The 115,343-nt window shown below is 34.4% G+C and carries 106 protein-coding genes, 1 riboswitch and 1 other annotated feature (1 of these 108 running past the window's edge); of the genes, 71 read left to right on the top strand and 35 right to left on the bottom strand.

Going from position 1 to position 115,343, the window contains the following annotated elements:
• Together Q5Y73_RS12700 and Q5Y73_RS12695 are read left to right on the top strand one after the other, a co-directional pair.
• On the top strand, positions 1 to 375 hold the end of the coding sequence (locus Q5Y73_RS12700; protein ID WP_305992281.1) for an MBOAT family O-acyltransferase. Its footprint begins 1,041 nt before the window's first position; 375 of the gene's 1,416 nt are visible here — the last part of the coding sequence; the start codon falls outside the window, past its left edge; the stop codon is at positions 373 to 375.
• Positions 376 to 387: 12 nt separating this feature from the next.
• Positions 388 to 1,962: a DHHW family protein gene (locus Q5Y73_RS12695; protein ID WP_305992280.1), complete on the top strand. Its 1,575-nt coding sequence runs from the start codon at positions 388 to 390 to the stop codon at positions 1,960 to 1,962.
• A 25-nt stretch (positions 1,963 to 1,987) separates the two neighbouring features.
• Here Q5Y73_RS12695 and Q5Y73_RS12690 read toward each other — a convergent pair whose 3' ends face one another.
• Positions 1,988 to 2,314, bottom strand: coding sequence for a hypothetical protein (locus Q5Y73_RS12690; RefSeq protein ID WP_305992279.1), 327 nt, complete (start codon positions 2,312 to 2,314; stop codon positions 1,988 to 1,990).
• Between the two features lie 286 nt (positions 2,315 to 2,600).
• Between Q5Y73_RS12690 and Q5Y73_RS12685 the strand changes: the two genes are divergently transcribed.
• The 13 genes from Q5Y73_RS12685 (at position 2,601) to Q5Y73_RS12625 (ending at position 23,778) form a co-directional block, all read left to right on the top strand.
• A complete protein-coding gene (locus Q5Y73_RS12685; RefSeq protein WP_305992278.1) occupies positions 2,601 to 3,359 on the top strand; it encodes a CBS domain-containing protein in 759 nt (252 codons plus the stop codon).
• Positions 3,360 to 3,364: 5 nt separating this feature from the next.
• On the top strand, positions 3,365 to 5,329 hold the full coding sequence (locus Q5Y73_RS12680) for an NAD-binding protein (protein WP_305992277.1): 1,965 nt from the start codon (positions 3,365 to 3,367) through the stop codon (positions 5,327 to 5,329).
• A 13-nt stretch (positions 5,330 to 5,342) separates the two neighbouring features.
• Entirely contained in the window at positions 5,343 to 5,963 is a 621-nt protein-coding gene (locus Q5Y73_RS12675) for a hypothetical protein (RefSeq protein WP_305992276.1), read from the top strand.
• Positions 5,964 to 5,981: 18 nt separating this feature from the next.
• A complete protein-coding gene (locus tag Q5Y73_RS12670) occupies positions 5,982 to 8,249 on the top strand; it encodes a toll/interleukin-1 receptor domain-containing protein (RefSeq protein WP_305992275.1) in 2,268 nt (755 codons plus the stop codon).
• Between the two features lie 14 nt (positions 8,250 to 8,263).
• Entirely contained in the window at positions 8,264 to 9,157 is an 894-nt protein-coding gene (locus Q5Y73_RS12665) for a hypothetical protein (protein ID WP_305992274.1), read from the top strand.
• A gap of 1 nt (position 9,158) precedes the next feature.
• Positions 9,159 to 9,944 carry an SH3 domain-containing protein gene (locus Q5Y73_RS12660; RefSeq protein ID WP_305992273.1) on the top strand — a complete coding sequence of 262 codons (786 nt, stop codon included), beginning with the start codon at positions 9,159 to 9,161 and terminating at the stop codon, positions 9,942 to 9,944.
• Between the two features lie 169 nt (positions 9,945 to 10,113).
• On the top strand, positions 10,114 to 10,833 hold the full coding sequence (gene bioD, locus Q5Y73_RS12655) for a dethiobiotin synthase (RefSeq protein WP_305992272.1): 720 nt from the start codon (positions 10,114 to 10,116) through the stop codon (positions 10,831 to 10,833).
• Positions 10,834 to 10,863: 30 nt separating this feature from the next.
• Entirely contained in the window at positions 10,864 to 11,325 is a 462-nt protein-coding gene (locus tag Q5Y73_RS12650; RefSeq protein ID WP_305992271.1) for a GNAT family N-acetyltransferase, read from the top strand.
• Between the two features lie 190 nt (positions 11,326 to 11,515).
• Positions 11,516 to 12,508, top strand: a complete 993-nt coding sequence (bioB, locus tag Q5Y73_RS12645; protein WP_305992270.1) for a biotin synthase BioB — start codon at positions 11,516 to 11,518, stop codon at positions 12,506 to 12,508.
• Positions 12,508 to 13,710 (top strand): 8-amino-7-oxononanoate synthase, encoded by a 1,203-nt coding sequence (bioF, locus tag Q5Y73_RS12640; protein WP_305992269.1) that lies wholly within the window; start codon positions 12,508 to 12,510, stop codon positions 13,708 to 13,710. The genes bioB and bioF overlap by 1 nt, the downstream gene beginning before the upstream one ends.
• Before the next feature lie 15 nt (positions 13,711 to 13,725).
• Positions 13,726 to 14,445: a serine aminopeptidase domain-containing protein gene (locus tag Q5Y73_RS12635; protein ID WP_305992268.1), complete on the top strand. Its 720-nt coding sequence runs from the start codon at positions 13,726 to 13,728 to the stop codon at positions 14,443 to 14,445.
• Positions 14,446 to 14,725: 280 nt separating this feature from the next.
• Positions 14,726 to 18,760 (top strand): glycosyl hydrolase, encoded by a 4,035-nt coding sequence (locus Q5Y73_RS12630; protein ID WP_305992267.1) that lies wholly within the window; start codon positions 14,726 to 14,728, stop codon positions 18,758 to 18,760.
• Between the two features lie 119 nt (positions 18,761 to 18,879).
• Entirely contained in the window at positions 18,880 to 23,778 is a 4,899-nt protein-coding gene (locus tag Q5Y73_RS12625) for a fibronectin type III domain-containing protein (protein ID WP_305992266.1), read from the top strand.
• Between the two features lie 59 nt (positions 23,779 to 23,837).
• Here Q5Y73_RS12625 and Q5Y73_RS12620 read toward each other — a convergent pair whose 3' ends face one another.
• Positions 23,838 to 24,374 (bottom strand): CueP family metal-binding protein, encoded by a 537-nt coding sequence (locus tag Q5Y73_RS12620; RefSeq protein ID WP_305992265.1) that lies wholly within the window; start codon positions 24,372 to 24,374, stop codon positions 23,838 to 23,840.
• A 636-nt stretch (positions 24,375 to 25,010) separates the two neighbouring features.
• On the opposite strand from Q5Y73_RS12620, the gene Q5Y73_RS12615 reads away from it, so the two are divergent.
• Complete coding sequence (locus Q5Y73_RS12615) at positions 25,011 to 25,724, top strand: DinB family protein (protein WP_305992264.1); 714 nt, start codon at positions 25,011 to 25,013, stop codon at positions 25,722 to 25,724.
• Between the two features lie 243 nt (positions 25,725 to 25,967).
• Entirely contained in the window at positions 25,968 to 26,786 is an 819-nt protein-coding gene (gene murI, locus Q5Y73_RS12610) for a glutamate racemase (RefSeq protein ID WP_305992263.1), read from the top strand.
• 109 nt (positions 26,787 to 26,895) lie between these two features.
• Here the strand turns inward: murI and Q5Y73_RS12605 are convergent, their stop codons facing one another.
• Complete coding sequence (locus tag Q5Y73_RS12605; RefSeq protein ID WP_305992262.1) at positions 26,896 to 27,510, bottom strand: TetR/AcrR family transcriptional regulator; 615 nt, start codon at positions 27,508 to 27,510, stop codon at positions 26,896 to 26,898.
• A gap of 173 nt (positions 27,511 to 27,683) precedes the next feature.
• On the opposite strand from Q5Y73_RS12605, the gene Q5Y73_RS12600 reads away from it, so the two are divergent.
• Positions 27,684 to 28,661, top strand: coding sequence for an NAD(P)-dependent alcohol dehydrogenase (locus Q5Y73_RS12600; protein WP_305992261.1), 978 nt, complete (start codon positions 27,684 to 27,686; stop codon positions 28,659 to 28,661).
• A 33-nt stretch (positions 28,662 to 28,694) separates the two neighbouring features.
• Entirely contained in the window at positions 28,695 to 29,102 is a 408-nt protein-coding gene (locus tag Q5Y73_RS12595; RefSeq protein WP_305992260.1) for a DUF6326 family protein, read from the top strand.
• Positions 29,103 to 29,156: 54 nt separating this feature from the next.
• Here the strand turns inward: Q5Y73_RS12595 and Q5Y73_RS12590 are convergent, their stop codons facing one another.
• Entirely contained in the window at positions 29,157 to 30,077 is a 921-nt protein-coding gene (locus tag Q5Y73_RS12590) for an ArsR/SmtB family transcription factor (RefSeq protein WP_305992259.1), read from the bottom strand.
• A 138-nt stretch (positions 30,078 to 30,215) separates the two neighbouring features.
• Here Q5Y73_RS12590 and Q5Y73_RS12585 point away from each other — a divergent pair, with 138 nt between their 5' ends.
• The 4 genes from Q5Y73_RS12585 (at position 30,216) to Q5Y73_RS12570 (ending at position 32,483) form a co-directional block, all read left to right on the top strand.
• The gene (locus tag Q5Y73_RS12585; protein ID WP_305992258.1) at positions 30,216 to 31,154 is read left to right on the top strand and encodes an alpha/beta hydrolase; all 939 of its coding nucleotides are present in this window, start codon (positions 30,216 to 30,218) and stop codon (positions 31,152 to 31,154) included.
• Positions 31,155 to 31,304: 150 nt separating this feature from the next.
• Entirely contained in the window at positions 31,305 to 31,502 is a 198-nt protein-coding gene (locus Q5Y73_RS12580) for a hypothetical protein (RefSeq protein WP_305992257.1), read from the top strand.
• A 94-nt stretch (positions 31,503 to 31,596) separates the two neighbouring features.
• Positions 31,597 to 31,947 carry an ASCH domain-containing protein gene (locus tag Q5Y73_RS12575; RefSeq protein WP_305992256.1) on the top strand — a complete coding sequence of 117 codons (351 nt, stop codon included), beginning with the start codon at positions 31,597 to 31,599 and terminating at the stop codon, positions 31,945 to 31,947.
• Between the two features lie 44 nt (positions 31,948 to 31,991).
• Positions 31,992 to 32,483 (top strand): hypothetical protein, encoded by a 492-nt coding sequence (locus tag Q5Y73_RS12570; RefSeq protein WP_305992255.1) that lies wholly within the window; start codon positions 31,992 to 31,994, stop codon positions 32,481 to 32,483.
• A 102-nt stretch (positions 32,484 to 32,585) separates the two neighbouring features.
• On the opposite strand, the gene Q5Y73_RS12565 is transcribed toward Q5Y73_RS12570, so the two are convergent.
• Both Q5Y73_RS12565 and Q5Y73_RS12560 read right to left on the bottom strand, forming a co-directional pair.
• Positions 32,586 to 33,749 carry an iron-containing alcohol dehydrogenase gene (locus Q5Y73_RS12565; RefSeq protein ID WP_305992254.1) on the bottom strand — a complete coding sequence of 388 codons (1,164 nt, stop codon included), beginning with the start codon at positions 33,747 to 33,749 and terminating at the stop codon, positions 32,586 to 32,588.
• A gap of 97 nt (positions 33,750 to 33,846) precedes the next feature.
• Positions 33,847 to 35,502, bottom strand: coding sequence for a CoA-disulfide reductase (locus Q5Y73_RS12560; protein ID WP_305992253.1), 1,656 nt, complete (start codon positions 35,500 to 35,502; stop codon positions 33,847 to 33,849).
• 208 nt (positions 35,503 to 35,710) lie between these two features.
• Here Q5Y73_RS12560 and Q5Y73_RS12555 point away from each other — a divergent pair, with 208 nt between their 5' ends.
• The 8 genes from Q5Y73_RS12555 to Q5Y73_RS12520 all read left to right on the top strand — a co-directional run bounded on the left by Q5Y73_RS12555 (position 35,711) and on the right by Q5Y73_RS12520 (position 41,253).
• Positions 35,711 to 36,973: an Ig-like domain-containing domain gene (locus Q5Y73_RS12555; protein ID WP_305992252.1), complete on the top strand. Its 1,263-nt coding sequence runs from the start codon at positions 35,711 to 35,713 to the stop codon at positions 36,971 to 36,973.
• A gap of 178 nt (positions 36,974 to 37,151) precedes the next feature.
• Positions 37,152 to 37,601, top strand: a complete 450-nt coding sequence (locus Q5Y73_RS12550; protein ID WP_305992251.1) for a GNAT family N-acetyltransferase — start codon at positions 37,152 to 37,154, stop codon at positions 37,599 to 37,601.
• 122 nt (positions 37,602 to 37,723) lie between these two features.
• Positions 37,724 to 38,230: a 2'-5' RNA ligase family protein gene (locus Q5Y73_RS12545; protein WP_305992250.1), complete on the top strand. Its 507-nt coding sequence runs from the start codon at positions 37,724 to 37,726 to the stop codon at positions 38,228 to 38,230.
• A 112-nt stretch (positions 38,231 to 38,342) separates the two neighbouring features.
• Positions 38,343 to 38,681, top strand: coding sequence for a metallophosphoesterase family protein (locus Q5Y73_RS12540; RefSeq protein ID WP_305992249.1), 339 nt, complete (start codon positions 38,343 to 38,345; stop codon positions 38,679 to 38,681).
• A gap of 267 nt (positions 38,682 to 38,948) precedes the next feature.
• Positions 38,949 to 39,377, top strand: coding sequence for a hypothetical protein (locus Q5Y73_RS12535; protein WP_305992248.1), 429 nt, complete (start codon positions 38,949 to 38,951; stop codon positions 39,375 to 39,377).
• Between the two features lie 107 nt (positions 39,378 to 39,484).
• Positions 39,485 to 39,973 (top strand): NUDIX hydrolase, encoded by a 489-nt coding sequence (locus Q5Y73_RS12530; RefSeq protein WP_305992247.1) that lies wholly within the window; start codon positions 39,485 to 39,487, stop codon positions 39,971 to 39,973.
• Between the two features lie 108 nt (positions 39,974 to 40,081).
• On the top strand, positions 40,082 to 40,609 hold the full coding sequence (locus Q5Y73_RS12525) for a P-loop nucleotide/nucleoside kinase family protein (protein ID WP_305992246.1): 528 nt from the start codon (positions 40,082 to 40,084) through the stop codon (positions 40,607 to 40,609).
• Positions 40,610 to 40,623: 14 nt separating this feature from the next.
• On the top strand, positions 40,624 to 41,253 hold the full coding sequence (locus tag Q5Y73_RS12520) for a hypothetical protein (RefSeq protein WP_305992245.1): 630 nt from the start codon (positions 40,624 to 40,626) through the stop codon (positions 41,251 to 41,253).
• 370 nt (positions 41,254 to 41,623) lie between these two features.
• Here the strand turns inward: Q5Y73_RS12520 and Q5Y73_RS12515 are convergent, their stop codons facing one another.
• Positions 41,624 to 42,466 carry an alpha/beta fold hydrolase gene (locus tag Q5Y73_RS12515; RefSeq protein WP_305992244.1) on the bottom strand — a complete coding sequence of 281 codons (843 nt, stop codon included), beginning with the start codon at positions 42,464 to 42,466 and terminating at the stop codon, positions 41,624 to 41,626.
• Between the two features lie 301 nt (positions 42,467 to 42,767).
• Entirely contained in the window at positions 42,768 to 44,978 is a 2,211-nt protein-coding gene (locus tag Q5Y73_RS12510; RefSeq protein ID WP_305992243.1) for a multicopper oxidase family protein, read from the bottom strand.
• Between the two features lie 284 nt (positions 44,979 to 45,262).
• Between Q5Y73_RS12510 and Q5Y73_RS12505 the strand changes: the two genes are divergently transcribed.
• Together Q5Y73_RS12505 and Q5Y73_RS12500 are read left to right on the top strand one after the other, a co-directional pair.
• Positions 45,263 to 45,739, top strand: coding sequence for a GNAT family N-acetyltransferase (locus tag Q5Y73_RS12505; RefSeq protein WP_305992242.1), 477 nt, complete (start codon positions 45,263 to 45,265; stop codon positions 45,737 to 45,739).
• A 136-nt stretch (positions 45,740 to 45,875) separates the two neighbouring features.
• Complete coding sequence (locus Q5Y73_RS12500; protein ID WP_305992241.1) at positions 45,876 to 46,436, top strand: GNAT family N-acetyltransferase; 561 nt, start codon at positions 45,876 to 45,878, stop codon at positions 46,434 to 46,436.
• Between the two features lie 411 nt (positions 46,437 to 46,847).
• Here the strand turns inward: Q5Y73_RS12500 and Q5Y73_RS12495 are convergent, their stop codons facing one another.
• Positions 46,848 to 46,985, bottom strand: a complete 138-nt coding sequence (locus Q5Y73_RS12495; protein WP_305992240.1) for a hypothetical protein — start codon at positions 46,983 to 46,985, stop codon at positions 46,848 to 46,850.
• Positions 46,986 to 47,184: 199 nt separating this feature from the next.
• On the opposite strand from Q5Y73_RS12495, the gene Q5Y73_RS12490 reads away from it, so the two are divergent.
• Entirely contained in the window at positions 47,185 to 47,754 is a 570-nt protein-coding gene (locus Q5Y73_RS12490) for a hypothetical protein (protein WP_305992239.1), read from the top strand.
• A 138-nt stretch (positions 47,755 to 47,892) separates the two neighbouring features.
• A complete protein-coding gene (locus Q5Y73_RS12485; RefSeq protein WP_305992238.1) occupies positions 47,893 to 48,603 on the top strand; it encodes an alpha/beta hydrolase family protein in 711 nt (236 codons plus the stop codon).
• Positions 48,604 to 48,617: 14 nt separating this feature from the next.
• Here Q5Y73_RS12485 and Q5Y73_RS12480 read toward each other — a convergent pair whose 3' ends face one another.
• From Q5Y73_RS12480 to Q5Y73_RS12470, 3 genes are all read right to left on the bottom strand, one after another.
• Positions 48,618 to 49,625 carry a MerR family transcriptional regulator gene (locus Q5Y73_RS12480; RefSeq protein WP_305992237.1) on the bottom strand — a complete coding sequence of 336 codons (1,008 nt, stop codon included), beginning with the start codon at positions 49,623 to 49,625 and terminating at the stop codon, positions 48,618 to 48,620.
• Positions 49,626 to 49,805: 180 nt separating this feature from the next.
• A complete protein-coding gene (locus Q5Y73_RS12475; RefSeq protein ID WP_305992236.1) occupies positions 49,806 to 50,477 on the bottom strand; it encodes an O-methyltransferase in 672 nt (223 codons plus the stop codon).
• A gap of 157 nt (positions 50,478 to 50,634) precedes the next feature.
• Positions 50,635 to 51,870 (bottom strand): MFS transporter, encoded by a 1,236-nt coding sequence (locus Q5Y73_RS12470; protein ID WP_305992235.1) that lies wholly within the window; start codon positions 51,868 to 51,870, stop codon positions 50,635 to 50,637.
• A gap of 125 nt (positions 51,871 to 51,995) precedes the next feature.
• Between Q5Y73_RS12470 and Q5Y73_RS12465 the strand changes: the two genes are divergently transcribed.
• From Q5Y73_RS12465 to htpG, 7 genes are all read left to right on the top strand, one after another.
• Positions 51,996 to 53,801 carry an SgrR family transcriptional regulator gene (locus Q5Y73_RS12465; RefSeq protein ID WP_305992234.1) on the top strand — a complete coding sequence of 602 codons (1,806 nt, stop codon included), beginning with the start codon at positions 51,996 to 51,998 and terminating at the stop codon, positions 53,799 to 53,801.
• A gap of 194 nt (positions 53,802 to 53,995) precedes the next feature.
• Positions 53,996 to 54,772 carry an ABC transporter permease gene (locus tag Q5Y73_RS12460; RefSeq protein WP_305992233.1) on the top strand — a complete coding sequence of 259 codons (777 nt, stop codon included), beginning with the start codon at positions 53,996 to 53,998 and terminating at the stop codon, positions 54,770 to 54,772.
• A 3-nt stretch (positions 54,773 to 54,775) separates the two neighbouring features.
• Positions 54,776 to 55,564, top strand: a complete 789-nt coding sequence (locus Q5Y73_RS12455) for an ABC transporter permease (RefSeq protein WP_305992232.1) — start codon at positions 54,776 to 54,778, stop codon at positions 55,562 to 55,564.
• A gap of 25 nt (positions 55,565 to 55,589) precedes the next feature.
• On the top strand, positions 55,590 to 56,597 hold the full coding sequence (locus tag Q5Y73_RS12450) for an ABC transporter ATP-binding protein (protein ID WP_305992231.1): 1,008 nt from the start codon (positions 55,590 to 55,592) through the stop codon (positions 56,595 to 56,597).
• A gap of 111 nt (positions 56,598 to 56,708) precedes the next feature.
• Positions 56,709 to 57,533, top strand: a complete 825-nt coding sequence (gene bioC / locus Q5Y73_RS12445; RefSeq protein WP_305992230.1) for a malonyl-ACP O-methyltransferase BioC — start codon at positions 56,709 to 56,711, stop codon at positions 57,531 to 57,533.
• 238 nt (positions 57,534 to 57,771) lie between these two features.
• The gene (locus Q5Y73_RS12440) at positions 57,772 to 60,033 is read left to right on the top strand and encodes a bifunctional 2',3'-cyclic-nucleotide 2'-phosphodiesterase/3'-nucleotidase (protein ID WP_305992229.1); all 2,262 of its coding nucleotides are present in this window, start codon (positions 57,772 to 57,774) and stop codon (positions 60,031 to 60,033) included.
• 282 nt (positions 60,034 to 60,315) lie between these two features.
• A complete protein-coding gene (gene htpG, locus Q5Y73_RS12435) occupies positions 60,316 to 62,193 on the top strand; it encodes a molecular chaperone HtpG (protein ID WP_305992228.1) in 1,878 nt (625 codons plus the stop codon).
• A gap of 47 nt (positions 62,194 to 62,240) precedes the next feature.
• Here the strand turns inward: htpG and Q5Y73_RS12430 are convergent, their stop codons facing one another.
• Together Q5Y73_RS12430 and Q5Y73_RS12425 are read right to left on the bottom strand one after the other, a co-directional pair.
• Positions 62,241 to 62,501 (bottom strand): SDR family NAD(P)-dependent oxidoreductase, encoded by a 261-nt coding sequence (locus Q5Y73_RS12430; RefSeq protein ID WP_305992227.1) that lies wholly within the window; start codon positions 62,499 to 62,501, stop codon positions 62,241 to 62,243.
• A 298-nt stretch (positions 62,502 to 62,799) separates the two neighbouring features.
• On the bottom strand, positions 62,800 to 63,306 hold the full coding sequence (locus Q5Y73_RS12425) for an SRPBCC family protein (protein WP_305992226.1): 507 nt from the start codon (positions 63,304 to 63,306) through the stop codon (positions 62,800 to 62,802).
• A 156-nt stretch (positions 63,307 to 63,462) separates the two neighbouring features.
• On the opposite strand from Q5Y73_RS12425, the gene Q5Y73_RS12420 reads away from it, so the two are divergent.
• The 6 genes from Q5Y73_RS12420 (at position 63,463) to Q5Y73_RS12395 (ending at position 68,844) form a co-directional block, all read left to right on the top strand.
• Positions 63,463 to 64,395 (top strand): helix-turn-helix transcriptional regulator, encoded by a 933-nt coding sequence (locus Q5Y73_RS12420; RefSeq protein ID WP_305992225.1) that lies wholly within the window; start codon positions 63,463 to 63,465, stop codon positions 64,393 to 64,395.
• A 117-nt stretch (positions 64,396 to 64,512) separates the two neighbouring features.
• Positions 64,513 to 64,739, top strand: a binding site (T-box leader).
• Positions 64,740 to 64,789: 50 nt separating this feature from the next.
• Positions 64,790 to 65,704 carry a Nif3-like dinuclear metal center hexameric protein gene (locus tag Q5Y73_RS12415; protein ID WP_305992224.1) on the top strand — a complete coding sequence of 305 codons (915 nt, stop codon included), beginning with the start codon at positions 64,790 to 64,792 and terminating at the stop codon, positions 65,702 to 65,704.
• A gap of 228 nt (positions 65,705 to 65,932) precedes the next feature.
• A complete protein-coding gene (locus Q5Y73_RS12410; RefSeq protein WP_305992223.1) occupies positions 65,933 to 66,904 on the top strand; it encodes a phosphotransferase enzyme family protein in 972 nt (323 codons plus the stop codon).
• Between the two features lie 65 nt (positions 66,905 to 66,969).
• Positions 66,970 to 67,395 carry a cytidine deaminase gene (locus Q5Y73_RS12405; RefSeq protein ID WP_305992222.1) on the top strand — a complete coding sequence of 142 codons (426 nt, stop codon included), beginning with the start codon at positions 66,970 to 66,972 and terminating at the stop codon, positions 67,393 to 67,395.
• Positions 67,396 to 67,773: 378 nt separating this feature from the next.
• Entirely contained in the window at positions 67,774 to 68,097 is a 324-nt protein-coding gene (locus Q5Y73_RS12400; protein WP_305992221.1) for a hypothetical protein, read from the top strand.
• 99 nt (positions 68,098 to 68,196) lie between these two features.
• A complete protein-coding gene (locus tag Q5Y73_RS12395; RefSeq protein ID WP_305992220.1) occupies positions 68,197 to 68,844 on the top strand; it encodes a CHAP domain-containing protein in 648 nt (215 codons plus the stop codon).
• A 134-nt stretch (positions 68,845 to 68,978) separates the two neighbouring features.
• Here the strand turns inward: Q5Y73_RS12395 and Q5Y73_RS12390 are convergent, their stop codons facing one another.
• From Q5Y73_RS12390 to Q5Y73_RS12380, 3 genes are all read right to left on the bottom strand, one after another.
• Positions 68,979 to 69,764: an SDR family NAD(P)-dependent oxidoreductase gene (locus tag Q5Y73_RS12390; protein ID WP_305992219.1), complete on the bottom strand. Its 786-nt coding sequence runs from the start codon at positions 69,762 to 69,764 to the stop codon at positions 68,979 to 68,981.
• Positions 69,765 to 69,875: 111 nt separating this feature from the next.
• Complete coding sequence (locus Q5Y73_RS12385) at positions 69,876 to 70,223, bottom strand: ArsR/SmtB family transcription factor (protein ID WP_305992218.1); 348 nt, start codon at positions 70,221 to 70,223, stop codon at positions 69,876 to 69,878.
• Positions 70,224 to 70,638: 415 nt separating this feature from the next.
• A complete protein-coding gene (locus Q5Y73_RS12380) occupies positions 70,639 to 71,142 on the bottom strand; it encodes a ferritin (protein ID WP_305992217.1) in 504 nt (167 codons plus the stop codon).
• A gap of 190 nt (positions 71,143 to 71,332) precedes the next feature.
• On the opposite strand from Q5Y73_RS12380, the gene Q5Y73_RS12375 reads away from it, so the two are divergent.
• Positions 71,333 to 71,791 (top strand): hypothetical protein, encoded by a 459-nt coding sequence (locus tag Q5Y73_RS12375; RefSeq protein ID WP_305992216.1) that lies wholly within the window; start codon positions 71,333 to 71,335, stop codon positions 71,789 to 71,791.
• A 41-nt stretch (positions 71,792 to 71,832) separates the two neighbouring features.
• Here the strand turns inward: Q5Y73_RS12375 and Q5Y73_RS12370 are convergent, their stop codons facing one another.
• From Q5Y73_RS12370 to Q5Y73_RS12355, 4 genes are all read right to left on the bottom strand, one after another.
• Entirely contained in the window at positions 71,833 to 72,354 is a 522-nt protein-coding gene (locus tag Q5Y73_RS12370) for an ABC transporter permease family protein (protein WP_305992215.1), read from the bottom strand.
• A gap of 80 nt (positions 72,355 to 72,434) precedes the next feature.
• Positions 72,435 to 73,049, bottom strand: coding sequence for an ABC transporter permease (locus Q5Y73_RS12365; RefSeq protein ID WP_305992214.1), 615 nt, complete (start codon positions 73,047 to 73,049; stop codon positions 72,435 to 72,437).
• A 3-nt stretch (positions 73,050 to 73,052) separates the two neighbouring features.
• Positions 73,053 to 73,769 (bottom strand): ABC transporter ATP-binding protein, encoded by a 717-nt coding sequence (locus Q5Y73_RS12360; RefSeq protein ID WP_305992213.1) that lies wholly within the window; start codon positions 73,767 to 73,769, stop codon positions 73,053 to 73,055.
• 378 nt (positions 73,770 to 74,147) lie between these two features.
• Positions 74,148 to 74,708: a helix-turn-helix domain-containing protein gene (locus Q5Y73_RS12355; protein WP_305992212.1), complete on the bottom strand. Its 561-nt coding sequence runs from the start codon at positions 74,706 to 74,708 to the stop codon at positions 74,148 to 74,150.
• Between the two features lie 132 nt (positions 74,709 to 74,840).
• On the opposite strand from Q5Y73_RS12355, the gene Q5Y73_RS24990 reads away from it, so the two are divergent.
• Positions 74,841 to 75,236, top strand: coding sequence for an EamA family transporter (locus Q5Y73_RS24990; protein ID WP_442548608.1), 396 nt, complete (start codon positions 74,841 to 74,843; stop codon positions 75,234 to 75,236).
• 82 nt (positions 75,237 to 75,318) lie between these two features.
• Positions 75,319 to 75,690 (top strand): cupin domain-containing protein, encoded by a 372-nt coding sequence (locus Q5Y73_RS12345; RefSeq protein ID WP_305992211.1) that lies wholly within the window; start codon positions 75,319 to 75,321, stop codon positions 75,688 to 75,690.
• Positions 75,691 to 75,906: 216 nt separating this feature from the next.
• Here Q5Y73_RS12345 and Q5Y73_RS12340 read toward each other — a convergent pair whose 3' ends face one another.
• From Q5Y73_RS12340 to Q5Y73_RS12325, 4 genes are read right to left on the bottom strand one after another with little or no spacing between them, the layout of a single operon-like run.
• Positions 75,907 to 76,293 (bottom strand): GyrI-like domain-containing protein, encoded by a 387-nt coding sequence (locus tag Q5Y73_RS12340; protein ID WP_305992210.1) that lies wholly within the window; start codon positions 76,291 to 76,293, stop codon positions 75,907 to 75,909.
• A gap of 44 nt (positions 76,294 to 76,337) precedes the next feature.
• Positions 76,338 to 77,270, bottom strand: a complete 933-nt coding sequence (locus tag Q5Y73_RS12335; protein ID WP_305992209.1) for a helix-turn-helix transcriptional regulator — start codon at positions 77,268 to 77,270, stop codon at positions 76,338 to 76,340.
• A gap of 24 nt (positions 77,271 to 77,294) precedes the next feature.
• Entirely contained in the window at positions 77,295 to 78,710 is a 1,416-nt protein-coding gene (pdxR, locus tag Q5Y73_RS12330) for a MocR-like pyridoxine biosynthesis transcription factor PdxR (protein ID WP_305992378.1), read from the bottom strand.
• Between the two features lie 15 nt (positions 78,711 to 78,725).
• Positions 78,726 to 79,067: a GNAT family N-acetyltransferase gene (locus tag Q5Y73_RS12325; RefSeq protein WP_305992377.1), complete on the bottom strand. Its 342-nt coding sequence runs from the start codon at positions 79,065 to 79,067 to the stop codon at positions 78,726 to 78,728.
• Positions 79,068 to 79,266: 199 nt separating this feature from the next.
• Between Q5Y73_RS12325 and Q5Y73_RS12320 the strand changes: the two genes are divergently transcribed.
• A complete protein-coding gene (locus Q5Y73_RS12320; RefSeq protein WP_305992208.1) occupies positions 79,267 to 80,229 on the top strand; it encodes a proline dehydrogenase family protein in 963 nt (320 codons plus the stop codon).
• 150 nt (positions 80,230 to 80,379) lie between these two features.
• On the opposite strand, the gene Q5Y73_RS12315 is transcribed toward Q5Y73_RS12320, so the two are convergent.
• The 3 genes from Q5Y73_RS12315 to Q5Y73_RS12305 form a co-directional block, all read right to left on the bottom strand.
• Positions 80,380 to 81,216: an enoyl-CoA hydratase/isomerase family protein gene (locus Q5Y73_RS12315; protein ID WP_305992207.1), complete on the bottom strand. Its 837-nt coding sequence runs from the start codon at positions 81,214 to 81,216 to the stop codon at positions 80,380 to 80,382.
• Positions 81,217 to 81,711: 495 nt separating this feature from the next.
• Entirely contained in the window at positions 81,712 to 82,260 is a 549-nt protein-coding gene (locus tag Q5Y73_RS12310) for a ribonuclease FAU-1 family protein (RefSeq protein WP_305992206.1), read from the bottom strand.
• 274 nt (positions 82,261 to 82,534) lie between these two features.
• Positions 82,535 to 87,061 (bottom strand): glutamate synthase-related protein, encoded by a 4,527-nt coding sequence (locus Q5Y73_RS12305; protein ID WP_305992205.1) that lies wholly within the window; start codon positions 87,059 to 87,061, stop codon positions 82,535 to 82,537.
• Positions 87,062 to 87,430: 369 nt separating this feature from the next.
• Here Q5Y73_RS12305 and Q5Y73_RS12300 point away from each other — a divergent pair, with 369 nt between their 5' ends.
• Both Q5Y73_RS12300 and Q5Y73_RS12295 read left to right on the top strand, forming a co-directional pair.
• Complete coding sequence (locus tag Q5Y73_RS12300; RefSeq protein ID WP_305992204.1) at positions 87,431 to 87,676, top strand: hypothetical protein; 246 nt, start codon at positions 87,431 to 87,433, stop codon at positions 87,674 to 87,676.
• Positions 87,677 to 87,680: 4 nt separating this feature from the next.
• On the top strand, positions 87,681 to 87,878 hold the full coding sequence (locus Q5Y73_RS12295) for a hypothetical protein (RefSeq protein WP_305992203.1): 198 nt from the start codon (positions 87,681 to 87,683) through the stop codon (positions 87,876 to 87,878).
• Positions 87,879 to 88,042: 164 nt separating this feature from the next.
• Here the strand turns inward: Q5Y73_RS12295 and Q5Y73_RS12290 are convergent, their stop codons facing one another.
• Together Q5Y73_RS12290 and Q5Y73_RS12285 are read right to left on the bottom strand one after the other, a co-directional pair.
• On the bottom strand, positions 88,043 to 89,359 hold the full coding sequence (locus Q5Y73_RS12290; RefSeq protein ID WP_305992202.1) for a glutamate-1-semialdehyde 2,1-aminomutase: 1,317 nt from the start codon (positions 89,357 to 89,359) through the stop codon (positions 88,043 to 88,045).
• Complete coding sequence (locus Q5Y73_RS12285; RefSeq protein WP_305992201.1) at positions 89,356 to 90,414, bottom strand: LCP family protein; 1,059 nt, start codon at positions 90,412 to 90,414, stop codon at positions 89,356 to 89,358. The genes Q5Y73_RS12290 and Q5Y73_RS12285 overlap by 4 nt, the downstream gene beginning before the upstream one ends.
• Positions 90,415 to 90,605: 191 nt before the next feature.
• Between Q5Y73_RS12285 and Q5Y73_RS12280 the strand changes: the two genes are divergently transcribed.
• From Q5Y73_RS12280 to Q5Y73_RS12265, 4 genes are all read left to right on the top strand, one after another.
• Positions 90,606 to 91,640 (top strand): ABC transporter ATP-binding protein, encoded by a 1,035-nt coding sequence (locus Q5Y73_RS12280; RefSeq protein ID WP_305992200.1) that lies wholly within the window; start codon positions 90,606 to 90,608, stop codon positions 91,638 to 91,640.
• The gene (locus Q5Y73_RS12275) at positions 91,633 to 92,427 is read left to right on the top strand and encodes an ABC transporter permease (protein ID WP_305992199.1); all 795 of its coding nucleotides are present in this window, start codon (positions 91,633 to 91,635) and stop codon (positions 92,425 to 92,427) included. The genes Q5Y73_RS12280 and Q5Y73_RS12275 overlap by 8 nt, the downstream gene beginning before the upstream one ends.
• Before the next feature lie 4 nt (positions 92,428 to 92,431).
• The gene (locus Q5Y73_RS12270) at positions 92,432 to 93,217 is read left to right on the top strand and encodes an ABC transporter permease (RefSeq protein ID WP_305992198.1); all 786 of its coding nucleotides are present in this window, start codon (positions 92,432 to 92,434) and stop codon (positions 93,215 to 93,217) included.
• 763 nt (positions 93,218 to 93,980) lie between these two features.
• The gene (locus Q5Y73_RS12265) at positions 93,981 to 95,483 is read left to right on the top strand and encodes a malate:quinone oxidoreductase (protein ID WP_305992197.1); all 1,503 of its coding nucleotides are present in this window, start codon (positions 93,981 to 93,983) and stop codon (positions 95,481 to 95,483) included.
• Between the two features lie 207 nt (positions 95,484 to 95,690).
• Here the strand turns inward: Q5Y73_RS12265 and Q5Y73_RS12260 are convergent, their stop codons facing one another.
• Together Q5Y73_RS12260 and Q5Y73_RS12255 are read right to left on the bottom strand one after the other, a co-directional pair.
• On the bottom strand, positions 95,691 to 96,131 hold the full coding sequence (locus Q5Y73_RS12260; protein ID WP_305992196.1) for a VOC family protein: 441 nt from the start codon (positions 96,129 to 96,131) through the stop codon (positions 95,691 to 95,693).
• Positions 96,132 to 96,219: 88 nt separating this feature from the next.
• On the bottom strand, positions 96,220 to 97,155 hold the full coding sequence (locus Q5Y73_RS12255) for a sigma-70 family RNA polymerase sigma factor (protein WP_305992195.1): 936 nt from the start codon (positions 97,153 to 97,155) through the stop codon (positions 96,220 to 96,222).
• A gap of 279 nt (positions 97,156 to 97,434) precedes the next feature.
• Here Q5Y73_RS12255 and Q5Y73_RS12250 point away from each other — a divergent pair, with 279 nt between their 5' ends.
• The 3 genes from Q5Y73_RS12250 to bcp all read left to right on the top strand — a co-directional run bounded on the left by Q5Y73_RS12250 (position 97,435) and on the right by bcp (position 100,030).
• Positions 97,435 to 98,109, top strand: a complete 675-nt coding sequence (locus Q5Y73_RS12250; RefSeq protein WP_305992194.1) for a response regulator transcription factor — start codon at positions 97,435 to 97,437, stop codon at positions 98,107 to 98,109.
• A complete protein-coding gene (locus Q5Y73_RS12245) occupies positions 98,106 to 99,473 on the top strand; it encodes a sensor histidine kinase (protein WP_305992193.1) in 1,368 nt (455 codons plus the stop codon). The genes Q5Y73_RS12250 and Q5Y73_RS12245 overlap by 4 nt, the downstream gene beginning before the upstream one ends.
• A gap of 89 nt (positions 99,474 to 99,562) precedes the next feature.
• Complete coding sequence (gene bcp, locus Q5Y73_RS12240) at positions 99,563 to 100,030, top strand: thioredoxin-dependent thiol peroxidase (RefSeq protein ID WP_305992192.1); 468 nt, start codon at positions 99,563 to 99,565, stop codon at positions 100,028 to 100,030.
• Between the two features lie 216 nt (positions 100,031 to 100,246).
• Here bcp and Q5Y73_RS12235 read toward each other — a convergent pair whose 3' ends face one another.
• Genes Q5Y73_RS12235 through Q5Y73_RS12225 form a run of 3 tightly spaced genes read right to left on the bottom strand, consistent with a single transcriptional unit; the run spans position 100,247 to position 102,505 of the window.
• Complete coding sequence (locus Q5Y73_RS12235) at positions 100,247 to 101,581, bottom strand: FtsW/RodA/SpoVE family cell cycle protein (protein WP_305992191.1); 1,335 nt, start codon at positions 101,579 to 101,581, stop codon at positions 100,247 to 100,249.
• On the bottom strand, positions 101,581 to 101,982 hold the full coding sequence (locus Q5Y73_RS12230) for a PadR family transcriptional regulator (RefSeq protein ID WP_305992190.1): 402 nt from the start codon (positions 101,980 to 101,982) through the stop codon (positions 101,581 to 101,583). The genes Q5Y73_RS12235 and Q5Y73_RS12230 overlap by 1 nt, the downstream gene beginning before the upstream one ends.
• Positions 101,975 to 102,505, bottom strand: coding sequence for a sigma-70 family RNA polymerase sigma factor (locus Q5Y73_RS12225; RefSeq protein WP_371320206.1), 531 nt, complete (start codon positions 102,503 to 102,505; stop codon positions 101,975 to 101,977). Before Q5Y73_RS12225 ends, Q5Y73_RS12230 begins: the two co-directional genes overlap by 8 nt.
• Positions 102,506 to 102,784: 279 nt before the next feature.
• On the opposite strand from Q5Y73_RS12225, the gene Q5Y73_RS12220 reads away from it, so the two are divergent.
• The 10 genes from Q5Y73_RS12220 (at position 102,785) to Q5Y73_RS12175 (ending at position 115,069) form a co-directional block, all read left to right on the top strand.
• Positions 102,785 to 103,768 carry an NAD(P)-dependent alcohol dehydrogenase gene (locus Q5Y73_RS12220; protein WP_305992188.1) on the top strand — a complete coding sequence of 328 codons (984 nt, stop codon included), beginning with the start codon at positions 102,785 to 102,787 and terminating at the stop codon, positions 103,766 to 103,768.
• A 191-nt stretch (positions 103,769 to 103,959) separates the two neighbouring features.
• Positions 103,960 to 104,946, top strand: coding sequence for an AAA family ATPase (locus Q5Y73_RS12215; protein ID WP_305992187.1), 987 nt, complete (start codon positions 103,960 to 103,962; stop codon positions 104,944 to 104,946).
• A gap of 13 nt (positions 104,947 to 104,959) precedes the next feature.
• Entirely contained in the window at positions 104,960 to 106,135 is a 1,176-nt protein-coding gene (locus tag Q5Y73_RS12210; RefSeq protein WP_305992186.1) for a DUF58 domain-containing protein, read from the top strand.
• The gene (locus Q5Y73_RS12205) at positions 106,125 to 108,329 is read left to right on the top strand and encodes a transglutaminase-like domain-containing protein (protein ID WP_305992185.1); all 2,205 of its coding nucleotides are present in this window, start codon (positions 106,125 to 106,127) and stop codon (positions 108,327 to 108,329) included. Before Q5Y73_RS12210 ends, Q5Y73_RS12205 begins: the two co-directional genes overlap by 11 nt.
• Positions 108,330 to 108,417: 88 nt before the next feature.
• A complete protein-coding gene (gene guaA / locus Q5Y73_RS12200; RefSeq protein WP_305992184.1) occupies positions 108,418 to 109,956 on the top strand; it encodes a glutamine-hydrolyzing GMP synthase in 1,539 nt (512 codons plus the stop codon).
• 112 nt (positions 109,957 to 110,068) lie between these two features.
• Positions 110,069 to 110,169, top strand: a riboswitch (purine riboswitch).
• A 366-nt stretch (positions 110,170 to 110,535) separates the two neighbouring features.
• Positions 110,536 to 111,846: an NCS2 family permease gene (locus Q5Y73_RS12195; protein ID WP_305992376.1), complete on the top strand. Its 1,311-nt coding sequence runs from the start codon at positions 110,536 to 110,538 to the stop codon at positions 111,844 to 111,846.
• Between the two features lie 247 nt (positions 111,847 to 112,093).
• Positions 112,094 to 112,462, top strand: a complete 369-nt coding sequence (locus Q5Y73_RS12190) for a cupredoxin domain-containing protein (protein ID WP_305992183.1) — start codon at positions 112,094 to 112,096, stop codon at positions 112,460 to 112,462.
• A gap of 242 nt (positions 112,463 to 112,704) precedes the next feature.
• Entirely contained in the window at positions 112,705 to 112,875 is a 171-nt protein-coding gene (locus Q5Y73_RS12185; RefSeq protein ID WP_305992182.1) for a cytochrome c oxidase subunit 2A, read from the top strand.
• Between the two features lie 27 nt (positions 112,876 to 112,902).
• A complete protein-coding gene (locus Q5Y73_RS12180; RefSeq protein WP_305992181.1) occupies positions 112,903 to 113,376 on the top strand; it encodes a cytochrome c oxidase subunit II in 474 nt (157 codons plus the stop codon).
• A gap of 22 nt (positions 113,377 to 113,398) precedes the next feature.
• Complete coding sequence (locus Q5Y73_RS12175; protein WP_305992180.1) at positions 113,399 to 115,069, top strand: b(o/a)3-type cytochrome-c oxidase subunit 1; 1,671 nt, start codon at positions 113,399 to 113,401, stop codon at positions 115,067 to 115,069.
• The last annotated feature ends 274 nt before the right edge of the window (positions 115,070 to 115,343 follow it).

Here is a 115,343-nt window from a genome sequence, read left to right as displayed (position 1 = left end):
CTTCCTAAATGGTTTGCTCACGTTTATTTGACATTTATCATGCTGATCGGCTGGGTATTTTTTTATTTCACGGATATGAAAAAAGGGTTTGAGTTTATGTCTAGCTTATTCGGATTAAATAATAATCCATTTGTAGATCTAACAGTAGAAATTTACTTTTACAACAATGTATTGTTTTTTATTGCAGCTATACTAATAAGCACACCACTGCCAAAATGGGGGTATCAAAAGTTGCTGATTCTCCTTCCAAAAACGTTGCATCCTGGTACTTCAGACAATATCACAGTACCTGTGTTTAACTTTGTGATTTTAATCATGGTCACAACGTTATTAGTTGGAAGTACATATAATCCATTTCTCTACTTTAGATTTTAGGAGGTTGACACAGTGAAGGGAAAAATGAATTTAAATGTCATTTTGTTTATGGGGACTTTGCTTGTTTTCTTTCTATTAAATATATTTCATTCTGATGATGAAGTAGTGACAAACTTAGAAAATAGATCATTGGCTCAAAAGCCTCCTTTTACTTGGAAAAGTTTATTTTCCGGGCAATATGTTCAAGATTATGAGCATTATTTTTCTGATCAATTTATATTTCGCCATTCTTTTATTTCCTATGGTAAAACGCTTAATGGATTAAGGGGGTTTTCTGGTGAGGATGAAGTAACCTTGGTTGTTACAAACGGAAATAATATGCATGAGTCTCTTGATAGTGAGGTTATTCCTGTCTTTTCTTCTACTGGGTCCGAGACAACGGAAGTCAGAGGTCACATTGTCAGTACGGATGTTGGAGTCCAAACTATAGAAGAAATAAATGATATCAACATGGGTGGAAATCTAGTTGGAATAAATAGCGGTAATAATCTGCAAGTCAATTCAGAGTCAATTGCAGATGCTGATGAAAATTCACAAGTCAATTTTGGAACAAACGCTGATCAAATCCAAGGAGAGCTTGATGGAGAGTTGGAGAATGAGATCGAAACAGGTGAAGAGTTAGATAAGAATGCAATCCATGAAGTTGAGGAGGCAGGTGAAGAAAAGGAAGCTGGAAATGAGGTTAGTAATAATGACAACGAGCAGCATACAGAAGAAGAATCTCAACTACAAGGAAGTTATTTAGTCGTTGGGAATCAAGCAGTCTTTGTATATTATTATAATCCATCAGCGGCAGAACAATATGCAAACGCTTTAAATGCATTTAGCGCTAGAGTAGGGAATGATGTAAACATTTATAATTTAGTGGTTCCTACTGCAATACAATATTTAAATAATGAAAAATATCGCAAGATGGCCCCTTCACAAGCCAAAGCCATTGAATATGTAAATCAAAATCTAAATGAACACATCCAATCCATTTATGCTTATGAAAGGTTAGAACAACATAAAAATGAGTATATTTATTTTCGAACAGATCATCATTGGACAGCTCTTGGTGCTTATTATGCGTATACAGCGTTTATAGAACAGATAGGAAAGTCTCCTGTACCCCTAGAACAGTATGAAGAATCAGACAATGGCACTTTTTTAGGTTCAACCTATAATGCGACATTAAACGGCAATTTAGAAAATGATCCTGATAAGCTGATTTATTATAAACCAAATCTTGAGTATACCTATCGTTTGTCCTATGGTGGGGATTTAATCACAATGGCATTATATCATCCCAATCAATGGGGGTATCGTTTCTTTTTAGCTGGAGATCCTTCGTGGGCCACAATTCAAACCGAACAAGAAGGCGAGAGTATATTAATTATTAAAGATTCGTATGCGAATGCAATGGTCCCGTTTCTCATTCCTCACTATAAAGCTATTTATATTGTAGATGGAAGACATTACACTGGAAACGTATATGAACTAATGAAAGAAAATGATATAAACAACGTTTTATTTTTAAATAGCTCAACAGTGACCTCTCATCCTGGATATACACGAGTACTTGAGGAAAAACTAGAGCTTCAATAAATTTGATTTAAAAAGCAAAAATGAATTAAAAATAAGACCAATAATGAACAATCGTGATTATCAAGCTAATGATTAAAAATAGAATAACACCAAGTAAAACAGGGGAGAGATTAAATTTGTTTATGTCTACTCCCTCATCCTCTATTTTTAAACCATTCCACCCTCGCACTTCAGCGTTTACTGCTTGTTTACCTAAGTTGCCCGAAACCTTAGTCAACCATATGACCCCGAATATAGCTAAACCCCCTAGAAATATAATGTCGATCAAAGCCCAACCCAAAGTAAAAGATACACCCCATAACAAAGCGAATTCAATCAACATGGTCAGCATAACGATCATTGTTTTTTTCATCTTTTGCACCTCTTCTTTTTATTGATAAATGTCCAATATTCCTTTCTATAAAAAATGTATACGTATGATTCTTTAACTGGTTTCATAATTTTTCCTTTTTGTTTTGTCATTTCAGGATGAATTCAACCTAGTTCTTCTAGCCTATTGGTAAATTATTCTAGGTAAAACGATCTAAAAATATGATATAATTCGTATGATTAAAGACAAAAAAATCTAAAATTAGGTATATTTCACCAATAAATTAATATAATTATATCAATTTTGTAGTATAAGAGGGGGAGGGAATATGGAAAATATTATAGCCAATATGAGTAATAAGATAGAACGCTTTGAGGCTGCCTTCAATCGTATTCACCATACATTAACTCGCTTAGTAAGTCGTTCAAATGAACATGCACCTTATAGGGAAGTATTAAACAGAGCAAAATCTAGACATAAAACAGTTAAAATTCATTATGATTCTCTAGTGCAATTTGGACATTTAAGAAATGCGATCGTACACCAAAAAATTAGAGAAGGATTCTACATAGCGGAACCACATGAAGAAGTAGTTGAACATATTGAACACATATCCGAATTGATACTTAATCCACCCAATGCTTTATCTATTGCTTCTCAGCCTGTAATATCTTTCACTCCACAATCTTCTTTAAGGGAAATACTATCAACCATTGATAGGGTTGGTTATTCTCAATTTCCCATCTATGACGAGAAAGGATTTGTTGGGCTTCTGACAGAAGGGGGGATAGCGAAGTGGTTATCTCGTAATATAACAAAAACCACTATCTCTATAGATTATGTTACTGCTTTTGACATTTTACCCTTAGAAAAGGAGCATAATGTTCACTTTATGGGTAGGAAAAATTCTATCTATGATCTTGAGGAAATTTTTGATAAGAGTTTTGAAAATAATAAAAAGCTTGAAGCCATTCTCATCACTGAACATGGGAAGAAAACACAAAAAGCAATAGGCATTGTTACCTCATGGGATCTTGTGCAAATTGATCACACATTTGTTTCATTGGCTAGTCAAACATTAAGGTGAAATTTATGAAAAACTTAAGAAAATATGCAGGAGTCTTTTATTATATATTAGGTGTACTTTTCATATCAGGTATCATCCTTTTTAGTAATGAAATGGTGGGTGTTCCTGATCAAGTTTTAACAACCATCTTAATTTGTTTTTTATTTGTTTTTATCCTATTTATTCCACTATTTAAAAAGTTTAAATTTCAAGTGTTTTTATTTTTACTTGCTTTAACCACAGGATTTTATGGATTTAAATATTTGTCGATCGAAGAGTATTCCTTTATGAATGCAATATATTCTTCTTTTCGTTTATTTATTTTCGATGTAGATAATGTTTTTTCTAAAAGTGGAGATAAATTTGTTAGTTATCCTTTAGCAATAGAAATCGCAAGATGGTCTGCTGCGATGTATACCATTTCTACTTTATTTCAAATTATTTATAAGTTATTTGGTCAATCTATGAAACTATTGTGGTATCAGATGCTTGGAAATCACATTGTAATCTCTGGCATTAATCCATATAGCAAAATCCTAATCGAAAATTTAAGGAAACAACGAAAACCGATTGTTCTATTGGTAGAAGATATTTCAGAGGTACAGAAGGATTATATTAAGGAATTAGGAGTCATCCTATTTGTTGGGAAGCATGGCGACCACCAATTATTTAAAAAAAGCAAACTAAAAAGAGCAAAACACTTTATTGTGTTTCATGAAGATGACTCTCAAAATTTAAATGAACTTTTATCTATTCAAGAATTTTTTCATGATGACCGGAATCAACCAAACTCATTACAAGTGATCCTACACTTAACTCATAGGCAATCTTATTTACTTTATGAAGATCTTGAATTTGATTTAAAACATGGGACAGACAGCTCCGTAAACTTTTCAATAAAAACCTTTAATGTTCATCGATTAATGGCTGAGAAATTGTTGAATGATCATCCCCTATATTTGAATTACGAGGATCGTGTGAAGAAATACGATTCTGATCCATTACATTTATTGTTTATAGGTTTTGGTCAATCAGGGCAACAAGTGGCTATTCAGGCGATGGAAAGAAGTCATTTTATACATCAAAAACAACTTCACATTACGATTTTAGATAAAGATGCTATTAAGGTAGAGAAAGAATGGCATCGTAATTATCCTTTTAGTTCGAAGACAGCTAATCTTAACTTTCATGTTTTTGATATTCGAGTGGATTCATTAGATGAGTTTATACAATTGGAATCTCAACCATTTACGCATGCTTTCATTTGTTTGAATAATGATTATCTGGATATGACAGAAGGAATCAATTTAACTAGAAAACTTCCTGACATCCCTATTTATATCAAAATGATTGAGGAAGTCAAAATAAGTCGATGGATTCATGTTAATTCAAATCGATACCAGCAATTATATCAGTTTGGTAATTATGAGTCTTTATTAAATGAAAATTATGTAATCAATAATGAATTTGAGTTGTTAGCTAAAAAAATACATGAAAAATATCAAATAAACGCACAGCAACTATTAAAAAGTAATCATAACCATGTAAAATTGGTGGAAAATTGGGATATGTTATCTGACTTTATGAAGGAATCTAATCGTAACCAATTAAATCATGCATTTACAAAATTGATGCTTTTAGGATTAGACGCAGTTCCTAAGAAAACCCCATTGAAAGATCATACAGTTATTCTAACCAAAGAAGCATTCCTTCATGAAATAAATAATAGGCTGGAATGGGTTGCTGCTGCAGAACATAATCGTTGGAATGCATTTTACTTTTTGAGAGGGTGGGATGTTTATTTACATGTTACAAAAGAAAAGGTGAAGGATGAGGACAAAAAGCTGCATGGTTGCTTAGTACCCTATGATGATCTGACATCTATTCATCAGTTAAGAGAAATTGATTATCAAAGTTATGATCGCAAGACTGTTCAAAACTTATATGAAATCATGGATCTTTTAGACTATTATATTGTGAAATATATATAAGGAGCGTATTTTTATGTCTGCTTCCACTCCACTCATCATTGGTATTACAGGACATCGTAACTTACATGAGGATGCTGTAGAGGCAGTAACAGCAGAGATTCATCTTTTTTTTCAAGAGGTGTTAAAGGTTTATGATCCTCAAGGTGTTGTATTACAGACTCCGTTGGCAGAGGGTGCAGATCGTTTAGCTGCAAAAGTAGCTGAAAGTTATGGGATATCTATAAAGATTCCTCTACCATTTGCCATAGACATTTACATAAACGATTTTAAAACTAAACAGTCGAAACAGAGCTTCTATTACTTTGTGGAACGTTCTGATTCGGTTTTTATCCCTAATATTCATCACTACCAGATTAAAAATAAACTAGATGGATACAAAATGGTTGGTAGTTATATTGCTCAAACCAGTCATATTTTATTAGCGCTGTGGGACTGTAATAAACAGCTGGAAAAACCAGGTGGTACAGCTCAAATCTTACGATTTCAATTTGAAGGTTTTGAAGCACCTTTAATGCTGTCCTCATCACTGGAAAATAGAAAAACCTATTTAATTTATACTCCTAGAAATGATGATTTTCAGATCAACCCTATTAAAGGTCGATATATTGATCAAAAAACGTATCAATCAATATAACGAAAGGAGAAGATTTCATTGACAGATCATAAAAAGCCTGTTTTTTTAAGTCATTCTTCAAAAGATGCTGAATTAGTACAGGAAGTTGCTGAATATCTGGAAAGCAATCATATCCCTTGTTGGTATGCCCCGAGAGATATTCCAAAGGGTGACCGTTATTATATTAGAATTATTGAGGATTTAGAACAAAAAGTAAACATGTGTATCGTATTCATCACTGAAAATGTTGGAGATTCTAAATTTGTCCCAAAAGAAATTGATAGAGCACTCTACTATGATCTACCAATTATACCGATTGTTATCAATCAAGCACGAGTTCCTAAATCACTTGAATTAAATTTATGTGATTTGCAATGGATTGATTTTTCTACAGAAGGTCTTGATAAAATTGTTGAAACAATTGGAGAAATTACACAGGAAAATAGTAAAGACAGTAAAAAAGATATTCAAAAATTATCGGTGAATGAACCGTTAGTATTACAAAATCAATTACGCGTTCACTTGTATAAAGTTAACGAATACACTTTAAACAAGGTGAAGGAAGTGTATGTTCCTTTTCCAAATATGGAGATAGCAAAACAGATACTATTACAAGAAAGTATTGTTCATTTTCATCATACAAATCAAACAGGAAAGTTCACTTCTGCTATTGCACTGCTACAAAGTTTAGGAATACAAGAAATATACGAATGGGAAAAAGAAACTTCGTTAAAAGAAATGGTTAATCACCGTTTAAAATCTAAGATCGGTTTAATCATCGAAGCAGATGAACTACAGTTTTTTAATAGTTTTACAGCACATGAAATGGAAGTTTTGATCCAGCGTTTAAAGGATAAACAATCTTTTATGGTGTTTATTTCAAAATCACCATCATCTCAAACCATGTTGTCTTCTGTATCTGTACATGTGTCTGCTCCTGAAAACGTAATGGATATGCTGTTTAAATATATAAAGTGGTCAGAAGGTAATACAGAAGTCGCTTTCAAAATGAAAGAATGGTTAAACAGCCATGAATCTCAGGGCGTACTGCCCGAATTGATTTATCCAGATGAGCTCAATCCTATTTTGAAGCAAATCAAATTATACGTTTCAGGTGAGATCACTTTACATCATTTAAAGGATTCATTTTATACAAAAACCAAAGTTAGAGTTCAAACATGGTTTAAACAAAATACACATATATCGGATATTGCTTTCTATTTGTCCATTGGATTATTTGAAGGAAATCCCTCTACCTTTATTCGAGAAAAATCAAAATTATTATCACAAATGATTACTCAAGAAGAAGGACAGATGCTATTTCAGAAGGAAAAGCACAGATCAAAAGAGGAAAGGTTTGAATTCTTTCATGTAATCGAGAAGAGAGGATTACGTCAAAGTGATATAGGTACAGAAGAAATAGATGAGATGCACTTTAAATACCCAGAAGATGGTCATTATGTTTGGGAGTATGTTTGGACACAAATAGATGATTATCAACTTCCCATTACCAACTGGATATTTAAATTGATGAATGAAGGGGACATGTCAAAATATCTTCTATTAAACATTCTTGTACATCTTGCAAAGCTGGATTTTTCAGGTGTACGTGAAAAAATAATTCAACCGTTGGCTAAATCCAATCATGTAAAACAAAGGTGGTTTATTGTGCACCTTTTAGAAAAGGTAGCTCAGGATAAAAATTTTGCACATAAGGTATTTAATCTAATGAAATCATGGATAGGATCTAGAAATAAAAGCCTTCAGTGGACGGCGATTATTTTATTGGGAAAAGATATAGGAGTGCGTCACTTTCATCAAAGTCTGAATCTGATTCAAACGGTATTTAATCAAAATGAAAAACAACTTTATTATCCCATTAAGAAAACAATGAATCAGCTTAATCGTGCTGCATTGTGGGGTGGGAATTATGAAAAGATCTATTTTCAATTTTGGAAAAATTGGTTTACTGAGCTTGAAGGAGCCCAATACGGCGTTGTATTACGTTTTGCATCGGGCATATTTTTGTCTCATCCAGACTTGTTCTTTAAATCGGACAAACATCATGATTTTTGGATTAAGTACTTAAATGACCTTTATCGAAATCCGACCCAAAATATTTTATTGGAGAAATGGGCAAAAACTGCATTAGGAAACGAAGTGAATGAAAAAAAACTGTGGAACCTTATTAAACACTTAATGAAATATGGGGCGAGTGATAGTAAACACCGAATACATATTTTCTTAAACCAAGAATTACAGAAAGCAGATAGTCCTGTATTTTTGAATAAATATATTAATTTTTGAGAGGAGCAATATAAATGAATGTGATTGATAGTGTGGATTCTGTTAAATATAGTATTTTAGGACAAGAACCTTATGCAACGCCTTCTTATACATATGTTTATAAAAACCTGAATGGGGAATACCGCGTGGTAGAAAATGGAGAACGGTTATCGCGAGCTGAGATGAAATTGAAAAGATTTACAACTAGATACCGTATTAATCAAACTCCAATTCATGCGAAAATAGAAGAAGAATTTTCTTCTCAGGATATTGGTGATAATTTTTTAGTGGATATAAACATCACGATAAAAATTAATCAATTTGATCATTTCATAGAAAGTAGAATTGAAGATGTTGAAACAGATGTTAAAAAGCAGTTGAAGATGCAAATCAAAAAAGCTTGTAGGCAGTATAAAGTCGGTGACATTAGTGAAGTTGAACATATTATTCCAGATCAATTGAATACAGATGAGCTTGAAAAAATGGGTCTGAAGATTATGCTTGATGGGGATGTAGATTTGAGTGAAGAATTGAAACAAAGGCTGAAAAATCATCGCAGAAGTATGGAAGACGTTGATTTAGAGAAAGAGATTAAGAATAAAAAAGCAGAAGAGCTCCTTGAAATATTCCAAGGTACCCCTGTGGGTTTACTTTTACCGTTATATGATGATGTTAGTGAGTTTAAGATGGAGCTTCGCTCTAAAGTAAAAGAACTTGAAAAATCGAAAACGATGATTCGAGAAAAATTTGTTAATGGTACTATTGATGAGGTTCAATATATGCGGGCTAAAAGCATCTTAGGAGATTCAATTTTACCAGCAGGACAAAATGAGACTTCCCCTTTAATAGAGGAAAAACAAGCGGGAAATAGCTTTAAAAATAATGATGATCTTGAAGTGAACAACTCTGATGATGAGGAATGGAGTTAGTATGGAGAGTATATACATTACATTATCTTCTTTGTGGATGTATTTTCCAAGTTGGATTCGTGCGGTATTTTTAGTCATAGTACTCTTATATTTGATTTACTTCACTTTGATTAAGTTATTGCCTAAAGTATTGGTGTTATTCATTTTAATTGTAGAAAAAGTATATGCAGGATTTGTTTATGTAATAGATACTATAACTGGGCTCATATTATTTATGAGCATTAAAAGAGGAAAGAAGAATTTTATGTTTGTTCTGAAGCTTGAACAACTAACTCAAACTATTTTATTGAAATTTAATAGTTTGAAAAAAATAGTCGATTTTAAGGCAGAAAATAAGCGAAAATTCAAAAGACGTTATGTAAATGTTTCTATTCTTATAGTTCTTGTCATTGGTATTATCATTGCCAAGTTACCCGACAATAAAATTTCAACAACATGGCTTGAAATCAATGACTGGGTGTTTTTTGAAATATTGCAAGGGGATCTATATTACGATGATATTGCTAATCGACTAGTAGAAGGAATAGAGGAACAAGAAGATGAAATTGAGGCTGTTCATGCTGAAATCATTAAAATGAGACTTGTTCCAGGTACAGAAGGAGGAAATCTTCGCAAAGAACCCGTTTCTTCAACTACAGTTAATAATATTATTGAGGTCATTGGTGAAAGTGAAGAGTTAATCTTTCTAGGAGAAGAAGAAACGTTAGGTGGAATTACATGGGTGAAGGTAGAAACAAGCAATGGTTTAGTGGGATGGATATCTAGTGCGATTGTCGAACTGAAATAAGTATTATGATGTGAAGAAATCACTGACATTATTTTTGTTAGTGGTTTTTTGTTCTCCTATTGTTCATAAAACTATTATATAGTACAATCAATCTAGTTTAATTGTTAACTATAAAATAATAAGTGAGGTTAACAATTAAAAACATATTTAATATAAAGGTGTACATAAAATGAACAATAAAGGATTATTTATTACAGCCACAGATACAGACGTAGGGAAAACGGAGGTTGCAGCCGCATTGGCAGCTTTTATTAAAAGCAAATCTGAACATGAAAATGTGAATTTGTGGAAACCCGTTCAATCTGGAGTCATTATAGGTGATCCAAATGCAGATAGTTATCGACTTCTACATGGAAGTGGATTGGATCAGCAAGAAAAAGATATCGCTACCTATACGTTTCCTAAGCCTCTAGCACCATGGGTCGCTGCAAAACGAGAAGGTAAGGAGATTGATTTTTCAGTATTAGTTGAAGAGGGTCTCAAACGTCTTGAAAACAGTGATTTTCTTATCACTGAAGGAGCAGGTGGATTAATTGTACCCATTGCTGAGAACAAAACGATAGCTGATTTAGCTAGTGAATTAAAGCTTCCTCTTATTATTGTAGCAAGAGCGGGCTTAGGTACGGTAAACCATACCTGCCTTTCTATAAGCTATGCTCGGACTATGGGGCTTGAGGTTAAAGGAGTGATTTTAAACGGCTATCTGAATGGGAATGACCCAGCTCTTAAAGAAAATATCACGATGATTGAAAATTTTGGAAGGGTTCCTGTTCTTGGAAAGCTACCTTGGTTAGATTTTGAGAACGAACAAGGGATTGACTGGACCGCAAGACGTCAACAATGGATGAATCTCATTGAAAAGCATCTAGATTTAAAACTCCTGTTTTAGTAAAGATGATAACAAATAAAGGAGAACAAAATGAGTGCAATTTCAATTCGAAAGGCAGTAAGAGACGAGGCTGAGATTGTTGTAGACCTTGTCGAGTCTCTTCTGATAGAGCTTGGGGAAAAGCTCCCCATAGCTAAGAAATCAACTATTTCGCTTTGCAAGCGTTTTTTTGATGAAGGGAAGTATGCAGCTTTCATTGCAAGTGACCTCACCGGATTACCCATTGGAATCATCACGTTAATGGAAACAACTTCTTTATACGCAGGTGGAAAGATTGGGATTATTCAAGAGTTATATATAATGCCTGAATTTCGCTCACAAGCTGTAGGTTTACAATTATTGAATGAAGCAGAGAAGTATGGTAAAGAAAATGGATGGGCTCGTTTAGAAGTGGCCACTCCTAATCAAGAAAGCTCAGCGAGAACCATTTCCTTTTATCGCAGAGAGGGTTTTAAAGGTACGTCATTGAAATTAAAGAAGAAACTGCAGTAGTAATATCTTACTTGAGGAAAAATAAGTATTTTAAGATGCAGGTTAATATAGTACAATCGAATTGTTAACTTTTACAGCGACACATTAGTTAACAAATGATGCATATAATATTAGTAGATTTGAACTAACATATACTACTTAAAATTTTAGATTATGAATTAAAATGAGAAGGATTCAGGAGGAATTATTAATGATTACAACCACTCGCAATTGGAACGAATATGCTGAAAAAGCAATAAAGGGTGAACTGCTTACACTTGAGGAAGGATTATCTGTGTTAGAAGCGGATGATGACGAGTTGTTGTCTATTATGAATGCCGCGTTCCAAGTTAGAAAACACTATTACGGTAAAAAAGTGAAATTGAATCTAATTATAAATGCGAAAAGCGGATTATGCCCTGAGGATTGCGGGTATTGTTCTCAATCTATCGTTTCTGAAGCTCCCGTTGAAAAATACTCTCTATTAGAGAAAGATACATTGGTAGATGGAGCCAAAAAAGCGATGGAGATGAAGGTAGGTACATATTGTATTGTAGCTAGCGGAAGAGGTCCATCAGGCAAAGAATTAGATGAAGTGATCGATGCTGTCAAAGAAATTAAAGATTTGATGCCTATGAAAATTTGTGCTTGTTTAGGTATTTTATCTGATGAGCAAGCAGAACGATTGAAAGATGCAGGTGTAGATCGTTACAATCATAATTTAAATACTAGTAAATCCAATTATGCCAACATTACTTCAACACATACATATGATGATCGTGTGGAAACTGTTGAACAAGTAAAAAAGTCTGGCATGTCCCCATGCTCTGGTTGTATTGTTGGAATGGGAGAATCCAATCAGGAGATTGTTGAAACGGCCTATGCATTACGTGAATTAGATGCAGATTCTATCCCTGTAAACTTTTTGAATGCTATTAAAGGAACACCTTTGGAAAACATGGATGAGTTGAACCCTAGAAAGTGCTTAAAAGTATTAGCTTTATTCCGCTTTATTAACCCAACTAAAGAAATTCGTGTTTCTGGTGGACGTGAAGTGAATTTAAAATCATTGCAGGCGCTTGGATTGTATGCAGCAAATTCTATTTTTGTTGGAGACTACCTAACAACAGAAGGTCAAGCAGCAACAGCAGACCATAAAATGATTGAAGATCTAGGGTTTGAAGTAGAGGAATGTGCTTTATAATGGTTCATGGAAAATGGAAATGGATGGAAGAGGAATTACAATCACTAAAAGAAAAATCACAGCTTAGAACGTTGCATGATACCTCTTTATTGGAAAATGGGTGGGTATTGCGTGGCGGCAAAAAAATGTTGAATTTAGCTTCAAATGACTATTTAGGTTTAAGCGAGAGCTTGAATGAAAATAAAAGATATCAGTTCATGAAGGAAGAAGAGCCAATCTCTTCTTCTCTTCGTTTTGGTTCAACGGCATCTAGATTGATTGTCGGTAATGATCCCATTTACAGAGAGTTTGAAAAGCAATTTGCTTCGTATAAAGGGACAGAAGATTGTTTAGTGTTCAGCAGCGGTTATATGGCAAACCTTGGGGTTATTTCTGCTTTGATTGGAAGAAAGGATCTTGTATTAAGCGATCGTTTAAATCATGCAAGCATAGTGGATGGCATCATTTTAAGCAGGGCTGAGCACAAACGGTATAAACATAGAGATATTGAGCATTTGGAGTATTTGTTGAAGAATGCAGATTCGAATCAGAGAAAATTAATCGTCACGGATTCCATATTTAGTATGGATGGTAGCATCGCACCATTAGAAAAATTAGTAGAATTGAAAAATAGATACGGTGCAATGCTTATGGTGGATGAAGCACATAGCGGTGGTATCTATGGAGCACAAGGACAAGGATTAGTACATTCCTTAGGGTTATCAAATGAAGTTGATATTCAAATGGGTACATTTAGCAAAGCTTATGGTTGTTACGGGGCTTATATTGCTGGGGACTCCATTTTAATCCAATATTTAATGAATAAAGCAAGGAGTTTTATCTTTACAACCGCACTTCCACCGATCAATATTGCTGTTATCCTGCAAAACTGGCTGCGGGTTCAGAATGAGAGCTGGAGACAAAAATCGTTATTGGAAAAATCGGCTTGGTTTAAAAAGGAGCTTCAATTTAGAGGGTTTAATACAGGTGAAAGTGAATCGCAAATTATACCTATAATAGTTGGTGACAATAAAGAAACGCTGAATTTTAGTAATCATCTGCAAGAAAAAGGAGTAGCTGCTCTCGCTGTACGACCGCCTACTGTTCCAGAAGGTACTGCAAGAATAAGATTTACAATCATGAGTATACATCAAGAAGTAGATTTGAAAGAAGCACTAGTCCACATAGGTGAAATTGGGCAACAATTAAAGATCACGTTATAAAAGAGGGAACAATATATGTCTAGAAAATGTCTGTGGATATATGGTTGGGGAATGTCCACCCAAATTTGGTCAGAAGTAATAGAAGATTTACCAGATTACGAGCATCATTTAGTACACTTTGGAGAGTGTCTGAATATTGAGGACTTTTATTTAGCGATAGAAAAAAAGCTGCTAGATTCACCTGGTGAATGGACGTTAATAGGCTGGTCAATGGGAGGCATGTTAGCATTAGAATCTGTATTTGAGCAAAAGAAGAGAGAAAAATTTAATATTAAATCTCTTATTGTCATTTCTTCGACTTTAAAATTTACAAATCAAGATCGAACAAAAGGATGGTCCGAAAGAATTGTTAAACGTATGAAAAAGCAGCTGTTGATAGACCCTGAAGAAACGATTCTTCAATTTAAAAAGCTTGTTTTTCAATCTTTTGAAGCAACCGCACAGACAAGTCAATTATTATATAGTGAAAAGACAGAGTTCAGCTTAAACGGATTAGAAGCAGGTCTTAATTATCTAATGAACACAGATCTCACGTCTAACTGGATTGAATTTAATAACGATGAGAGTGAGTTTCCATTACTATGGATTCATGGACAAAAGGATCCAATATGTCCCTCCGGTTTTCCGGATGAACTAGTATCAGATAGAACATTACTAATAGGAAATGGGCATGTTCCATTTCTATATGATAAAAAACAATTTATCTATCAAGTAAATCAATTTTTAAATGAATAATAGACACCAATCGACAAAATTCATCAAAACATGTCAAATTCCCTATTTACAAAGCGGATTAATATAGTATAAACTTATGTTAGCTACACATAACTTGGTTAACTAAATATGAGAGGAGATGATTTAATGGCATGTAAATATTGGAATCGATTTCAATCTTCTTTAATTCCTGTATTTTGAAATCGGTTTCAATATACTAATGCAGCAATGAATTACTAGGTGGAGAAAGATTTATATTTTTAATTAGTAAGTACTAGAAAAAAAGAGGGGTGTTTGTACATTGAATAAGATCAAATTTTTATCTATTATGACAACGCTTACACTGATATTTACAGCTTTAATTCCTGCTAATTTTGCTATTGCGGACATTACTGAAGATGATGTAGCAGTTGGTGAAGGCGGTTATTCGACAGTTCAAAAAGGGAATCAGTTATATAATTGGGTACTAGGTCCAAGAAAATCTCCACCAGCAGAAGATTATACTACAAGCAATTTTGATGGAAAACCTTTGCCTACGAATGACTGGTTAACTTCAGTATTATGGCACCAATATTCAGGCGCTTTATATGCTCATCCACTTTCGTTCCAAGCTACACCAACTGGGTTTGAAATCAGCAACCCTCCTAAAACAGTGAAAACATTATTAGATGGTGAAAATGAATTGGAAAGAGAGCACCGTCCAGGACAAATTGATTTAGAGGTTCAAGCAACTACTTTTTCACCTGCTGATGCAAAAGCGGACAAGCTTGATGATTGGTCGGCTGATATCTTAATGGCCAGCGGTGACGGTAGCAAAAATATGAAAGCAACCATTGCACATGGAAGCCCATTTGCGTATTTTACATTTGAAGGTGCAGAGCCTAAGGTGAAATTTAACTTGCCTACAACTATACTTCATCAAGATGGTTCTTCAATTCAAATTTCTGTTAATAATAATGGCCAAACTAACTATTATGGTTTATATGCTCCAACAGGTACAACCTGGACTAATAATGGTAACGAAGTGATCGCTGATTTACCAACAGGTAAAGACTTTTTTACTGTAGCAGGGCTGCCTGAGGGAAGTATAAATGCGTTTAATCTTTATAAGGATCGTGCTTTTGCTTTTATTACAGACACAAGAGTAGATTGGAATTATGATGAAGCGAGCAGCACTTTAACTACCGACTATATTATTGAAACGACACCAATGGAAGGAACAAATACTGAAACTGTTACTGCACTGTACCCTCATCAGTGGAGATACAATCCATTAATATCTGAGTCAACTTATTTATATTCTTACAATACAATTCGAGGAACGATGAAAGCGATTACTGGGAATGGCTTCAGTACACAATATGTGTTTAATGGTATTTTACCTTGGATGCCAGCATTAACGGATTCTGAGGATATTACTAAATTAGAAGATTACGTTACAGAATACTTTGATTATGGAATGGGATTAAACCCTCCGTTCATAAATGCAGGTGCTGATCAAGGTAATGGTGGATACGATACGTATTGGATGGGTAAAAACCTTGGACGAGTATCCAATCTTGCACCGATTACGGCTCAATTAAATGATGATGAAAAAACGGATGCTTTTGTAGAGTCTATGAAAAATACGATGGAATGGTGGTTCACCCCTACCAAATATAACGAAGCAGGACAACCTGTAGATGATAATTATTTTTATTATGATGATCATTGGAAGACTTTAATTGGTTATAGCGCAAGTTATTTTTCAGATACTGAACTCAATGATCACCACTTCCACTGGGGATATTGGATTTATGCAGCTGCACAAGTTGCTCTACAAGAACCAAATACTGTGGATGCTTGGGACCAAGAAGATCAATGGGGAGGCATGGTGAATGAACTAGTTGGAGATATTGCAACAACGGATAGAGATTCAACTAAATACCCATTTTTAAGAAACTTTGATCCATATGCTGGTCATTCTTGGGCTAACGGACCTGGATTTATTGATGCTGATGATTGGAGATACGGTGGTAATAATCACGAGTCCTCTTCAGAAGCAATGAATGCATGGGCTTCCTTGATATTATGGGGTGAGGCAACAGGAAACGACGAGATAAGAGATGCTGGAATTTATATGTATACAACTGAAAGAGAAGCAATTAACAATTATTGGTTTGATATTTATGGAGATGTTTTAGAACCAGAATACTCAAATGACGATGTAGTTATGGTTTGGGGTGGTAAATACAATCATACGACATGGTGGACAGAAAACCCAGTAGAGGCACATGGTATTCAAATACTACCAATTACTCCGGCTTCACTTTATTTGGGGACAGATCCAGATTATGTTGCATTAAACTACAACAATACGTATGATGAGTTCCCTAATTATTTGCAGAAAAAAGAACAGTATGGTTGGGCGGGATTAGATAATACCGATGCCTGGCAGGATATTTTAGTTTCTTATTATGCACTTAGTAATCCCGCAGAAGCGCTAACATTATGGAAGGATGAGGACACGGAGATTGATCCAGCTGTTGGTGTTGAATTTGGAGAGTCTAGAGCACATACGTACCAATGGATTAGATCATTAGATGTATATGGATTACCTAATTTTGATGTGACTGCAAATACACCTCTATATTCTGTATTCAACAAAAATGGTGTAAATACGTATGTAGCATATAACGCATCAGATTTGGATATTACAGTTACATTCTCAGATTGTTATGAATTAATAGTTCCAGCTAATGCTATGGCTCAAGAAACAGCGGTTAGTCCAGGAGGAAATTGCTCAAATACGCCCCCAAGTGGTGGAGAACCACCAGTACCTGATACAGAAGAGCCAACGGCACCAACTAACTTAACTGCTGCTAATGTGAGCGAAACTACGGTAGAACTAACTTGGACAGCAGGAACAGATAATGTAGGTATAACAGCATATGATGTATATCAGAATGGAAGTTTGTTAAACAGTACAACAAGAACAAGTTATGAAGTAACTGGTTTAATCGCAGAAAGCACACATACATTCACAGTTGTTGCAAAGGATAGAGCAGGCAATGAATCTGCTGCAAGTAATGGTTTAACTGTAACAACCGAAGCAACTCCAGCTGGTGGAGAGTCTATAACAATCATAGAAACGGATTTTGTGGTTGAGATTATTGACGAAGGCACAGAAGTAACATTGTCATTCACACCAACAGAAAGTAGTAATTTAGTAGATTTGAGATATGTCATTAACGATGGTGTACAACAAAATGTACCAACTATAAATAACAATGGGACTTGGGAATTTACAATTCCAGCAGTTAGTGAAGGCAATCATATTGAATTTTATTACACTTATGTAAAAAATGGATTATTTGAAGATACAGCTTGGTATGGGTATGAAGTAGGTACTGGTTTAGTAAGCAATCCTGACCCAACAGATACAATAGCGCCAATTGCGCCAGCAGATTTAATCTTTACAGCAAAAGATGAAACGACCGTGGACTTAGCTTGGACAGCAGCTACAGACAATGTTGGTGTTGTTGGGTATGATGTGTATCAAAATGGAGTCTATGTGAACAGTACAACTGCAACTTCATATCAAATTATAGGATTAACAGAGAATACAGCATATACGTTTGAAGTTAAAGCAAAAGATTTAGCAGGAAATGAGTCTGCTGCTAGCAATGTGTTAGCTGTGACAACGGATGCAGCTCCAGTACCTGGAGATGGAAATGTTATAGTTGAACCTGAATTCACGATTGAAATTGTGGACAATGGTGATAGTGTCACCTTGAAATTCGTACCAGAAAATCCGTTAGTTCTTGCTGATGTACACTACAAAGTAAATAATGGTGGACAATTAAATGTTAGAAGTGAAAATAATAATGGAATTTGGGAATATACAATTCCAGGGGTAAGCACAGGAGATGTCATTGATTTTCAATACACTTACATTGTAAATCTAGCTCATGATACGGAGTGGTATCAATATATCGTTGGCTCTGGCGAAACAGGAGGGACTCCTGAAGTACCAACAGAACCTGAACCACCGGTATCAGGTGGGGATAATGTAATCACAGGTCCTGATTTCACGATTGAGATTGAACATGATGGAAATAACGTCACATTAAAGTTTGTACCAGAAAATCCGTTAGTTCTTGCTGATGTACACTACAAAGTAAATGACGGCGGACAATTAAATGTTAAAAGTGTAAATCAAAATGGAATTTGGGAATATACAATTCCTGACGTGAGTGCAGGAGATGTCATTGACTTCCAATATACGTATATTATAAATCTAGCTCATGATACGGATTGGTATCAATATATCGTTGGCTCTGGTCTTGCTGATTAACATCATTCCAAATCTATTAAATCAGCGAGGGACTTCATCTCCCTTGCTGGTTTACAATGGTTTAATGTGAGTGAATGATATGTTTATCATTTTTAGTAAATAAAGGGGAGATATTTTATATGAAGAAAACGTTTACATTCAGTCTGGTGATATGTTTAGTGATGAGTTTACTCGTACCATTTTCAACATCATCTGCTTTTGATGGAGAGGTGCAAGTAGGTTCTGGAAGTTATACTACGATTTTACCTGCAGAAACAGATAAACCTGCCACATGGTTTATTGATCCAAATGCTCAAGCCTATCCAGAGCCACAACCTTTTATTTCATCCAATGTGACAGGTCCTGATGCACCTGAATGGAAACCAACACCTACAAGTGATTGGTGGACCAACATGAATTGGGATACTTTTAGTGAACCTCAATATCCGCATCCGTTAGCGGTATATCCTAAAACACAAGGTTTACAAATTTATTACCCAGGCAATTCTAAACTAGTTGGTGCATCTGGTATCAGCGCAACAAATGATGTAGTTTATCCAGAGCAAGGATTTATTACAGCTGAACTGCCTAAGGATACTAGCAATGATTTTGTGTTAGGGCATTCAAGTGTTGGAGGTTTTTCTGAGGCAAAAACGGGTGGATTTAGTGATTGGTTTGTTACAGCTGATTTTAATAATGGCGGGGCAGGAATGAGTGTAAGTTACGGACATGGCTCACCATTTGTCTATGCAATTTATGAAGGTGGAAATCCCTCATTAACCTTCGATCGTGCACCTGAAGTTTTTGTTGGAACTGAAAACGATGCAATAGTTGGTGTTTCAATCAATGGAAATTATTATGCTTTATTTGGTCCAACAGGTTCTACATGGTCAGGATTAGGAACAACAACATTAGTGAACAACTTACCAGTAGGAAAAAACTATTTTTCACTTGCATTGCTGCCAGATGTGAAATCTGAGGCTGAAGCAATCTCAGTTTTTGATCAAATGAAAGAGTATGCGTATTCTTTTGTTACAGATACAAAAGTGAACTGGTCTTTTGATGAAGCTGCTAGTAAAGTGTATACAAACTATCAATTTACGATCACACCTAAAGAATCAGGCGCCCCAAATGAAACGTGGATGACATTATATGCTACTCAATGGAGAGGAATGGATGCAGATTATACAGGTTATACGTATGATTCTATGCAGGGTGAACTGAAAACGTTGATTGGCAACTCCTTTACTATTGAGGATACGTATACTGGTGTTTTGCCAAACCTTCCTTATTTAGGAGATTTGAATGCGGATAATATAGCGCAATTGAAATTTTATTTAGAAGAGGAGATTAACCGACACTTCCCTAATCCAGAGGATCCAAACTCAAATCCAGGAGATGTAGACACTTACTTTACTGGTAAGGAAATGGCAAGATTAACAACGTTATATGGTCTTGCAGAGGATATTGCCAATCGTGTGAGTGATCCAGCTGACAAAAGTGAGTTTGAAAATTTAGCTGCTATTGCTTTAGACAAAGCAAAAATTATGGTCACCGACTGGTTGACAGCATCTGATGAGAATGGAAATCAGGATAATCAAGAATTCTTTTATTACAATGATACTTGGGGAGCCATGATTGGGTATAGAGAAGGGTTCTATAGTGCTCCGAATATGACAGATCATCACTTTCATTATGGTTATTTCATCAAAGCTGCGGCTGAAATTGCTAGAGCAGATGAGCAGTTTTTAACGGAGTATGGTGAAATGGTTGACATGCTTATTCGTCATATTGCTTCACCTGATCGTGATGATGCAATGTTCCCGTTTTTAAGAAATTACGATCCATATGCAGGTCATTCATGGGCAGATGGAAAGTCTGGGTTTGGTGCAGGTAACAACCAAGAATCTGTTTCAGAGGCAATTAATGCATGGACTGGAATTGTATTATGGGGAGAATTGTTGTCCACTTTACCTGGGAAAGAAGCAGAAGGAAAGGAAATTAGAGATTTAGGAATTTATTTGTACACTTCTGAAGTAGATGCTTCCAATGAATACTATTTTAATTTAAATAACGATATTTATCCTGAGGAATGGGAGCAGGTTGCACACACCATTGTTTGGGGTGGTAAAGTAGACAATGCAACCTTTTGGACGAAAAACCCAGCACAAAGACATGCGATTCTTTGGCTGCCGTTCCATGGCGGTTCCTTGTACTTGGGACAGGATAAAGATTACGTATTGAAAAGTTACAATAGCTTGCAAGCAGAGCTTCCATTATTTGAAGCTTGGGGACGAGCTGAAGAAGCTGGGAATGCGAATTATGATTTTGATGCCGAAGCTTATTGGGATGATTTGCAATGGATGTATCTAGCATTAGCAGATCCTGTACAAGCACTCCAATTAATGAATAATGCGATTGCTGCTTCACCTGATGGATTGTTTAGAGTAGAAGAAGGAAACTCTGTATCTTATACGTACAGCTGGATTCATACTTTATTAAATGTAGGTGCAGTGGATGCCACTGTACAAGCAGATTATCCTTTTTATGCTGTATTTAAGGATGATAGCGGAGAAAAAACGTATGTTGTATACAATATGACGAATGAAACAAAGATTGTGAACTTCTCAGACGGACAGCAAATTACAGTTGCTCCAAAAAGTTTTAACGCAGATCAAGGTGTGTATATTCCAGATACAAACCCGCCTTCTGTGCCAGTAGGGTTAAGTGTAAAGAGAGTTGCTTCTGACTATGTAACTATTGAATGGGAACCTTCCACAGATGATCGCGGTGTGGTTGAGTACGATATTTTTGTTGATGGAAATTATGCTGCGTCATCTACTTTAGAAGAAGTAAAGATTGAAGGGTTAAATCCAACAACAACTTACAATTTTACTGTAAAAGCTAAAGACGTTGATACAAAATCAGGAGAGAGCTCGACGTTGCAAGTCTCAACTACAATTATTGACACACAAGCTCCTGATGTACCAACAGGTATCACCAGCTTGGAGGAAACACATAAATCTATTGCTTTAGATTGGAGTGAGTCCGCAGATAATATTTTAACAGTAGAGTATGATATTTATCGAGATGGAATCAAAGTAATCACTACAGAAAATTCTAGTTTTGAGGATATAGGGTTGGAGCCATTAACCTTTTATTCATACGAAATTGTGGCTCGTGATGCAGATGGCAATGAGTCAGCTAGAAGTGAGATCTTTGAAGTGCGTTCCGGCTTCGAACCTGGACCAGGGTATACACAAGAAATTATTGAAACAACACCAACGACAGCAACTGTTATAGTGGAACCGAATTCAAGTATTGATGAAGTGATTTTATTAGTAGGAATCAATGGTGCGGGTGAGTCTGGATATAGCTTAGCTAAAAATGCAGAAGGCAACTTTGAAATGGCACTTACAGTACCTGAAAATGCAAATCTGACTTACAGATACAATACGATAGTTAATGGTGTAGCTACACTTTCTAAATATTTTAATTATGATATGGGACAAAAACCTGGGGATATAGTAATCGATACAGAAGCGCCAACGGCTCCAACAGATTTAAATTATACTGCAATTAGCGAAACAACAGTCAATTTAAGTTGGACAGCAGCAACAGATAATGTAGGTGTAAATGGTTATGATGTTTATCAGAATGGAGCATTTTTATCTACAACCACAGAAACTGCGTTTCCTGTAACAGGTTTGGAACCATCAACGACTTATGTTTTTACAGTAGTTGCTAAAGATGATGCAGGTAATGAGTCTCTAGCTAGCAATGAACTGCAAATAACAACAGCAGCTCTGCCAGTTGATATTGAAGCACCGACAGTACCAGCAAACTTAACATTTACAGCAAAGAGTGAAACTACGATAGATTTAAGTTGGACAGCATCAACAGATAATGTAGGTGTAACAGGTTATGATGTTTATCAGGATGGGATTCTTGTAAGTAGCACAGCATCAACAGTGTATCTTGTGACTGATTTAATAGCAAACACAACTTATACATTTACGGTTTTAGCTAAGGATGAAACAGGAAATGTTTCAGCAGAAAGCAATGTTTTAACTGTGACAACGGATGCAGCTCCAGTACCTGGAGATGGAAATGTCATTGTTGGACCAGATTTCTCTGTTGAAATTGTAGACAGTGGAAATAGTGTGACTTTGAAGTTCATCCCAGAAGGAACAGCTGGTTTTGCAGATGTACATTATAAAGTAAATAATGGGGCACAACAAAATGTTGGAAGTGTGAATGAAAATGGAATATGGGAGTATACAATTCAAGGCTTGAATGCAGGGGATGTAGTAGATTTCCAATACACATACTTCATTAATTTTGGACAAGACTCTGATTGGTATCAATATGTTGTAGGTTCAGGAGGAACTACTGATCCAGTACCACCTGTAGAACCTGAAGTGCCAACAGAACCTGAGGAACCGACTGTGGATACAGAAGCACCATCAGCGCCATCAAATGTAACAATCACAGCTAAAGGTGAAACTACAGTGGATCTAGCTTGGACAGCATCAACAGATAATGTGGGAGTTACTGAGTATGATGTCTATAAAGATGGAATGTTAGACGGAACAACAACGGATGTATTTTATACAACAACAGGGTTAACGGAAAATACGACCTATACATTTAGTGTAGTGGCTAAAGATGAGGAAGGGAATGAATCAGTAGCAAGCCAAAACTTACAGGTGACAACGGATGCGACACCTGAAATGCCAACCGAACCTGAAGTACCGATAGACCCTACCGCACCACATGGTGTAACATATAACAACGATCAGGAGGCTACGATCTGGTTTACTCCAGAAGAGAATGCTGCCTATGATTATATTATCTTGCATTATACGGTAAATGACGGACCACAAGAAAACCCAACGCTTGTATATAATGCATCCACAGCAAGATATGAGTTTACAGTCACGAATGGTCAAGTCATTGAGAATATTCAATATGGTTTCACATACAGAATAGCAGGTCAATTCCAGCAGGATATTCCAATGGTGACTAGTACACCATAATTGAAGTAGCTGAACACTAAAAAGCATGCAAAGAAGGTGATATCCTTTGCATGCTTTTTTTACAGTAATTGCATTGTTGTTACACAGGTTCCATCTGTTTTAAAAGTAGAGAGGTTGCTTTCAGCAATTTTTCCATCATGTTCTATGGTTACTTGGTATTCTTTGTCTCGTGGTAACCACATATCAACAAAGCCGTTTTCACCAGATTCTATACTTTTACTAACGATGACATTCCCAGTTGAATCTGCTATTACAACATCAAATGTCTCGCTTGCCAGTTCACCTTGACAGCTAGTCAGGTTGTGGTTAGTACAAGGATGTGTATTGTTTATATAAGGCGCAATGGAAACGAAGAATTCGTCTTCTGGTAATTCATACTTTTGTTCTTCCTGATTAACATCCTGTACAATTAGATATTCAGATGTGATGGATGCATTCTCCACCTCAATGTTACCTACACTGTAGTCATAAACAAGATCCTTAATAGACTGTGAATCCATTTCTTGTTGTTTTTGTGTTTGTGCCACATCTTCAGCACAAGCTGTTAAAAGAAGTGTTGTTGTTGTGATAGCAACAAGTAAACGATTTATTTTCATAGATATATACTCCTTAATAGTTTCTAAATTATATTATATCGTTTATTTTTTAAGTTAGAATAAGAAGGTATAGTTTATCACTGAAATGTCACAATTCAGGTGAAATAGGAAGTATCTTTAAAACAGATGAAAAATACCTTTTACTCCTCCAAGGACAAAGGTATTTTTCACAATACCTAAAATTTTAAAGGTAACACGATAGCATTTAAGGCTTTAGTTCCTACTTGTACATTTGAAAAATTTAATTCGTCATTAACAGAAACACTCACATCATCTAAACGTTCCATTATAACTGTATAAGTGTTAATTCCATCTTCTGGACTTTCATCACACCATGTTAATCCCGGAATTTTATTGATAAGTTCACTTTTCTGCTCATTAGCTACATTGAACCTAGCACTTAATTCTTGAACTCTATCGGTCTGAGTGGAGAGTACTGTTGTTCCACTAGTCGTTGTCCTTTCTAATGAATATGTTACTGCTGATTGTAAAGGAACCCTATCGACGGTCTAATAAAACGATTATCTCCCATATATTGACTATATATCTTAAATCCTATAATATTAATTTATACGAAAATACGTTCCCAATGTTGGATGGGATTGATATCATCAATAAATATGTGAGGTGGATCTAATGAATAATAAAGATGAACGACAAGCTTGGAATGCTAAACATAGAGAATTAACTAAAAGTATCATGAAGACTGAAGAGCATGATCAAGCAGTTGATTTAATTCTCAGTACCCAAGGTTTGATATATTCTTCTGAAATGGCAGGATCATTAGGTATTCACGGGGAGGATATTCTATTCTCCGATATTACCGAAGATATAATGCGTTGCTATCCAGTTCCATGTTCCGATACCAGAAATTCGATAGTTTGGCATCTTTGGCATATAGCAAGAGTAGAGGATATTACAATGAACATATTGGTTGCTGGAGGGCAGCAAGTATTATCCTCCGACAACTGGACTGAAAGGATGAATATTAGATTTAGTCATTCAGGTAATGACATGAATGAATCTGAAATTTCCGAGCTTAGTTCCTCGATTGACATTGAATCTTTATTAGCTTACAGAATTGCTGTTGGGCGTCAAACTCGTGTCATTGTCAAATCATTAAAACCATCACAGTTTAGAGAAAAAATACAGAGTAGTCGGATTCAAAGGTTATTTGATGAACAAATGTTAAATGAAGGTTCGAAATGGTTAGCAGAATATTGGAGTAAAAAAACAATTGCTGGGTTATTCCTCATGCCAACTACCAGACATAATTTTTTACATATGAATAAATGTATACGAATTAAAAATAAAATTGAGAAAATGAACAAAAAAAAGAATATAGTATAAAAACCATCAATTAATCAAAAACTTTCTCATGGTATGTTATTAAATTATATTTATAAAGTAAATAGGGGAAGTCTAGTAGAAAAATAATATAACTGGATATCCTCTATTTTTATGTATCTGTTGTCGATGATACCAGTACAGTATATAATTTGATAAGAGTATAAAACATACATGATTCTAATCAATGTTGTAAATATAATTTCTCAAATAGAAAACACATTATCTTGAAAGAAGAGTGAGTTAGTGAAAATTGGATTTTTTGACTCAGGTATCGGTGGAATGACTGTACTTAACCAGGCACTAAGATTATTACCCAATGAAGATTACATCTATTATGCTGATACGCTGCATGTTCCATATGGTGAAAAACCAAAAGAAGTTGTGAAAGAACATATTTTAAAAGCTTCTGATTTTATTGCTAAACAAGATGTAAAGGCACTGGTTATTGCGTGCAATACGGCAACTAGTATTGCAGTAAAAGATCTTCGACAAAAGTATGATTTCCCGATTATTGGTATAGAACCTGCTGTAAAACCTGCCGTTCAAATAAGCGAGGGCAAACTAAAAAAAGTTTTAGTATTGGCAACTAGGCTTACTCTTGCAGAGGAAAAGTTTCATACTCTTGTAAAAAATGTTGATAAGCATGATATTGTTGACTATTTACCTATGCCAGGTCTTGTGGAATTTGCCGAAAACTTTGAATTCAGAGAAGAGATTGTAATTCCTTATTTAAGACAACAATTATCTCAGTTTGACTTAACACAATATGGAACAATAGTACTTGGATGTACTCATTTTTCATATTTCAGGGAGTCGTTAAGTAAGCAATTTAGTGAAGATGTTGATATCATTGATGGCAGCATTGGAACTGTAAAAAATTTAAAGCGAATTCTTGAATCTAGTAATAAACTGAATGAGGGTTCTGGCAATATATCCATTTTCGATTCTGGGTACAAAGTTTTAGATCAAGACTCTTTATCGAATTACATAAAATTGTTAGAGGTACTAGGCAATGTTCATACTAATTATCATATAAATAATGAACAACTAGAATTAATTTGATTTTACGAAGATGTTGCATAATTTCACCTGATAAGGTCATCTAACATTCAGCGGGAGATAAAAGCTCCCACTGAAAGCAAGATTCTCTTTATTAAAAACCCATCGATTTTTAAATATTCTTCCCAAATCGGCACAAATATGTTTTGATCATATCCTCTTTTAAAGGTTTTAACTGTTCATCAGTTTGGCAGGGTTGGAAGAGTGCAGGCCAGGTTAAAGCTCCTTCGATCATGGCGTGAAAGATTTGAGCAGCCAAACGTGGATTAGGGGTTTCCATTCTTCCATCTTCATGGGCTGATTTTAACCAGGATACAAGATTTGCATGAGGTGGACCATATTTGGATTTTGTCTCCCTAGCTAACTCAGAATCTTGAATAAATACCGTGGTAAGCACTTTGCATAATGCTAATCGATTTGGATCGTTAACTAGGAAGATTTCCGCATCAGCGAAAAGGGCAAGCTGCTCTTCTAAAGTCTTATTAGGATCATAACTGATATTTTTTAATCGTTCTTGTTCAGACAGCAATCTTTTAAAGACGGCTTGGAACAGATCATCCTTATTGGCAAAATGATTATAAACCGTTCGTTTAGAAGCTCCTGCATGATGAGCAATTCGATCCATAGATGCCTTTTCGTATCCTTCTATTACAAAGGCTTTGATAGCTCCATCCATAATAGATTCTCGTTTTTTTGTTGTGTTCGCTGTTTTTTTTAATTCATTCATAGCTGAGTACTCACCTTCTATAACAAAAAGTAAACTACACTGTGTAGTATAAAAAATATTGACTTGATATAAACTACACTGTATAGTTTACAATAAGAAGGAAAAAATTTCAAGTTAATCCTTGTTGTTAAAAGTGAAATTTGTATGACAAGAATGAAGGAGGAGAACCACTCATGAAAGCAATTGTATTCACAAAATATGGTTCCACGGAAGTTCTCAAACTTAAAGAGGTAGAAAAGCCGAGTCCAGAAGAAAATGAAGTTTTGGTAAAAGTTTATGCAGCTTCCACAAATCCACTAGATTGGCGTTTTATGAAAGCTAAACCATTTTTAGCTCGTTTGGAAAATGGTATTCGAAAACCCAAAAACACACGACTTGGAGCGGATATAGCAGGTCGGATTGAAGCAGTTGGCAGTAAAGTAACACAATTTAAACCAGGTGATGAAGTGTTTGGAGAAAAATTTGAAACAGGATTGGGCGGCTTTGCAGAATATGCATCTGTCCCTGAAAATTCATTGACTTTAAAACCTAACAACCTAACCTTTGAGCTTGCAGCAGCTGTGCCACTAGCAGCCCTTACCTCTTTGCAAGGTCTTCGCAACGAAGGCCAAATTCAATCAGGACAAAAAGTACTGATTAACGGAGCTTCAGGAGGATTAGGTACGTTCGCGGTACAGATTGCAAAAGCAATTGGGACTGAAGTTACCGGTGTCTGCAGCACGAGAAATTTGGATATGGTGCGTTCTATTGGTGCGGATCATGTTATTGATTATACAAAGCAAGATTTCACTAGAACTGGAATACAATATGATTTGATTTTTGATACTGTGGGAAATCGCTCGGTTTCAGATTTAAATAGGACATTGAAGTCGAACGGAATTTGTACTGTAGCTGGATTTACGAACATGGCTCGTTTAATGGAGACTTCTTTGAAAGGAAAATGGGTCTCTAGAGCTGGTAATAAGAAGATCGGAATGATGAAAACAGTCCACACGAACAAAGATGATTTACTTTTTTTAAAAGAGTTGCTTGAGGCTGGGAAAGTCATACCCGTCATTGATAGGTCTTATCCTTTAAGTGAAACTGCTGAAGCTATCAGATATCTAGAGACTGGACGCGCAAGAGGCAAAGTAATCATCACAATTGTGTAACCGAAACTGTTTAATATGAACGGAGGGATAAAAATGAATACCGAAAATAAGATCAACGAGTTAAATAAAAAAGCAATACTTTCGACATTATGGATATTCGTACTGTTAAATATAACATTTCGGGATATACATCAATTGTTTAAAGCAGGCTTTTTAGAGGAAATGATGACAGGAACGGTCAACGGAGTAGTAATAACTGAAGAGTTCATGTTGATTGCTGGAATACTGTTTGAGATTCCCATTGTTATGATAGTTTTATCACGAGTATTAAGGTATACAGCGAATCGCTGGACTAACATAATTGCAGGGGTATTAACGATTATATTTATTATTGCAAATGGCGTGTCTGACCTTGATGATATATTTTTTGTAACTGTACAAATTATAGGGCTGTTGATCATTATTTGGTATGCATGGAAATGGCCAAAACAGATTTCATGAACGTATTTTTAAAATGCGACCTGATTTCATAACTACGGGTCGCATTTTATAACTTTAATATTTGAGGTACTCACTATTCAACAATTGGTCTATTTGATATTTAAAGTGATTAGTAAAACCTTTATAAGTGCTATAGTAAAACACCTTTTTGTCATTGGTCAAATGTATATTAAGTAACCCTGCTGCTCTTAATGTTGTTAAGTGGTGGTGAATATTCCCTTTTGCCATCCCCAACTTTTTCATGATATTTGTGAAGGTGTAAGATCCTTCTGATAGCAGTTGCAGAATTCTGATTCTTGTATCATCTCCTAAAGCTTTTGCCATCTTTATAATCTCATCAGCATCTTGATTTTTCTTCCTATAAGGGTATGTAATAAATAGTGTATCCCTAAATTCATCGACCAAAGAAATGGGATTGACATGATAAGTCGGACATAAATATACCCTCTTCACTCCATCTGCTTCTATGACAAATCTGCTGGATGCATGTACGATTTCAGTATTTGAAATGTTTCCAGAAAGCTGTTTTTCTTTCTCGTTTGCTTCCAATTTAAGCTTTTTAAGTAAATTGTTTTCCTGTTTTTGAAAGTACTCTTCATTCCATTTCCTCATTAAGTTGATATATTGTAAACTCTGTGATTTTAAGTCAGTTGGTAGAACCATATTTTCACTTAACCATGGTGTTAACAACTCATAAATTTGACCCGCTGACAGATTTTCTAACCATTGAAGGAACGAATCAATATTTTCTTTTTCAGGGCACTGACTAATTAATAACACAGATAAATCTTTAAAATATAAATTCTCTTTTGTATCTAAAGTTTCCTTCAGTCTACTCGAAATCATACTTTCTACATTCTGGGTCCACTTTGTACCAACATCCAAATATTTTAAGTGAGTTTGCCTTTTATATAATGAGAGACTTAATAATAACTCATATGCAGGTGAATATAGTATTTCTAATGTATAAGCCATGTTTCTCTTCCTTCGTTCATTTTAGCTATAGTATATATAAAAGTCTAAAGGATGTAAACTTAAATTATGAGTTATGAATATATTGACTAATTTATTATGGTCAATTATCATTGAACTATTAAATGGTGGAGGGATATTATGTCAATTATAAATTTTATAAAAGTACAACAGCAGGCTATCAAGCTCATTGAGGAAAAGAATTATGAGGAAGCATTAATACTGTTAGAGGATGCCAAGGTTAAATTTCCTAACAAGCTTGACAGGCTGGGACAATGGAAGGCGGAAACTTATTGTTTGCTTGGTGAGAACGAGAAGGCATTGTATGAACTTAATGAAGTTTTGGAAAAAGGATTATGGTGGAATCCAGTAATATTAAAGAACTTCGCTCAAGAGTTAGGCCCATTAAAGGAATTAGAAGATTTTAAACTTATTATTGAAAAATGCAGAGAGATTTATGACCTTCAAAAACAGTCTTCAAAACCAGATTTGAAAGTTAAAGGAAATGAAAACGCTGAAATAGCATTGTTTGCTTTACATTGGAAGGGATCAAATACAGACGATTTCTCTCAACAATTAGCTGAAATAAATACAAGTAACGAATACTTGTTAGGGTTCCCGCAATCTTCTCAATTGTTAAGCCATCATTGTTATTCCTGGGATGACCCGGACATTGCAAAAAGAGATCTAGTAGAAACTTTTAAACAATTCAAAAATAGGTACAACCTTAAGGAAAAAGAAAATGTCATTCTAGGTGCGTCTCAAGGGGCAAAAGTTGCAATAGAGATGACTTTAGACCAAGAGATATTAGGAGTAAACAGATTTATTGCAATAGTCCCAGGTTTTCAAGATGTTAAACGAACAGAATATTTAATTAGGAACCATTCAAACAAAAACATAAGAGGCTGCATTATTACTGGTGACAAAGACCCTTTCTATGATCAAACTTTAAAAATAATAGATGTTCTAAAAAGTGAAAATATCCCCTGTAAGTTTATTGTACAAGAAGGTATGGGGCACACTTTGCCTGAAGATTTCCCTAAAGTATTTCAAGATGCGCTTGATTATGTAATGAACTAGATAATCTGTAGAACTCTGCTATTTGAATTTGCATAATATAATGATAAAACCCTTCGTTCCTTATGGAAATACTATAAGGTCCATAACGTACGGGAAAATGAGGGGAGTCAAAAATACCAGTAAAAATATTAGGTAGACAAATTAAAATCTATGTTGACAAATGAGGGGATCATAAGTACCCTAGTTGAAGGATTTCCGAACAGCGAACCGAATCTTCCATATGTTTATGTACAACAAATTGAAAATCCTGTTTTGTTTGCGAAGAAAGTGAACAGAGTTATGAATCAAGTTTTATCACGTTCTCATGCTGTAAGACACCCTCTTCTTCAAGTGGGAAGATCAAAATAAAATATAGTGAAGCGTAGTCTATGGGCTAGAGATTGCGTTTTTTTATGAACTAAAAAACTCGTTTGAGTAAACAAGAAGTTTCGAGGTGAAATATATGATACATAAAATGGGATTGTTTGAAGAGTATTATACGTCAGTTAAAGAGGGTAAGAAAATAGTTGAAGTCCGTCTAAATGATGAAAAAAGAAGAAGAATTAAACTTGGGGATAAAATTAAATTTATCAAACTACCTGAAGAAAATGAAATCATCTATGTTGAAGTTCTAGAATTAATAAAATATGATACTTTTAAAGCAATGTATGAAGATATTCCATTTCAACAATTTGATTGTGAAGGTTGGAGAATGGAAGATATGCTTAAAGGAACATATCAGATTTATACTTCAGAGCAGGAGAACAAATGGGGTACATTAGCTATAAAGATGAAGGTACTAAACGACTGTTAGTTTTTTTACTGCTTCATAGGATATGATCAATAAGAGGGGATTTTATGAAAAAAATTGTGATTAGCTTTGGATTGGGAGTTTTGATTATTTTGATCACAGTTGTTATTGCTTCTACTAATGAAGATATAAATGATGAGGATAAGCTGAATTCTAATCCTATTTCAGAAAAAAGTTATACACTTAACGGGACAAGTGAAAATTGGGATTTACAAGGGTATGAATTGAAGTTTGATCAAGATACACTTACAGCTGGGAATGGTGTATTGAAGTATAAGTTAGATGAAGAAATCACGGACTATCTTTCATTTGAAATGATAGCCATCGTAGATGGTGAAGAGGAATATTTGCAAGGTGTAAAATTTGTAAGCTCAGACATGAACTTTAATAGTCAACACACTGGTAATGGGGTTATGCCTATACCTCTAAACAAAGATAATAAAGAAATGAATGTTTCAAATATTGATAAAATGTACGGGGTTATCAAATGGAAATCCGCTGCAGGTGATTACAAAGAAGAAGTGATAAGTGTAGATTGAAATTTTCAATATACAAACTGCTGCGTTGTGCAGCAGTTTGTATGAATTAAAGTCTAACTTTCAGTGGGAAATATTAAACTCCCACTAAAAGAAAGATTCTCTTTATAACGATGCTCTCAATATGGACATCACATCTTCTTTATTTAACTTTTTAAAGTTTCCAAATTCCCCATAAACTAAAGTTTTGTCTGCAATGGCATCTAAGTTTTTATCATCGATATCATAATCAACCAAAGTTGAAGGAGCACCTAGGCTAGACCAGAAAGCACTTAGTTTTTCAATGCCTTCAAGTGCAACATCACGATCTGATTTTCCTTCTGTTTCCACAGCAAAGACACGAGTAGCTAATTGTTTGAAACGACCAACATTAGCATCTAAATTGTGCTTCATCCAATTTGGGAATAAAATAGCTAACCCACCTGCATGGGGAATATCGTATACTGCGGATACCGCATGCTCAATGTTGTGAGTAGCCCAATCTCCACGATAGCCCATGGACAACATTCCGTTTAAAGCAATTGTACCATTATATAGGATCGTTTCACGGTGATCATAATTTTCCAAGTCATTTAGTAATTGAGGTGCTGTTTCAATCACAGTTTGCAGCACGGATTCACACATTCGATCTTGAAGAGCTGTGTTTTTTGTATGGTGGAAATATTGCTCTAGTACATGTGTCATCATGTCTACAATGCCATAAATGGTTTGATCTCGAGGCACGCTGAATGTATTTTCAGGATCTAAAATAGAGAATTTAGGAAAGACCGCAGGACTTCCCCAACCGTATTTTTCATTCGTTTCCCAATTTGTAATCACTGAACCAGCATTCATTTCTGAACCAGTGGCTGCAAGTGTTAATACCGTACCAAATGGCAATGCTTCTGTGGCTGCTTTTTTACGTGTAATGACTTCCCAAATATCTCCGTCTAGTTTTGCACCAGCAGCAATGGCTTTTGTACAGTCAATAACACTTCCACCTCCAACAGCTAACAAGAACTCGATCCCTTCTTTTTTACAGATTTCTACCCCTTTGTGTACTGTAGTTAAACGAGGGTTAGGTTCCACTCCAGAAAGCTCATATATATCTGCATCCACTTCTTTTAAATAATCAATTACCTTATTATAAATTCCATTTTTTTTAATGCTTCCTCCACCATAAACAATTAACACTTTTTTTCCGTATTTCGGAACTTCCTTTGTTAATTGCTCCATTTGTCCTTTGCCAAAAATCAATTGAGTTGGATTATAAAATGTGAAGTTTTCCATTACATTAAACCTACTTTCTTTTCGAAATAAGTATACAATTCTTCACTATTATATAAATAAACGAAGCTTAATATCAAATCATACCTCATGAAGAAACCTAACTTGGTTCAAAATTAGCAATATCGTATGATTTGTATCCTCCAGTTAAATTTTTAACTTTAAATCCTTCTTGTTTTAAAATGCGTGAAGCAACATGTCCTCTTAAACCAACTTGACAGTATACCCAAAGTTGTTTATTTGGATCTAGTTCATGTTTTCTCTCACGTAATTCATCTACAGGGATATGAATCGCACCTTCTATTGATCCTTTATTAAACTCCTGTTCCGTTCTTACATCAATTAAAATTGTGCTGGTTTGATTTCTTATCTTTTCTAATTCATCAATTACAAAAACCTCTGTCTTATTTGTCAGTACATTTTCTGCAACATAACCTGCCATATTCACAGGATCTTTCGCAGAAGAATATGGGGGAGCATAACTTAATTCAAGCTCAGTTAGATCGTTGATTGTACCACCCAAACGCATGGCAGTGGCAATGACATCTATTCTCTTATCTACACCTTCAACACCAAAAGCTTGAGCCCCTAGAATTTTTCCATCCTCCTTAAAGATTAATTTTAATGATATGGTTTTCGCTCCTGGATAATATCCCGCATGAGACAATGGATGTACATGAACAACTTTGTATGGTATGTTGACTTGGTTTAAATTTCGCTCATTTAATCCTGTACACGCCCCTGTAATATCAAAAATTTTAATAATTGAAGTGCCTTGTGTGCCTTTGTATTTGGTAGGAATACCGCAAATTTGATCAGCAACAATTCGACCTTGTTTATTTGCGGGTCCGGCTAATGGTATAGCTGTATTTTGTTGGTGAACAAAATGTTTAACTTCTACTGCATCTCCAACAGCATATATGCTTTCAACACTTGTTTGCATACTGTCATCTACAATAATATGACCATTTTGGCCAAGTTTAATGTTAGAATTTTGTAAAAAAGCGGTATCTGGAACAACCCCTATAGCCATAATGACTATATCTGCGGTAAGTTTGTTTCCATCCTTCATATAAGCGGTGATTTTATCTTCATCATCTTGAAAAGCTTCAACACGCTGATTTAACATAAGTTGAACACCTTGTTCCTGCATTTCCTTTTCAGCATGAGCCACCATGTCTGAATCAAAAGGGGACAAGATATGGGGTGCGTTTTCGAGTAAAGTGACCTCTATTCCACGTTGGATTAAGCTTTCGGCCATTTCAACACCAATATAACCTCCGCCTACAATAATGGCTGTCCCAGTATTTTGCTGATCAACTGCTTTTTTAATCCGATCCGTATCAGGCACATTTCTAAGTGAATAGATTTTTTTACTATCAATACCTGATATGTTAGGTATGAAAGGTTTGGCGCCCGGAGATAAAATGAGATTGTCAAATGTTTCTTCATACTGTCCTTCTTTAGGACTATTTATTGTAACTTTTTTATTAACAGCATCTACTTTTATAACCTCACTAAACACTCTGACGTCTATGTTGAACCTATTTTTCATCATTTCTGGAGAAGTGACCAATAATTTTGAACGTTCTTGGATTGTTTCACCTATGAAATATGGCAGTCCACAGTTTGCAAATGAAATAAATTCTCCTTTTTCAAACATGATGATGTCAGTTGTTTCATCTAATCTTCTTAATCTAGCCGCTGCAGAAGCACCGCCTGCTACACCGCCTACGATAAGTACTTTTTTACCCATGGTTGATTCCCTCCTATTGTGGTTAAAATTAAGTTTTAGTTTTTCTATGGTAAATAAACTTAAATTAATAAATCGATATATCTTAATTTTACGATATAATGCTCAGTTTATTCAATCTATTTAACATGAAAGATTTGTGACATTCTTGAGCCATATCATGAATAGATTTGGTATAATGTTTAAAAAATAGGAAAAGGAGAAAAACTGGATGTCATTACTTCAAAGAAAGTATGTATTAATACTCACTATAGTAGCTATATTAGGTTATTCTAGTATATTTCCCCAATCTATCAGTTATGCAAAATATGAAGATTGGACGGAATTGCCTGAGTTGATAGATGTTCCTCTAGTAAAAACATTTACGATTACATTTAACAAGGAGATCAAAGTAGAAGATATTGATGGCATTCTCATTGAAAGCGAGGATATGTTTATACCTGTTACGATACATTTAAAGGGAGATGAAGCGACGGTTACTCCAGTTGAATATCTCCGTCCTGATACAGATTATACCCTGCGCATATTTCTTGATAACTCTCGTTATTTCATGAACTTTTCAACAGAACAAACAGATGAGAATTTTATTTATATGGGTAAAAAGGATGTTGTTAGTGAGTTTGCTCCAGATGAAACAATAATAGGAATGAATTATTATCGGTTAGATTTAGGTGGGGGCAATCCAGTACGAATTTATGTTACAGATGATTATGAAGAAGAATATGGAAAAGGTTTTGCTTATACAGAAGTTGAAGAGATGATTACATCTATAGAAAAAATAAAAGATTTTGAACCTTATTTAAATGGAAACTCTTCTCTGGATATATTTTTTTACACAGATGATTCTGATACTCCATTCCCCGAAGACACACAAGGAAAGGCAGCCACTTGGGGGGAACATACGGAAATCTTAATTAATGGATCTACTATTCCATTTGATTTTAGACCAGTAGTAACACATGAACTTGTGCATTATTTTGATCAACAATCCTCATTGAACAATAAAGAATTTCAACCTATCTACGAAGAATATTGGGGTGAAGACTATCGTTTTTGGCTGTTGGAAGGAGGAGCGGAGTACAGTGCTCACTTCCATCACACTTATCCTAGGAATACGTTAAATGATTTGGATTTAGAGCTAGTAAAGGATGCAAAGTACTCCATTGAGAGATATGTAAATCAATTAAAGAGCAGCAAAGAAGTGCTTGATGAGGATATTAAGCTAGATTCTTTCGATGATATTAAAAGGGCAAGTGATAGTAACTATGGCGTTGCATTATCCTTATTCTGGTATTTAGTAGAAGAGTACGGATATGAAGAAGTTTACGAGTATGTAGAATATATCAGTGATCATTTTGATCCCGAGCAATCAATCACTCAAAGTGAAAAAGATGATGCTGCTATTGAGTTTTTTGGAAAGACAGAAGAAAGTATTCTAGAAGATTGGTTAGAGCACTTTGATCAATTTGAATAAGTTCTGGGCAGCCTTTCAGATTTAATTAGGAAAAGCTGCTTTACTTTGATAGGATGATCCTGACGACATCTCGTAAGGTTACCGATAGGGTATTTTCTTATAGTATTGTAAAAGATGGTAATATATATTGAGCAGAATTAAAGAATAAAATTAAAAAATGAACTAACAGGGAGAAGTTATGGATAAAGAAATAGTAACAATCGTAGAATTAAATGCAGAAAATTGGTATGAATGTTGTACATTAGAAGTTTCAGAAGAACAAACAAGGTTTATGGAGTCCAATGCTGTATCTATTGCTCAAACTAAATTTGAACCTACATTAAAACCTTATGTTATACAATATGAAGGCAAAACCGTTGGTTTTCTAATGTTTAATTCGGTAAAAGAAGAACTTGATGGATATTGGGTATATCGGATTATGGTAGATAAGAACTTTCAAGGAAAAGGAATTGGTAAAAAAGCAACTGAGCTTATGATAGAGGAAATAATGAAGCAACCAAAGGCAAATAAAATTATTGTGGGTTATCATCCTGAAAATATAGGAGCGCATCAATTGTATGAAGGATTAGGATTTGTTGATAAAGGAGATCGATTTGGTAAGGAGATGGCAGTTGTAAAAGCGTTGTAAATGATCTAAGGTGTTAAATTAACATAACCTGAAGTTAAAAAACATTAACTTGCAACAAACCTTGCTTAAATTCGTAGTAGATGATAAGTAAGGTTTGTTTTGATATGAAAGAGGTGCTTTCAATGCAAAGAGCGATTCATATTTTTCCACAGCTCCAGAATATTAGTTTAATAGAGCGATTAAGAAAGAAATATGATCCTTTATATGGTTTTATTCCACCGCATATTACACTTGTCTTTCCTTTTGAAAGTGAGATTCCAACACAAAAATTAGAACAGCATGTGAGAAATTCTTTAGCTAGAGTCCATCCATTTACTATTCAACTTCAGAGGGTCACTGCATCGTTTGATCGCTATTTGTTTTTAAACGTTAAAAAAGGAAACGATCAGATCATTAAATTGCATGATTTGCTTTATTCTGGACCACTAAAGAACTTTCAAAGCAGGAGCCATACTTACACACCTCACTTAACGGTGGGAAGATTAAAAAGTGATGAAGATCTTGAAGCTGCGCTGAATCATACTCAAACTTTTGAAACAAGTTTTGAAACAGTTGTTACTGAAGTGAAGACCGAAATCATTGAGGGGAACGGAGATTCAACAATTGAATTTACAGTTCCATTATCCTGATTAAAAATAGCAAAAAATGCAAAATATATTATATAAGAAGATTTGAGAGAATTTAGATTATAAGTTCTTTTATGCAATGGAACCAAAGGTTTTGTGGGGGGAGATAGTAAAAATGAAGTTTGCTGTAATTGCGGATATTCATGGAAATGCCACTGCTTTAAGGGCGGTTCTGAATGAAATTGATAACAAAAAAGAGACAGAGCATATATTTTGTTTAGGGGATATGATTGCTATAGGACCAGATTCAAATGAAGTGCTCGAGATTTTATTTTCAAGGGAAGATGTTTCTATGATTACTGAAAATCATGATGAAGCAGTTTTAGCTCTTTTAAAAGGAGAGGAGCATCCGGAAAGTCATTCTCATGCGAGGGAACATCATCTTTGGATTGGAGAGAGAATAGACAAACGTTTCATACCAAAACTAGAAAAACTACGAAGAAGCTGCTTATGATAATACTGAATTTCAATCGTCCTATGAAAAGTTGCAAGTACCAGATAGGGAATTTATTCTTAAAGTATTTCATGGTGGACAAACGATTTAGTTAAGTTAATATTAATCAGGATGAAAGTATGAGTTTGTCACGTTCCAACACTCCGCAAGACTTCTCTTCTATAAGAGGGAGTAACGGACTGTAATCACCTGAGAAATTCAACTAACTTTCAATGGGGGATATGAAAACCCTTATTGAAAGTTAGATTCACTTTATTGGAGGTACATATGAAAAAAGTTATTGTAATTTTCTTTACCCTTATGATCGTTATGATTGCTGGATGTAATGATGTGGATACAGATAAAGCGAACACACAAGAACAGAATATATTCTACTTTGGTGAAGGAGAAAAGTGGTTTGCGACTTATACCGTATCTAAAGTAAGCAAGTCTTACTTTGATTCATTATATATCCAGTATATTAAAGATCATAATAATCGAACTGAAGAAACAACAATCGGAGATATTGAATATGTATTAAAAGCAGGCAATTGGACGTCACAGAGTAGTTATCCCCAGTCTTTAAAAGGGGTAAGGAACTTCCACACAGCTTCGGAAATGAACGCAGAAGCGTTTGATTTTGCTAACCCTGAAGAAGTTGTACTAGAAATAAGTTGGCAAGATAAAAAAGAAACGATTACCCTAAAAAAACAATAATTATATATATTTAATTGGTTGGTATAGATTGGATTACGAGATTCTTTTCAATATGAGAAGTAAATATGAAGTGGCTTGTAAACTTTTTTAGTCATTGGAGATGATAGATGTTGAGTATTAAAAAGTTCCATCGAGCATTTGGTGTGTATGGTATTTGTGTAAAAGAGGACAAGCTGTTGGTTATCAACAAAAATAGAGGTCCTTACACCAATCGTTTAGATCTTCCTGGAGGGAGTTTGGAAGAGGGGGAGAGTTTAACATCTGCTATGAAGAGAGAGTTTAAAGAGGAAACTGGACTTGAAATTAATATCAAACAAAACATAGGAACTTGTGACTTTATATTGCCCTGGAAATGGAAGGGATTCAATCATGTCCATCATATTGCTGTTTTTTATGAGGTTGAAAATATAAGTGATACTTTTACAAAACCAGTTCAATTTAAAGGGCAAGATTCGCTGGGTGCTGAATGGATCTATGAAGAAGAGGTATCAGCAAATAATGCTTCGCCTTTGGTTATGAAAGCATTTGAATGGTTGAGGGAAAAAGAACTTGATTTTCATGTCCAATGTTATGAAGAATGGATAGTGAATACATAATTCAGTACATCCTGTATTGACAACTCGCCTATGTTTTTGCGTTTAAGGCTCACTCACCAAACGGGAGGTTTCTATAATGGTAGTTTTGATTCATAGGAGGCAACACAAATGTTCTTTCTACAAATGTCAGGCTTTCCGGGATCAGGAAAGTCAACTCTTGCACGAGAAATAGGTAAAGCAACAAATGCAGTTATTGTTGATCACGATATTGTAAAGTCAGCCCTAATGGAATCCTTAAATAAGGTGGATTTGGATGACAAGAAACTAGGCAAAGTATCTTACAATATTGATTGGTCTTTCATTGATTTTATTTTATTACAAGGTCACAGTGTAATACTAGATAGTCCATGTTTGTATACAGAAATGGTAGAAAGAGGACTAGAACTGAGCAAGAAGCATAATGTGAAATTTAAGTATGTCGAATGTATATTAGAAGATATAAACGAAATCAATACTAGACTAAAAAGTAGGAAAAGAATGAGGAGTCAAATTCAACAAGTTCATTCTGAAGAGAGCTTTATGAAATGGATAAAGAATAGTAAAAAACCATCGAACATCAATACTCTTACTATTGATTCTTCTCAACCACTGGATAGTTATATAAACGGTGTGATTAAATATTTAGAAGAAGAATAGAAAGGTGAATATCAATGACGTCTATAGGTTTATTGGGAACATTGCATAATGATGAAATTAGAAAAGAAGTAAATTATTCTTTAAGTTTAATGAAAGATATCATTTTACAATTCGCACCGGATATTATTTGTGGAGAAATTCGAGAGCAGGACTGGGGTCAGTATATAAAAGATAAATCCTATACAGGTTATCTCGGCCCGGATGAATATAGAAGACTGATTATCCCTTTGTGTGAACAAGTAAATATACAATTTTCCCCGATAGATTTTTTTGATGATAACCACGTATCATTAGACCACTTTACTCATTACTCTAAAGAGGAACAAAGAGAGTTATCTTCTATATTGGCTGAGAGATATAAGGAAATGTTCAAGGAAACCAAAAATGACCCTATCCCATTTAACTCTCATCAACTTAATCAACTTATAGCAGACAAACAAGAATGGTTAAGAACCGTGAATTTAGATGTTCAAGAGGAAATTTGGGATCAAAGGAATAAAGTGATGACAGACAACATTAAAAAAGTTGTCAGTGAAAACGAAGGTAAGAAAATATTAGTAACTGTAGGTGCAGAGCACTGTTATGTTTTTTTAAAAACATTTCAAGATGAAGGGTGGAAAGTGGAATTTCCTCTTAGATCATAGATTAGTCATCATAAAATTTAATATAAAGGAGATTCAAACCCATGACTGTTGTAGGTATATGTACATAAAGGAAATATTCCATTTAACTCACGAGAATATGATCAGGTTACAGAAGAATTATATGAGTGGCTGCATGGTGTGAATCCAGAGGTTCAAAATACACAATATTCACATTTTGAATCATCAAAAAAACCCATACTAACATCTCCATTCGCTATTTTTATTCATTGTATGAGATGGAATTGAATTTTGTTTGGACTTCTGTACTATCCTAAAAAATTGTGCTTTAGCGTAATAAGAACCAAGTATTATTAGATTCAACTAACCATTGAGCAATACGAAGTTCAATGGTTAGTTGAAATTATAGAAATTAACCTTTCAAAAATAGGTTAACTTCCTTTAAAAATAATTTTTCTTCTTCTAAAAAAGGATAGTGATTACTGTGATCAAATACAACAAGTTTAGAGCCTGGTATCAATTGATTTATCTCAAATGAATATTCTAAAGGACATTGCACATCGTATTTTCCACACATAATTAAAGTAGGCACTATGATTAGTTTTAATTTTTTAGTTACATCCAATAATTGCATCTCTCTAGCAAAATAGTCCATACGAATCCGAGACATCTTTTTAGAAATATTTCGATTGAAATACTCTGTGTATTTTTCAGGTTTAACTAAAGATAATTTTGTTCTTTCTATCGAAATCTCTTTTCTATCTTCTGGAGTGAGATCAGGTTGTTTTAATGATTCAATTAGATCCTGCATTTTATGAAAAAGAGGATGTTCAGCATGATAAATGCAATCCTTTGAAAAAGTCATATAATCTCTAGCTGCTGCCCCTACAACGATAAGGAACTCAAGACTAACTGAGAAATAAATTCCATACACTAACCCAAGAATTCCTCCCGTTGAATGACCTGCATATCCCCAAGTTTTCAAATGCAAAGCTTCTCTAATCGCTTCTAAGTCAAACACAGTTTCTAGCATACTTAGTTCATATGCATGTACAGCTTTTTCCGAATCTCCTGCTTCTCTTAAATTGACTAATATCACTCTGTGTGTTTCTGTAAACGTTTTGGCAAAATAATCCCCTGATTCATTAAATTCAGAGTATAAATGGGTTATGCAAAGTGGTTCACCATTTCCTTTTTCAAAAACCTCAAATGTTCCTCGTGAAGTACTTATTAGCTCTCGTTTCCAAGTATCCATATATACAACTCCAATTTTTTTAGAGATGAGTGCATCATACTAATTATAATTTACTGAGAAAATAAGAAGTAAGAAGAATTTTATATCATCCCTATAAATAAATTGAAAGAGTCATTACTTGTTGCAACTAATTCCCTGATAGACTAGTAGCCAAAGCGATAAAGTCTTTTGTCATTGGAAAAAATCCATAAGTTCTTCCATAAAGTTGATGACCGTGTTGAGAAGAATGAGCTTTACAAAAATCCGTTAGAGGGATACTCCAACGGATTTTTTGATTTAAGAAAAAGACTTCTTTATGATTCTATTCAGACGATGGATTTTTTTTGACACATACTTTAATGATATCTTTTTCTACAAACCTGAAAGCTACTTGTTCATTCGTAACAGGATGTGTTCCAAAGTTCTGCGTTTTAGCAAAAACCTCACATAATACAGTTGAGCCTGTAATCATGAAAGAGTCGTTCTCATTCGCATCTTCGCGGTCAATAATACACTGGAAAGGAAGGTCATTAGTAATGATATTCTCTTCCCGAACACCGCTATCTAACACCGCAGTATAGGTAATAGACTTACGCAGGAAACCACTAATAATAACTTTTTCTGGACACACTTTTTCTATTTCAGCAAAGACTGTATTACTATGAGAAATCGTTGCATTATTTAATGCAGGTGGTACCAACTGAGTATTTCCCTCAACAATAACCTCACAACAAGATTGTGGATTGCTTTCAACAATAGGACCAGATACGACCTTCATGGGTCTCATCATCTCATTATCCTCATGATCTAAAATATGGCAGTGCCATACATACCCAGGACCAAAGGTGGGATCAAATGGAAATAAATTTTGTCCAGGTTTGGAATCACCTGATCCAACATTTTGTGGTGTAAAACGAAGTCGAAGTATGGTTACTTCATTCGGGTTCGCTCGAACCGTATCCTTCCATCCCTGCTCATTCAAATCTGGATCTATAGGTTTACCTATAAGATATGGTTCAACATCTAAAGGAATCGTTGGATGTTGGAGAGGAGGTTTACCATTTAGGCTTTCCCAGTCCGCTAAATACCTTTCAGAGTCAAAGAGTTGCCGACTAACCAATTGAAACTGTATCAAATGTACGTGGATTGGATGGGTAGCTGCCGATACGTTAGCTAATACCCAGTCTACTGTTGATCCCACCTGTGGTAATTCTGAGGTTGGAGAAGCCCACTTCTGACCATCCAATAATAATTCACGAGGACCGGGCTCGGTTTCTTCACGCACCACATTTAGAGTTAAGGTTTGTTTTGGAGCATCTGGAATCAGTATCGGTATGTTATTTAGTATTGGTGGAAGTCTCACTGGTCGTACTGGCGGTGTATCAAGCACAGTGAACTGCATAATTTGTCCCGTTGTATCTGGATCTGGTCTATCTCCTCCAGGAAAAGGAGCAAAAGCATCGTTTGTTACAATAATTTTAGTTCCTGGATCTAGCCTTGAAAAATCAATTAATACGTCAGCACGCTCTGCTGGAGCAATTAGTATTTCATTCAATTCTACTGGGCAACGTAAAAATCCTCCATCTGAACCAATCTGTATAAATGGCTGATCATTAGATAGTTTTAGATTATAGAATCGTGAATTCGATCCGTTAAGGAACCTACAACGGTACTGCCTTCGTTCAACATTAAGGTTTGGCCAAACTTTTCCATTAACCATAATGACATTGCCTAGAAAATCATTAACCCAATAGGGATGAACGTTTGGATTAACACCGATGTTAGGGAACAATAATGAACCATCTTCATTAAATGAACGGTCCTGAATAACGATAGGAATTTCAAACGGACCGCTTGGAAGAAGAGGCTCGATATCATTATTGGGATCTCTTAATAAATAAAATCCAGAAAGTCCTGCAAAAACATTAAGCCTTGTAATACCAAGTGCATGAGCATGATACCATAGGGTTGTGGCTTCCTGTTGATTTGGATAATTGTTTCGAGATTTTACGAAGCTAGGACCTGTCTTTTCTTCTCCAGCAGTAAACCATGAATCAGGACCTCCATCTGAATCAGATCTAACTTCCCCACCATGCAAGTGAGTAGTTACAGGAACTGGACTCTGTGCCAGTGGATATCCAGGTGGAAAATCTAAAAAAGGTGGATCTGGGCTTGGTATATTATTAGGGTTAGCCCAGTGAAGTGTCGGATCCACTGGAAGAAAATGTGGCTCCGTAAGGTTATTTACCCACTGAACGTTAATAGGAATTCCTTTAACAGCTTCAAACGTAGGTCCTGGGGTACTACTTGAACAAGAACCGTCTTCTATAATACCCTCATATCCAAACACAAATGTTTCAGGAAATCTAGGTGGAAGAAGTTGTTGTTTTAATGTAGTAATAAACACTGTATAGTTGTGACTTAATACTTCACCTGTAGAAGGTTCTTTTGCAACGAAAGGTTTAAATACAGAGGGAACCACTAATTGATTCACATACTTAGGAATGAATTTAGGGTCTAAAGGTATTGTCATTCGATATCCTCCTTGCATATTTGTAAATAATAAGTGTATAACAAAAATTTACAATTACTCCAATATATATGTTTTATTATTCTAAACATTCGTGTCAAAGAATTCTATCTTAAGTAGCATAATGTTTCAGAAAAGAGAAGTTGTTCGAAATGTTATTATTAATGGTGAAGATGAAGTGGATAATAATCAATTTGTAATTAAGGATATGTTTTCTGGAGTAGAAAAAAACAAACTTTTTAGAACACTAAATAGAAAAGTATAGGCTACTAACTAGGGGGTTGAATATGTTTTCATATCATACAATAGATATAGAGCAGGATTTTGAAACACTATACAAGTTTAGAAAAGATTCGTATGTTGTTAGCTTTGGTGATGATTCTTTATCAGGAAGTAGAGAGAGTTATATGAATAAGTTAAAGGAACGTTTAGTTAGTTTTCCAGATGGACTAGTCATTGTTAAAAATAATAATCAACCTATTGGACAAATCACAATGCAAATAAAACCATATGAAGGGAAAATAATTGGATATGTAAACCTTTTTTATTTAATTGAAGAATATCGAAATAAAGGGTTTGGAGATCAATTAATTCAATATGCTGATAAGATATTTAAGAAACATGAAGTAACTGAATATCACCTTCGTGTGACAACAACAAATGAAAGAGCTATTTATTTTTATAAAAAACAAGGGTTTAAAATGTTAAAAAAAGAAGAGAAGCATTCTGTGCCAAGGTATAGGATGTGTAAGATCCTATTATAGAGTTTTCACTCCTATGGACTTATTTAAAGAACTATATGATTCTTACTAGTGGATTGTAAAACTTCCTTTATTAAATGAAGCATTTTTGTTAGGATAAAATACAATTCTAGTAACTGACTACAGGAGGGATTGAATCGTGAATCCATTACTACTCGATTTTCCAACACAATTTACAACAGAAAGATTACTCATCCGTATGCCAAAACCAGGTGATGGTCAGGTTGTTTATGAAGCGATTAACGCTTCTATCACTGAATTAAAACCATGGATGCCCTTTGCTCAGAAGCATCAAACATCAGAAGATGTTGAAATCAACATTAGGGAAGCCCACATTAACTTTTTAAAGAGAGAAGATTTACGATTACTTGTTTTTTTGAAAGAAACAGGTCAATTAGTTGCCTCAACAGGGTTGCATAGAATAAATTGGTCCATACCAAGCTTTGAAATTGGTTATTGGATCGATTCCAGATTCAGTGGAAAGGGTTATATGACCGAAGCAGTTCAAGGAATTACGGAATTTGCAGCACAAGAGTTGAATGCAAGAAGAATAGAGGTACGCTGTGGTTCAACAAATGTAAAGAGTCGTGCAATTCCAGAGAAATTAGGTTATACATTAGAAGGGACTTTTAGAAATGACAGTGTGTCAATTGATGGTAGCGGATTAAGAGATACTTGTATATACGCTAAGGTTTTTTGAACAGTAGAGAATTTAACCTTGAGATTTGAATTTTTCCAGTAAGATAGAGATCATATAAAACAAAGTTTGATCAAAACTAATAAATTAGATTGAATTTCATGAGTTTTGATTAATTCATATTACATGGAAGGGATATTTTATTGAGATTTAATCCATACTTTCCACTTATTTGAATTGAATGAATTTTTATTAATATAAGGTTTATCTTCTGAGCTAAATAAGTAAAAATCTTCTCCCCAATGACCAGCACAAAAAAGGTTGACCCAATTGTTAAAGAAAGAAGCAAATTTTTGACCAAGTCTATAACCGTGCATATGATAATTAGTAGTTAAATAAATTACTTCACCATAGTTATATTTTAGATCAATTCCTAAAAAACCACCATTACCAAATGAGGTAAAAATAAGGGTGTTATTTTTCCTCCAGTGTTTCAATTTCCTTTTCATTTGTAGGAGGTTGGATATTTAATCTACATTGAAGGGTTTTATTTTGACACGATAAGTAATGATTAGCTAGTAAATCATTCCATGCTTGAAAATTATATTTCATTATTACTATCACACCTATTCTTTTCTTTTTGACCTAAGTAAGTTTTCTTTAAAAGATTTACTAAAGGAAATCTATAGAGCATAAGATTGATTATACTATGAACGTTTGAAATAATTAGATATTAAAAATTTTAACATAATAATATAAAATAACCTTATACGTATATATGGAATATCTTAGTGAAAGGTTGATGTGAAGTGTGAAAAAGAGAAGGTTTGTCATACTAATAATAGTTGTAATCATATTCATTTATTTTCTTATTGGGTATAGGCTAACAGCGTTAGGAGCTGCTAAAAACCATACCTTTCTATCAAACGATGCTGTGTTGATGGAGGATTATGAGCTAGGTTCATTTAGCATTTTTTTATTTAAGAGTGATGATGAAGAGATGTACCGAACTGTATTAGTCGAAAAAGCAGGATTGTTATTCAGAAGTACAAATTCTACTTATATTCCGTATAATTCTGATATTCTTCAAACAGTTGGAGGAATGAGCTTTACATTGAAAAACGAGGAAGCTACCTTTTTGAGTATAGTGTCAAACGATGAAGAAATAGCATATATAGAAGCAGGTGCGGAATCTTATACGGAAAGAAAAGAAATAAGTATGGGAGAGCGCATCTCATTTTTGTTTCCATTTTCAAAACAAATCAATTTTCTAAATCCTATAGCATTTGATAAATATGGAAATGAACTGTATTATTACGGCTACCCTAAAAATACAAATGTATTTAAGAATGAAGATTTAAAATGGCATAAAATGAAATGACAATGTGAGAGCTCAGATTGGAGTTTATGTTGTAATTAAAAACCGAATAAGGGAACAATCTGTTATGATTGAGGAAGTTAAAAACATGGATTTAGTAGTCGTAGAAGATAAACCTTCTCACAGAAAGAAAGGCTCACTATGAAAAATATTATAGATAATGAATTGAAGTACAGCATCCTTAAACCCGCAGCAAAGAGTAAAAATAAAGCCATCATTTTCTATCATGGATGGGGAACTAATGTAGAGAGTAATCAAGATATTGGCGAACTGTTAGCTAATGAAGGTTATCAGGTGGTTTATCCTGAACTGATATATCATGATACAAGGAATTGTTTGGAGAATCATTTTGATGATAAAGTGATACAAAACTATTTTTGGAAAACAGTGATGGAATCGATAGACGAATGGGATGAACTTATAAACACACTAGGAGTCACTGAACATGAAATCATCCTTGTAGGCAGTTCCATGGGAGGTTTTATTGTAAATGGTATTTTCGCGACAAGGAAATCATTGGGAGGTTTAATTAATATAAATGGTTCAGGTTCGTTTGTTTTATCTGAGCAGGTTTTTAGAAAAATGGGGAATAGACATGAATTAACAGTAGATGAAATGAATTTATTAAAAGAGTATGATCCTGTTCAGTCTGATAACTGTTCATCACCAGTACTATTAATGCATGGTGATTCAGATACAACCGTACATATTGATGGACAAAAGGATTATTATACTTATTTAACTAGGCATAAGAAAAGAGATAATGTAGATTTAATGATCTATGAAAATATCAATCATGTCATTTCACCAGAAATGGTAAGGGATATGATGGAGTGGTTAAGAGCTGATTAAAATATCATGATAAATCACCTCCTGACACCATATACAATATGAATAAATTCATTGATTTGCTGATGGATGGTAATGTAGTCCTTATTATGAAGTTGTTTTAACAGTACTGAACGGTTTGTGTACTGTTTATTTTTTTCATTGGATAGAGATGTTCCTCCATCTTTAAGCATAAAATCTACAATGCAAACACGTCCATGTGGTTTTAAAATTCGATGTACCTCTTCTAAAGCAAGCATTTTTTGCTCATCCTTCAAATGATGGTATGTAAAACTGGAAATAACAAAGTCAAATTCATTATTAGAAAACGGAACAGCAAGGAAATTACCGAGTTTAGTTTCGAGTTGAGGGTATTTTATATGGCATTGTTTCAGCATTTCTTTTGATTGATCAATGCCCTTGATTTTAATACTTTTTGAGACAAATTTCCCTGCAAAGTTACCGGTCCCAACCCCAATATCTAATCCAACTTCCCCCTTATTGGGAGAAATCCATTCAACTGCTGTATTTAGAGACTGTTCATAATGTTCAGTTTGTTTTATCTCTGGAAAAACATCTAAAATTCGTTGATCAAAAGATGGGGCTAGTTGGTCGAATCCCCATTGATCACTCCATTGTTTCCGAATGGTACTTAATCTTTTTGATCCTTCCGCAAGTTCGAATATTTCCTCTAATTCTAATGAGCTATTATCGTTCAATCTATCCATCATTTCATCTATTGTATCAAGCTGCTGCTTTAATTCAATCCACTGAGTATACATTGTTGCACGTTGTAAATCCAGATAGTGTTTAACTTCCCTCTGATCCTTTTGCTCCATATTTGATAAAACCTTTTTAATTTCTTGAATTGGAATGCCGATTTCTCTTAAAGCGATAATGGTTTGTAATCTCAATATATCTTTTTCATTAAAAATGCGGTATGCATTTTCTTTTTGCTTCTCGGGTGAGATTAATCCTTTTTCTTCATAGAAGCGGATCGCTCTAGCAGATATATTTAATTTTTTAGCTACTTCGTTTATTTTCATATCTATTTTTCACCCTTACGGTCTTATTTCATATCATTACACTTTTGTAGATTTACTTCATTATATACATTAACGTAACGGGAAGGTAAAGTCTTAGATGATTTGCTTTAGTATAAAAAAATAAACATCACATTATCGTAATGTTTATTTAAACTTTATTGCTTTCTAATTTAATTGCAACTATTCTTTTACAATACCTAATACAAATCCATCGTATCCTTTTGCCCCAACAGTTTGAATTGCAGTAGATTCGATACGTGACTCTTCTGATAATAAATCGATGAATTGACGTGTACCCTGAACACCTAAGTCATCACTGGCTTCATCAATGACATTTCCACTGCGGACAACATTATCTCCAATGATCACAGCACCAGGTTTTGCAAGTTTTAGCGCCCATTTCAAATAGTTAGGGTTGTTTGGTTTATCGGCATCAATAAAGATGAAGTCAAATCTAGGGTCTGACTTTTCTTCAAGCATCTGTAATGAATCAAGTGCGGCTCCAACAATAACTTCAATTTTATCTTCTAATCCTGCTTGTTTAATGTTTTCTCTTGCTACATTTGCATGATTTGGACTATATTCTAGTGAGGTGAGGCGTCCCTCTTCTGGTAAGGCTCTTCCAAGCCAAACACTGCTATAACCACCAAGTGTTCCTATTTCTAAAATGTTTTTTGCACCTTTAAGTTTTGCAAGTAAATAAAGTAATCTACCTTGGTTAGGAGAGACATCAATAGCGGGCAAGTCAGCTTCTGTATTTGCAGTTAGTATAGAATCCATGATCTGATCATTAGCACGTAGTTTTGTGCTGAAATATACGTCTACATCATTCCAAATTTCCAAATTATCCATCATTTTCACTCCTAAGATTTAAATTGATTCTTCCTACTTTAAATGATACTATAAGTTCTATATTTTTATAATGAATATTGTAAATGTGATACTGCAATTACTTTTTTGATCCCTAACACTTTTAAGCCAATCGAATACTTGTTCCAATACAACTTCATTATGCCACCTTCCATAATGGTGATTTTCGAACCCATATAAAAATAAAGATATTCAATATGAATGCGAGTAAAAATACAGTGCTTGGATCATACCATTCTGCAATCCAACCTGAAGCAAAAATAGCAAAGGGCATGCCAAGTTTAAAGATAGAACCTGTGATTCCGCTTATCCTGCCAATGAATTGTTGTGGGGTTGTTTCTTGTCGGTAAGACCAAATACATATCGTTCCAATGATGCCGAATAACCCTTCTAAAAATAATCCAACTCCCAACAACCAAATGTTCTCAGTCATAAATAAAACGAAATAGGCTAATCCTGTTAATAGAGTGGATACTCCTAAAATAAAACCAAGGGAAAATTTTTTTCGAATATAACTTACAATACTACTCCCAACTAATCCTCCGATTCCAGCACATGATAAAACGATTCCTAATTGAGAACTATCTAGCTTTAATTCGTCTTTTGCAAAGAAGATCACCATTGTATCTACCATACCAATAGTAGAATTCGAAAAGATCACAAGGATGGTAATCAACCAAAGTGGTTTATTCCTTCTCAGTTCTTTCCATCCAGCTTTTAAATCCTCCCAAAAGTTAGATTTTCGTTTCTTTACTAGTTCTTTTGAATCCAAAAATAGTAATAAGAAAAATGCGAAGGAAAACGCTGTGGATGTTATAAGCAATCCATAGTGTAAGTCAGACAGCAGCAATATAAAACCTGTGATTGCGGGGCCCATAATGCCAACAAACTTGTGTACAAATGAAAAGGATGCATTCGCAGAAGTTAATAGCTGAGTAGGTAACACCTGCTTCACAATACTAGCTTGTGCGTTATAGTAAGCATAAGAACACGTCATCAACATAAATCCTGAAATATAAAATAGGATAAGATTATGGTTTCCGAATTGAATAAGTATAAAAAGCATGAATAGAACAATGATTTGAAACACGATCGCCATTAAAGACCATCTTTTTTTATTTACTCGATCTACTATCACACCAATAAACATGGCTAATAAAAGGTTAGGCAAAAACTCAATGCCTCTCATAGTAGACATAATAACGGAAGACTGCGTTAATTCGTACAAAATGAGTGGGAGTGCCAATTCATAAACCTTGCTTCCAAAAGCAAGGATGGAGCCTGTAATAAAAAGAATGACAAAGTTTTTATTCATCCATATAGAAATACTCTCTCTTTTTTCTTGGATCGCTGTATTTTGCTTAGCTGTAATCATTGTTTATCACCCCTTCTTTTGTTGATTTCTATTGTAAATGGATTTAAGATGAAAAAAAGTGAAATTACATCATTCAGTTTTTCACCTTTTATAAGAATAAATGCGATATAGGATGTGATAAAGATATGTTAGTAGAAGAGCATTATCTTCGATTAAGGAATCATTTTTACACAGTTGAAAATGACGTGTGGATTGAAGTGAAATTAGATCAAATCAGTGAGGTTTTACATAGCACTAAACGAAATACTAATTTTCTTTTAAGAAAAATGGAAGATCGAAAGTGGATCAGGTGGTCACCTGGAAGAGGGCGAGGAAATGTTTCTAAGGTGACATTTTTAAAAGAGAAAGATGATCTGATCATGGAGCTCGCTAAAAATATGGTTTTAAAAAGTGATTTGCAAGGTGCAAACTCCGTTTTACAAACCTATAACATAAGTTCAGAAGGAAGAGGTCTCTTTTATATTTGGTTAGAAAACCAACTAGGATACCATATCCAAAAAGATCAGGCGAAGTCGATGGACATTCTTAGATTTCCATTTTACAGACCTATCCCATTTTTAGATCCAGCTTTTGTAGGGCGTAGAACTGAAGTTCATATGATCGGTCAGATTTTTGATACATTAGTTGTATTCAATGAAAAAACGGATGAGCTCGAGTCTCATCTATCCCACTATTGGACAAGTGATGAATCCAATCAAATATGGACATTTTTCTTGAGGAAAGGAATTCATTTCCATCATGGAAAACCGTTCACGTCATCAGATGTAGCATACACTGTGAGACGAATCCAAGACCCAGCTACGAAATCTCCACATAGGTGGATGATGAAAGATGTCAAAAAAATAACCTGTGTAAATGAGTATGCTGTCCGTATTGAACTTGAGGAACCGAATGCATTATTTATAGATTTCCTAAGTACAGATAGATTGTCTATTGTACCTGATGATTTACATAAATATGATCGTTTTGCTACATTTCCGATAGGTACGGGTCCATTTTCTGTGGAAAAAAATGATGACTCTATGTTCATTCTGCAAGTGAATGAGAGCTATTTCAAAGAAAGAGCTCACTTGGATCAAATCGAAGTTTGGGTATGGCCGAATTATAAGGAAGATAAAAAAATATTACTTGCTGATGAAGAATTTAAACATTTGCATATGTGGTCAAATTCCATAAGTAAAAATAAAGATTTGAATAAAATAGACAGTATTGAGAATGGCTGTACTTATTTAGTATTTAATCAGCAAAAACAAGGATCACATCAAAATGGGAACTTTAGAAAAGCCATGCATCATGTTATGAATAGGGCGTTAATGATAGAGAAATTAGGTGAAAGAAGACATATGCCTGCTAGTGGATTTTTACCAAATCAACAGATGGATTCATATATAGATGATTATGATATAGACCTGGCTAGAAAAGCGTTAAATCAAAGTGGATATAAAGGTGAGCTCCTTCATTTATATACTTATGAATTGCACATTAATGAAGAGGATGCTAGTTGGATTCAAAAACAAGCAGCACTATTAGGAATCCATCTTGAAATCTCTATACATCCTATAGAACAATTGAGAAAATTCGAGGTGATGAAACAGGCGGATATGATTGTAGCAGGGGAAGTGTTTGGTGAGAATTTACAATTAGATATTTTTGATATGTTTCAGATGAGCTCCTCTTTTATTCATCAGTTTTTAAGTGATCAATATAAAAAAATGAAAGATGATAAAATAGCGGAATTATTAAAAACTTCGAATAAGTCAAAACGTTTGGGTATATTTAATGATATTGAAAAAGAGCTTCGTGAAAGCTACTCTGTTCTATTTTTATATCACAGCAAGCAAAATGCGATGCATCATGCTGACTTGAAGGGAGTCTCTCTAAATGCACTTGGATGGGTAGACTATCGGAAATTATGGTTTAGTTCTTTATAAAAGCCAGTATTCACTTGATATGATCATCTAACTACTAGTAATAGAAGATATGAAAACTTTAACTAAAACCAATACTCACTTTTTTAGTAAAAAAAACTCTTGTCAATCCCAATTTGTTTTTGGTAATATATACTTCTCTGCGCATTTTCCGCTCATTATTTTTCAATGAAAATAATTGAGATGGAGGTGTTTTTATGTTGTTTGCTATGTTAGCAAAAAAGAACTATGCGAGAAATTTGCAGTATCGGAGCTCGCATCTCGTACATAATGTCGCTAGTTTCATTTTTGGATTTGTGTACGTTTCAATTTGGATCGGTATTGGTGAAAGTAACTCTTTAGGAGAATATGGTGTAAAGGGGATGATCACATATGTTGCTTTTAATCAAGCCTGTTTGTGGTTGACATTGTTTATCACAAATAGTTTAGGAATGGAGCAATCCGTTCGGACAGGTCAGATTTCATTAGACCTTATGCGTCCTGTTCATTTGTTCTATCATTTAATGAGCAAGGAATGGGGACAGATTTTTTATCAATTTGTATATAAATTTCTTCCTATTTATTTCATTTATTTTTTCTTGTTTTCTCTTCAAGTTCCTCAGCAGTTTTCTACTTATTTTTGGACAGCAATCGCTCTTATATTAGCAGGATATATTTGTATTTGCATCAACTACTTAATTGGTGTTGTATCATTGTGGACAACAGAATCCAAATGGTTATTTTGGGTGAATTATGCCTTTAGCATGCTGCTATCCGGTTTTTTTATTCCCGTGGAATGGTTGCCAGGCGTATTTTATCAGTTAAGTATGTACTCACCGTATCCTTACATTCAATATTATGTTACTAGAATTTATTTAGGGTATGAAAGTTATTCTGTATTACTAGGCTCTGTAGCATGGTGTATATTTTTTACGGTTTTATGCCTAGCTGCAACTTCTATTATGAGAAAAAAACTAGAAGTGCAGGGAGGGTAATAGATGGAAATGCGTATGTATTTTATGTTAATCAGGGCCAGCATTAAAAGTCGGCTGCAATATAAGTTTAATTTTATTTTCTCAATGTTAATGGCGATGCTACTTAATGTTTCTGAATTTTTGATGATCGCGTTTGTTTTATTGAAGTTTAATTCAATTCAAGGTTGGAGCATATATGAAGTAGGATATTTATACTCTGTTATTTTGTTGTCTAAAACGTTGTACCGCACGTTTGCATCTGACGTACATCATTTAGAAAAATACCTCGTTAGCGGTGATTTGGATTCGTTTTTTATTCGTCCTATTCCGATCCTACTTACTTTAATGTCTCAAAACTTTTTCCTTCTAATAGGGGAACTCCTTCAAGGTACATTTATTATTTTGATCTGTATTCAACATTTTCATAGTATTGGACAGGTAGATTTATGGATAATTCCAATCACTATATTGATTATTTTAGCTGGATCCATCATCTTGTTTTCTATCGGACTGGCCACGTCTACCCTCGGTTTTTGGCTTACTAGAGTTGAAATGCTTCAAAACCTAACAGAAGATGCCGCCATGAATGCGGTTAGATATCCTTTATCACTATATCCTAATTGGTTGAAAGGCATTTTTCTAACCATACTGCCTTTAGGATTCATCAATTACTTACCAGCTTTATATATTTTAAAACAAGATGTAGGAATTTGGATCATTGGAGCTACAATAATGGTAGCTTGTTTATGCTTGTGGCTCAGTCTGAGGTTTTGGAAAATAGGACTTTCACGATATCAAAGTACGGGAAGCTAATTAAATAGAAATAAGGAGAAATAAAATGATCGAAGCACGTCAAATTCAAAAACAATTTAAGATCCCAGTTGTGAAAAAAGGACGGTTCTCTGGGATAAGGACACTATTTTCACGTGAATACATTATAAAAGAGGCTGTAAAAGAAATTAGCTTTACGATTAAAGAAGGGGATTTTGTAGGTTATATTGGACCAAATGGTGCAGGGAAATCTACAACGATTAAAATGCTGACAGGTATCCTTCACCCAACTCAAGGGGAAGTTAAGATCATGGGATTGAATCCTCACAAGGAAAGAAGGAAGGTAGTTCGTCATTTAGGAGTCGTATTTGGCCAAAGAACACAGCTGTGGTGGGATCTCCCTGTGATTGATTCGTATGATATTTTAACTGTCATGTATAAATTAGATAAAAAGGAAACAGAGAAACGGTTGTCTCAATTAACTGAACTACTTGGGTTACACGAATTCATTCATACTCCAGTACGAAAGCTTTCTTTAGGACAAAGAATGAGAGCAGATATCGCTGCTTCACTTTTACATGATCCAGAAATTTTATTTTTTGATGAACCTACAATTGGGTTAGATGTGATAGCGAAAAAAAAGATTAGGGGTTTATTAAAAACACTAAACAAAGAAATGAAGAAAACGGTCTTGTTAACAACGCATGATATGGATGATATAGAACAGTTATGTGAAAAAGTGATTGTCATTAATGATGGTCAGATTGTATATAATGATTCAATTCCGCAGTTAAGAAATGATATAGGATTGCCTACGATTATGAAGGTTTCATTTGTAGGAGACTTCCAAACTCCAACTATTCACCATAACATGATACAGATCATTGAAAGGACAAATTCAACCATTACAATCCAATATAACCGACATCAAATGAAAGCGATGGATGTATTGAATATGATGCAAAACTGGGGAGAAATAGAAGATATACATATGGATGAACCTCAGTTAGAAGAAATGATTCAGGAAATATATCAAACACCGGAAGCTTCAAAGGAATCTTTAGTAGTTAGTTAGATTCTCTTTATTTTACTTCCACTTTACTTAAATGAGGTGGGAGTATTTTGTTTATAATGATAAAATAGTTTAGTACAAGCCTATTTTAATTTTGAAACAGGGAGTTTATTCATGACCATCAACAAAGAACTTGTTCGTAAAAATTTCAGTCGACATGCAATGGAATATGATCAATATGCCAAAGTTCAAAAGGAAATGGCAATGAAGTTGATGCAATTAAATAACAATAATGCATCAAAATCATATTCTAACATATTGGAAATTGGCTGTGGGACAGGGAATCTCACGAAATTACTCCTTGAGAACTATCCAAATGCAAAATACTCTGTGATAGATTTGTCTGAATCTATGATTCAACAAACCAAGCAGAAAATAGGAGGGATGCATAAGGACATAAATTTCTATGTGATGGATGCAGAAAGCATTACTCAAAATCCATTTGAGCAATCTTTCGATTTGATTATTTCAAACGCTACTTTCCAATGGTTTAATGAACCTGAACAAACCGTTGTAGAGTATATGAATTGCTTAAATGATAAAGGGGTATTCGCATTCTCTACCTTTGGTCCAGATACGTTTCATGAGCTGCACACTTCTTTTTATGAAATTGAAAAGAAGATGAACATAACGCATCAACAACATGGACAGAAATTTATGAGTTTGAACAGCTGGCACCAACTATTTTCTCAGCATATGCATGAAGTTTCTATAGTAGAAGAAAGAATCGTAGAGCAATATGATAGTGTGCGTGAGTTTATGTACCATGTCAAAAGAGTAGGAGCAGGGAATGCTAGTGTTGCTGGGGGTTCTCAATCAGGCATGGGAGTAAATCGAAAAATGATTTTAAATATGGAAAAGTACTATACAGAGCATTATTCTGATGTTAAAGGCATTCAAGCTACTTATCATCTATGTTTTGGAATTTATGAGAAATAATTGTGTTGATAATCATTGAAATATGGTACTTTATGTACTTGAATATGTCTTTGAATATCATTAATATAGGTTTTATCACGTTCTCATGCTGTAAGACTCCCTCTTCTTCAAGGGGAGAAAACAGCATAATTTCACCTGATAAGGTCATCTAACTTTCAGCGGGAGATATAAAAACTCCCACTGAAAGCAAGATTCTCTTTATAATACATACTTTAATACTGAAAGGAAGTTTATAAAAATGAAAAAGTCAAAGAAAAAACTAGTGTTGAACACAGCACTAGCGTTAGGACTTGTTATCCCTTCTGCATTGCCTTCTGTAGCATTAGCAGAGGAAAATAAAGACATTGTAAAGCTAAGAATCATGGAAACTACAGATATTCATGTGAATCTCGTAAACTATGATTATTATAAAGACACGGAAGTGAATGAATTTGGACTAGCTAAAACAGCTTCACTAATTAAACAAGCTAGAGAAGAAGCGAAAAACAGCCTTTTATTTGATAATGGGGACCTTATTCAAGGAAATCCATTAGGGGATTATGTAGCTAAAATTGATGAACTAGAAGAAGGGGAAACACATCCAGTTTATAAAGCAATGAACTTATTGGATTATGATGCAGGTAATATTGGAAATCATGAGTTCAACTATGGATTGGACTTCCTTGAAAAGAGTTTAGACGGATCAAATTTCCCATACGTAAATGCAAACGTTTATATTGACGATCAAGATGACGATCCAACAAACGATGAAAACTACTTTACGCCATATTTAATTTTAGATCGTGAAGTGGTGGATGAAGATGGTGAAACACACACGTTAAAAGTAGGTGTGATTGGTTTTACTCCTCCCCAAATCATGAGTTGGGATAAAAAGAATTTAGAAGGTAAAGTGATTGCAAAAGATATCATTGAAACAGCTGAAAAATTTGTACCTGAAATGAAGGAGCAGGGTGCAGATATCATCGTGGCTATTCCTCACTCTGGAATTGGGCAAGAAACAGAAGAGGGTTTGCAGGAGCATGCTACATTTGAGTTAAGTAAAGTAGAAGACATTGACGCTATTCTTTTCGGTCATTCTCATAAAGTCTTCCCAAGTGCTTCTTATGCTGACATTGAAGGAGTGGATGTAGAAGCTGGGACGATTAATGGTGTTTCTGCAGTTATGCCTGGTTTCTGGGGAGATCACTTAGGTGTGATTGATTTTGAATTAGAAAAAGTAGATGGGGAATGGGTAATAAACTCTTCACAATCCTCTGTACAAAAAATATATGATAAAGATACTAAAACACCTTTAGTTGAGGCTGATCCTGAAATTGTTGAAGCAGTACAAGAAGACCATGATGCAACGATTGAATGGGTAAGAAGTGCGGTTGGAGAAACAACAGCGCCAATTAATAGTTACTTTGCATTAGTTCAAGATGATCCGTCGATTCAAATTGTTACAAATGCACAAAAATGGTATGTTGAAAAATTCATTCAAGGTACAGAGTATGATGGTATTCCAGTTGTATCTGCAGGTGCACCATTCAAAGCTGGTGGACGAGGTGGCGTAAGCTACTACACAGATGTACCTGCTGGTGAAATTGCTATTAAAAATGTTGCTGACTTATATTTATATCCAAATACTTTGCAAGCTGTTCTTATTAATGGTGATGATTTAAAACAATGGTTGGAAATGTCTGCAGGGCAATTCAATCAAATCGATCCATCTATTCAAGATGAGCAAGCGTTAATTAATAATGATTTCCCAACATATAACTTTGACGTGATTGATGGTGTAACTTACGAAATTGATGTAACTCAACCCGCAAAATATGATGCAAAAGGTAATGTTGTAAATGAAGAAAGCAGTCGTATTGTCAATTTACAGTTTGAAGGACAACCTGTTACAGCAGACCAGAAATTCATTGTAGCAACAAACAACTATCGTGCGAGTGGCGGTGGTAACTTCCCTGGAATTAGCGGTGAGAAAGTGATTATTGAAGCTCCAGATGAAAACCGTCAAATTATAATCAATTATATTTTAGAAAAACAAACGATTAATCCATCTGCAGATATGAACTGGACATTCGCTCCAATTGATGCCAATGTAAATGTAACGTTTGAAACTTCACCTGAAGCTCAAAAATACTTGGCAGATGATCGTTTGAGTTATGTTGAAACTGGAGAAAGTGGCTTCGCTAAATTCTCAATTGTGCTAGGTAGTGGTGAGACTTCAGAGGAAACAACTGAAGAAGTGACTGAAGAACCACCTGTTGAAGAACTAGCAGAGGAAACTACTGAAGAAACAACAACTGAAGATACGGTTGATCCACCTTTTGTTGAAGAGCCTGCTACAGTAGATACTTATGTTGTTCAATCTGGTGACAACCTGTGGAAGATTGCTACAGCTCAATTAGGTGATGGCTCTAAATGGGAGTTAATTTATGAAAAGAACAAAGAAGTGATTGGAAACAATCCTAACTTGATCGTTCCGGGACAAACATTAACACTTCCATAATTTCTATGATCTTTGTTATGAAGTCGATTCTACCTTTATTGGTAGAATTGGCTTTTTTACACTGAACGATTGAACCTTTCATCCACCTGCTAAGATGTACTAAACTTCTTTGGTTTTTAGATGTATTTTATGCTTCTATAGCCTTTTGGAGATTTTTCCTATAAACTACTTATTGACATCCATTTTTAGGATGTGTTATATAAAAATAGGACAAAGAACTTGTAAGACCCAAAATGATCAAGGTTCAATATGGTTTTTTAAATTTGAAAGGAGTACCTATTCATGGCAAAAAGACAGTTTAAAGCAGAATCTAAGAGACTGTTGGAAATGATGATTAATTCCATTTACACTCAAAAGGAAATCTTTTTAAGAGAGCTCATATCCAATGCAAGTGATGCAATGGACAAAATATACTACAAGGCGCTAACGGATGATGAATTAGTCTTTAATAAAGGAGAATATTTTGTTAAAGTAGCAGCAGACAAAGAAAAGAGATTATTAACGATCACAGATACAGGGATCGGTATGACAAAAGAAGATCTCGAAAAAAATCTTGGTGTTATCGCTAAAAGTGGTTCATTAGCATTTAAAACGGAAAATGAATCAAAAGATGGACATGATATTATTGGTCAATTTGGTGTTGGGTTTTATTCAGCTTTCATGGTTTCAGATGAAGTTACAGTGATCAGTAAAGCCTTAGGCAGTGAAGAAGCGTTTAAGTGGAAATCTAAAGGAGCAGATGGTTACACAATCGTTGCAGCAGAAAAAGATACAGTAGGTACCGTGATTACATTAAAAATAAAAGAAAACACAGAAGATGAGCAATATGATGAATATCTTGAAGAGCATCGTTTGAAAGCTATTATTAAAAAGTATTCTGATTTTATTAGATATCCAATTAAAATGGATATAAAAGAGCAAAGACCTAAAGAAGGCAGTGAAGATGAACTTGAAGAGTTCATTGAAGAACAAACTGTAAACAGCATGGTTCCTATCTGGAGAAAAAATAAAAACGAACTTACTACTGAAGATTACGAAAACTTCTATGCTGAGAAACATTACGGTTACGACAAACCACTGAAACATATCCATATTAGTGCGGATGGAACTGTAGTTTATAAAGCGATTTTATTTATTCCTGAAAATACTCCGTTTGATTATTACACGAAAGAATATGAAAAAGGATTAGAGTTGTATTCAAGTGGTGTATTGATCATGGATAAGTGTTCTGACCTGCTTCCTGATTATTTTAGCTTTGTAAAAGGGATGGTTGATTCAGAAGATCTTTCACTTAATATTTCTAGAGAAATGCTTCAGCATGATCGACAATTAAAACTAATTGCTAAAAACATTAAGAATAAAATAAAAAGTCAGCTGCAAAGCTTGTTAAAAGATGAAAGAGAGAAATACGAAAAATTCTATGAATCCTTTGGCAGACAATTAAAACATGGTGTTTATAGCGATTACGGTGCAAACAAAGACGTACTGCAAGATTTATTAATGTTCTACTCTTCAAGGGAGAAGAAGTTAGTAAGCTTAAATGAATACGTTGACAGAATGCCTGAAGATCAAAAGTTTATTTATTATGCTGCTGGTGAGTCCATTGACAGAATTGAAAAACTTCCACAAACAGAATTAGTATTGGACAAAGGCTATGAGATTCTTTATTTTACAGAAGATATTGATGAGTTTGCGATCAAGATGTTGATGAATTATAAAGAAAAAGAATTTAAGTCTGTATCAAGCGGTGACTTAGGTATTGAATCAGAAGAAAATGAGAATAAATCCGAAGAAGAAAACGAAAATAAAGATCTGTTTGAAGCAATGAAATCTGTGCTTTCTGATAAAGTAAAAGATGTAAAAGCATCTAAGAGACTAAAAAATCACCCAGTTTGTTTGTCTTCAGAAGGTGAATTATCCATAGAAATGGAAAAAATATTAGCACAGATGCCTGACAATCAAGGTGTAAAAGCGGAAAAAGTGTTGGAAATCAACGTAAATCATGAGGTGTTCCAGTCCTTAAAAACAGCTTATTCAAATGATAAAGATAAATTAAATCTCTACACAAACCTATTGTACAATCAAGCTTTATTGATTGAAGGCTTATCCATCAACGATCCTGTAGAGTTTACAAACGATATTTGTAAAATCATGGTTTAACATAAGAAACGCTGAACATAACAATAACCCGACTCTAGTAGAGTGGGTTATTTGTTTTTATCATAAAAAATTGACCGACTCTCTAGTGAATGTTGATCAAGCTCTTGAACTGCTTTCGTACTCAATACTACAGCAGCCTTACTTGCTCCATAAAGGGATAAGCCTGCAGCAGCTTTACTTCCATATGTGCTAGATAGATTGATTATTGAACCTTTTGTTTCTTCTAGGAATGGAATGGCTGCTGCCGCAAGCATTGTCGGCCCAGTTACATTAACAGCAAAAATGTCATTAATCGATTTCTCATTCACATATTGTATAATGTTGAAAGGATGTTCAATAACTAGTTTTAATAAGGCGTCTTTTTGATTTTGGGAAAAACTAGATATTCATGGTTAATATTAGTATGGAGATTGTGAATTTGTAGTAGGACTAACAAGAAACTAGAGGTGGATAGTATATAAAATCCAACTCTAGTTTTTTCACTAAGCCATAAAAGAATCGATCAAACTTGAGTTATCGATTGATATTGTGACGGTTGATGAGAAACTCTTAACATGGATATTTGAAAGGTTTGTACGAGGGATGGGTTCATTAAATCTTTGTGAATTAACCTTTTATCACTAAAGTCAGTTCTTCCTTAGGAGGCATTTTGCTACTGATTAACTTCCCAGTAACAGAATGATATGCTAAACCAGTCAAAATATTTTTAGTTACCCATTTCATTAAGGGTCGCATTATAAAAAATCCCATTAACCAACCGAACGGACCTCCTTTTACCACGAAATCCACTGACATACTGATCTCGCTAGTATTTGCATCAACCTTTTCCACTTTCATTTCAGCATGCTGACTCTTTAGAGGCATCGAATGCTCAGAAATTTCAATTTTGAAACTTTGACCTTCCTGGTATTCAATAATTTCCTCAATCAAATTTGAACCGTTATGAAAGGTACATAATCGTTTTGCACCTAGACCCGAACTTTTATCATTTACTAAGGGAGATGATTCTATAGTTGGTGCGAATCTTTCAAGACTGCTGAAATCCCTCAATACTTCCCAAATTTTTGTTGATGGAACCTGAACTCTCATTATATTTTTAACGTGATGTGCCATAATACACCCCTCCAATTAGATTATTAAATTGATACATAATTGTATGATAACTCCTCATTTCTCAATCATATCTCCTATTTGCTTGTTTAAAATAACTATAACATGATAAACTTGACATAAGTCTGTCAAGTTTATTTAAAATATTAGGAGAAAGATATGAAAATAGATCGTTTGATAGCTATTCTGATGATATTGATGAATACCAATAAAACAACTGCAGTGATACTTGCTGAAAAATTTGAAGTGAGTGTTAGAACAATTTATCGTGATTTAGATACGCTGTTAGTTGCTGGTATTCCAGTAATGACTGCCCAAGGTTTGAATGGCGGTATTTATATTGATGAAGCTTTTAAATTAGATAAGCAATACTTTTCGTTGAAAGAGATTACGCATTTATTGGTAGGTTTAAAAGGAATCGAGTCTGCTATGGATGATCATGGCTTAAAAGCGGCATTAGAGAAAGTAAAGAGTTTGGTACCAGAAGAGGTTTCAGATGAGTTTAATGATGCGATGGGGCAGGTATCAATTGATTTATTATCTTGGATTGGTCATAGTGAGATTAAAGAAAAGTTAAAAAAAATAAAATATGGGCTTTCAAAATCAGTAGTGATATGGTTTAACTACATTAATAGACGTAATAAGCCTTCATCAAGAAGTGTTGAACCTTACAGGTTATTATTAAAAGAGTCTGCCTGGTATTTGGAAGGATACTGTTTGGAAAAAAGTGACTTTAGAATGTTTAAGTTGTCTAGAATGATAGAGTTAAAAGTTACTGATCAAACATTTGTAAAAAGAGAATTTATTCCTCAGCGAAATGATGTTAATGGCTGGGTAAAGAATCAGATGATGCTTATTGATGTTGAGTTTGATTATTCAATTTTGGAAAGAATGGTTGAGCGATGTGGTGAAAAAAATATTGAGAAAATTGGAGTAACAACATATAAGGCCAAAATGCCATTTACGGATAATGCGCATAGTTATAATTCTTTGTTAAGTTTTGGAAAAAATATTAGGTGTGTTGGGCCTGAAAAAATTAGAGCAAAGCTTTTAGAACATATAGAAAGTATAAAAAAAATGTATTATGATTAATTTTATTTTCAGACATGTTACTAATTAGACATTCAAAATATAAGTGAACAAAAATCTTTATTCTTGGTCTTATTGACGTTTATTAAAATGATAGTATATTATTTTAATAATAAATATGTATAGGCAATGATAAGGACATGGATTTTTCTTGAGAATTTTTCAGAGAGGGAAGAAAAGCTGCGAACTTCCTAATTTAAAAGATGAATTTACCACCTTGGAGCTGTACTGATGAAGGACTTAGTAGTTGGTACCGTTTACTACGATACAGTTAAAATGAGTCATTATCTAATAAGATAATGTGAATTTGGGTGGAACCACGGGTAAAACACGTACTCGTCCTAATACAGGATGATTACGTGTTTTTTATTTTGAAAATAAGAAAGGGGTTATTTTAATGGTACAGCTAGTGGATATAGTAAGCTCTTTGAATCGTGAATTTAAAATTAATGAATTTGGAAAGGATCCTGCTTTCAGTAGATTTATACCTAAAGCATATAATAATGATATAAATTGGAAAAAGATATTTGAACCCAATTTTATTGAATTATTTAATGGACTAATGATTAAGGGGTATTCTTCCGTTTGTAATGTATTTCTAGCAGTTTTCCCAACAGCAGAAATTTTAGAAAAATTTATAGAAATGGGAGATCCAGGCGATCTATTATTTATGCATCATCCTCTTACAATGGAGTGTGGAGATCCACGTGGAAAGTGGGGAAGAGGTTTTGTTCATATAGAAAAATCTTTATTGGAACGTGTAGTTGATAAGGGACTTTCTATATATACTTGTCATGCACCAATGGACTACCATAGAACTTTAGGAACTAGTCAGGCGATAGCTGAAAAACTTGGAATAGATGTAACAGAACGGTTTATACATAATGAAAAACATGGTGATATTGGTATTATAGGAGATATAAAAACGACTAATACTATTGAGCTAATTGAACAATTAAAGTGTATATTTGAAATTCCGTACGTAGATTTTGAAGGGATTAATAAATCTGTTGTAAAAAAAGTTGCTGTGATTGCAGGTTGTGGTGACAAAGTTAATTGGATGGAAGAAGCTGAAAGAAAAGGAGTCGAAGCTTATATATCTGGAGAAATACATTGCCATATAGATAATGATTATGGAAAAGAAAGATATCAACAAATAAAAGATTTTGCTAATAAAACAAATATGTCTCTAATTGGTGTTTCACATTCTGCATCAGAATATTTAGTGAAGAAAACTCTTATGTATAGATGGTTTAAAGATAAATTTAACTTGAACGTGGTACTAATACCACAAAATAAATGGTGGTTATAATGTGGTGCTTTTCTCTAGTAGAAAAGCACCATTATTTATGATTTTATAATGATTATTGCTTGTCAAGAGATGCGTCTTTATTTATAAATGGGCCATATTGTTGAGGAACTCATTTTTCAAAGGCAATGGAGATTTATGTTAAAATATATAAGCGAGTGTGTGAAATATGTACTTAACTAACAAGGACTAATAAGATTTAAACCCTTCTTTAAGGATTGGAGAATCAAAATGACTGCATATAATAAAGATGTACTACAAAAAATAGCAATTCGTTCATTAGAAAGTTACCCGGATTATAAAGGGAAACTAACCTTTTTAGGACAACGAGACTCAATTACTTTTAAATTGGAATCAAGCAAGGGGAAATTCCTACTAAAACTACATGATCATAATGATCACAATATAGTTCAAAATGAGATCATTCAGTCTGAATTAAAATGGCTTGAAGCATTAAATGAAGAAACTGAGATAGTCACTAATAAACCAGTACATAATATTCATGGAGACTATGTAACCGTTATTAGTGTTGATGATATTGCAATGAGTGCAACCTTAGTTCTTTGGGTAGAGGGACAAATACTTGATAGAGAACCGAATGAAAAGGAAGTTAGAGCGTTGGCAAATGTAATGGTGTCTTTACACGAACATGCTTGCAGTTGGGATATTCCTCAGGACTTTAAAAGACCTAATTTTAATACAAGTACTTTAAGATCTTCATTAGAAAAACTGAAAGCACTACAAGAGAAACAAATCGTACAAGAATATGATATTGATATTTTACAAAAAACGATAGATCAGATTATAAAAAATGTAAATAAACTTAATAAAACGAAAGAATCATGGGGGTTGATTCATTCAGATCTACATGAAAGTAATTATGTAGTGCACAAAGACGAAGTGAGGCCTATTGATTTTTCTGTGTGTGGTTTTGGATTTTACATGTTTGATATTGCTGAGACTTTATTACATCTGGAATCCGACAATAGAAGATTTTTTATTGACGCCTATTTAAGGAAAAGACAATTAACACAATATAATCAGAGGAATCTTGAATCCTTATTCTTATGGCAAGTCATAAGGGGGTATGGGACACATTCATCAAACCCCAAGGAGTTTGAGTGGATATCTGAATCTGTTCCAATGTTTGTAAGAGAATATTGCAGTAAGTATCTTAACGGTCAGTCATTTTTGTTTAAATAACATAATATCATACTCGTATTTATTGAATTTTAAAATCTAATTAATACCTAGGAGAGAAATTTGCTATGGAAATATATTCACTAACCAAAGAAGATTTTAAATTAATAGATGAAGCTAAAAAGAAGATAATCGAGCTTTATGAGGATGATAAACATCATGTTGGAGCATCATTACGCACTAGTTCTGGGAATGTTGTATCTGCCGTACATATAGAAGCTTATGTTGGAAGAGTTACTGTTTGTGCTGAAGCGATTGCAATTGGAACGCTTATTTCTAATGGAGAGAAACAATTTGATACAATTGTGGCTGTTAGACATCCATATTCTGATGAAGTGAATAGGGAACTTAAAATAGTAAGTCCGTGTGGAATGTGCAGGGAGTTAATCTCTGACTATTCACCAGATTGTTTTGTAATTATAAATCTGAATGAAGAGTTAGTTAAAGTTAAAATTGGTTCCTTAATACCTCTAAAATACAGTCGAGAAATTTAATAAGTTATTCATTATTCCACAAGATGGCGCGCTTCTTCAAGAAGGATGCTTTTTAGAACTATCAAAGCTTATGTATTAGAAAAAGATTCTGAGTTTTTTCATCACCTGTCATTCCAAAAGAACCAATACTAATAATTGCATCAAATGTATCGTTAGAAAAAAGGCATGTTCTTCGCTTTTAATTGAATAGATCTATAATTGTTTGAATGTAATTATACGAATGCAGAGGACTCCTTCCAGATAGCCATTAAAGTGCTATTAGGCAAAACAAAAATGGATGTTATATTAAAAATTAATGTGAGATTGAAAAAAAATGTTCCTAAACTAAAGGTCAAGTTTGGTCAAGGAAATAAAGTGGAATAGGAAGTGGGATAATCTGTGAATAGCTCAAAAAACAGACTTGAAAGTATTCGTGTACTTGTTAATGAAATACTGAATTTGGATAGCTTAGTTAATAGACAAGAAGCTTATGCTCAACTTAATGGAGTATCATCTTTCGCTTCGATGCTTGCAATGAAGAGAGGATTAGAGACAGAAATTGCGGCTATCACAGGTTTGCTTCACAACTATTATTTCTATAAAACTGGTATCAGTTATTTTCCCGGTATTAATAGTGCTGAAACCGTTAGACCTATCATAAGAGATTTAAATATTTTTTCTAAGGATGAACAACTCACTATACTTCACGCAATATTCTACTAGAATCAGCGTGGGAAAGTACATGGTTCATACGACGAATTAATCAAAGATGCTATTATGCTCAATAATTTCTTTCATAACTTGGATCACACCGTATCCCATATGGATGTTCAAAGAATTCATAATGTATTTGACGAATTATCCATTTCAAAGGGCCAATTTGAAGAAGTAGTTCCAACCAATCATAATGAAAATAATACAACAAACAGAAAAGATAAACGAAATTTGTTAGCCGACATTTCAGAAGAACTAGCAAGTCAAAACATTATTGGAATTCCAGAAGATAAACTGTATAGGGAAATTTGCCATTATTGGCCTGATCTCGATATATATAAAGTACTCAAAGAGAATTGGTGTGCGGCATTCGTATATCATTGCTGTATGCAGGCAGGAATTTTGCTGCCGACAATTTATCCAAACGCTAAGTATCGACTAGCTGGTGTAGGTGCTATACTTAAGTGGGCTCAACTACCCGAAACTGGATTTTTTTATTATGATGACCAGAACTTTAGACCACAACGAGGCGACATAGTTATTTATGAAAAACTTTTATCCAATAATTCTCACGACCATATTGGAATTGTTCTTGATTACGAAGACCAAGAAATTCTTGTCGCAGAAGGGAACAAAGATAATGAAAACTATTCAAGCGTTTTTAGTAGATGTAGGGAACGCAACATTCTAGGCTATATTCGAATTGATAATGAATATGAATTTCATTTCGATGGTGAGTATAATCCTATCATTTAAATACTGTGTAGAAAAATCAAAGAATAATTCACTAGTCGACAACAATGTTTTAGAATCCATTTTGATCAACCTTTCTTTCAAAATGGATTCTTTTATTTTCCATAGAATGTGGGTTTATGTAATTGATATGATTATTATGTTTGTTCAAGCACCTTCTTTGTTACTTTTGTAACTGTATCTCTAGGTAAAATCCGAGGTAATTTAGTCATGGTCCAATTGTGTAATCCAGGTACCACATGAGATTTTCCCTTCATAAGTGCTTCATATCCAATGTAGGCCACTTTTTTAGCATCCATTGAGGCATTCATGGTACTGTTATTAATCGCTTTTAGATTTTCTGTTTTTGATCTTTCATGGAATCCTGTAACAGTGTTACCTGGGCATAAAGCGGTCACTGTCACTCCTGTACCTTTTAATTCAGTAGATAAGGATTCACTGAACGAAAGCACAAAAGCTTTTGAAGCACTATAAACAGTCATTAATGGAACTGGATAAAATGATGTAGTGGAGGCAACATTTAAAATTTTTCCACGCTCTTTATTAACAAAATCAGGAAGGAATAACATCGTTAAATGTGTTAATGAAGCTATGTTTAGTTGAATAAGATTCAGTTGTTCAGAGATATCCTGCTCGTGTACATATCCAAAAGATCCAAACCCAGCATTATTAACTAGAACATCTATTTCAATCCCTTGTTTTTGAATTTCATCATAAAGTTCCTTTGGACCATTTGGTGTCCCGAGATCCAAAGGGATCACCAGTGTGTTTATTTGATATTTTTGTAATAATTGTTTTGATAGAGCGTTCAATTTTTTCTCATTTCGCGCAGTTAAAACAACACGATATTTTTTACTTGCAAATATATGAGCGAACTGCTCACCTATACCGCTTGAAGCACCTGTAATTAAAACTGTTTTCATAATATAACCTCCAAATTTAATTCAGTATAAACGTTTATACTTTTAAATGATTAAACTTTTCGACATTTAGATTAAAAAATATTGAGGCTATATTGCCCCAAAGGAGAAAATCTATTCACAGATTTGCTTCGAATCCTCGATCTCTTCGGATATATCGACTAATTTTTTCAGATTTTTCAAAGCATCTTGAATTTGTAAAGTATAAAAGATTTCTGTTGCTACCTTTTGAGTTGAGACTAATCCTGCTTGCCTCAATATTTTTAAATGATGTGAGATCGTTGGACGGGATAATGAAAACTGCTCTACAATTTGGGTGACGTTCAACGTATCATATTTTGTTAACACCATAATGATTTCTTGACGAACAGGGTCTGCCAGTGCTAGAAAAACCTCTGTACAATCCTGCAATTGTTCATGAACTGCTGTTATAAGTTGAGTTTTCGTTTCATTTGAAGTCATTTTTATCTTCTCCATTTTCGAATGTCGAAATAGTTAAACATTTAATCTGTTGAACATAGTATAAAATGGATTTGATTAGAAGTCAAGAAAAAATAAAAGAATTTTTTTTGGTGAGTGAGGATAGGGAATAACTTATTTGTGGTAATTATTGGGATAGAAAACATCAATAATAGTGAAGAAGTAAATGAGTAGATAGAACAATGTGGACTTTACATGGAAAGGGATGCTGTATTATGGGAACAAATAAAACTACTAGTAGAGAAGGGTTTAGATTTAATATGAAGTGGTGCATAAAGGAATTATTAAAAGGTTTTATTCATTTCATTTATATTATAAGATTCCCCATTGTTGATCTATATATTTAGGTTCAAAAATGGGGATTATCTAAGTCTATGTTTTACAAACAAACCATAATCTAATCTTCTGGTGTGAAGGAACGCTCAGCAAATTCATGATCCAACATAAACATCGCGTTACTATCATTTTTAATCAATTTTAACTTTTGGATAATCGTATTAAATAATTCTTCTTCCTCAACCTGCTCCTCAATAAACCATTTTAAAAAGTGAATGGTTGCATGTTCGCGTTCATCTAGAGCTATGTCTGATAAATGGTAAATACGTTTTGTTACTTCTTTTTCATGTTCAAGTGCTTTTTCATAAGCATCTAAGATGGATGAAAAATCATTATTTGGGTTTTCAAATCCACTAATCGATGCACGCTCACCTAATGCATTAATAAAATGATAAAACTTCATTGCATGAAAACGTTCTTCCTCTGCTTGTACTAAAAAGAAATTAGCAAAACCATCCAAGCTTTCTGATGAACAATAAGCACCCATTGCCATGTAAGCATGCGCAGAATAAAATTCAAAATTCATTTGCTCAATTAATCCTTGAAGTAGTTTGTCACTGATCATTATCATAACTCTCCTTAAACGCTGTATCTACTATTGTAAACTTGAATTGGACAACCTTATTTTTCTTATATAGCATTACCTACTAGTAGAAAATTTACTCAAATTATACATAGTGGATGATGTATAATCAAAAACAAATAAAAGTCATTAGTGAATTAAGGTATAAATGAGTATAGGAGGTGTTGCAACAGTGAACTTTAGAAAAGTTTTAATTATTTCATCTCTATTTATATTAATATTTTTAGCTTTTGTTGCTTGGGACTCTTTTCTTTCTATCGACTCAGATAATACACCGCAATTTAGAACAGAAATACAGCCGATCGTTGATAGGTTTCCAAGATTAGACAATGTTGAAAAAACATATTGGATAGCGGATACAATTGAAGAAAGGGATTTTGGACCAACTTCTTATTGGATGAAAGGCTATGTGTACCTTGAAAATCATTCAGTAGAAAGTATTACAACTTTGTATGAATGGGAGGAGGTGCATACTTTCAATCCTTCCTTTATTTCAAAATACGAACAGATATATGAAACAGGGTGGTTTTTTAGCGAGGAGTTTAATAGTTATATTAAGTCTTCAAATTATATTGGAAATTTTTATTTTGATATGAATAATGATGTTTTATATTTTGAAGTGGAAAAATAAACAATAATGACTTCATAGAGTTAAATGTTCTCTTTTTCCAATCATCTTGAAAAATATAAAACAGATGATATAACATAACAAATGAAAAAACTTGCTAGTATTACAGGAATACTCCACCACGAACATAAAATTAATCCAAAGATTAAGCTCATCAATAAATACCATGGAGTAATTAAAATAAAAATGGTTTTCCTTAATACTTCATGAAAAGGTAGATCATCCCTCCAACTTAGAAATTCAATAAAAGAATTATTTTTTATATGTAAAGTATTTTTTATCCATACTGCTAAGAATAGAATCATAACGATCCAAACAATCCATTTCATGAAATAAGGAGTAATAATTAGTACATTAATGCATAAAAAAGTGTATTGTAAAAGGGATAAAATCATCTGAGAATCACGAACAAAAGCTTTGATATTAGATTCCACTAATATATTTACAGGAGTTCTTTTTTTAAATAATTGTTGAGATTGTTTAAAAAGAATAGGTTTAATTCTTGGCAGCCACTTTAACCATCTTTTTTTAACGTGATCTTTTAAAACCATAGATATGAACTTCATTTTTGCCTCTTGTTCTAAAAAGACCTCATCTAAAAAACTTCCTTCTTTATGTAATCTTTTTATCATGAGTATGAGTATAGTCATGAATAAAAAGGGATGAAAATCCACATGTAGTTCATTAATTTATGGATGATTAAAACGTAACCTAGTCCTCCCAAAACAAATAACAAACTTGAAACTATGAAATGTTTCCATTTTTTAAATTGAAAAAATAACAAATCTTTAGAAGTGATGATTAGAAGTTTCGTAAGTACACTGAAAAGAAATAAAATAGCAAGTTGAATTCCATTGAAATCATAATGATGTATGAACAATGGGCTTAAAAAAGCATAAACAAATAAAGTATTTATAAAATGATATATAACAGAGTACACAATTCCCCGTGTCCTAATCGTATTTACCCAGTTATGATATTGAATTAAAAATAACTGATCCCCGTCTTCTAAAAAAGTTCGAAGTCTCCCAGATGCTAAAAACAAAATATATGTGATAACTAGAAATAATAAAAGGTGGATGTTTTCTAACCAAAAAGGAATCTTTGACCAACAGGAAACATGTTGATATCCTATAAAAATCAATAGTGGTAAAATAATATAAACCGCTACAATCCAATCCACTACTAATTTAAATACATTCCATTGAAATTTAAATTCAAAAATTAGTCTTTTCACAAATAATTTATTAGGTGACAACATAGTTCAATTATCCTCAACCTTTGTATTTTTCAAAAACAACTCAAATAAACTTGCTTCAGCTGACATGTCACTTTGGTTCCTTAATTCTTGTAGATTTCCTTTTGCAACCATTTTCCCTTGATTCATACAAATAAATCGGTCACATATTTTTTCAGCCGTATCCAATACATGTGTAGACATTAATATTCCTGCCCCTCTATTTCTCTCTTTTTCCAAATACTCTAAAAAAGTTTGAGTAGCAATTGGATCTAACCCAATGAAAGGCTCGTCTACGATATATACATCTGGAGAATTTAATAACCCGATAATCAGCATCATTTTTTGCTGCATTCCCTTGGAAAAGCTAGATGGGTAATGATGGATTACTTCCTTCATCTGAAATTGTTGAATTAATTGCTTTGCTTTTGTAACAAACTTTCCTTGTGGTATGTCATAAGCAGCAGAAGCCAACTCTAAATGCTCCCATAAAGTCCAGTTTTCATAATAGATTGGGTGTTCAGGAATATAACTGTAATTCTTATCTGGACCTACAAATTGAACTTCTCCTTCATAACTTTTTATTAAACCAAGGATGCATTTTATCGTTGTACTTTTTCCAGCCCCATTTGGTCCAATTAATCCTACCAATTCCCCTTCATTAATAGAAAATAGAATGTCTTCAATTACATTTGGTTTATCATTATAGTTTGCTTGATTGATTGAAACATTTAGTAATTCCAAATTAACCCCTCATTCCAACTTGGCAAATTTATCCTTTGTAATAACCTTTACGTAAGATGAGTATAAGATGTTTCAAAATAATAGCTATTCGTTATTATAGAGCTGCATTTCTATAATAAGAGAAGCGTCTTTATATATCATTCTCAGTCATTTTGATCAACAATAATTTAGAAACATGACTCAATATAAAGTTGCAGGATATTTCCTTCAATGGGATGATGTTAGTTACATTTTTTACATATAAACTTATATTAGTTATATAAAACGAGTGAAATAAATGACAAATCCACTCAATATACAGCATTTTTTTAAGTGATTTTTATATTAGAACAAGAGACTAATAACGTCTGAAATATACAGATGGTTGAGAAAAGGTTTTTAAATGAGTGCAGGTGTGAGTATGAATAGAACATGACAAGGTTTATTACTTTTATTCAAGAATCGGTGATGAAGGTTTGGAGGTATACGTACCACATCTCCCTCATTTAATAAATATTCTATTCCTTCTAATTCAACATAGAGCTGTCCACTCATTACAACAGCAATTTCTTCTTGGTTTTTGTGTGAGTAGTAGCTCTCTGTTGTATTTTTATTGGCATTTAAATCCATCATTAATAGTTGAATATGAGCTTTCATAAAATCTGGGGTTAACACATCGTAAACGACGTGAGAGTTATCTTCTCGGTAAACCTTCTTACGATCTTCCTTTCTTGAAATTAGAGAGTCTGTATCAATACTGTTAATAAAAAGGGTGAAAAGAGGAACATTTAATGCTTGTGCAATCAGTTCTAATACACTTAAAGAAGGATTGGCATGTCCTCTTTCAATTTGACTAATAAGTGAAGTACTAATCCCTGCATAATCGGCGAATTCACGAATAGTCATACCGTTTTTCTTCCTATAGCTTAAAACCGTATGACCAAGGCGATGATTAATCATGTGGTCCTCCTTTATTATATTGTTTAAAATCCAAATTTTGTGCTGACATATTAAACATAAGGATTATGTCTTTTTTTAGCTGTATGAAAGCATTATACTAGATGTACATTATAATAAACTTTTTTTATTATAATGTACAGAAAGGAGGTAGCAAGTTTGAGATCGTCTTTGTCGTTATCATTTTCTTATCTGCTTTTATTTTTTGGAGTATTTGCATTATCTACGTCCGCTATATTTGTAAAACTAGCAGACGCACCTGCAACTGTTTCAGCGTTTTATAGAATGTTGTTTGCAACAATTGTATTACTCCCTTTTTTATTGTTGAGCGTTAAAAGCAGACAGGAATTGACACGATTGACAAAAAAATGGGGACTTGGGTTGTCAATTATTTCGATGGGCATTTTAGGTGAGGTTGTTGGTACTTGTTTTCTTGCTTATATTATATTAAATGAGGTTATTTCATTTAAACAAGGTGTAGGAATTTTTCTTATTTTAAGTGGCTTAGCAATTTTTATGGTAAAACAATAATGCTTCAAATGTTAGTAATTCAAATGAAACTAAATCTGTAGTTTAGTCTAGAATTTACATTTATATCTTAAAGGAGAATGATATGGATTATCAAGAACGAGCTATTAATATAAGTGAGAAATTATCTAAATTCAACGAGCACTGGTCTCCTAAAGTGATTAGTGAAATGAATGACTATCAGTTTAAGTTAGCCAAGTTTTATGGTGAGTTTGTATGGCATAGTCATAAAGACACTGATGAGGTGTTTATTGTAATGGAAGGTGAATTGAAAATTTTATTTCGTGATGGAGAGGTAAAACTCTCCAAAGGGGAAATGTATGTTATACCGAAAGGTGTAGAGCATAAGCCTTATGCTGAAAAAGAATGTCATGTGATGTTGGTAGAACCAAAAGGTGTCGTTAATACTGGTGAAAATAGAGGTGAACTAACTGCTGAAAATGATGTATGGATCTAAATCGATTCAAAAAGTCGATTCCTTATCATACAGAGACTTTTTTTAACTTGCAACGAATAATCTAAATTCCGCTTTGTTTTTTCATTACTGGATTGTGCGAAGAGTGTTGTATTACCATGAGTAAAAAATGATCTAGCTTTTTTATAAGAACTTAATTCTCTTACAAAAGAGAAATCCATTTTGACCAATCTTTCACTCAAAATGGATTCTTTTAGATTATTTAACTGATAAATATATCTTTATTGAGCCATCCTTAGCATAATATTCAAAATCAGTTTTGTAAGCTCTTTGGATGTCACTCTTCCAAATATTTACCCAAGCGTTATACACGCCTTGTGGATCGGTATGATCTACTTCTACAACATGGTAGTTATCTTCTGGAATAGTGACACTGCTTACATCATTTGATTTTTCTTCTGTACCAACACGTAAATCATAATCACCAGTATAGTCACTCTCATAATTGCTATACACTCCATATACATCGCCTTTTACATTCAAATGACTAAACTCGGCCCATAGGTTAAGTATTTTGTCTGTATTTTGATTATTGGTTCTAATTCCTTTTCCATAGATTACTTTTTCAGTTACGTTGGCATTCATTTATATTTCCTCCTACTAGCTTTTAATATGTAAAGGATAACATTCTAATGATGACAACTGTCTGTCAGCTTTCTATAAATAAATTCTATTTCATTCATATATTGAGTTTTAAGCCATATTGGAGAAAGTATTTTTACGTTCCTTCCAAACATCAATAGAAATGGCAATAGGTTTTTAGAAGTATCATAATCAAAAGTTACTTTTAAACTACCATCATCAAGATCAGTTATTTCATCCTCTGTAAAAAAATCGTATAATTTACCTAGTTCGCTTTTTGAAAAAAGCAATTGAATGCTTTCGAGTTTAGATGACTGTTTGGTGGAGTAATCATTGTCTTCAGAATAGTCCGTTCTAGTAGTGTTATGGATGACTTCTATATTTCGTATTCTAGTTAATTTAAATAATCTTAATGCTTTTTTAAATTCACAATGCGCCTCTAAATACCAGCTGCCGTTCAAAAAGTTCAATTTTAATGGCTGAATAATTCGATTTGAATTACTCCCTGATAGTGACACGTAAGCAATATTCATTTTATACCCATCATCAATAATAGAGCGTATTTTTTTAATCTTTGCTTTTGTTTCTTTTTCTATCGTTTCTCGGTGCAAGGTAGATGAAGAAACTGTAATACTAGACTTATGTTCCTCTTTTTCTCCTTTTAAAAGCTCTATTTTTGTTTGTAATATAGAGATTTGCTGCTGATCAAATAATTCATTTTTTAAGGTTAAACCTTCTAATAAAAACTCCTTTTCTTCTTCACTGAAAGTAAATTTTTCAAGTTTATAGTTATCAATTAATGTGAAGCCACCGTTTTTTCCTAGATAAGAAATAATAGGAACCCCAATCGCGGATAATGCATCCATATCTCTATAGATCGTTCTTTTGCTAACTTCAAATTCATGAGCTAATTCTTCTGCAGAAACTTTATTTTTCTTTAATAAATAGAGTAGAATGGAAAACATCCTTGAAGTTTTCATCGTTTTATTCACCTACTTAAGGGTTTAGTTAATGGATAATATCAATCCATCTCTCAATCTTTTTACCCCTTTTTCTAGTGTTCTTTCATCTAGATTTCCATAACCTAAAATGATTTTGTTGCAATGTTTTCCTTTTTCAATGGCATGTTGTTCAACTGGATAGATTTTAACTTTATGCTCTTTCAAAATGGTTTTAACGATTTCGTTAGAAAAAGAAATCTTGTCAAATTCAGCAATAAGATGCAATCCTGTGAAATCTCCCAATACATTTACTTTGGTCCCGAAGTGACGGTCTAAACATTTTTTTAAATAGTCTCTGCGTTTTTTATACGTTTTTTTCATCTTTCTGATATGCCGTTCTAAATATCCTTCATCAATAAAACGTGCGATCGTCAGCTGCTCTAATGTTGGGGTGTGAAGATCTGTTAGCCACTTTATATTTTTACAACGTTCAATTAGTGAGTTAGGCAAAATGATATAACCTATCCTAAGGGCAGGGGAGAGGATTTTACTAAAGGTTCCAATATAAATGACTCTGTCTGGATCTAAACCTTGTATGGAACTGATAGGTGAGCCTTCAAATCGATATTCACTATCATAATCATCTTCTACGATGAAACAATTGTGTTTTCTAGCATACTGAATAAGTTGAATGCGTCGATCAATGGGTAAAATTCCACCTAACGGAAATTGATGAGAAGGAGTAACATAGATGAAACCCGGATTTATATTTGTAGGAATGAGTTCTGTTTGCATGCCATGCTGATCAACTGGAATAGGGCACAGCTTAGCCCCTGTAGCTGCAAAAATAGTGTGAAGCTCATGTGTGATTGGATCCTCAATACAAACGTCATCTCCATGAGAAAGCAATAATTGAGTAACTAGAGAAAAAGATTGAGTGGCTCCTGTTGTAATGACCAATTGCTCAGGTGTACAACGTACTCCTCTTGTTTTTAATAAATAATCACATAATACATCTCTTATTTCAGAACGACCTTCAGGTTTTCCATAGCCAAAAATAGAGTCAGGAGCTTCTAAGTAGACTTCACGTGAAATTTGGCCCCATTTTTTTCTAGGAAAAAGATCTAATGCTGGAATCCCGGATTTGAAATCAATGACATCATCTTCTAAAACTTCCATGTTTGGTTTTCGTCTATTGGTATTTTTTGAAATACTTTTTGCTTCTTGCTCTAAGTAAGTCCCCTCGGCTACATAAGTTCCTGTACCTTGTTTGCTTTCAATAAAACCTTCCGCATATAGCTGTTCGTACGCTTCTAATACTACATTTCTAGATACATTTAAGTTTGAAGATAGCACTCTTGTTGAAGGCAGTCTATCTCCACCTTTTAACCTTCCTTGTAGAATTTGCATTCTAATTTGTTCATAAATCTGTCTAATTAAAGGTTTATTCAGCGTTCGATCTATAGGTATCCACATGATAGGTTGCGCCTCCTGTTACTTTGCATGCATCACGATTTGTGACTTGCTAGATTTGAATCCATTTTCCTCATAAAAAGAAATGAGATCTTCTCTACTAAACAAACTAACAATATCAATATGAGAAAGCTGGTTCATTAATTCATTGATCAACTTAAGACCGATTCCTTCTCGCTGGATATCTGTGTGAACGACAACATCTTCAATGTATGCACGAAATTTTCCATCTGTTATGGCTCTTGCAAAACCAACTAGCTCATCATTTTGCCACGCCCCAACATAGATTGCCGATTTTAAAACGAGGTTAATATCCTGTTCATTTCTTTCAGACCACCATCCTGCGTTTTGATATAACTTCATAAGTTCTTTTGCATGAATTGATTTATGAGTAGAATCTTTTATAGTAATAGTCACTTTTAGTCTCCCTTATCTTAAAAAATGAATAGATTCAGGTGGTACTATAAAACCCTTTGAAAAGTGGTTCTACATCATACCAGTTTATCATGTTACTTTTAAATGGAAAAGGAAATCATGTTATGTAAACAGAAAGGGTGTTTTGATGTTATCCACGGAAGAGATAGTAGCAGCTAATGCATTAAAAAGGATTGCAAGGAATGATGGAATGAAACAGTATATTCAAAATTCAAAGGACTTATATCCTGTTTTTCAAAGGGCAGCGAAACGTTTTATTACTGGTGAAACAAGAGAAGACGGGATACAGAGAGCTAGATCATTAAATGATAAAGGATATCCAGTTTCATTGGAATACATTGGGGAGAATACTGCAACGAAAGAAGAGTGTGTAAAGGCGAAGAATGAGATGATTGAATTGATAGGAGACATTCAAAGTCATGGAATTGATTCTAAGATCTCTTTTGATTTATCGCATATAGGTTTATCCGTCGACGAGAGCCTAGCTCTTAAACATATGGATGAATTAGCGGGAGTCGCAAAACAACATGTATGTTATTTAATGATCAGCATGGAGGAGTCAGCAAAGACAAACAGTATTTTAAATATTTATAAACAAGTCTCCTCCATATATAATAATGTAGGCATTACACTTCAAGTAAACTTAAAAAGATCTCTTGACGATTTAAGAGAATTGCTGCATTTTCCAGGTAAAATCCGCCTAGTGAAAGGGGCATATAAAGAATCGCCAGAAATCATGATTCAACGGTCAGAGGAATTAAATCATAGATATTTGCAGTTCGTACAAGAATGTTTGGATGTAAACCACCCCATATCTATTGCGACTCATGATGAGAAGCTATTGAATGAAATAAAAAAGAGAGGGTATGCTCAAAAATCGAATGTAGAAATAGAAATGTTGGATGGGATTAGACCAGATCTTATCAATCAGAGTAAGGAGGAAGGATATAATACAAGAGTTTATTTGCTTTACGGTCTAGAGTGGTTTTTATATGTATGTCATCGACTTGCTGAAAATCCACCTAATATATATCAGTTTATTGCTGATATGGTGAATGTAGAGTCTTTGGAAGTAGTTGATCCATATTAAGGATGTAATGGAGGATAATTGCTTTAAACGTTTAAAAGTTAGTTTAATTATGAGTTGAGTATGAAAAGATAGCCTTATTCAGTCGTTTTGTTTAAATGAAGTGAAAATGAAAGAATAAGGCCAAAAATTTCCTTTTTTATTTTTGATTTTTTATTGTTTCATCTGTGCCATATCCTGCATTACGTCTGCTGCAACATCTGCCAATAATTCAGAAATATGAATTTCTCTTGAAGTTTGTGCTCCGTGCTTTAATACCTTCCCAATTAAATATTGTGTTTTATCTTCGCCAGAACGTTCTATGAACCTTTTCTTTTCAAGTTCTATGGCTGCTTTTTCATCTTTTATAGCTAAATCCACAATTTCTTTCATCATATCTATATCACGCTGCTCGAGAAATGTTATAGGTGTTACAATCTGCTGCAAGGTTTGCTCCAAAGAAGCTGATGGAACATGTCGAGTAATAAGTCCAAAACGTTCAGCAGTGGGGGCATCCATATCAGCACTTGTTAATAGAAATTCTAATGCTCTTGTACGACCTAACCTGCGTGCTGCTTGAACACTACCTTGACCACCTGGGGGAATATTCGTGCTTATCTCTGGTTGAGCAAACACAGCATTTTCTGTTCCATACACAATATCACAAGCCATAGCAAATTCATTTCCTCCACCACGTGCTGCGCCATCAACAATCGCAAAAGTGATGGCGTTCATGTTCTTAACGTCATCAATGAGCTGCATAAAGTTTGCCGTTCCTGTTATTCCTTCTTCTCTGCGATTAATCACAGTGACATCCAAGTGAGCACTAAAGAAATGTGGATTGCTTGAGCGGAAAATCACTGCTCTATTGAGCTCGTCTTTATTTAATTCAGCAACGACTTGCTGCAATTCAAGTATTAGTTCATTTGTAAGCAGATTTACTTCCCCATGATTAATAAGAACTGTTGTAAACCCTGTTTCCTTTTTTATTGTGAGACTTTTGGTATCCATATATTAACCTCCTACAAATTAATGCTGTTATCCTCCTCTTCTTGAGAAGGGGATACATCCTATATATTTAACTACTTTCAGTTATGTAGTTGTAATTCCAACTGAAAGAAAACTTCACTCTTTATGAAAAGAGATCCAATAGTTATATTATCCAATTTGAGTTATAGTATTCGAATAAAACGAATTGGATCAATTAATAAGGGAATATATTATTGATATTGTTTTAAATATACGAAATAGAGGCCTCTAACACAGATAGAAAGTCAAATGATCAGCCCGTGGATGAGATTGTGCCGATGTTTAACAAGACTTTATTTATAACTCTCTACATGTTGTCAGTCTCGTTCATCGTTAAGGGAGGGGAGATACAAACAGTTCTTCAACTAATAAGTTATTTATTTTTCTGTGGAAGATAGCAGCTAACTATGTAAAATTAGGAGGCTATGATCCTGATGAAAAGCTTGAGGTTAAATGATAAGTCATGGGGTATTACCGTTACCGATACACAATTTCCTTCTTAAGTTCTTCCAAATGTTTCTTAGATATGTCTAGTAAATAGAAAGAATCTTCTTGCTGTTGCTTTATGATCTCCTTGGTCGTTTTCCAAGCCAAAGAATATTCATTTGAAGTAATTTTACCGCTGTCTAGAGCTTCTATTAATTCATCTTCGTCTAGTATAAACGTTTCATAGTTTGGCAAGAATACGATGTCCAGATATAAATCGTTGTACCAAGGTATACCCTCGCCAGTTATGCCTTGGTCTTTACAAATATCGATGTACCATTGGACGATTTTATTTTCAGGATCGATCATTGTTGTTAGAGTATAATTAGCCCCTGTTGGGAAGTGCTGCATCCAGGTGTAACCATTATCAACGATGCAGATTTTCTTCTGATTATGTTCTACCCATAATGGTGTATGAACTTCATTTATTTTATAATACGATACCATACCTTTAAAATGTGGTTCTTGTTTATAAAATGTACTGAATTCGTTTTTGGAAATCCGTTTCCATTCTGGGCGATTTGCATATTTTAATTTCATTATACTCTCCAATCCATCATATTATTGTTTCCCTTAATGAATTTAATAGATTATTAAATACACCCTTTCATTGTGAAATCAAAGAAAGGATAAAACCTTCATTGCTTTACTTCAAATACGTATAGTTTCAATATTACATGAATCCATGGGGAATTGAAATGAAAATAAGTAAAGAAATAAAACTTTTTTGTTAAATGATTAAGAGTAAAAAAAGAGACGATCAAATTGATCGTCTTCATTAGCATTTAGAGTTACTTTCATGTTTATGATTATTTTATTCTGTTACAATACCTTGAAGCTCTTGCAAGTTCTCGGATGAGATCATTACAAAGTTCTCATCTAGATTTTCTAACAAAGCACTTATTTTTTCAGCTGTTTCTGTTTGACCAGAGTTGTTTAATTCTTCGATGTAAATGTTTAATAATTCATTTAGATCGTTATGGCTTTTTTCTGTCAAAGGATTGATGAATACTTTTGCACCTGTAGCGATACGACGCTGGATAGCTTCTTTGTCTAATCCTAATTCAGGTTGTAAACGTTGATAGATCACTCCACCAGTCATACCCGCACAGATCCAAGCTCCTGGATCTCCTAATACAACCGCACGACCATTTGTCATATATTCAAAAGCAAAACCTTTCAAATTAGCTCTAGTAGAGATAGCACCTAAATGATCTTGCAGAGGCTGTTTAATTTCTCCACCGAAGATTACATCTGCTCCAGACAATCGAATACAAGCTCGAGAATCTGAATCTCCTTGAACGATGAACAATCCGCCTTGTGCACCGTAACAGAAAGATTTTCCTACAGAACCATTGATAAACTGACCAGATTTGCTTTTTGATTTTAAGATGGAAACTTTTCCACCGTAAGACATTTTTCCTACACCATCTTCTGAACCACCTTGGACTGTAATATTTACGCCATTAGCATTAAAGGCAGCTAAACCAATCCCTGGTACAGAACCATCTGTTATATTTAAGCTTACTTTTGGTAAATCAATATAACTTCCGTTATAACGGTCTCTAACGCGATGACTAGAGTAACGTGTACCTAATATCCTTGCATCAGCTACAACACCAGACCATGTTTTTTCAATCGGAGTGTCAAAGGATACAGCATCTGGGAAGAATTCTTGCCCTTCAGCACCAGCAGCAACACCAACGATATCTGAAGTAGAAATATTAGCTTCAATGGACGGTACTACAAATTGGATCGGTGCAGGACGTAATAAGTCAGATAAGTCCATTTTTTCAGTGTAACCTACTTGTTTTAACAAATCAGAACGCCCAACTAAATCCTGTGCATTTTTAAATCCAAGCTTAGCAACGATCTGACGAATTTCTTCACCCATACCACCAAAAAGTCTTACAAGAGAATCTACAGCTGTATCATATACACGAGGTACGAAACGACGCAGTCCTCTTTCTTCAGCTTCTTCAATAGAATCAATTTGTGTTGAGATCCCAACATGACAAGTATCAAGGTGACAACCTCGACATGTTGTACAACCGATAGATTGCATTGCAATACTACCAAAACCACAACGGTTTGCACCAAGCATGATCATTTTTACAACATCAGCACCTGACTTCATACCTCCATCAGACCAGATTTCTACTTTATCTCTAAGACCAGCTTCAATTAATGCATTATGAGCTAATTTAGTACCGATTTCTGTAGGTAAACCAACGTTTTGCAAGGAGTGAACACGTGCTGCTCCTGTACCGCCGTCGAATCCAGATAAAGTTATAATGTTTGCACCAGCTTTAGCAATTCCGACTGCGATAGTACCAATGTTAGGAACAACAGGTACTTTGATGCTGATTTTACATTTACGTCCACTAGCTTCTTTCAGCTCAGATATAATTTGTGCTAAATCCTCGATGGAGTAAATATCATGGTTGTTTGAAGGTGAAATTAAATCTGAGCCAAATGTAGCATTACGTGCTTCTGCGATTTTATCATTCACCTTTTGTCCTGGTAGATGTCCACCTTCACCTGGTTTCGCACCTTGACCAATTTTAACCTCTAATACAGCAACACCATTCACAAGTTCAACATTGACACCAAAACGGCCAGATGCGATTTGTGCACCACGTGTTTTTTTGTATTTGCCAAGCATATCCTTGATTTCTCCGCCTTCACCGTTCATTGTAATCATGTTAAGGCGTTCTCCTGCTTCAGCATACGCACGGAAGGCTGTTTCGTTTTGTGATCCAAAGGACATGGAGGAGATTAACATAGGATAATCATGATCTCCAATTCCGATATTTACTTCAGATGGATCTAAAACTTTATGTGATTCATTTGCTTTTTCATAATCAAAATCAGCTAAGTGACGAATAGATACAGGGTTTTTCTTCTCTTGCTCACATAGTTTTTCTTCATAATCAGAATATGGAGCAGAACCGTCTGCAGCTTCATTCAAGGATTTCCACATACGTTGGAAGAAGTGGAAGTTACGAGCAGGCTTCGCTTTTTCTTCTTGATATGATTCATAACGTTCCTCAGCGTCTTTCTCAAGGTCTGCAAAGCTTCTTCCAGATTTTTCACTTCCTAAATAATTGACGATATCTAAAACTTCTGCAACCTCAGGATGTAAACCAATGGAGGAGAAGAAGCGTGTATAACCACGTAATTCATGTGTACCAATTGTAGAAATAACCTTTTCCAGACCTTTTTTAAGAGCAAGATATACTTTTTTAGCTGCTGGAGCGTCTTGTTTATCCGCAGCTGTAGCAAAGATCATATAAGGCGAAATAAGATCTGCTCCTAAACCAACAGCAACAGCAATGTCATGTAAACTTCTAACTGCACCTGAGCGTAAGATGATGCTTGTTTGACGACGTAGATTGTCTCCGTTATCTAGTATTGTTGATTTCAAAGCTAGATCAATTTTTGAAACTGATAAATGAGGATCCAACCACAACTGATCATTTTGATGAGCTTCTGAATCGTCTAATAATAGAATAGTAGCTCCGTTTTGAACTGCATTTTTTGCATCCTCGGCTAGTTTTTCGAGTGCATCTTTTATTTTAGTACCACGAGTATAAGTTAGAGATAGTACAGCTACATTATTTTCACTATGATGACGGAACTCTGCAAGAATTTGTTCAAGTGTTAATTGATTCAACTCTTCAAAGCTTCCTGTTCCAAGTGAACCTTCTAATAACATCGGTGAAGGTAATTCAATGCGTAAACGGGTATCGATTTCACCATATATAGATGGACGAGGACCGATAACTACACGTGTAGAAAAATGCTCTGTTTCACGATCTCTATCGATAGCTGGGTTTGTTACAACGGCAACACTTTCTTTAATAAAATCAGGAGTGTTTTGTCTCTCCCAATGAATTGCAGCTAAAGGACCATCATGACCTAGTGAACGAATTGGCTCTGCACCTGTTTTGGACATGGATTCGATCATTTGAATTCCTTCACGATCCCAGCCAAATGCACTATATAAATTACCGGTTGCTTCAACATCCTCATTCAGCGTTACTTCTGAATCGCTTGAAGCAAAGGAAAGATGTTTGTTCATGCCGGCAAAATCAACACGAGTTTTTGCACGTTCTAATACGATGTTTTGAATTTCGCTATAAGGAACTACTTCAATTGGAGCATTTTCTGTTAATTTGACTCCGACTTTTTCGCCTGGAGAAATTGGTTTTGGTTCATTCACCATTTCACCAACAGTTATGATTCCCTGCTCAGAAGAGAAGTATAAAGAAGATTCGCTTTCCACCATCCATAATGGACGAAGTCCTAGCGCATCAACGCTGAATATACATTCATTTTCATAACGGGATACGATACCAGCAGGACCTTGTGCAAAGTGACCCCAGATTTGACGATAATATACATATAAATCCTGCAGCTCTGTTCTGAACTGTTTCATTTCATTTATAATAGGCGGGAACACAAGCTCCATCGCTTCAAATAAGCTTAATTCGAATCGATGAATGAAAGTTTCAATAGTACGATTCATATCCTGTGAATCACTGCCGCCATCAAGTAGTGGAACACCCACCATCTCAGCTTCATGTCTCATTTTTTTAACGGTATTGATTTCCCCGTTATGACCTAAAATACTTGAAGGCTGCACACGGAAAAAGTTAGGTAATGTATTTGTAGAATAACGGTTATGTCCTATAGTAACTTGGGCAGCAAACAACTCATCCTGTGTATCATTAAAATATTTAGGAAGAATACTTGCAGCTCCCATTACTTTATAAGCGGCTGTAGTAGAGCTTAAGGAAGCAACATGGACATTGAACTTATCTTCAATATCAATATGAAGTTCGAATAAATGATCATTAATGTTAGCTTCTTGTTTCTCACAAATACCAGCTACTTGCCAAAATGTTGGTTCATCATTTAATGCATATTTCCCTAATACATCATTGTTCACTTCGTTTTCCTGCTCTTGCACAATATTTACATCAGCATTTTTGAACATTTCACGAATCTGTGTCTGCATTTCTGCAACGGAAATATCTAATTTTCTTGGAAGGAAAATGTGAGCGATCATAAAACGTTGATCATAAGCTAATTTTCCATCTAAGTTAGCGTCTGCTAATCTCTTTTCCCATAAAGCTCTTGGGATATCAGTCAAGATTCCACATCCATCCCCTTCACCTTCTATAAAACCTGAACGATGCTCCATCATCACTAAAGCATCAATTGTTTTCTTTATGTTATCACGAGATGGTTTACCATCTTTTTCAATAATACAGATGATACCACAGCTATCATGCTCTGATTGCAATAGGTTTTGGAATTTACCCTCATTAATCATGAGTTCTTTCATGTAGTTTGGTCAGTTGTTCAATGAACTGACCTTCACCTCCTTAAATATAATCAAGACAATGATTTATGTTATAAGTTTTGTCACAAGTGAAAAGTAGACCTTTTGATGAACTGAATAGGTATTATAAATGCAAAAATAATAATAATTATTCATTGTAGGGGAGCTTCCATGTTGAATTGGTTTCATTTATGGAAACAGATTTGTTGCTTTTTATGAGTATCTATTCAGGTACAAAACGTGTCTAATGGCTACCTCAATGCATATGCCTGATGTCCAAAATGCCAGATTAAGCTGGTGTTGAACATAGGAGATAGAATTGACCTGCCAAAAATAGTAAAAATTTATTTTGGGTAATGTATGCGACCCACAAGAAAATCTACTGCTAAAGAAGGATTCGACGACATCTCCGAATGTTCATCGATAGAGGATTTTCTTATTGTAACCTTTACTGGACGTGACATGAAGTTAGTCTGCCCAAATGGATATGGTAGTTATTTGCTGAGCCATAAGGACATGGCTGTTATTTCAGAACAGGACGCTCTGAACCATCAGTGTGATCAAAACAGGACGTTTTGGTGCAGACGTTGTCAGCACAGGTTGTGACGTGATGTTTGTTTGTCTGCAAGAGATGGGAGTTGAGGTCATTGAGTTTAATCGTACAAAGAAATCAAACACAAGTATTTTATTTTTAGTCAAAGAAGTAAATAAATATCTAACTCCGTTATGTGAGATGCAAAATTATTATATAGGATATCACGAATTTTCAAATGATACAATAGATACTCTTGCCCAGAGTGTGTTTTAATTGTGAACCCTTGTGTCTATTGAAGTCTCATATTGTATTTTTTTAAAATTGACATATATAAAAAACGAACTATTATTCGCGGTATTACTGCAATAATTCGTTTTTTATAATTATATCGTTCATTTGTTAAGAGAGTATTAATTTATTGTCTGCATAAAAATGTTTTATCGCTTCATCTTACTAAAGGTATCGCGTACCGCATGGATTGTTTCTTGAATATCCTTTAATTGATGTGCTGTTGTCAAAAACCAAGCTTCATATTTAGAAGGTGCTAAATTGATTCCTTCATTTAACATGAGTTTGAAAAATTGTGAAAACAATTCACTATCCGTATTTTGAGCATCTTCATAGTTTTTTATTTCATGATTGCAAAAATGGGTGGAGAATGCGCCACCAATCTGATTAACGGTGAGTGCAATGTTGTTATGCTCAGCGGCTTCTTTAATTCCCTCAGTTAATGTATCAGCCATATCGAATAAATGTTGATAAGTACCAGGCTCTTCTAATACTTCCAAGCAGGCAATACCTGCTGATATAGACGCTGGATTCCCAGCCATAGTACCAGCTTGATATGCGGGTCCTAATGGTGCAACTTGATCCATAACTTCTTTTTTTCCACCATAAGCACCAATAGGTAGACCACCACCTATAATTTTTCCTAAAGCAGTTAAATCAGGCTCAATGGCTTTATGATCTGGGAAAAGCTTATAGTTTTGAGCTGCTCCATAATGGAAACGGAAGGCACTGATGACTTCATCATATATAACAAGTGCCCCAGCTTGTCTTGTATATAAACAAAGTTTTTCTAAAAATCCAACCTCAGGTGTAACCATACCGAAATTTCCTACTATAGGTTCAATCATCACAGCAGCTACATCATCTCCCCAATGATCTAAAGCTTGTTTCAGTGCATCTATATCATTAAAAGGTACTGTGATAACCTCGCTTGCAATGTTTGTTGTAATTCCTGCACTATCAGGAATACCTAATGTAGATGGACCAGAGCCTGCAGCAACAAGGACCAAATCAGAATGCCCATGATAACAGCCAGCAAATTTAATGATTTTTCTTCGACCAGTAAAAGCTCTTGCAACACGTATGGTAGTCATAACAGCTTCGGTACCTGAGTTTACAAAACGAACCTTATCCATGGATGGGATGGCCTGTTTTAGTTTTTTTGCAAATTGATTTTCTAATTCAGTAGGTGTGCCATATAGTGTTCCATTTTGAGCAGCTTTTGTAATGGCTTTTGTTACATGTGGATGTGCATGACCTAATATAATCGGTCCATAAGCAGCCAAATAATCTATGTATTTATTTCCGTCTACATCCCAGAAGTAAGCACCTTCAGCTTTTTCCATAAAAACGGGAGCCCCGCCTCCAACAGCTTTAAAAGAACGGGAGGGGCTGTTAACCCCTCCGACTATGTGTTCTAATGCTTCATTATAATGTTGTTCAGAACGTTCACGGTTCATTGTCATTCACTTCCTGCTTGACTAGATTCTATATTTGTTGTTTCTTCATTTTCTTGTGGAACTTCTGCTTTATCCTCTAAAGTGGCTTGTTCAAATAAGTCTTGGATATATTGCTTCATCTGTATTTCATCTGCTGTAAGATATGATATATTATCGATGATTTCATCCCTTACTAAGTCTGGAGGAGGTAATTGTTCAGACTGAAAGCCATTGTCTTTATGTTTGTAAGCTAATGATCCTAGCTTTACCATCTCAGAGACTGTTAAATTGGTTTCAATGTAAGGCTCTATTTCCTCTAAAGTATTCGGCAGGGTAATTAGATTAGAGAAGGTTAACATTTCATCAGCTACAGCTTTTAATAAGTTTCTTTGTCTTTCAGTACGTCCAAAATCTGACTGCACATCATAACGATATCGTACATATTGCAGAGCTTTCTTTCCATCTAAATGCTGTAAACCTTCTTTAAGGTTGATATCAAACTCTGGTCCATCGGCTCTACTTGTATAATACATATCTTTTTCAACATAAAACTCGACTCCTCCGATGGCGTCAACAAGCTCTGTAAACCCTTCGAAATCAACATAGACATAATATTGAATAGGTAGTCCAGTGAAATTACTCACTGTTTCCATTGCTAGATTCGGACCTCCAAAAACTAGAGCTGCATTAATTTTGGTCCCCCAGTAACCAGGGATATCTACATATGAATCACGTAAAATTGAAAAAAGAAATGCTTGATTTGTTTCAGGATCCAACGACATTACCATCATTGTATCGGATCTAGGGACTTCATTTTCGCTAAGTCCTCTTGTATCCCCACCTAGTAGAAGTATATTTACGCGTTCATTCCCTTCCCATTCAGGTGGTGAATAAATCGGGTCGCCATTTTCATCATTACCTAAATCTCCAAATGCTGACTCTCCTTTATCTTTGTTTAGATCCTGTCCTAAACTGACAAGAGAACTAACATAATAAACGATAAAAATTAAAATTGGGGTGAAAATAATAAGAGATGTCCATAATAGCTTTTTGCTTTTTTTCTTTGGTTTTTTAGTAACCATTTTAATATTTTGTCCTTTCGTGTTGAACTATTCTTTTTAGAATGCTTCATGTATGATATTAAAAGTAAGCCTTCTTTCATTTTAAAATAGAAATGTATCTATGAAAGAAAAGTTATATAAGTAAAATTATGATGGAAAATGACCATAATATCAAGTTTAGTACTAGAAATACCAGAAATAGGAGTGTAGTTATGTCCGTAATTCAAGTGAATCAACTTCGTAAAGTATTTAAAGTACAAAAAAATAGAGAAGGTTTAAAAGGAGCCTTTCAAGATTTATTTAAAAGACAGTACAATCACGTTGCCGCTGTGGATGATATCACTTTTCAAATTCCGAAAGGTGAAATTTGCGGGTATATTGGAGAAAATGGTGCAGGAAAATCTACTACTATAAAAATGCTGACTGGCATATTGGTTCCGACCTCTGGAAACATCGAAGTAAACGGAATGGTTCCATATAAGGAAAGAGAGAAGTTTGTTAGAAGCATAGGTGTTGTGTTTGGGCAGAGAAGTCAATTATGGTGGGATATCGGTGTAATAGAATCCTTTCAGCTATTAAAAAAAGTGTACCGTGTACCGGAAAATGATTTTAAAATGCGATTAAATGAAATCGTTGAACGTTTGCAGTTGTCTGAAATTTTAAATCGTCCTGTTCGAAAATTAAGTTTAGGACAGCGTATGCGTTGTGAATTAGCGGCTTCTTTGTTGCATAATCCATCTATCTTATTTTTAGATGAACCTACAATTGGTTTAGATATCGTTGTAAAAACAGAGATTAGAGAATTTTTAAAGGAAATGAATCAGAAGTATGAAACGACGATTTTATTAACAACACATGATTTGCAGGATATTGAAGCGCTATGCTCACGAGTGATTATGTTGGATCAAGGACATATTATATATGATGGCGGACTTCAGAATTTAAAGGAAAATTGGGGCAAGGGAAAGGAAGTTCATTTTCAGTTTCAGAAAAGCTACAAATTACCTCAATTGCATGAGCTTACAAAAGGTTTGAATGTAAAATGGGTAAAAGAAAATGAGATGACTGCAAAGGTATGGATTCCGCAAAATGAAGTGAATGTATCGGATGTGTTAAGTCGCATCGTAGGATTCACCGATATCAGCGATATTAAAATCTTTGAAACAAATACAGATGAGATTGTAAGAGAAATATACAAATCAGGGTCAGCGGAAAAACCAAAGGAAGTGGTTGTTTCCAATGTTTAGTGCATACATAGATATGATTAGAATTCGTTTTTTAATGATGCTGGCCTATAGAGTAAACTATTATAGCGGCATTATTATTTATGCGATTAATATTGGTGCGTATTATTTTTTATGGAAAGCGATATTTGGGAGCAATGAGACATTAGGGGAATTTACAGTCTTGCAAATGACAACGTATGTTGCTGTTTCTTGGATGGCTAGGGCGTTTTACTTTAATAATTTGGATCGTGAAATTGCGAATGAAATCAAAGATGGAAGTGTTGCTGTGCAGCTGACAAAACCATACCCCTACTTGATATTTAAAATGATGCAGGGTTTGGGTGAAGGATTATTTCGACTTCTGTTATTTTCAGTGCCAGGCATGGTGATTGTAACTCTTTTATTCCAGATAGAGCTTCCAACACAATTTGATGTTTGGGTAATCTTTATGGTTATGATCTTTTTCAGTTTTTTAATTAACTCGCAAATCAACTTATTAACAGGTATGTTTGCGTTTTTTGTGGAAAACAACGAAGGTTTGATGCGTTTTAAAAGAATTGCTGTGGATCTTTTTTCAGGTTTAATTATTCCGATATCATTTTTCCCAGGATGGGCCCAAGGGATTTTAGAGTGGCTTCCGTTTCAAGCGATCACTTATTTACCTGCTTCTGTGTTTACTGGTAGAGTTGTTGGAGATGCGATTTATAACGCATTTATAGTTCAGGTTATTTGGTTTGTAGTGTTAAGTGTTCCGATTTATGTCATTTGGAAAATGGCAAGACGTCGATTAGTAGTGCAGGGAGGATAGGGAAATGTATTATGCATCGATTTTTACAGATTATTTTAAAACGTATTTGAAAACACGAATGACCTATCGAGCTGACTTTTTAATTGAGGTCGTGACGGATTTATTATTCCAGCTTACGAATTTATTCTTCATCTTAGTGGTGTTTTTACATACAAGTTCTTTAGGTGGATGGTCTATTTATGAGATGTTATTTATATATGGTTATTTTATGATTCCTTATGGCATTTTTACTTGTTTTTTAAATCTATGGAGCTTTAATGAACGGTATATTGTGAAAGGGGAAATGGACCGAATTTTAACAAGACCTGCTCATAATTTAGTACAGCTTGTTTTAGAAAATATGGACCCAGCTTCTTTATTTGGTTCAATAACAGGATTTATCATCATGGGGTATGCTTGGCTTCAGCTTGATGTTGGGTTTGTCTGGTATGATCCGTTTGTGCTGGTATTGATGGTTATCGGGTCTGTGTTGATTTATGCAGGGGTATACATAACGATTACATCTTTATCTTTTTTCTCGGATTCTCCAACGGGCATCACACCGATGATTTGGAACATTCAAAACTACGGAAGATATCCTGTGGATATCTACAATAAGGTCATTAAATTTACACTGACTTGGTTACTGCCCTTTGCTTTTGTGGGAGTGTACCCTGCGTCATTTTTCTTGGATAAAGATATATCACAAGGTTTTGCGTTGTTAACACCTGTTGTGGGTATCGTGTTTTTCAGCATTGGGTTTGTGGTTTGGAATGTTGGGGTGAATAGATATAAAGGGGCCGGGTCATAAAATTACCCCAAAAAGTGAAGAGAATCGTTGAAGCTAATTCCGATTACTTTTCGGGGACCCCGCAAAATTAAAAGCATGAAAGTAGGTAGATGAACTAGTGGTTACTCTTATTCCTTCCACTTGCCTTGCACAACCCGCAAAAGTCACAATAAGAGGTGGAAACCAAGAATAATATAAATTTATAAGAGTTTGCAGTTCATGTCTAAGATATACAAATTTTAAGTTCACTTAAGAGAGAGTAGAGTATTACTAGCGCTCCTTCCTTTGCCAAGCCCGCAAAATTAGTCACTCAGTAACCGAAAGTAAGGAGAAAACACTTACTTTTGAGTTGAAAAAATTCTTAAATTTTTTAAGATAACAAACATTTTGAATAAATATGAAGAAAAATGTATGGAGAATTTCATTGTTTTTATGTAAAATTGTATTACAAGTATTGTCGAAAATAGAGGGGATCCATACATTAGCAGGAGAAATATATGTCATAAAACTTACATGGGTTGAGAGATAATCTCGGTTTTTGTAATTTCTTTGGGTTTTATGGAAGTACTTTTCACTTTTTTACATACTTTAAATAGTTTATAATTATTAAATATATAGTAGATATCTTAATTTATAATTAGTTTAATAGGATAGTTTAATAGGTTAAGATACGGTTAACATTGAGACATAAACTGTTCTTAGGTGCTCTTATTTTTTTATATGACATCTAAACAGGAACACCTACTTTTTTTTGCAAATTTTTGAGGGGGCAAGGATGGGTATAATGAGCAGCATACAGAAAAAAACAGACATTATCTTAATTGGAGCCGGGGTCATGAGTGCGACTTTGGGGTCACTATTGAAAGAGTTAGCACCTGAATGGAAAATCAAAGTGTTTGAGAAACTAGAAAAAGCAGGAGAAGAAAGCTCTAAAGAATGGAATAATGCGGGTACGGGACACTCTGCATTGTGTGAGCTTAACTATACATCTGAAAAATCCGACGGCTCTATAGATATTAGCAAAGCGGTAAAAGTGAATGAACAATTTCAGCTTTCAAGACAATTTTGGTCTTATCTTGTAAAAAGCAATCTGATTCGTAATCCAGAGGACTTTATTAAACCTGTACCTCACATGAGTTTAGTACAAGGAGAAAAAAATGTAACCTTTTTAAAAAATCATTTTAAAACACTATCCAATAATCCCCTGTTTCAAGGGATGGAATTTTCTGACGACCCTGAAAAACTGAAGGAATGGATTCCGCTTATCATGGAAGGGCGTACATTAAATGAACCGATAGCTGCAACAAAAACCGATTCTGGAACGGATGTCAACTTTGGTGCTTTAACTCGCATGTTGTTTGATCATTTAAAGGATAATAACGTCGAGATGAACTACAAACATGCTGTAAAGGATATTAAACGTACTAGCGACGGTTTGTGGGAAGTGAAAGTGCATGATGTTGAAAATGGTAAAACAGAATGTCACACTGCAAAATTCGTCTTTATAGGTGGAGGGGGCGGAAGTCTTCCATTGCTACAAAAAACGAATATTCCTGAGTCAAAACATATTGGTGGTTTCCCAGTAAGTGGACTGTTCTTGGTTTGCAATAATCCGGAGGTTGTAGAGCAGCATCATGGAAAAGTATACGGGAAAGCTAAGGTTGGTGCTCCTCCGATGTCTGTTCCGCATCTTGACACAAGATATATCGACAATAAAAAATCATTGCTGTTCGGGCCATTTGCAGGCTTTTCACCAAAATTTCTTAAAAATGGTTCGAATCTTGATTTGATTGGTTCCATAAAACCAGATAATTTACTCACAATGTTGTATGCAGGTGCTAAAGAGATGGCACTCACGAAATACCTTATTCAGCAACTCATGTTATCAAGTGAAAAACGAATGGAAGAATTAAGAGAGTTTATTCCAAATGCCAAAAGTGAGGATTGGGAAGTAGTGGTTGCAGGTCAACGTGTGCAAGTGATCAAAGATACTGAGGCAGGAGGTAAAGGAACACTTCAATTTGGAACGGAAGTTGTTAGTGCTTCTGATGGCTCGATAGCTGCATTGCTTGGCGCTTCTCCTGGTGCATCTACCGCTGTTCATGTGATGCTTGAAGTAATGGAAAAATGCTTCCCACAACATATGAAAGAGTGGGAAACGAAAATAAAAGAAATGATTCCTTCTTATGGCGTGTCGCTTGTTGAAAACCCATCTTTATTCCAAGAAATTCATACTTCTACTGCGGAGGCGCTTTGTTTAAGTGAAAGAGAATTGGTTTATAGTTAATTCTTATATAAATATTTAATATAATATTTATTGATATAAGTAGAACCTTTGATCCATTCTTGGATTGAAGGTTCTTTTTTTGACATTGTGATACGGCGAACCATATAACAAATAGTGGTAAAGCAGTTGTGAGATAATTGAGGTTTCCTAAGAGGTATTCAAATAAACAAAAAAGCTCTTCCCTTAAAGGAAAGAGCCTTTCGCTGTTCATGTTGTAATTTGATCCTGCCAAACGTTAAACTTATTTCCATCGGGATCCTTAAATTTGAATTGCAGCCCACAGCTGCCTTGATCCACCAATGGTTCCACATCGACTTCATTTTCTCGCAATTTTTTATGAAGCTCTACAATGTTCTCGACCTCGAATGTTAAGGAGAACATCTCATACCCTTTACCATCCCATTGATCGGTAATAAAGTTTGATGTTCTTTTTTCATTGGACTCTAGCAGAAACAACCATTGTCCGTCTCCTAAAATAAGGATAGAACCTTCTTTAGGGTCACACTTTCGTGCTTTTAATCCAAAAATTTCTTGATACCACTTTGTAGCAACCTCTAGATTAGATACTGGCAAGTAGTTGCAATGCACTCTTTTAAGCATAGGTTTTTGCAACACTTGTTCTTGTTTTAATGAATCTCTTTTTTCCATTGTTTTTTCCACCTTTCACTAGTTATCGTTCTTTTCGATATATAGACGATAGAATATCGCCAAAACCGTCGCAAGTTAAAAAAGTTTTTTATTTATTTTCCACCGCAAGAAATTTGTTTTCATCAGGATCATGAAATGCAAATGACTTACCAAATAGTTCGCTTGTCTGTATTGGTTCAGTTCTGACGCCACTGTTATACAATTGAGACTGCAAGTCATCAATATTGGAAACTGAAAATGTCAGAACTGGGACTTTTGTTGGAGTATGTTTGCTGCATTCAAGCAAATATAATTCATGGTCAGATTCTAAAAGCAAATTGCCATGTGTGCTCCTTCTCAAATGAAAATGAGAAATAAACCAATCTGTTGTTCTTATTTTATTTGTTACAGGGATATAAAAGTGTCCCATTTTTTTTAATATTTGTTCACAAACCGTTTGTTCAAAATCACGACCAAGCCGATGTGGGAGGAAATAAGAATCAAAATCTTCAGAAAGGAAATGTTTAAGTTTTTCTTTTGCACGACGTATGCGGCTCTCCACTGCGGAAACGGACAAATTAAGGAAGTCGCTTATTTCTTTCATCGTCCAATCACTTAAATAATAGAGGACAACAGCTGTTTTATTGTTTTCATCCAAAGTTTGCAAGGCATTATTTATCGACTCCTTCATGGTGTATTGATCTAACCATAAATGTATGTCGTCGTCTCTGGCGCTGTCCATTATTTCGCTGTAAGGGAGTGTTGTTTTTCTCTTTTTAATAAAGTCTAAACTAGTTCTGTATGTAATGGAGTGTAACCAACTCCCTACTTGAGAAGGGTCATTTAATGTATGCAGACGATTATAAGCTTTCACCAAAGCTTCTTGTGTCACATCCTGTGCTTCATGAAAGTCTCCTAACACGCCATATGCCACGGATAGAAGGGCGTTGGAATAACGTATAACAATCATGCGATAAGCTTCGAAATCATCGTTCTGTGCGTTCAGCACCAACTGATGGTCTGATATCGTTGTATCATCAATCATCAACCCACCTCCTTATATAACTAAATTCTCCCAACGGTATTTGGTTTCCTGTACTGTAAATTATACAATGAAAATGTACAAAATTGTGCAATATTAGTTAAAAAGGAAATATGCGAGAAAAAAAGAAGGGGTAGCTTTAGGTAACTACGCAGAACCCTTATCATCAGTAGTGAATATGAGGTTTTATTTTATCTTCTTTTAGTTCATACTTAGTTCATATTTCATAGTTAAAATATACAACAGATATGAATGATGTAAAGTGAAAGGAGGATCAAAAACATGATAAATATCTTGGTAGCTGATGACGATGAAAGTATTAGACATCTTATTTCACTTTATTTAAGCAATGAAGGATATACGATTCTTGAAGCGAATGATGGTAAAGAAGCGTTGAATGTTTTAGAAAAAGGAAAAATAAACTTAGCTATTATTGACATTATGATGCCTCGTATTGACGGATGGGAACTTTGTAAAGAAATTCGTGATTTATACGAAATTCCTGTGTTAATGGTAACGGCTAAAGGTACTACAGAAGATAAAGTAAAAGGATTCGAGCTTGGCACCGATGATTATTTAGTCAAACCCTTTGATCCTAAGGAACTCGTTGTACGGGTGAAGGCTCTGCTTAGAAGATATAATGTGATGAATTCTCAAATTATAAAGATTGGTGATATAGAAATGGATGCAAAAGCTAAAAAAGTGTTCATTAAAGGTGAAAGCTTAACCATGCCATTAAAAGAGTTTGAAGTGTTATTTCAGCTCGCGAATTATCCGAATCAAATATTCACCAGAGATCAGCTGATTGAACAAATTTGGGGTCTGGATTATCAAGGTGATGATAGAACTGTAGATGTACATATAAAACGTCTACGTCAAAGAATGAAAGAAAAGACGGATATGATCAAGATTTCAACAATTAGAGGTTTAGGTTATCGTTTAGAGGTCGTTTCATGAGGAAATCCATTTACATTAGATATGCCTATCTTTTTATTGCCGCAGTTTTGGTCAGTTTAATGCTTGGAATATTAGCAGGTTATTATACCTTCTTCAAAGATTATAAAGAGAAACTGGATCAGACTTTAATAGAGGTCGGAGAAGAGTTCATCGAGTTGTACAAAACCACTCCAGAAGAGAGTTTGGAATCTTTTTTTAATAACAAAACTTTGTTTACGTATCGTATAAATCTTTTTAATGAACAAGATGAAGTGATTTCGTATGGATCCGAATTTAAAAACTATACCATTCAAAATACAGATATTGAGCTGGTATTAAAAGGAGAAACTTTTAGTTCAGATTTGTATGAATGGTCAGATGATCCAGCAGAACGTATCGTTGGTTTACCTCTCGAAATGGATAATCAAAGATATGCTTTATTTATTTCTCCCGATTTTCCAGAAGAATGGAATCAACTTAGACATTTATTTCAAATTATATTATTTACTGTTCTTGTTGTTGGTAGTATTTTATTCAGTATTTCAGCAACTTATCTTGTTATCCCGATTCGTCGTTTAACAAAAGCTACGAAGGAATTAGCAAAGGGGAACTATGATGTTCATATTAAACATCGAAGAAAAGATGAAATTGGTGATCTGACGGACAGCTTTAATCACATGACACAGCAATTGCATAAACTCGAAACGATGAGGCAAGAGTTCGTAGGCAATGTATCCCATGAAATTCAATCTCCATTAACATCTATTCGAGGTTTTACTAGAGCAATAAAAGATAACTTGGTAAAAGAAGAAGATCGGCATAAGTATTTGCAAATTATTGAGGATGAAAGCAAACGACTTTCGAAATTAAGTGAAGACTTATTAAAGCTTGCTTCTTTAGATTCTGAGCAGCATCCGTTTCACCCTAAAATGTACAGCTTAGATGAACAAATTAGACAAGTTGTAGTGAAAAGTGAACCTTTATGGTCTCAAAAAAATTTGAAAATTGATTTAAGCTTACCAAAAGTGATGATCCATGCGGATGAGTTCCAGCTAGAGCAGGTTTGGATCAATTTATTTACAAACAGTATCAGATATACACCTGAAAACAAAAAGATAACCATATCTGTTTATAAGTATGAATCTGTTATTAAAATTATTTTTAAAGACACTGGCATTGGGATAAAATCTGAGGACCTGGATCATATCTTTGAACGATTTTATAAAGCGGATAAAGCAAGAACCAGATCTTTTGGCGGTAATGGTTTGGGACTTTCCATTGCACATAAAATTGTTTCCATCCATCATGGACAAATTAAGGTGGACAGTGAGTTTGAAAAGGGAACATCGTTTACTGTCATTTTACCAATAAGACAGGAAGTATAACGTCTTTTTGTTTGAATAATCATCATTTGGCTTTATGTGGACAAATTTGTATAATGGAATTGATGTTGAATACAAAGGGGTTGAAGTAGATGTCTGAAGTAGCGGTTGGACAAGCGGTTCCAGATTTTACATTACCGGCTTCTAATGGACAAGATGTTTCATTAAGTGATTTTAGAGGGAAGAATGTAGTTATATATTTTTATCCTAAGGATATGACACCAGGATGTACAACGGAATCTTGTGATTTCAGAGACTTTCATGGAGATTATACAAAACTGAATACAGAAGTGATTGGCATTAGCCCAGATGATTTAAAATCACATGACAAATTTATTGGAAAACACGACCTTCCTTTTTTACTATTATCAGATGTAGAGAAAAAGGTTTGTGAAATGTTCGGGGTTTGGGTTCTTAAAAAAATGTATGGCAGAGAATATATGGGTGTAGAGCGTTCAACTTTTTTAATCAATTCAGATGGTGTGTTAGTAAAAGAGTGGCGTAAAGTAAGAGTGAAAGAGCATGTGCAGAAAGTGCTTGAAGCGGTAAGAGAGCTGTAAAGACAGAACAAAATAACAGAATATAAGGAAATGAAAAGGATAGGCGAAGCATAATTGCTTTAGTCTATCCTTTTACTTTGTAAAAGTTTTTTTCCACGAAGTAGAAAAATTCAATATAAGGTGAACATTGATCAGCACATCTTATACTGATGACTATCCCCTTATAACTTCACCTTTAAGCATGCCAATTAGAGGTTTACTTTACTACATAAGAATTTATCTCGAGAGACTCGGATTAGACTTTTTGTCCATGTTAGCAACTAAATCTTTTCTACGATAAACACTTAACACAATTCCAATCATGATGGCATTGATGAAAATAGGAGCATTTCCATAACTAATAAAAGGCAAAGATATCCCCGCAAGCGGTAAAAACCCAAATGACATTCCCACATTGTAAAATAGTTGAAAGGCGTAGATGGTAGCTGCACCAATGATGAGCTGTTTCCCAAACGGATCTGCAACCTGTGTTGCGATGAAAGCAATGTTCACAATAATTAGAGTTAATATAACCAATAATAGTACGGCAAAGCCCCATCCAAACGTATAAGTTAAAAAAAGGAGAACTAGTTCTGAATAGAGCCAAGGAATGGAGAAATAAATTTCATCAGTGATAGGTTGGAATCCCCAGGTTGTTTGACTAAGGAGCATTTTAATTTGAATGTAAGTATACCCTGCTCCATTAGGGTCGTTTTCTGGTTGTAAAAGCCCCATAATTCTATCAGTAATATCAGTTATATTGTAGAACTTCATATTTTTTATGGTCAAAAATGCAAGAACTCCAGAACATAAAGACACCATAACAATTTTAATTTTATGAGTCCTGTTGCTATTCAAATACATTAGTAACAACATAAATAAATACATCATAAACAAGGAAATATTTATAGTATTCATGTACAAAAATGTAGAAATGAAAATAAACATACATAGTTTCCAAAACTTTACCTTTAAATTATTAACAATCGAAGCCCAAGCGATAAGAAAAAAAGGAAGTGCAATACTTGTATCCACGGTAAAGACAATGAAGTCAAAAAACGGTCTACCATTTATTGTAATAATAAATGATTCAAATAAATCTCCGCTGTTTGCAACGATTAGGATAAGCGTACCTACCCCAAAAAAGTACCAGGCATATCTTTGCCATTTTCTATAATTGAATATGCATAGAATAATTGCGATTAGAATACCCATTAAAACGTAAATTGATCTCTTTAGAGAAGTGATGCTTAGATCTTGAGAGAATCCCACATCCACATCTTTAAGAATAATCAATGGTAAATATCCAAGCCCTAGTACAATGAGAAACAAACATATTAGTCGCCATTCAATTTTGGGCCTATATAACTTTTTAAATTCAATCCCTAAAGAGGATGGGTTCCCCATTTGTTGTACAGCAAGGTGTTCTGCTTCGTTTTTGCTATATCCTTTTTTGATCAAACGATCTGATGATTCATGAATATGATGCTCTAGTTCTGCTTTTACACTTTCTTTGGCTTCTTTTGAGCGTATATGTTGGACGACTGCACTGAGGAATGTTTTTTTATTCATTATGAAAGATGACCTCCTAAAATTTCCTTCAGAACAGCTGTTTTTGATTTCTGATTGCTCTCAAGTTTTTTTAAGCATTTTCGACCTTTGTTATTTAATTTATAAAATTTTAAAGTATGTTCATCCCATCTATAGGTTAAATATCCCTTTTGCACTAGCTGATGCAGTGTTGTGTATAAGAAACCCTCACTTTCATCAAACTTCATGATATTTCTTGCTTTTAATCGCTCTAATAATTCTACCCCTGTCTTCTCTTCAATAAGTAATTGTAGTATGGATAAAAATACATTCTCTTGTTTAATTTCTCTTTTAACTGCTGATTTTTTCTTTTCTGAAAAACTCATTTCTTTAAACACGGTTTGTTTCATAGATTGTCGAAGGTTTTTTAGTTTCTTATCCATTACTTTCCTCCTTCAACTTTTTTTTTAATAACTCCTTAGCTCTTTTGAGCCGAGTTTTAATTGTGTTTTGTTTTACTCCTAGAATAGACTCGATTTCTTTTATTGATAATTCTTCAAAGTAATAAAGATAAGTGACTTCTCTATATTTTAATGGGAGCTTCAGAACAGCATGGGCAAGGGTACCTTCCTCTTCCTTATTCAGTATAGTTTGCTCTATATTTTGTGAGGAGATTTCACTTAAATCCATTGTTTTCTCTGTTAAAATCACCTTTCTGTGGTACCAACTTTTTAAGTAATCCTTACAATGGTTAATGGCAATTCTCCAAAGCCATGTTTTTAGTTTGGCTCCTTGTTTATATGTAGAAAGTGACTTATAACATTTTACAAAAATTTCTTGTGTTAGATCTTCTGCTACAGCTTGGTTATGTACATAAGAGAAGACGAGATGTAACACATCATCACCATAACGAGTCATGATTTCATCTAGCAACCCTTCTTCATCTGAAGATTGAAGCATCTCCATAACGAATTGTTCCAAATAAACGTCCTCCTTTTCTATCTCTATTATATTAGACGATTTACTATAGGGGGAGGTTTTGAAATTAAAACAAATTTACTATTCAGTCTTATTTGGCGAGATATTTATTATTCTAAATAGGGATTTTTTATCATTTATATGTAAAAAATATTTGACATTAAGAATGAATTATTTTACTATATGTATATAAATATTGACACAAAGTAAATATAAGCAGACAGTTTTTCTTATGCATTGATTATCGCTTATAAAAGGAGGAAACTCATGAAAGCTATTACTTGTACAAAATACGGGTCACCCGAAGTGCTTCAGATTAAAGAGGTTGAAAAACCTACACCCAAGGACAATGAGGTATTAGTAAAAATATACGCAAGTGTAGTATCACCAGTGGATTGTGCCTTTCGGAAGGGCGAACCCTTTATTTCAAGATTATTCACGGGTCTATTGAAACCCAAAAATGATATCTCAGGATTTGCGATTTCAGGTGAAGTCGAAAGTGTTGGTAAGGAAGTAAGATCATTTAAGAAAGGTGATCATATCTTTGCTGCCACTATGTTTGGAGCTTATGCTGAGTATATATGTTTGCAAGAGAAAGAGGCATTAGCCATGAAGCCGACCAATGTGAACTTTGGAGAAGCAGCCGCAGTTTGTGATGGTGCATTAACAGCTCTGCCTTTTTTAAGAGAAACGGCAAACATTCAGAGAGGGCAAAAAGTGCTAGTTAATGGTGCTTCAGGATCAATAGGTACTTATGCAGTACAGCTTGCAAAACATTACGGAGCGGAGGTCACGGGCGTTTGCAGTACCCAAAATTTAGAATTAGTGAAATCTCTAGGGACAGATAAGGTCATAGATTATACTAAAGAAGATTTTACAAAAAACGGTAAGACTTACGATGTTATTTTTGACACCGTAGGAAAAAGTTCATTTACTCGTTGTAAAAGCTCATTAAATCAAAGAGGTGTGTATCTTTCAACTGTGCTTACATTTCCAATTATGTTTCAAATGTTATGGACTTCAAAGATCGGCAGAAAAAAAGCTATGATTACGTTCACTGGTTTGAGATCGACAAGTGAAAAAACGAAGGATCTGCTCTTTCTCAAAGAGCTGATTGAGGAAGGGAAGTTAAAATCAGTCATTGATAGATACTATCAGATGGATCAAATTGCAGAAGCTCATAGATATGTAGAAAAAGGACATAAAAAGGGGAATGTACCCATAACTCTAGACCATACCGTCATTGTTTAAAAAATGCTATAGACTAACAAACTATTCAAAAACAAGCTTCTTCTGTAATAAGGAGAAGCTTGTTTTTGTATTACCCTCATTTCTTGGTTAATTTCTATGAAAATAAAAACTGATCTATGAATGGCTTATAAAATATTAATAATATGGAAATGATAGAGAAAAAGAAACAATGAGTTATAGGAGGTTTATAAATGAATACAAGAGATTCTTCTTCGTTTTTATATGAGCAGCCACAAGAAATGATAGAAAAAGTCATTCAAAATATAGAAAGAGTCATCATAGGAAAAAGAGAAGCAGTAGAAAAGGTGCTTATTGCCTTTATTAGTCAGGGTCATGTGTTAATTGAAGACATACCAGGTGTAGGAAAAACGATGTTGGTTCGAGCTCTAGCAAAATCGATAGACTGTTCGTTTAACCGTATTCAATTTACACCAGATTTACTGCCGACGGATATTACAGGCATTTCGATGTACAATCAGAAAACTAGAGATTTTGAGTTTCGCCCAGGACCCCTGATGTCTAATATCGTGCTAGCTGATGAAATTAATCGTACCTCAGCCAAAACGCAATCTGCTTTACTTGAAGCCATGGCGGAGCGTAGTTTAACGGTAGATGGAATGACATATAAATTGCCGAATCCTTTCTTGATTCTAGCAACACAAAATCCTTTCGAATACGAAGGGACATACGTTTTGCCAGAAGCACAGATGGACCGATTTTCGGTAAGAATTCAATTAGGTTATCCTAGCAAAACTCAAGAAGTTACGATGCTGGAAAGAGTCCAGAAAGTGCATCCTATCAAAAGCTTAAAGGCAGTGCTGTTTAAAGAAGAATTAATAGAATTGCAAAAAAAAGCTAGAGAAATTCATGTTGATGCTGCATTAAGAGAATATATTGTCCAAATATCAAAGACTACACGTCATCATCCTCATCTACAGTTAGGAGTCAGTCCTCGTGCATCCATTGATTTGATGAAAGCAGCACAATCATTAGCGCTTATTAGAGGCAGAACTTATGTGGTGCCAGATGATATTAAGGAACTCATATTACCCGTATTTGCCCATCGAATAGTACTCAAACAAAACATAGAAATGACTGGGTTAAGTACAATTTCTGTGTTAACAAAAATAAAAGAAGAGCTTCCGATACCGACTCTGAAATATGTATCGTTAGGCTAAAAAGGTTAAATTGATGAAAAATTTAAGCGTGATGTTTGTATTTCTAATGTGGGTAGGTTCTGGTGTATATACATGGTTTAAAGGTGGGTATTCTGCTTGGTTTTTAAGTTATAGTCTCAGCTTGTTGCTCGTTTATTTATTTATTGTGCGAATGACAAGACCTAAGATGATTTCACAAAGAAAAATAGCGAGTGAAAAATGGATTTCTGGGGATGACATCGTAGTGAAGGTAAAGGTTCAACTACAAACATGGGTTCCTTTTGTTTGGATTGTGATTGAGGATGAATGGCATAAACAAACGTATTTTTCATTTTTTCAGTCTACATTTCAATATCGGTATTGTATTTTAGATGCCAAAAGAGGTAAATATCAATCAGAGGGACTGCAGGTTGTTGTAAAAGACTTGTTTGGTTTTGTTCGTAAAAAAGGTACTATTCAGGCTGGATTGCAGTTTACTGTTTATCCAAATCCTCTATCCATCGATATATGGAGAAATATACATAGCAATGCAGATGACAGCCAACAGACAAAATCACAAAAAAGCCATGAATCTCTTCAATTTGGGGGAATTCGCGATTATAGCCACGGGGATCCTATGAATCGGATTCATTGGAAAATGTCTGCAAAATCCAACACATTAAAGACGAAAGAACGTGAGCATACCATTGATCATAAAATGATGATTTATTTGGATGCTGCTCAGAACTTATCTCATATGAATCCATTTTATTTTGAAATGGCAGTGAAAATATCAGCAGGTTTGCTTAAATATGGAAAAGAGAGACAATATGGATTAGGGTTTATTTGTAATAATCAAAAACGATATAAAGAGTCCATCAGTTCCACTAAAAACGCTCAACAAACGCATGAATTTTTATCAACAGTGATGCCAGATGGTGATATTTCTTTTCATGAAACGATTCGTCATCAAATAGCAGAGATACCAAAGGATGTTGCGAATGTGTGTATTACTGCACATTTAGATGACCAGTTTGTGCAAACATGTTTGTATTTACGTAAACATATGCGAAAAATAAATATTGTTTTCATTTATGGTGGAGCAGTTTTAAGTTTTGAGCAAAGAAAATATATCAAAGCTTTAGAAGAAATAGGGTGTCATTTGCAGCTGGTAAAATTACAAACTTCAAATTCAAAAGCTAAACAAGGTGGGTTGAAATATGGAGCCTAGTGTCAAATCTGTAAGCTTTTCTAGAGATTGGATTACAAGCGGGTTCATTTGTGTCATTCTTTTTATATTGTGCTGGGAGTGGATTTACCCGCTATTAGTGTTATCAAATTTTAAAAATGCATTTGGTGTATATCCTTTTGCAGTTTCACTAGGATTGTATATTCTAATTGATTATTTGCGAATTCCATTTATTCTAAATTGGATAATAAAAATATGTATTTGCTGGTTTTTAATTATTTATGTTTTTTATTCTGCTGATGTTTTTCAATACCAAGCATATGAACAGTTTTTCAAAATCATGATGCAAGATATCAATAATACATTGGATGGAAAATGGTATTTATGGAGCAGTGAAAGTAGAGTTTTCATGTTTGTTTTAGGTTGGTCCATCATTATTTCTATTATTCAATCCTTAATGTCAAGACAGCATATTAGTGGCTGGTTTGTAACCATAACCATCATGTATCTGTTTTTTCTTCAGCTTGTGTTTGGGATGGATACATCAAACGGAATTATTAGAAGTTTAACTGTAGGACTATTATCTATAGCATTATTGCACTATGTAAAGATGAAACTTCAACCGATCAACACGTCTCCATTACAACAAAACAAACGCACGATGATTTGGACTGTTTCAGTAATATCTATCATTGTTTTTATCGTATCTGTAGGTATGATTTTATCCAAAGATAAAACAAAGGAAATAGAAGCACTAAACTTATCTGGGTTCTACGATTATTTTAAAGAAATGGCCTCTTCAGCACAAATAAGTGGAGAGTATAATTGGGATGAAAATATATCTTTATCGGGATATGGCAGTAATGATAGCTTATTAGGTGGCTCAGTTCAACTGAATCATGAAGTTGTTTTTGTAGGGGAAACAGAGAAAAGGACTTATTGGAGAGGAGAGTCAAAAAGTTATTATAACGGAAATGGATGGATTCAACCAGTTAATGCTCCTGTCCAAGCTAGTGAATATGAATTCGAGGCAACAATACCAACAGATACGATAAATCAGAAGATTTTAATTGAAAATCAAAATCTTGGAAATATATTATTCAGTGGTGGCAGCATCAACCAATTTAAAGGACTTGTGACAAGTGATGGTACTATTTTCTCTAATGAATCCCTTATGGTTGATCGGTATACAGAGAAATACAACATTCAGAATTTGCATGATAAAACATTATTTTATGAAATGGAAGTGAATGTGCCAAATGTTGAGTCTTTAATGGATCAGAGCAAAATTTTGAAAAATGAACAGATCAAATTAAGCAATGAAGAACTCAATATGTATCTACAGCTTCCTGAAACTTTACCGTCCCGAGTTAAAAGCCTTAGTCAAGAAATAACGAGTGGATTGAGTAATCCTTATAAAGCGGCTTTAGCGATTGAACAATATTTAAAAGAGAATTACGAATACAATTTACAAAAATCTGCGATACCTGCAGAAAATGAAGATTTTGTAGATCATTTCTTGTTTGAGCAAAGACTAGGTTATTGTGATCATTTTTCTACATCTATGGTGGTTATGTTGCGATCTATTGACATTCCAGCAAGATGGGTAAAAGGTTTTGCCCCTGGAGAATTACGAAGTAATGAGCTTAATGAAGAGGGTTTAAAGGAATATATTGTTCGAAACTCTGATGCACATTCTTGGGTTGAGGGATTTATCGAAGGAATTGGGTGGATTCCATTTGAACCTACTCCATCATTTACAGGACATATGGATCAACAGGTTGCAACGGCTTTAGATCAATCTTTTTCAGAATACCAATTCAGCTCTTCTCCTTCAACAGAACCAAACAGAGAGTTGCAATCGTATATAGTTTGGTTAGCTGCTGGATTGATTTTTGTAGGCGGGTTGTTGATGATTTCATTCTTAAGTTGGCGCAACGAACTTTCACTATGGTATAAAATGAGGAAAATTGATTTCTCGGGAAATAAAAGGGATATTCTTTTGAAAAGATATGAAAGATATTGGGTTAAGATATTCCATTATTTTGGTGCTATGAATCAAGGACAATCAATTCGGGAGTATGTTGCAGCGTTGAAATTGCCAAAAGAGGAACAAAATAAAGCTTTGCATGAATTTGCGGCTATATATGAGTCTTTACGTTACAGCGAAAATACAGAACAATGGGTATCCAGGAAGAAGTTAACCGAATTATGGAACAAAATCATGAATAAGTGATTGACGACTAAGAATCACGTTATATATAATTGTTGGTATTCATTTAGACAAGAACAGCAGAGATTAGATCAAAACTTAGGAGGATAACATGAGCAAACCGCATGAAATGATCGTCGTATTAGATTTTGGGGGTCAATACAACCAATTAATTGCTAGAAGAATTCGTGATTTAGGAGTATATAGTGAGTTATTGCCTTATAATACGTCTGTAGAAAAAATACGTGAACTAAATCCAAAAGGCATCGTGTTCTCAGGTGGACCGTCTAGTGTTTATGAAGAAAACTCACCTTTAGTTGATGAAGCTATTTATGATTTAAACGTTCCTATTTTGGGTATTTGTTATGGGATGCAATTAATTTCACATCAGTTAAAAGGGAAAGTAGAACGTGCCGAACGTAGAGAATATGGTAAAGCAATGGTAGATTTTCAAGAACATTGTGTACTAACAAAAGGGTTGGATAAAAATCAACAGGTTTGGATGAGCCACAGTGACCTCGTTATTGAACCACCAGAAGGTTTTGTAGTTGATGCAAGGACTGAACATGCTCCAGTTGCTGCTATGAGCCATCCAGATAAAAAAGTGTTTGCGGTACAATTTCATCCTGAAGTACGTCATTCGATTTATGGGAATGATATGATCAAGAATTTCTTGTTTGATGTTTGTGAATGTACAGGGGACTGGACAATGGAGTCGTTTGTAGAGGATACGATTAAAGAAATTCGAAATAAAGTTGGCGATCGTAAAGTTTTATGTGCGCTTAGTGGTGGAGTTGATTCATCAGTTGTTGCTATTCTTATACATAAAGCGATCGGTGACCAATTGACTTGTATGTTTATTGATCACGGGCTGCTTCGAAAAGATGAAGCGGAAAGTGTAATGGAAACCTTCAGCGGCAAATTTGATATGAATGTAGTCAAAATTGATGCTAAAGATCGATTCTTAGGTAAACTAAAAGGTGTTTCTGATCCGGAAATGAAACGTAAATTGATCGGAAATGAGTTTATTTATGTTTTTGATGATGAATCGAAAAATATCGGTGAATTTGATTTTCTAGCTCAAGGTACTTTATATACAGATATTGTTGAAAGTGGTACAGATACAGCTCAAACGATTAAATCTCATCATAATGTGGGCGGCTTGCCAGAGGATATGAAATTTGAATTAATTGAACCACTTAGTGCTTTGTTTAAAGATGAAGTGCGTAAGGTTGGTGAAGAATGTGGTCTACCTAATGAAATTGTGTGGCGTCAACCTTTCCCTGGGCCAGGATTAGCCATTCGTGTTCTTGGTGAAGTGACAGATGATAAACTAACAATTGTTCGTGAATCAGATGCTATTTTACGTGAGGAAATCAAAAAAGCAGGTTTGGATCGTGAGATTTGGCAATATTTCACTGCCCTTCCCAATATGAAAAGTGTTGGTGTTATGGGAGATGCTCGTACTTATTCTTATACAGTAGGTATTCGTGCTGTGACTTCAATCGATGGTATGACTGCGGATTGGGCGAGAATTCCTTATGATGTTTTAGAGAAAATATCAACTCGAATCGTAAATGAAGTAGATCATGTCAATCGAATTGTATTAGATATTACTTCTAAACCACCTGCAACAATTGAGTGGGAGTAAATGAAATAATATATTAAAATCCGAACATTTTTTTCACTGTTGTGAAATATGTTCGGATTTTTTATTGACAAAATTCGACGTTGGGCATAAAATGAAAAAGTAATTTTAAACGACTGATTCAGTCCATATATTTCGTATAATCCTGGGAATTGGCCTAGGAGTCTCTACAAGGTCACCGTAAATGATCTTACTTCGAAAATTGATGTGCGTTTTATGAATACCATTTTAGTCTCGATTGTTACTGTGGTATTGAAATCTTACGCTCATCTTTTCAAACCCCTTGGTAGAGAAGAGAACACCAAGAGGTTTTTTTTGTTGTGTTGGAAAGAACAGCCTACCTTTCACATCCTAGTCCTGGAAGACTAGGCTATAGGTTGACTAGGGTCCTTGAAAAGGAAAGGGACCTTGTCTCAGGGTTTGGATAATTAATGCTTTTCTTCACTTTTGTAAGTATTTTTTACTTAAAGGAGGTTTGACGGAGCGGATCATTCACTCGAATTGTTTTATTGATTTTTGCTTTTTAAATCATCATTTTATTTGGGAGGAATTTTTTAGATGGGATCTAAAAATGAAACAGGTATTGCGAAATATTTTGAATTCAGTAAACATGGTACGAACTTTAAACGTGAAACAGTAGCTGGGATTACAACTTTCTTGGCGATGGCATATATTTTAGTGGTGAATCCTTTAATTCTTGGTGAAGCGGGGATGGAGCTAGGTGCTGTATTTACGGCAACAGCGATAGCCGCCATTATAGGTACATTGATGATGGGTATAGTAGCTAAATATCCAATTGCATTAGCGCCAGGTATGGGTCTTAATGCATTCTTTGCTTATTCAGTAGTTATTGGAATGGGCATTCCTTGGGAACAAGCTTTAGTAGGTGTTTTTATTTCAGGCTTTATCTTTTTAATATTAGCAATAACAGGGATTAGGGAAGCGATTATTAATGCGATACCATCAGGTTTAAAATATGCTGTTGCTGCAGGTATTGGCTTATTTATTGCTTTTATTGGTTTGAAAAACGCAGGGATTATCGTAGATAATCCAGCTACGTTGGTTTCTCTTGGGTCCTTTGAAGACCCTGCAACCTTGTTGGGTTTATTCGGAATCGTGATTACAGCTATATTAATGACAAGGAAATTAACAGGAGCTATTTTTTATGGAATTTTAGTTACAGCAATAGTGGGAATGATCTTTGGTGTTGTTTCCGTACCTGAGGGAATTGTTTCAGCTCCTCCAAGTCCTGAAGCATTCGGGGCATTATTCGAACCACTTTTAAGCGCAGAGACTTATACTGGCACGATGATCATCGTCATTTTCACATTCTTATTTGTAGATTTCTTTGATACAGCTGGTACATTAGTTGGAGTAGCTAATCAAGCTAATCTTATGAAGAATGGCAAACTTCCAAGAGCAGGAAGAGCTTTGGCTGCTGATTCTGTTGCAACAATGGCTGGAGCTGTAGCAGGAACTTCTACGACGACTTCATATATTGAATCTTCATCTGGTGTTGCTGCAGGTGGTAGAACTGGTTTTGCTTCAGTTATCACCGCAGTTTGTTTTGGACTAGCACTATTTATTTTCCCTGTATTAAGTGTATTTACGGATGTTGGAGCAGTAACGGCACCTGCTTTAGTCATGGTTGGAGTTCTTATGGCTTCAAGCTTAGGGAAAATTGAGTGGGAGAAAATAGAAGAAGCTGTTCCAGCATTTGTTACCGTGATTGCGATGCCTTTAACATTTAGTATTGCGACCGGTATTGCTCTAGGTTTTATTCTCTATCCTTTAACAAAAGTATTTAAAGGTGAAGGACGTAAGGTTCACTGGATTATGTACGTATTATTCTTTGTGTTTATACTATATTTTATGTTTTTAAGAGAGGGTTAAAATTCTCTATAGATAATAAAATTGAAAATAGTAAAAAGGTTAGGACTGTTCATGAGTCGATATTCGACGATTGAACAGTCTTTTTACTATGGGTTTGACTGATAATTCAGTGAAACAAAAACCCAATATTTAGTAAAATTTGTTACATTTTATTCATTTTTTCGCGATAGGGTGTGATAAATATCACAACACTCTTCTATTTATTTTACTAAAATCAAGGTGTAAATATATATGGGGGTGGATCACGATGAAAAAGTGGTTTCTAATGTTAAGTCTTGTTTTTGCTTCAATTTTAGTTCTTTCTGGTTGTGGTGAAGAGGCAACTTCTAAAGAACCGGCAGCAAGTACTGGTGAGGTTAAAGAATTTACGATTAAGGCGAGCAATTTTGAATTTGATCAAAAAGAAATTAAGGTCAATAAAGGCGACACTGTAAAAATCACGTTGGAAAATACGCAGGGTTTACATGCTTTAGAAGTGGCTGGATATGATGTAGAAGTCAAAGATGGTGAAACAATCACTTTTGTAGCAAGTGAAACTGGAGAATTTGAATATATTTGTTCTATTATGTGTGGTACTGGTCACAATGATATGATCGGATCACTAGTTGTTCAATAATCATTTCAGCTCTATTTCGAGATCTACTCGAACTAGGGCTTTTTTGGTCTCCAACAGGAGTTTTTATTAAGTTTGTTCCTTTTCAAAGAGGAGATAACGGACTGTAGAAACTAGGGTAGCTTTACCTACATCTATGAGAAACTCCAATTGGGGTTTTTTGCACGTGAGAGTGTTTTATGACTCCTTAAAGTGATCTGATATTGCAACTTTCTATTTTAATTATGAGAAGGGAGGTACAAATGATGACTAACATTACTCCTGAAACTAAAAAAATGGGTGCAAGCAAAACTGCAAAAAAGACAGAGCAAGAGGGTCATTCTCTAAAAGGAACCTTTGTTTCAGTGATGCTTCTTGGTGCATTCATTTTGATTTCTTGGTTATCTGTATTTTTAATATTTTTATTTAGAAATTAATCAAATTTTGAAAAGGGGGATATGAACATGCAACTGCATCGATTAGAGAAAATTTGGCTTATATTTGGTGTTTCCATGTTGTTTTTATTTTTAATTGTATTAGGAGTGTCTACGTTTGTGATGGGTATGGAACCGCCCAACAGCCATCAACTAGAATCATTTGATCCTGCAAAGGTATCTGAAACAGCCCCATTTAATGAGCCTGTACTAAAAAAGATTGGAGAAAATGAATATGAAGCAGTCATGGTTGCTTATGCTTTTGGGTATAGTCCGGATAAATTAGAAGTTCCTGCAGGTTCTACTGTTCATTTTAAAGTAACTAGTTCAGACGTAGTACATGGATTTGAGATCCCTGGAACAAATGCAAATATGATGGTTGTACCGGGAGAAGTGAATCATGTTTCTCATCAATTTGATGAGCCAGGGGAGTATTTGATTATTTGTAATGAGTATTGTGGAACAGCTCACGAATTTATGAGCACAACCATTGTTGTGAACTAATTATAGGAAGGATGTGAATCAGTTGAAAACAAACGTGAATAGAAATTCAGATTTATTAGAGGTATTTGATCATAAAGACAGTAAGTTGGTGTTAGCACATATTATATTTGCTTTAATTGCACTTTTTATCGGTGCTATTGCAGGGCTTCTTCAAAGTTTAGTGAAAAGTGGGGCCATTACATTACCTGCTGAAATAGGTTATTATCAACTGCTTACAGCACATGGAGTGTTGTTAGGGCTTGTGTTCACAACCTTTTTCATTATTGGATTTTTATATTCTGGTGTGTCAAAAACGCTAGGTGGAAAGCTGATGAATTCAGTTAGAATCATGGCTTGGATCGGTTTTTGGCTCATGTTAGCTGGAACAATTCTTGGAACCATCTTGATTTTATTGAACAAAGCAACAGTACTTTATACTTTTTATGCTCCACTTCAAGCATCACCATACTTTTATATTGCTTTGGTATTATTAATTGTAGGAAGCTGGATTAGTGGGTTCGGTGTTTTTAAACAATACTACCACTGGAGAAAAATGAATAAAGGAAAACTATCACCACTATTTGCTTTTATGTCAGTCACAACAATGCTAATGTGGCAAATCGCTACGATTGGTGTTGCAGCAACTGTCATTCTTCAATTTATTCCGTGGTCCTTCGGGTGGGTTGAAACGATAAACGTGATGCTGAGTCGAACACTTTTCTGGTATTTTGGACATCCTTTAGTTTATTTCTGGCTGCTTCCAGTTTACATCTGCTGGTATGTAGTGATTCCAAAGGTTATTGGAGGAAAAATCTTTAGTGATGCATTAGCAAGATTGTCCTTTATTTTAATTTTATTATTTTCTATTCCAGTAGGATTTCATCATCAATTAATGGAACCTGGTATCAATTCATTTTGGAAATATTTGCAGGTCGTATTAACGTTTATGGTTGTCATTCCAAGTTTGATCACTGCTTTTTCCATATTTGCATCATTTGAGTTAAGCGGTAGAGAAAAAGGTGCAAAAGGGTTGTTTGGTTGGGTGAAAGTCCTTCCATGGAACGATGTACGCTTCTTTGCACCATTCATGGGGATGTTAATTTTTATACCAGCAGGAGCAGGTGGACTGATTAATGCTAGTAATCAGATGAATGCAGTGGTTCATAATACGTTATGGGTGACAGGACATTTCCATCTAACTGTTGCTTCAAGTGTAGCATTAACATTTTTTGGTATTACATACTGGTTGATTCCTGCTGTTACAAATCGGTTGTTAACTAAAAAAATACATCGATTGGGAATAACACAAACCATATTATGGTGTGTAGGAATGTTCTTTATGTCAGGTGCAATGCATACAGTTGGTTTATTTGGTTCACCTAGACGTACTGCTTATACAACTTACGGAGATCATCCAGAGAGCTTGTCTTGGTTGCCTTATCATGTTGTTATGGCTATTGGAGGAATTATTCTTTTTATTAGTACGTTACTTTTAGCATATAATTTGATTCAACTATTTAGGTTGCCAAAAGGATATACTGAATATCCTATTGGTGAGGTTGCAGAGAGTGCTGAGGAAACACCGAGATTTTTAGAGCGTTGGGGAATCTGGATTACAATATCTGTTGTCTTGATTTTAACTGCTTATGCGATTCCGATGATGGATATGTTGAATAATCAAGTCCCAGGTTCAGAAGGATATATACTTTGGTAGATAGTAGATAAATAATCGTATAAATTATGTACAAATTGAAAATATCCATTCTTTCATTTAGAATGGATATATTTTTTGACATAAAGTCATAAAAAACAAGTTAAAATAAAAATTAAAAATATTACTTGCTATTCATACGAAAATTTGTTATATTTATTTTTGTCGCTTCTGAACAACGTTTATAAGTTAAATAAAAAAAGATGTTGCAAAGAAGATACAAGATGTGTTATATTAATCAAGTCGCTCTTAAAGAGCTGATGAAGTTAATAGAGTT

Source organism: Chengkuizengella axinellae, from assembly GCF_030730905.1.
Taxonomy (GTDB): Bacteria; Bacillota; Bacilli; order Paenibacillales; family KCTC-33759; genus Chengkuizengella; species Chengkuizengella axinellae.
This window is presented reverse-complemented; position numbering and strand designations above follow the sequence as displayed.

Bases quoted from the DNA above. Each gene is read 5' to 3' on its own strand.
- Q5Y73_RS12690 (WP_305992279.1), bottom strand. From the start codon at position 2,314: ATGAAAAAAACAATGATCGTTATGCTGACCATGTTGATTGAATTCGCT.
- Q5Y73_RS12685 (WP_305992278.1), top strand. From the start codon at position 2,601: ATGGAAAATATTATAGCCAATATGAGTAATAAGATAGAACGCTTTGAG.
- Q5Y73_RS12680 (WP_305992277.1), top strand. From the start codon at position 3,365: ATGAAAAACTTAAGAAAATATGCAGGAGTCTTTTATTATATATTAGGT.
- Q5Y73_RS12675 (WP_305992276.1), top strand. From the start codon at position 5,343: ATGTCTGCTTCCACTCCACTCATCATTGGTATTACAGGACATCGTAAC.
- Q5Y73_RS12665 (WP_305992274.1), top strand. From the start codon at position 8,264: ATGAATGTGATTGATAGTGTGGATTCTGTTAAATATAGTATTTTAGGA.
- Q5Y73_RS12660 (WP_305992273.1), top strand. From the start codon at position 9,159: ATGGAGAGTATATACATTACATTATCTTCTTTGTGGATGTATTTTCCA.
- bioD (WP_305992272.1), top strand. From the start codon at position 10,114: ATGAACAATAAAGGATTATTTATTACAGCCACAGATACAGACGTAGGG.
- Q5Y73_RS12650 (WP_305992271.1), top strand. From the start codon at position 10,864: ATGAGTGCAATTTCAATTCGAAAGGCAGTAAGAGACGAGGCTGAGATT.
- bioB (WP_305992270.1), top strand. From the start codon at position 11,516: ATGATTACAACCACTCGCAATTGGAACGAATATGCTGAAAAAGCAATA.
- bioF (WP_305992269.1), top strand. From the start codon at position 12,508: ATGGTTCATGGAAAATGGAAATGGATGGAAGAGGAATTACAATCACTA.
- Q5Y73_RS12635 (WP_305992268.1), top strand. From the start codon at position 13,726: ATGTCTAGAAAATGTCTGTGGATATATGGTTGGGGAATGTCCACCCAA.
- Q5Y73_RS12625 (WP_305992266.1), top strand. From the start codon at position 18,880: ATGAAGAAAACGTTTACATTCAGTCTGGTGATATGTTTAGTGATGAGT.
- Q5Y73_RS12620 (WP_305992265.1), bottom strand. From the start codon at position 24,374: ATGAAAATAAATCGTTTACTTGTTGCTATCACAACAACAACACTTCTT.
- Q5Y73_RS12615 (WP_305992264.1), top strand. From the start codon at position 25,011: ATGAATAATAAAGATGAACGACAAGCTTGGAATGCTAAACATAGAGAA.
- Q5Y73_RS12605 (WP_305992262.1), bottom strand. From the start codon at position 27,510: ATGAATGAATTAAAAAAAACAGCGAACACAACAAAAAAACGAGAATCT.
- Q5Y73_RS12600 (WP_305992261.1), top strand. From the start codon at position 27,684: ATGAAAGCAATTGTATTCACAAAATATGGTTCCACGGAAGTTCTCAAA.
- Q5Y73_RS12595 (WP_305992260.1), top strand. From the start codon at position 28,695: ATGAATACCGAAAATAAGATCAACGAGTTAAATAAAAAAGCAATACTT.
- Q5Y73_RS12590 (WP_305992259.1), bottom strand. From the start codon at position 30,077: ATGGCTTATACATTAGAAATACTATATTCACCTGCATATGAGTTATTA.
- Q5Y73_RS12585 (WP_305992258.1), top strand. From the start codon at position 30,216: ATGTCAATTATAAATTTTATAAAAGTACAACAGCAGGCTATCAAGCTC.
- Q5Y73_RS12580 (WP_305992257.1), top strand. From the start codon at position 31,305: ATGTTGACAAATGAGGGGATCATAAGTACCCTAGTTGAAGGATTTCCG.
- Q5Y73_RS12575 (WP_305992256.1), top strand. From the start codon at position 31,597: ATGATACATAAAATGGGATTGTTTGAAGAGTATTATACGTCAGTTAAA.
- Q5Y73_RS12570 (WP_305992255.1), top strand. From the start codon at position 31,992: ATGAAAAAAATTGTGATTAGCTTTGGATTGGGAGTTTTGATTATTTTG.
- Q5Y73_RS12565 (WP_305992254.1), bottom strand. From the start codon at position 33,749: ATGGAAAACTTCACATTTTATAATCCAACTCAATTGATTTTTGGCAAA.
- Q5Y73_RS12560 (WP_305992253.1), bottom strand. From the start codon at position 35,502: ATGGGTAAAAAAGTACTTATCGTAGGCGGTGTAGCAGGCGGTGCTTCT.
- Q5Y73_RS12555 (WP_305992252.1), top strand. From the start codon at position 35,711: ATGTCATTACTTCAAAGAAAGTATGTATTAATACTCACTATAGTAGCT.
- Q5Y73_RS12550 (WP_305992251.1), top strand. From the start codon at position 37,152: ATGGATAAAGAAATAGTAACAATCGTAGAATTAAATGCAGAAAATTGG.
- Q5Y73_RS12545 (WP_305992250.1), top strand. From the start codon at position 37,724: ATGCAAAGAGCGATTCATATTTTTCCACAGCTCCAGAATATTAGTTTA.
- Q5Y73_RS12540 (WP_305992249.1), top strand. From the start codon at position 38,343: ATGAAGTTTGCTGTAATTGCGGATATTCATGGAAATGCCACTGCTTTA.
- Q5Y73_RS12535 (WP_305992248.1), top strand. From the start codon at position 38,949: ATGAAAAAAGTTATTGTAATTTTCTTTACCCTTATGATCGTTATGATT.
- Q5Y73_RS12530 (WP_305992247.1), top strand. From the start codon at position 39,485: ATGTTGAGTATTAAAAAGTTCCATCGAGCATTTGGTGTGTATGGTATT.
- Q5Y73_RS12525 (WP_305992246.1), top strand. From the start codon at position 40,082: ATGTTCTTTCTACAAATGTCAGGCTTTCCGGGATCAGGAAAGTCAACT.
- Q5Y73_RS12520 (WP_305992245.1), top strand. From the start codon at position 40,624: ATGACGTCTATAGGTTTATTGGGAACATTGCATAATGATGAAATTAGA.
- Q5Y73_RS12515 (WP_305992244.1), bottom strand. From the start codon at position 42,466: ATGGATACTTGGAAACGAGAGCTAATAAGTACTTCACGAGGAACATTT.
- Q5Y73_RS12510 (WP_305992243.1), bottom strand. From the start codon at position 44,978: ATGACAATACCTTTAGACCCTAAATTCATTCCTAAGTATGTGAATCAA.
- Q5Y73_RS12505 (WP_305992242.1), top strand. From the start codon at position 45,263: ATGTTTTCATATCATACAATAGATATAGAGCAGGATTTTGAAACACTA.
- Q5Y73_RS12495 (WP_305992240.1), bottom strand. From the start codon at position 46,985: ATGAAATATAATTTTCAAGCATGGAATGATTTACTAGCTAATCATTAC.
- Q5Y73_RS12485 (WP_305992238.1), top strand. From the start codon at position 47,893: ATGAAAAATATTATAGATAATGAATTGAAGTACAGCATCCTTAAACCC.
- Q5Y73_RS12480 (WP_305992237.1), bottom strand. From the start codon at position 49,625: ATGAAAATAAACGAAGTAGCTAAAAAATTAAATATATCTGCTAGAGCG.
- Q5Y73_RS12475 (WP_305992236.1), bottom strand. From the start codon at position 50,477: ATGGATAATTTGGAAATTTGGAATGATGTAGACGTATATTTCAGCACA.
- Q5Y73_RS12470 (WP_305992235.1), bottom strand. From the start codon at position 51,870: ATGATTACAGCTAAGCAAAATACAGCGATCCAAGAAAAAAGAGAGAGT.
- Q5Y73_RS12465 (WP_305992234.1), top strand. From the start codon at position 51,996: ATGTTAGTAGAAGAGCATTATCTTCGATTAAGGAATCATTTTTACACA.
- Q5Y73_RS12460 (WP_305992233.1), top strand. From the start codon at position 53,996: ATGTTGTTTGCTATGTTAGCAAAAAAGAACTATGCGAGAAATTTGCAG.
- Q5Y73_RS12455 (WP_305992232.1), top strand. From the start codon at position 54,776: ATGGAAATGCGTATGTATTTTATGTTAATCAGGGCCAGCATTAAAAGT.
- Q5Y73_RS12450 (WP_305992231.1), top strand. From the start codon at position 55,590: ATGATCGAAGCACGTCAAATTCAAAAACAATTTAAGATCCCAGTTGTG.
- bioC (WP_305992230.1), top strand. From the start codon at position 56,709: ATGACCATCAACAAAGAACTTGTTCGTAAAAATTTCAGTCGACATGCA.
- Q5Y73_RS12440 (WP_305992229.1), top strand. From the start codon at position 57,772: ATGAAAAAGTCAAAGAAAAAACTAGTGTTGAACACAGCACTAGCGTTA.
- htpG (WP_305992228.1), top strand. From the start codon at position 60,316: ATGGCAAAAAGACAGTTTAAAGCAGAATCTAAGAGACTGTTGGAAATG.
- Q5Y73_RS12425 (WP_305992226.1), bottom strand. From the start codon at position 63,306: ATGGCACATCACGTTAAAAATATAATGAGAGTTCAGGTTCCATCAACA.
- Q5Y73_RS12420 (WP_305992225.1), top strand. From the start codon at position 63,463: ATGAAAATAGATCGTTTGATAGCTATTCTGATGATATTGATGAATACC.
- Q5Y73_RS12415 (WP_305992224.1), top strand. From the start codon at position 64,790: ATGGTACAGCTAGTGGATATAGTAAGCTCTTTGAATCGTGAATTTAAA.
- Q5Y73_RS12410 (WP_305992223.1), top strand. From the start codon at position 65,933: ATGACTGCATATAATAAAGATGTACTACAAAAAATAGCAATTCGTTCA.
- Q5Y73_RS12405 (WP_305992222.1), top strand. From the start codon at position 66,970: ATGGAAATATATTCACTAACCAAAGAAGATTTTAAATTAATAGATGAA.
- Q5Y73_RS12395 (WP_305992220.1), top strand. From the start codon at position 68,197: ATGGATGTTCAAAGAATTCATAATGTATTTGACGAATTATCCATTTCA.
- Q5Y73_RS12390 (WP_305992219.1), bottom strand. From the start codon at position 69,764: ATGAAAACAGTTTTAATTACAGGTGCTTCAAGCGGTATAGGTGAGCAG.
- Q5Y73_RS12385 (WP_305992218.1), bottom strand. From the start codon at position 70,223: ATGACTTCAAATGAAACGAAAACTCAACTTATAACAGCAGTTCATGAA.
- Q5Y73_RS12380 (WP_305992217.1), bottom strand. From the start codon at position 71,142: ATGATCAGTGACAAACTACTTCAAGGATTAATTGAGCAAATGAATTTT.
- Q5Y73_RS12370 (WP_305992215.1), bottom strand. From the start codon at position 72,354: ATGAAGTTCATATCTATGGTTTTAAAAGATCACGTTAAAAAAAGATGG.
- Q5Y73_RS12365 (WP_305992214.1), bottom strand. From the start codon at position 73,049: ATGTTGTCACCTAATAAATTATTTGTGAAAAGACTAATTTTTGAATTT.
- Q5Y73_RS12355 (WP_305992212.1), bottom strand. From the start codon at position 74,708: ATGATTAATCATCGCCTTGGTCATACGGTTTTAAGCTATAGGAAGAAA.
- Q5Y73_RS24990 (WP_442548608.1), top strand. From the start codon at position 74,841: ATGTACAGAAAGGAGGTAGCAAGTTTGAGATCGTCTTTGTCGTTATCA.
- Q5Y73_RS12345 (WP_305992211.1), top strand. From the start codon at position 75,319: ATGGATTATCAAGAACGAGCTATTAATATAAGTGAGAAATTATCTAAA.
- Q5Y73_RS12340 (WP_305992210.1), bottom strand. From the start codon at position 76,293: ATGAATGCCAACGTAACTGAAAAAGTAATCTATGGAAAAGGAATTAGA.
- Q5Y73_RS12335 (WP_305992209.1), bottom strand. From the start codon at position 77,270: ATGAAAACTTCAAGGATGTTTTCCATTCTACTCTATTTATTAAAGAAA.
- Q5Y73_RS12325 (WP_305992377.1), bottom strand. From the start codon at position 79,067: ATGAAGTTATATCAAAACGCAGGATGGTGGTCTGAAAGAAATGAACAG.
- Q5Y73_RS12320 (WP_305992208.1), top strand. From the start codon at position 79,267: ATGTTATCCACGGAAGAGATAGTAGCAGCTAATGCATTAAAAAGGATT.
- Q5Y73_RS12315 (WP_305992207.1), bottom strand. From the start codon at position 81,216: ATGGATACCAAAAGTCTCACAATAAAAAAGGAAACAGGGTTTACAACA.
- Q5Y73_RS12310 (WP_305992206.1), bottom strand. From the start codon at position 82,260: ATGAAATTAAAATATGCAAATCGCCCAGAATGGAAACGGATTTCCAAA.
- Q5Y73_RS12305 (WP_305992205.1), bottom strand. From the start codon at position 87,061: ATGATTAATGAGGGTAAATTCCAAAACCTATTGCAATCAGAGCATGAT.
- Q5Y73_RS12300 (WP_305992204.1), top strand. From the start codon at position 87,431: ATGCGACCCACAAGAAAATCTACTGCTAAAGAAGGATTCGACGACATC.
- Q5Y73_RS12295 (WP_305992203.1), top strand. From the start codon at position 87,681: ATGTTTGTTTGTCTGCAAGAGATGGGAGTTGAGGTCATTGAGTTTAAT.
- Q5Y73_RS12290 (WP_305992202.1), bottom strand. From the start codon at position 89,359: ATGACAATGAACCGTGAACGTTCTGAACAACATTATAATGAAGCATTA.
- Q5Y73_RS12285 (WP_305992201.1), bottom strand. From the start codon at position 90,414: ATGGTTACTAAAAAACCAAAGAAAAAAAGCAAAAAGCTATTATGGACA.
- Q5Y73_RS12280 (WP_305992200.1), top strand. From the start codon at position 90,606: ATGTCCGTAATTCAAGTGAATCAACTTCGTAAAGTATTTAAAGTACAA.
- Q5Y73_RS12275 (WP_305992199.1), top strand. From the start codon at position 91,633: ATGTTTAGTGCATACATAGATATGATTAGAATTCGTTTTTTAATGATG.
- Q5Y73_RS12270 (WP_305992198.1), top strand. From the start codon at position 92,432: ATGTATTATGCATCGATTTTTACAGATTATTTTAAAACGTATTTGAAA.
- Q5Y73_RS12265 (WP_305992197.1), top strand. From the start codon at position 93,981: ATGAGCAGCATACAGAAAAAAACAGACATTATCTTAATTGGAGCCGGG.
- Q5Y73_RS12260 (WP_305992196.1), bottom strand. From the start codon at position 96,131: ATGGAAAAAAGAGATTCATTAAAACAAGAACAAGTGTTGCAAAAACCT.
- Q5Y73_RS12255 (WP_305992195.1), bottom strand. From the start codon at position 97,155: ATGATTGATGATACAACGATATCAGACCATCAGTTGGTGCTGAACGCA.
- Q5Y73_RS12250 (WP_305992194.1), top strand. From the start codon at position 97,435: ATGATAAATATCTTGGTAGCTGATGACGATGAAAGTATTAGACATCTT.
- Q5Y73_RS12245 (WP_305992193.1), top strand. From the start codon at position 98,106: ATGAGGAAATCCATTTACATTAGATATGCCTATCTTTTTATTGCCGCA.
- bcp (WP_305992192.1), top strand. From the start codon at position 99,563: ATGTCTGAAGTAGCGGTTGGACAAGCGGTTCCAGATTTTACATTACCG.
- Q5Y73_RS12235 (WP_305992191.1), bottom strand. From the start codon at position 101,581: ATGAATAAAAAAACATTCCTCAGTGCAGTCGTCCAACATATACGCTCA.
- Q5Y73_RS12230 (WP_305992190.1), bottom strand. From the start codon at position 101,982: ATGGATAAGAAACTAAAAAACCTTCGACAATCTATGAAACAAACCGTG.
- Q5Y73_RS12225 (WP_371320206.1), bottom strand. From the start codon at position 102,505: ATGGAGATGCTTCAATCTTCAGATGAAGAAGGGTTGCTAGATGAAATC.
- Q5Y73_RS12220 (WP_305992188.1), top strand. From the start codon at position 102,785: ATGAAAGCTATTACTTGTACAAAATACGGGTCACCCGAAGTGCTTCAG.
- Q5Y73_RS12215 (WP_305992187.1), top strand. From the start codon at position 103,960: ATGAATACAAGAGATTCTTCTTCGTTTTTATATGAGCAGCCACAAGAA.
- Q5Y73_RS12210 (WP_305992186.1), top strand. From the start codon at position 104,960: ATGAAAAATTTAAGCGTGATGTTTGTATTTCTAATGTGGGTAGGTTCT.
- Q5Y73_RS12205 (WP_305992185.1), top strand. From the start codon at position 106,125: ATGGAGCCTAGTGTCAAATCTGTAAGCTTTTCTAGAGATTGGATTACA.
- guaA (WP_305992184.1), top strand. From the start codon at position 108,418: ATGAGCAAACCGCATGAAATGATCGTCGTATTAGATTTTGGGGGTCAA.
- Q5Y73_RS12190 (WP_305992183.1), top strand. From the start codon at position 112,094: ATGAAAAAGTGGTTTCTAATGTTAAGTCTTGTTTTTGCTTCAATTTTA.
- Q5Y73_RS12185 (WP_305992182.1), top strand. From the start codon at position 112,705: ATGACTAACATTACTCCTGAAACTAAAAAAATGGGTGCAAGCAAAACT.
- Q5Y73_RS12180 (WP_305992181.1), top strand. From the start codon at position 112,903: ATGCAACTGCATCGATTAGAGAAAATTTGGCTTATATTTGGTGTTTCC.